Raw genomic sequence first — 110,581 nt, 5'->3', positions numbered from 1 at the left:
CCGATCTCGGTGGAACCGTTTTGGCCGAGCGACGCCTCGCGCAGGAAGTCGCCGATGGCCCCGAGGTGGTGCTCGGCAGGGTGGTGGCTGCAGGGCGGGAGCTCCTCACCGAGGCAGACCGCAACCTTGAAGACCTTGCCGGAATCGGCATCGGGCTGCCCGGACCGGTGGAACACGACAGCGGCAGGCCGATCAAACCACCGATCATGCCCGGCTGGGACGGCTTCGACGTGGTCCGGTACATGCAGCGCTCGCTGCCGGTCCCGGTCCTCGTGGACAACGACGTCAACATCATGGCCCTGGGCGAGCGCACGGCGTACTGGCCGGACCACGACAATTTGCTCTTCATCAAGATCGCCACGGGCATCGGCGCAGGCATCATCAGCAGCGGCGAGCTGCAGCGCGGCGCCAACGGCACGGCCGGGGACCTCGGCCACGTCCGGGTTCCCCGCGGCGACGACGTCCTCTGCCGTTGCGGGAACTACGGCTGCCTTGAAGCGCTCGCCTCGGGACCCGCCGTCGCCCGCCAGCTCCACGCCCAAGGACTCGCGGCCAGCAACGGCGGCGATGTGCTGCATCTCGTGGCCGACGGAAACCTCCAGGCGATCCAGGCACTCCGGCAGGCCGGACGCGACGTCGGCGATGTCCTGGCCACAGTGGTAAATCTGCTCAACCCCTCCATGATCGTCATAGGCGGCAGCGTGGGGGAGGCCGGCGAGCACCTCGTTGCCGGCATCCGCGAAGTTGTCTACCGGCGCTCCCTTCCCTTGGCTACTTCGCATCTGCGCATCGGCATCTCGATGGCGGGCGACCAGGCCGCGATCCTCGGTGCGAGCCAAATGGTCACCCAGCACGTCTTGTCTCCGGCCGTGATTGAAGCCACGCTCCAAGCAACGGGCTGAGGAGCTTATTCTCCCGCGCGAACTGGCAGCAAATGACCCCAAAATTCGCGGGAAGGGTCATCTGCTGCCAGTTCGCGCGGAGAGCCGTGATAGCAATGAAGGTGATGCCTACTTCCCCCGCTTTGCAGTGCGCCCCATGACCGGCCAATTCCTCGCCAAGGTCCCTCGAGGCTGGCTGATCCTTGCCTGCATCGGCCTCATCGCCCTCAACATGCGAGGACCGTTCGTCGCGGTGGCGCCGGTGGTGGATTCCCTGAAACGGGATCTTGGATTCTCGCCAGTGGAACTCGGGCTGCTGACGGGCATTCCCGTGCTCTGCTTCTCGCTCGCAGCGCCCCTGGCCTCAATGGCCGGACGCAGGCTCGGCGCCGAATTCGCCGTGATGCTGACGCTCGTGGGCGTGCTGGCCGGCGTCGTGATCCGCTCCAGCGGCGGCGGCGTTCCGATCATGGTGGGTACCGTCCTTATCGGCCTCGCCATCACCATCGGCAACATCGCCGTGCCACTCATCATCCGCCGGGACTTCGCGCCGCGGCGCCAGGCAACAGCGATGGGTGTCTACACGGCGGCCCTCAACATCGGGTCCTTCCTGACCTCGGTGGCCACCGCACCGCTCGCGGAACTTGTGGGTTGGCGGCTTGCCCTCGCGGCGAGTGCCCTCCTGGCCCTGGTGGCCATCGTGTTTTGGATCCCCACGGTGGGTGCCCGCCGCGCGTTCGTTCCGGCTGCGGTGCCGGCCGCCTCGGGCTCACGAGCCGAAAGGGCCTCCGGCGTTGGCTGGCTGACCGTTGGCCTGACGCTCGGCTTCGCCGGCCAGGCATTCTCGTACTACGGCGTGACCGCGTGGCTTCCGAGCTTCCTAGCCGACGAGCTGGGCATGGGCACCGCCCAAGCCGGCGCGGGATCGTCGCTCTTCCAGATTTTCGCGATCGTCGGTGGCCTCGGCGTGCCTCTGCTCGCCCGTTTCACCAGTACGACGGCGGTGGCGGCCACCTTGGGTGCCTTGTGGCTCACGGTCCCCCTTGGCTTGTTGCTGGCCCCGGCCTGGTGGTGGCTGTGGTCCTCGCTCGGGGGAGTCGCCCAGGGTGGCGGCATCACGGTGATCTTCATCGCCATCATCAGGTTCGCCCGCGACCAAGCCTCGGCAGGCAAGATGTCCGCCGTCGTGCAGGGGGTCGGTTACTGCTTCGCGGCCCTGGCTCCCACCATCATCGGCTACGTCCACGGCATCTCCGGCAGCTGGACCGTTCCGCTCCTGGTAATCCTCGGCTCGGTCGCCGCGTTCTGCGTCTGCACCACCCTCTCGGTGCGCTGGGTGGCCCGGCAGCGTTAGGTGCGCTTTGTGCGCTAGGCGAGTCCCGCCGTCGTACACCCAACTAGCTCGCAGTTGTTGTCGTTTTGGAGCCTCATAACGACAACAACTGCGAGTCAGTTGGGTGGCGAGGGGGTCCGTCGCTGGGCTGCCTCCCCGACCATCGGGGTCACTTGTTGCGAAGAGTGCAGGCAGCCCAGCGGACGGGGGCTCTATCTTTGGGCTCAGGCCGCTACGAGTTCTTCCTTGGTGGCTTCCTCGCGGGCTTCAGTGAGGTAGCGGGCGTAGGCCGGGATTGTCAGGAAGGTGGGGAACTCCTCGGCGAGGGTGACTTCCTCGAAGATGCTGCGGGCATCGTTGAAGCGGTCGTCGTCGAAGCGTTCCAGGCGCGCGAACTCTTCGTCGAGGAGGTCGTTGATCCACTCGCGGGTGATAACTTCACCGGTGTCGGTGATCGCGTGGGAGTAGATCCACTGCCACAGCTGCGAACGCGAGATCTCCGCCGTCGCCGCGTCTTCCATGAGGTTGTGGATGGCCACGGCGCCGTTGCCGCGCAGCCAGGACTCGATGTAGCGGATGCCCACTTCGATGTTGTTCCGGATGCCGGTTTCGCTGATGGTGCCCTCGGTGGAGGCGACGTCGATCAGGGCGCGGTCGTCGGGGGTGACGTCCTCGCGTGAGCGGTCCAGTTGGTTCGGACGGTCCCCGAGTACGCCGTCGAACACTTCGCGGCAGACCGGAACCAGGTCCGGGTGGGCTACCCAGGAGCCGTCGAAGCCGTCGCCGGCTTCGCGGGTCTTGTCCGCGCGGACCTTCTCGAACGCTGCCGTGTTGGCGGCCTCGTCCTTGCGGTTGGGAACGGCTGCGGCCATGCCGCCGATCGCCATGGCGCCGCGGCGGTGGCAGGCCCGGACCAGCTGCTCGGTGTAGGAGCGCATGAACGGCTGGGTCATCGACACCTGGGCGCGGTCCGGCAACACGAAGCGCGGGCCCCGGGTGCGGAAGTTCTTGATGACGGAGAAGATGTAGTCCCAGCGGCCGGCGTTCAGGCCCGAGGCGTGATCGCGCAGTTCGTACAGGATCTCCTCCATTTCGAAGGCCGCGGTGATGGTCTCGATCAGGACGGTGGCGCGGATGGTGCCCTGCGGGATGCCGAGCAGGTCCTGGGCCAGGATGAAGATGTCGTTCCAGAGCCGGGCCTCGAGGTGGTTCTCGATCTTGGGCAGGTAGAAGTACGGGCCCTTGCCCTGGGCGAGCAGGCGGCGGGCGTTGTGGAAGAAGAACAGGCCGAAGTCGACCACGCCGCCGGCAACGGGCTTCCCGTCGATGAGCATGTGCTTCTCCGGCAGGTGCCAGCCGCGCGGCCGGACCACGATGGTGGGCAGTTCCTCGGCGGCACGGAGCTTGTACTCTTTGCCCTCCGGTGAGGTGAAGTCGATGCGGCGTTCCAGGGCGTCGGTGAGGTTCAGCTGGCCCTGGATGACGTTCCGCCAGGTGGGGGTGGAGGAGTCTTCCATGTCTGCCAGCCACACCTTGGCGCCGGAGTTCAGCGCGTTGATGGTCATTTTCCGGTCAACGGGTCCGGTGATTTCCACGCGACGGTCCTCCAGGCCCGGAGCAGGGGGAGCGACGCGCCAGTTCGGATCGTTGCGGATCTCGGCCGTCTCCGGGAGGAACCGCGGATCTTGTCCGCTCGCGATCTGGCCGCGGCGGGCGTGCCGGGCCTGCATCAGCTCCTGGCGGCGCTCCGCCGTCGCGCGGTGCAGGGCTGCCACGAACGCGAGGGCATCCGGAGTAAGAACCTCGTTCTGCCGATGAATGGGCTGGGCGGTCAGCGTGATGCCGTTGATCGTGTAGTTGTCGGTGAAGCTGTTCATGGGAATTCTCCTCTTGAGGATCCCAACTGACTCGCAGTAGGTGTCGTTTTGGGGGCTCAAAACGACACCTACTGCTACCTAGTTGGGGAAGTTGTGGCTAGTGGAACTGGCCTTCTTCGGTGGATCCCACCAGGGCCAGGGTGGATGCGTTCGGGTTGAGCGCGGTTGCGATGTCGTCGAAGTAGCCGGTGCCGACTTCGCGCTGGTGCTTGGTTGCGGTGTAGCCGCGGGACTCGGAGGCGAATTCCTTTTCCTGGAGTTCGACGTAGGCGCTCATGCCTTCGCGGGCGTAGCCGTGGGCGAGGTCGAACATCGAGTAGTTCAGGGCGTGGAAGCCGGCAAGGGTAATGAACTGGAAGGTGAAGCCCATGGCGCCGAGCTCGCGCTGGAACTTGGCGATCGTGGCGTCGTCCAAGTGCTTGCGCCAGTTGAACGACGGCGAGCAGTTGTAGGAGAGCATCTGGTCCGGGAACTCGGCTTTGACGGACTCTGCGAACTTGCGGGCGAGTTCGAGGTCCGGGGTGCCCGTTTCCATCCAGATGAGGTCGGAGTACGGGGCGTAGGCCTTGGCGCGGGCGATGCAGGGTTCGATGCCGTTGCGGACCTTGTAGAAGCCCTCCGCGGTACGAACCGGCTGTCCCCCTTCGCGGAGGATGAATTCCTGGTCCCGCTCGTCGACGTCGGAGGTGATCAGGGTGGCTGCCTCGGCGTCAGTGCGGGCGATGATCACCGAAGGGGTGCCCGCGACGTCGGCCGCGAGGCGGGCGGCGTTCAGGGTCCGGACGTGCTGCTGGGTGGGGATGAGCACCTTGCCGCCGAGGTGGCCACACTTCTTCTCGGACGCGAGTTGGTCTTCCCAGTGCACGCCCGCGGCGCCGGCCTGGATCATGGATTTCATGAGTTCGTAGGCGTTCAGCGGGCCGCCGAAACCGGCTTCTGCGTCGGCGACGATCGGGACCAGCCAGTCCTCGACCGTCTGGATGCCCTCGGAGAATTCGATCTGGTCGGCACGGAGCAAGGCGTTGTTGATGCGCCGGACCACCGTGGGGACCGAGTTGGCCGGATACAGCGACTGGTCCGGGTAGGTGTGGCCGGAGTTGTTGGCGTCGGCGGCGACCTGCCAGCCGGAAAGGTAGATGGCACGCAGCCCGGCCTTGACCTGCTGCACGGCCTGGTTGCCGGTCAGCGCACCGAGGGCGTTGGTGTAACCACCGGTCGTGGCCTCTTCCGTGAGTTGCTTCCACAGCTTCTCGGAGCCGCGCCTGGCCAGGGTGTGTTCCTCGGAGACACGGCCGCGGAGGCGGACGACGTCGGTGGCCGAGTAATCGCGGGTGACGCCTTCCCAACGCGGGTCGGCAGCCCATTCGAGCTCCAGTGCTGCGGCCTGCTCGGTTGCGGAGGTGGGCTGCCCTGGTTCAAATGCTGCTGTCATTGTTCTGTCTCCTTTGACGCTGTTTTGGCGTGTTGCTGAGTTTGCCGCCCCGGCCGGTCTTGGCTGCGCCATTGCAGTTCATTCCGACCGGGACTTCGTAGTTATTACTTTTCAGCACTTCCACGAGGCTTTCTAGATAGAAACCATGGAAAGAAACGCACTTCTTCGCGTATCCTCAAAAAATGTCACCTGTGAGCTGGAACCGCGAAGTACCGTCGCCGTCGTCGTCCGCTTCCACCGCGGAACTGGACGTCATCAGCCTGGGCCGCCGCGTGCGGTATCTGCGCAAGCAGGCCGGACTGACCCTCGACGACGTGAGCGCCGCCGTCGGGACCGCCCCGAGCCAGCTGAGCCTCATCGAGAACGGCAAGCGCGAGCCCAAACTGGGCCTGCTGACGCAGCTCGCGGCGGCACTGAATGTCGGCATCGAACAGCTCCTCGGGGCGGAACCGCCCAGCCGCCGAGCCGCCCTGGAAATCGAGCTCGAACGGTACCAGCGCGGGCCCCTGTACGAGTCGCTGAACCTGCCGAAAATCCGCGTCAGCTCGCGGCTACCGCTCGATGTTCTCGAGTCGCAAGTGGGCCTCCTGCAGGAGCTTGAACGCAAGCTCAACGAGCAGGTCGCGACGCCGGAAGAGGCCCGCCGCGCGAACGGCGAACTGCGTGCCATGATGCGGGAGCGCGGCAACTACTTTCCGGAGTACGAGGCCGAAGCGCAAAAGGTCCTCAAAGGCGTTGGCTACACGACTGGTCCCTTGAGCCAGCACATCATCGCGGACATCGCGGACCACCTCGGATTCACGCTGCACCACGTGGGCGACCTGCCTCATTCCACCCGTTCGGTGACCGATCTAAAGAATCACCGAATTTATCTCACGCAAAGCCAACGGCAGGACCACGATCCCCGCTCGGTCCTCCTGCAGGCCCTGGGGCACTACGTCCTGGGCCACGAGACCCCCAAGAACTACGGCGACTTCCTGGCGCAGCGCGTCGCGACCAACTATTTTGCTGCGGCGCTCCTCCTGCCCGAGAACGCCACCCTGGAGTTCCTGCAGAAGGCGAAAGCCGCCAAGGAGATCGCGGTCGAGGATATCCGCGACGCCTTCGCCGTCTCCTATGAAACTGCGGCTCACCGCTTCACCAACCTCGCGACGAAGCACTTGGGCATCACCACGCATTTCCAGAAGACCCACCAGAGCGGCATCATCTACAAGGCCTACGAGAACGACGGCGTGGCCTTCCCGCAGGACCACACCGGCGCCATCGAGGGCCAGCCCGCGTGCAAAGCGTGGACTTCGCGGGCCGTGTTCGACGTCCCGGACAAGTTCAGCGCCTACAGCCAATACACCGACACCGTCTCCGGCACCTATTGGTGCACGGCGCGCACCGAGCGCTCGGCGGCCGGGGAGTTCTCGCTCAGCATCGGCGTGCCGTACCAGCACGTGAAGTGGTTCCGCGGGAGGGAGACGACGGCGCGGGCTACCTCGACGTGTCCGGACCCGAACTGCTGCAAGCGCCCGCCGGCGTCGTTGGCTTCTTCCTGGGCAGGCAACGCCTGGCCGTCCGCCCGCGCCCACTCGCACCTGCTGGCCGCCATGCCGCCTGGGGCGTTCCCCGGCGTCGACGAGACCGAGGTGTACGCGTTCCTGGAGGCGCACTCGGGGTAGTTTTTGTGCGGGGCGTTTGGGGCAGGCTTGTCACGCTACGCAACTTTTTGGATTCCTTTGGATTGAACAACCCTGGAATTGCGCGGCTCGTGCTCAGCTGGGGATCCAAAAACCTGCCTGGCGTGACGCCTACTTGAGGACCGGGTAGCGCAAGTGCGTGACGCCGACGCCCTCGACGACGGTCGGGTCGCCCAAAGTGAACGGCGCGTTCTCGACGCGATCGAACAGCCGGATACCGGACCCGAGTAGCAGGGGAACCAAGTCGACGCGGATTTCGTCGAGCAGTCCGGCGTCGAGGCACTGCCGAATGGTGTCCGGCCCGTGCATGCCGACGATCTTGTCGCCAGCCGCGGCCTTTGCCTGGGCGACGGCGCTTTCCAGTCCGTCGGTGACGAAATGCACTGCGGAGTCGGGACGGGGCCAACCCTCGGGCATCTGATGCGTCACGACGTACGCGGGCACGCCGAACGGGTGTTGGCCGCCCCAGGCGTCGGCGCGGTCGGAGGTGCGCCGCCCGGTGAGCATCGCGCCGACCTCGCCCATCAAGGTCCGGAGGTGTTGGGCACTCGCTTCGGAGACATGGAACGTGAAGCCGGGGTTGAAGGTGGGGACGTCGACGTCGCCGGCGAAGTACCAGTCGAAGACTTCGTCGACGCCGTCCTCGAGATCCGCTACGTAGCCGTCGAGGGACATCGACATGAACGCCACTACCTTGGTCATTGGCTTGCTCCTTCGGGTTCGGACAGATTTGGGCCGGCCGGCGTTGGCCGCGTCAGACGGACATGGCCCAGGACAATGCCGCATCGCGGCGAGGCTCGGACGGGTCTATTAGCCTGATTCTGTCCACGAGACGGACGCGGTCGATGAGGGATGACTCAATGAGTGCCAGCACGAACGCATGGTCCTTGGGCCGCGCGGCAATGAGCTTCGCTGCGCAGAGATCGTAGGGATCCAGGCAAAGCCCGGTGCTGTTCCGGGTCCGGTCATTGCGCACACCGACAAGGCGGTACTCCCAGTCCGCCGGGAGCACGGCGGTCTCCCTCTCGGCCGCCTGGACGTAGAACCCGAACTCCTTGTGGAAGGGCGACCACTCACCAAGCGCCGAGTCGATGCTGTCCGCAAGCGAGCCGGCGTCGTCGTCGGAAAAGGGGGCGATATCGACCGCGTCCGACATGGTGATCGACGCCGGCAATTGGTCCTCCGTGAACGATCCCAGAACTGACTGGCTGCCGATCACGATCACGCGGTCGCCGTGGATGACATCCGTAGCGGCCCGGATGGCGTGTTCAAGCTCATCGCGGCGCATGGCTGTACCGTACCCCCGCCCTGCCTGATTGTCAGTAGCCGTTCCGTTGCCGCTCGCGCTCAGCTAGAAGGGTCGCCACTTTTTCGATGAGCTCGTATGGAATCGGCTTCCCCAAGGGGAATTTCAAGGTGCCTTTCGCCGCCCGGAAAGGAGCGATTTCGCGCTCGAAGTCCTCGCCGCCGTCGGGCACGGGATAGACGGAAATATGGTGCTTCCACGCCGCGAAGTACACGACGTAGTGGCCGTCGAGCGTGATGGTGGGGATACCGTAACTGATCCTGTCCGCGGCTCCGGGCACCACTGCCAGGGCCCGGCGTCGGATCTCCTGAAGGATGGTTTGCACCTCGTCAGGGCGCGACGCGATGTAGTCGTCCACCGAGTCAAAGTGTTCCACCATGTGCTTCCCCTGTTCCGTTTCGGGTCCCGCCGGTTCTGGACCAAGCTTGCCCTACCCCGGGCCGCCCTGCCAGAGGGCATCGACGCGTGGCCCTCCGACGCTCGCTCACGTATGTCGGGTTTCGGCGGGACGCTCGCTCACTTATGACGGGTTTTGGCGGGACAATTCCCGATTCCTCGATGCGAGAATAGGGGAGGCTCCGCGGTTTGTCGGCGGGTCCACCACCAGTGCTAATACAGCGGGGCGCCGTGCTAACTCCGGCCGCCTGCGCAAACCACTATGAACGGACAAGCGATGACGTCAGCACCAGAATCCCAGACCCTGAGTAAACCCGCGCCGCGCTTCGCGTCGATAGGCTCCCCCTACTTTGGCATCATGCTCGCCTGCATGGCCGTCGTGCTGATCCTGTCCAACATTGGTGCGGCCAAAGGCGTGGCATTTGGCCCGATCCTCACTGATGGCGGGTTCTTCCTCTTCCCGCTTGCCTACATTCTCGGCGACGTGATGAGCGAGATCTATGGATTCAAGGTTGCCCGCAAAGCAATCATCACCTCGTTCGCACTGTCAGCATTCGCATCGCTCTGCTACTGGATCATCATCGCGCTGCCTGGCTTCAGTGACGATTACGGTATCGCCAAGCAGGCAGCGATCGAAGGCGCACTGGGGCCGGTTCCGCTGATCGTCTTGGGGTCGTTGCTGGCGTTTTTCGCCGGCCAGACCATCAACTCCTGGATCCTGGTCAAGATGAAAGCCCGTTCGGGTGAGCGGACCCTCTGGGCCCGGCTCATGGGGTCATCCGGATTGGGCGAATTCGTGGACACGCTCATCTTTTGCAGCATCGCTTCCTCGGTCATCGGGATCACGGACTTTGGAAGCTTCCTCAACTATTTGCTGACCGGCTTCCTGTACAAGACTGGTGTCCAGTACGTCCTTGTACCCTTGACGTCTTTGGTCATTGGCTGGATCAAGAAGCGCGAGCCTAGTTACTGGGCCTGAGCGGGCGTTGCGCCGGGACGCGGTATATGTGAGCGGGCGTTGCGCCGGGACGCGGTATATCTGAGCGGGCGTTGCGCCGGGAAGCGGTATCTGTGAGCGGGCGTTGCGCCTGGACGCGGTATATGTGAGCGGGCGTCGGGTTGGCTCAGGGGAACCGCAGGGAAATCCGGTAGTTTCAGAGGATGAAGCTGGGAAAAGCCGTGCTGACGGCCGAGAAACTTGTTGCAGGCTATGGCGAGCATGCAGTGTGCGGGCCGCTCGACGTCGAGGTTTTCCCCGGGCAGGTGCTTGGGATGGTGGGCGAAAACGGTGCCGGCAAGTCCACACTGCTCCGCACGATGATTGGCGCACAGGCCGCCATTGAGGGCGAGGCGCACGTGCTTGGCTTGATGCCGGACGACCGTTCCGCCCTTTTTCGCAGCAAGGTCTCGGTGCTGCTGGACGAGGATGCCTACTTCGATTCGCTCACGGTCCGCGAGCACCTTTCCTTGGTGGCCCGGGGGCATGGACTCGCCAACCCGGATGCTGCTGTGGAGGAAGAGATCGGCTTCTTCGAGCTTCAAACCGTGGCGGATGCCTTTCCCGATCAGCTTTCCTCGGGACAGCGCCGCAAGCTCCTTTTGGCCTCGGCGTTCATCCGGCCCTTCGAACTGCTGGTCCTGGACGAACCGGAGCAGCGGCTCGATACCCGCATGCGCGGCCTGCTTGCGCAGCGGATCGCCAAGACTGCCAAGAAGAGTGCCGCCGTCGTCATGGTCACGCACGATGCGGACGTCGCCCAAGCGGCGTGTACCCGCGCGGTAATAGTCGACGACGGCGGTGCGCGCTTGGTGAGTACCGACGACGCCGTGGCGAGGATTCGCCGGTGAGCATGTCCAGTGCTGCCGTAGAGCAGCCGCAGTTCGTCGCCTTCGACCCCGAGAGGGCTACCCGCAAGGTCATTCGTCCGCGTGGCCAGTCCTTGCTTTCCAGGCTCAACGAGCTGTACATCCAATTCCTGACGTTCGGCGTCGGCTTGATCTACGCCGTCGGCCTCCTCAACGGGCTCACTGCCGCAGCGGAGCATGGGTTCGGCGGCCACCTGATTTCGACCAGCTACGGCGTGGTTCCTGTCGAATACGGCCTGGTGGCTGGGTTTGGGCTCTTGGGCCTCGCGGCCTATTGGGTGGCGGGCAGGCTCGGGCCACTGGCCATCACGGCGAATCAGCGGCACTGGTGGTACTCGCTGGCCATCAACCGCGAACCCCTCCTGGCCCGGTCCTTGCGCCGGGCAGTCGGGGCTGCCGCCGTCGTTGGGGCCCTGGCCACCATTCCTGTCGCGGTCATCAGCGGCTCGGATGCGGTGGTGTTTGTGGGGCGCGTCCTGGCAGGGGCACTCACCGGCGCGGCTATTCTCGCGCTGGCTGCGTTCGCCCAGACCCGTTCGCGGGCGGCGGCTGGGCAAGGTAGAGCGATGAGCGGGCTGTTGGCGGCGGCTTCGGCGGCACTCGGCGCGATGCTGTTCGGGACGCTTCAAGGCAGCTGGATCTTTGCTGTCGCCCCTGCTGTGGCCCTGGTTGCCGCGGCGCTCGGCATGCGGAACAAGCTCTCCAGCGTCCGCACGACCTCGCTGCTCAAGGCCGGGTCCGCGAGGGGACATGTCCAGGCTGCGCTGACGCTTATGGACACTGGGGAACTCAGTGCCTCGCTTTCCAGCGGCGGCAAGCGAAGCCGGGTCAAGCTCCCGGGCACGCCCAGCACCGCAGCGGGAGCGCTCTTCCACGCCGAGGCAACCGTGCTCGCCCGCCAGCCCGGCCGGCTGTGGCGCTGGGGCCTGGGTCTCGCCGTCGTTCCCTTGACCGGGCTGGTCCGGACGTTCGACTCGCCCATCATCCTGCTTCCCGTGCTGCTCGCCGCCGCGATCTTCTCGTCCACAGCGGCGGCCGGGCCCCTTTGGCAGTTGCGCATGGCTCCCAGCCTCGACGCCCTCCTGCCGATTTCCAGGACAGCCTCGCGCTGGGTCCACGTCGCGCTGCCGGTCATGCTGATGGGTTTGTGGACGACGGCGGCTGCCGGATTCTTCGTGCTTGCGGGCGGATTCCGGGTGGAGCTCCTCGTCCTGGGCGCGGCGGCAGGCGGCGGTTTGGGCGCGGGGATGCTGCGACGAGCCTTCCGCCAGCAGGAGGACCTCACCAAGCTGGTGTACCTGATGCAGCTTGGACGGAGCGGACCCGCCATGCTGGGAACCAGGATCCGGGGTTACGTGCTGTGCCTCTTCGCCCTGGCGCCCTTGGCCTTGGGCATGCTCTTCAACGCCCCGGAACTGCTGGTGACGCCCGCCGTCGTGCTCAACGTGGTGCTCCTGGTGATCGGCGTGACGACGGCCGACCGCCCCTGAGTCGCCCCTTGGCGCGAAGTCGCCGGAACGGTGCCGGGTCGCCTGAACCTTCCGGCGACCCGGGCGCTTTCCGGCGATCTCGACGACGACGGCGGGCGGCTAACGACGGAGGGCGTTCAGGATCCGGGTCTTGAACTCCTGCTCGCGAAAGAGGTGCTTCCATTCCACGCGGACGAAGCGCCAGCCGTCCTCGCTCAGGGCTTTCTCCCGGCGTCGCTCCTCGAAAATGACCTCGGCTGTTGGCTTGAAATCGAAGTATTTGACCTCGCCATCGAATTCCAACGCGACCTTGGCCTCCCGCCAGGCAAAGTCGAGCCGATGCCGGCCAGCCCGGCTGTGCACCTCCACCTGCGGCTCAGGCATCGGCAGCTTCAGCCGCGAGATGAGTTCGCGGCACAAGGTCTCGCCGGCCGACTCCGATCGTGGATCAGCGTCGACCAGGGCCTTTCGTAGGTTCCTGATGCCGCGCCGGCCATCCAATGCGTCGGCCATGTCCTGCAAGAGCGCACGATCAGCGCCGAGCCTGAGTGCATGGTCCATGATCACCAGTGACTGCTTGTAGCTGAGCAGCATGGCGCAATCCACCACCGTCCGCTCCAAGGACGTGACCCTCAAGTTCCCGATTGTCACAACGTCCATCTCACTGAACGGCCTGGTGTGCCCGCGCACGTCCTTGCCGAGCCGGTCGCTGGAAGGCCTGACCTGCAGCAGGATGTGGATCAGGTCGTCGACATTCCAGAGGAAGAGGCGGTGCAGCCGCGCCGCCGACGTGTGGCTATACACGAAGTCTCCCGCCGACGTCGTGAGCGTCCCGTGCGCATGCGCGTAGATCAGTTGTGTGCTTCGAAGCCAGGTGGACTGCTTCTCCCAGAGCGTGGCCCGGATGTAGCAGCCGTAACGTAGCCGGACAAGCTTGCCGCGACGCACCAAGAGCTGGATCGCACGGGAATTAAGCCCCCGTGCGTGGAGTTGATCGGTTCGCCAGAGATTCCCCTTTTCCGGGAGCGAAGGTGGATGGGAAGGCGTCATTGATCCAGCCTTGCGGGCTGTCTGGGCGCACGGAAGCCGCCTGCTCGCCTATGTGGAAAACATGGGGTCGCCGGAACGGTGCCGGATCGCCCGAACGTTCCGGCGAACCCGCACGGTTCCGGCGAACTCGACGGCGGCGGCGAGAAGCGAGAGCCTACGAGTAGTACTGCCCCAAGGTCTCGGCCTTGAACTCGAAGAAGTCCCCGGATTCGATGGCGAGGCGGGCGTCGTCCACCATCTTCACCACGAAGCGCTCGTTGTGAATGGAGATGAGCGTGGCCGAGACCATCTCATGGGCCTTGTACAAGTGGTGGATGTATGCGCGCGAATAGTTGACACAGGTGTAGCAATCGCAACCATCCTGCAAGGGGCCGAAATCCGATTTGTAGCGTGCCCCGGACAGGTTGTACCGGCCGGTCGGAGTGTAAAAGGCCGAGTTGCGGGCCACCCGGGTGGGGGAGACGCAATCGAAGGTGTCGGCGCCGTTTTCGATGGCCGTGAAGATGTCGTCCGGCTCGGAGATCCCCAAGAGGTGGCGGGGCTTGTTCTCGGGAAGTTCTTCGTTGCACCAGCGCACGATCGTCCCGAGGTTCTCCTTCTCCAAGGCGCCGCCGATGCCGAAACCATCAAACGGCATACCGCCAAGGTCCCGGCAGGCTTTGCGGCGAAGGTCTTCGTACTGTGCCCCCTGGATGACGCCGAACAGGGCCTGGTACGGCTTGCCCACACGGGAAGCCGTCAGGCGCTCATGCTCCACCACGCAGCGCTCGGCCCAGCGACGCGTCCGCTCCAGGGATTCCTCCTGGTAGCCACGCGAGTTCTGCAGGGTGGTCAGCTCGTCGAAGGCGAACATGATGTCGGCGCCGATCTGGTGCTGCACCCGCATGGAGATTTCCGGCGAGAAACGGTGCCGGTCCCCGTTCAAGTGCGACTTGAACCAGACGCCGTCCTCGTCCACGTGCGCCAGCCGCTCCTTGCCCGGAGCCACGGCGTCGTCAGGACCGGACGCGTCCACGGAGGTCATGTCGATGACCTTCTTGAACCCCGAACCAAGGCTCATCACCTGGAATCCGCCCGAGTCCGTGAAGGTGGGCCCGTCCCAGTTCATGAACGCACCGAGCCCTCCGGCCGCGTCCAGGATCTCCGGCCCCGGCTGCAGGTACAGGTGGTAGGCGTTGGCGAGCAAAGCCTGCGCGCCGAGCTCCTTCATGGACTCGGGCAGCACTGCTTTGACCGTGGCTTTGGTCCCGACGGCGATGAACGCCGGCGTCTGGATCTGGCCGTGCGGTGTGGTGATGGTGCCGGTTCTGCCCAGGAACTCTCCGCGCTTGCCGCCGTCGTAACGGCTGCCGCCGTCGTTACGGCTGCCGCCGCCGGCGTTCACAAGGCCCGACGACGGCGGGCGCGTTTCGCTGAGCCGCGCACCCACCTCGAAGGAAAACGCGGACTGCTGGGCAGCCCTGAGCACGGAAGGATCGGACTCGGAGCTGGACCCGGAATGACGCATGGAAGAATCGGCTGGCACCGTTACAGTCTGCCAGCCTTGGAGTGCGAATCGTCAGTGCGAGTGCACCTCGGTGGGGTAGTTCTCAGCCTTCCAGCCGTCCCAGCGGGAACGGATCGACTCCAAGCTGGCGGCACCCAGATCGTAGGTCGAAGCGATAACGACTGTCCCGCCGTCGGGCCTCTTCTCCGGAATCACCGGCTGGTCAGCCACAATCAGCAGCCCGTCCCCGTGTTCCGCGTAACTGTGCACTGTGAGGCCTACCTGGTGGTTGCTCCGGAACCAGACCCTGCCGGTGAGGGACTCGCCCGTGGGAAGAGTGAGCGAGTATTCCTCCCCAGGAGCCGGGACGTCGGCCAGGCCGAGTTTCTGGATGCCGGATCCACTGCCGCCCGGCAGGGAAACGAAATGCGTACGCCGGTGCCCGTGCGGATGGCGTTCCAAGGCAAATCGGAGCTGGTGGAGGAACGTCAACCAACCTTGGGTGATGTCCTCGTCCCACGCGGCCCATTCGGAATCGTGGTCCAGGGCGGCCCGAGTCACGCGGACCTCGGTGCCGCCGCTGACCGGGGTGAGTTCGAAGACGTCCCCGCCGTTCACGGTGAGGCTCGTGTGTTCGGGCCCCTCGACCACGTTGGCGGTGAAGTAGATCTGGTTGATTTCGTCGCCAAGCTCGTCGGCCTCCCAGCCGTGCCATTGAGCCACGAGCGACGGTTCGCGCAGCGAAGTCCAAACTTGCTGCGCGTCGGCATTAACAACAACGCTCAGATTGTTCGTCATGGCCCGAATCTACCGCCGTTGGAGCGAACGCGACAGGTCTTGCGGAATCCTCCGATAGCGCCTAAGCCCGCACGGCCTCGAGCTCATTCGCGATCCGGTGATCGAGTTCGCCGACGCCGATCGTGTTCGAACCGCCGTGCGAGCGGAGGAACAGCAGGGTTTCGAGCCGGAGCAACCGCCATTCACGCTCGGCATCGCGGTTCCCGTTGTCGATGGAGCGGAAGATTTCCTTGTCGTACAGGTTCGGTTCGTTGAGCGCGCGCTGCCGGACTTTGGCGGCGATCCGGGCCTTGAACGGGTCGGTTTCCACGGTGTCCGGTGCTTGCAGGAGCTGATCGTAGACTTCCCCGCGTTCGGTCTGGCCGAGCTCGCGGCAGATGAAGCTGGAAAGCGAGAGGGAACGTTCAACCGACATCCAGCGATCGCGGTTTCCGTCGTACGGGAGCACGTTGAGAATATCGGCCACGGCGAGGGCATGGTCCGGATCCCGCAGTTCGATGAAGAGATCGTGGGCCAGGTCGCTCAGGTCGCGCAAGCAGCTTCCCGACTTTGTATTGATGCCCTTCACGAGGCGCTCGCTCAACACCGCGACGCCGTTCCTGCCAGGGTGCGTTTCGGCAGCGGCGGCCACGACGTCCTCGGGCGAGCCAGTCGGTTTGGGGATCAGTGCGAGCTGCGCTGGATCCGGCCCTGCCGGTCGGCTGACAGTCGGTGACAGTGCGGGCAAAGGCGGCACGACGACGGCGGGAACGGCTTCCTCGGGTGAGTCACCGCCGTCGGAGGTAAGGGCGTCGGGCGCGTCACTGGGCGCGTCACTGGGGGCCTGAGCTTCCTCCGCCAGCGTGTCGGCGTCGTCCGGGATGACGATCGCTTCTCCCACCGCCACGCTGGACCCGATCGCGATCCGTACGTTCCCGCCGTCGAGCGTTGTCACCAAGATGAGCGCAGGCACGCCAAAATCGTCGAGTTCGATCTCGATGTGCGTGATTTGCTCCGCGGGACCATCCCCGGGGAGGAACAGGTGGTCCCCGACTTGCAGGGCCCCAGCCTGCTTTTCACGGTACTGCTGGTCGGCCGGGCTGTGAGTCATCGGAAGTCCTTTGGTTCTCTTGGGGTCCGCCCAACAGTCTATAAAACCCCGCCGAGCAAATCGGGGAGGTGGCTATTGCCCGCCGCTGCTGTCCGCGGCGCTGCTACTGTCCGACGCCGGCGAAAGCCAGGGCCTGGCGCACCAGATTGCCGCGGCCGCCACTGAATTCCTGCTGCACGTCGTCGCTCAGGATCTCCTGCGGAGTCATCCAAGTCAGCTCGAGGGCGTCCTGGCGCGGTTCGCACTCGCCCGTGACGGGGATGACGTAGACGAGCGACACGGCGTGTTGGCGGTCGTCCGTGAAGCCGGTCTGCGACGGCGCCGGGAAGTATTCGGCCACCGTGAACGGCACCGGACTGACAGGCAATTGCGGAAAGGCCAGCGGGCCCAAGTCCTTTTCCATGTGCCGCAACAGCGCGGCACGGATGGTTTCGCGGTACAGGACGCGGCCGGACACGAACGAACGGACCATGGCGCCGTCCGCGTCGCCCTGCAGCAGGGTACCTACCTCGTTGACGAATCCGAGCGGATCCAGACGCACGGGAACCGCCTCCACGTAAACCATGGGGAGGCGGCCGCGGGCTTCGAAGAGGTCTTCATCGGAAAGCCAGCCGGAGTACGGGTCAGGGGTACGAACACTCATGGTTAAGTTCTACCCCATCCCATGCCGTTCCATGCCGCACGAATCAGACAGCAGGGATTGCGTCGGGCCAAAGTCCGGCACGCTCGCTCACGTATGTCGTCCTTTTGGCGGACGCCCGCTCACGTATGTCGGGCCATCGGGCGACCGTCGCTCAGATGATCTGAGCGGGCGTTCGGGGAATGGCCCGTATTGGTGAGCTGGCGTTGGGTTAGGGGGCCTGGGCGACGGTGATGCTTTGGCCGCGCGGGGCCTGGACCGTGAGGATCGAACCGGCCCGGGCGGCGGCGAGCCCAGCGGCGGCGAGCCCAGCGGCGGCGAGCCGGGCCTCAAGGGCGGCGAGGTCGCCGTCGTACTCGAAAGCGAGGCCTCCCGCGGCTGTCTCCGAAGACTCCCGGACCAACAGGATGCCGCCGTTCTTCGTGCTGAAATCCACGACGTCCGGAGACGCCCGCCGCGGCCGCGCGCCGATGTTGCCCAACTCCTGCGCGGCCCCCGACACATCGGGCGTAAGCCAGGTCCCGACGACGGCGAGTCCCGGGTCCGCGTCCGGGCTCGTCGTGCGGTTGCTCGCCTTGTCGGCAAGGAACGTGAAGCCGTCCTTGGCGGTGACGCGGACGGCCTGGCCGTGGTCGGCATCGATCAGTTCGGCGCGGGTTCCGTCGGCCACGGTGCGTCGGGCAAACTCGGCCAGGTCCCCGACCTCGACGCCGAACACCGTAGTGCCGTCGTCGGCCGAGTCTGCGGAGGTACTGTGCAAGGCCACGCGGCCCGAGCCGGCGTCGAACTCCACCCAGTCGCCGTGGTCCCCGACGCACACGAGGCCGAGCGCCGCAAGGAGCTTCGTCCAGCCGGCGACGTCGGACGTGAACTGGATGGGTCGGACACGCAGCATGGATCCTCCGGCAGGTGAGTGGGCTTTCGCCACAGCCTAGCTGGCACCAGAATGGGGCCATGGCTGTTGAACTCGAAGAACTGCTCGTCAAAGATGCTGCCGAGTGGCGGTCCTGGCTCGAAAAGAACGGCGGCGATAGCCCGGGCGTCTGGCTCGTGCTGCACAAGAAGGGCGGCAACGTGACGGAACTGGACTATGCCGCTGCCTTGGATGAGGCCCTTTGTTTCGGTTGGATCGACGGCCAAGGCAGAAGACGCGACGACGAAAGCGTCTTCCAGCGCATGACCCGCCGCGGGCCCAAAAGCCCCTGGTCCAAACGGAACGTGGGCCACATCGCCCGCCTCGAAGCCGAGGGCAAGATGACCCCGGCCGGTTGGGCCGCCGTCGACGGCGCCAAGGCGGACGGGCGTTGGGAAGCTGCCTACGTCGGCCAGGCGGAGGCGGAAGTCCCCGAGGATCTAGCGGCCGCGATCGCCGCCGTTCCCGAAGCCCAGGCGATGTTCGATGTGCTGACGGCGGTCAACCGCTTTGCCCTGATCTACCGCACCAACTCGGTGAAGAGGGCGGAAACGCGGGCCAGGAAGATCGCCGGCTTTGTCGAGATGTTGGCCAGGCAGGAGACGCCGTATCCGCAGAAGAAAAAGCCCGCGGTGGCAGAGTAAGACCTACTCACGGTTCTCCCGGGACAGGGCAACGATCCAGCCCGGAGTGTCCTCCCCGAGCCGCTGGTCGAGGGTGACCCTCGCCTTGGCAGCGGCGATCTGCACCTTGCGGTCCTCGGCGTCTACCGCGGCGGGACGCTGCGAGGGGACGACGGCGCGGGTTTCGGATGCCGTGGCGGCTGCCAGGAGTGCGTCCTCGGTGCCGACTTTGAGGAGCGCGAGTTCCTCCCGCGACGCGAGTTCGCTGTGGCCCAGAATCTCGATGGCCTTCTGCCCCATTTCGGCCTCGGAGCGGCTGCGCGACAGGGCCGCGTCGAGAGCCCATTGAGCGCGGCGCCACCATTCGGACCGGTTGTCCGCCCGGGCCTTCTGCCGGAGGGACAGGAGGCCGACGATCGCGGCAACGATCGCCGCGACAAGGACGGCGAGCGGGCTGAGCGCGCCAAGGATTTGCCACCATTCCGACGGCGCACCGACCACGGTGACAGGTATCGGGCTCGGGATCGGGTTCACAGCTCCAGACTAGGCCCCGGCACTGACAATTATTGGACGCGCGCGGCGGCTTCCAGCACCATCCACGCCTGGAGCTGGGTGGAGAGTTCGACGGCGGTGCCCGGCGCGTACGTCTCGGCCGCCGGGCGCTGTGGTTCCGTCGAGAAGACGAGCCAGCCGTCGTCGTCCGTTCCGGAATTCCGCTTGGCAGCGTCGGTGCGCACCGTCCGCCCCGCCCACAGAGCCTCCGCGGTATCGAGCACGAGCTGCCTGGCGGTGGCCCGTGTCACGAGGGGCAACCGTGCGTCGGAGGCGGCTAGCGCAAGGTATCGGACGAGGATCCCGGTGAAGAGCCCGCCGTCGCCGGTGCCCTCGCCGCGAAGAACGAGCCTCCCCGGGCCGGCGGGTCCGGAAACGGTCAGATGCTCGGCCACCGAGCCCACCAAGGCGGCCGCGCGTGCCAGGTTCGCGTCTCCACCCAGTTCCAACAAGGCGCCGAGCACCGGACCCTGGTTGTAGGTGTAGACCTCTTCAGCGAGGACGAGCTTGCCTTCCTTGAGCCAGGCGCCGTCGAGGTATAGGCCGCGCGTGGGTTCGAAGAGGGTGGCGTCGAGCCAGTCCAGGAGCCCTTGGGCCCGTCCTGGATGACCGGTCCGGGCGAAGTGCAAGGCCACCGGCGCCGTGGCCGGGGCGTTCTTGAAATCGCGCTTGGTGCTCCAGAAAGTGCCGCCGCCCATGTCGTCTGTGGAGGCCGATTCGAATTGCGGAGAGAGGCTCTTCTGCAGGCGGGCATTGCGTCGTTGGCCAGGCTTCTGCGCCCGCGCGGCCAAGGCGTCCAGGCGCAGGGCGGCGAGGGCCAGCCAGGCCATGTCGTCGTAGTAGCTGTTGACGTAGCGCAGGAGGTTGCGCAGCCGGATGGTGGTGACCACGCGTGAAGCCAGCTCGCCGGCGCTCGGGCGATTACCGCCGTCGAACCTTGATCCCGAGCCCAGTTCGCGGAACCCTGCGTCCACGAGGCAATCGACGTAGTGTGCCTGCCACCAGTAGTGCCACGGCTGAAACGGAGAATGGCTGGACGGCCGGATCGGCGCCGCGAGGTGGGTTCCGGGAACGAAGAGGAGGCGCCGCCCGAAATGCCGGGTCACCGAGCGTGCGGCGTGATCGGCTCGCGCGGCCCAATCCGGTGTTCCGGGGGTGCCCTGCGGGGTGTCGGGGGCGGACATGGTGCCAGCCTAACGCCGTGCGCTTGGCCGCAAGCCCCTCCCCAGTGCACAATCAAAGTGATTCAGTTAACATTCATTAACGGATTTTGGTTCTGCATCGAGGAGGATGAATGGACATCAAGGGCGCAGTTGCGTTGATAACCGGCGGGGCTTCGGGTTTGGGGGCCGCAACCGCAAAGCGATTGCTCGACGCCGGAGCGTCGGTGGTGCTGCTTGACCTCCATTCGTCTCCCGGCGAGTCCCTCGCTGCCGAACTCAATGCCTCGGGAGCCGACGGCAGGGCCGTGTTCGTCCCCGCCGACGTCACCAACGAAGAGCAAGTGCAGGCCGCCGTCGACGCCGCCGTCGCGCTCGGTCCGCTCCGGATCCTGGTCAACTGTGCTGGCGTGGCAACACCCGGCAAGGTTCTCGGCAAGGACGGTGTGCTGCCGCTGGAGAACTTCAACAGGGTCATCCAGATCAACCTCGTGGGCACCTTCAACGTGATCCGCCTGGCCGCCGCCGCAATGTCCCAAAACGAAGCTGCGTCCACCGAACTCGGCGGCGAGGAACGCGGCGTCATCATCAACACGGCCTCGGTGGCGGCTTTCGACGGGCAGATCGGGCAGCCTGCGTATGCCGCGTCCAAGGGAGCCGTGGCGGCGATGACGCTGCCGCTGGCCCGTGAATTTGCGCGCTCGCTGGTGCGTGTCGTGGCCATTGCTCCGGGCATCTTCGAAACCCCCATGCTGGCCGGCCTGCCCCAGGACGCACAGCTCTCCCTGGGCCAGCAGGTACCGCACCCCGCCCGGCTTGGCCGTCCCGCCGAGTATGCCAACCTCGTGGCGCACATCGTGGAAAACGCCATGCTCAACGGCGAAACCATCCGCCTCGACGGCGCTATCCGGATGGAACCGAAGTGAGCCAGGCGCACAAGCTGGCGGCCGCCGTCGAGCACCCGGCCGGTTCCAAAGGTTCTGTGCCCGACCTGCCCGGGGCGGATTTTTTCGATTTCGAATCGCTCCTCAGCGTGCAGGAACAGCGCAAGCTCAATGAGCTCCGGGAATTCCTGGCCACGGAAATCGCGCCCTATGCCAAGGATTGGTGGGACAAGGCCGAGTTCCCTGCGCACATCCTGCCCAAGCTCGCGGCCCTTCGCCTGAGCACGCCCACGCACCGCGGCTACAGCAACCTGTTCGCAGGGCTCGTGATCGCGGAAATGACCCGCGTGGACACCTCCATTGCCACGTTCTTCATGGTCCACCATGACCTCTTCATCGAGGCGCTCTACGAGTTTGGCTCCAAGGACCAGCAGGACCGCTACCTTGACGACGCCTCAAACCTCCGGACCACCGGAGCCTTTGCGCTCACGGAACCGGACCACGGATCCGATGTGGCCGGCGGCCTGCAGACGGTGGCCCGCCGGGTCGCCGGGGGAGCCGACGACGGCGGCGACTACTGGGTGCTGAACGGCGCCAAACGCTGGATCGGCAACGGGACGTTCTGCGACCACATGCTGGTCTGGGCCCGGGACGAAGCCGACGGTGCCATTCGCGGATTCATCGTGGACGGCACGCTGCCCGGGGTGACCCGCACCAAGATCGAGAACAAGATCGCCCTGCGCACCGTGCAAAACGCTGACATTGTCCTCAAAGACGTCCGGGTTGCCGAGGCGGACCGTTTTTCCGGAATCAACAGCTTCACCGACACCAACCACCTGCTGCGCGGATCACGGCTCATGGTGGCCTGGCAGGCCGTGGGGCAGCAGCTGGCGGCGTTCGACGTCGCCCGCAAGTACGCGCTTGAACGCCAGCAGTTCGGGCGGCCGCTCGCGAAGTTCCAGCTCATCCAGCAGCAATTGGTGGACATGCTCGGAAATGCCGTGGCCAGCATGGGCATGATGGTGCGGATCGCGCAGCTGCAGGAGGACATCTACATGGACAGCAAGGGAGTGCGGCACGGCGGAGCCCAGATGGCTCAGGTGGCCCTGGCCAAGGCCTACTGCAGCGCCCGGATGCGCGAAACCGTCGCGATGGGCCGGTCCATCCTCGGCGGCAACGGCATCGTGACCGATTACCGGATGGCAAAGATCTTTGCCGATGCCGAGGCGATCTACACCTACGAAGGATCGTTCGAGATCAACTCGCTCATCGTGGGCCGGGCCGTGACGGGTGTTTCCGCGATCGTTTGAGGGCTTTTGACGGCATCGGGTTGAGGTGGCCGCCGTTCCGGGGCTTGTTTCCCGGACCGGAGCTTGAAGCGCGGTGATGGGAAACAAGCCACGGTTTGAGCCCCGGGACGCGGGGCTGCTGACGTCGGTGTCTTTTAACGGCTTTGGTTTGCTGCGTTTCGGCGACTGCGCTTAGACGATCCGGCCGGCCGGCAGTTTCTCCCCGGCCTCGACCGCTATGTCGATCGAGTTTCCCGCCACGGGCATGGGGCACGTGCCATACGGCGTGAAGGCGCTGGGGTAGTTGATGGCGCGATTGAAGTCGAGCATCACGGAACCGTTGGGTCGGGGCCTCGAGACGGCCAGTTTGCGCCATTCGTCCGTGGTGTTGCCGTTCGTTTCGTCGTGGAAAGTGACGGTGAGGGCTCCGAGCTTCTCGGCCTCGGCGTACAGGCGGATCTCGTGGGGAAGGCCAGGCGCCCGGAAAACCACATCGCCTACCGATCGATGCACCCCGTCCACCAAAGGGTTGGCTGTTCCGATGGGCACGTCCACCGGTTCGGGGTAGGCCTCGAAACGGCCTTCGAGCACCCAGTCCGGGTTGTATTCAAAGGTGGGAACGGCGTCGAACTCCGTCAGTACGGGCGAGGAGTCGTCCCTGGTCCGGATGGCGTACTTGTCCGCGCGCATCGCCAGTTCCACCACTACTTCCGTGCCGTCCGCGCCGCCGAACTGCACCCACATGAGCGATTCCTCGTCCTGGAGGGTGGCCGAAATCGTGCCGTCCACAGGAGCTCCCGTCTCCACGAGCGTGAGTCCGTCCGCCGCGCTCGCGGTGAGTGTCGCCGTCGTGCCGTCCGTTGACCAAAGCCCCGGGGCGAGTTCGACGGCGGCGGGTGCGGATTCGAGCCACTGGAAGGAGGTGAGCGTGAGCCAGCCGTGCTCCGCTGCGAGGGCGGCGTTGCGGCCGGTGCGAAAACGCTGCCAGCGTTCGAGCAGGGCGTTGCTTGCGGGGGCTGTTGCGCTCATGGTTCCTCCAGCGGCTTGGGCGGTGTTCGTTGGCTTAACCATGCACCCGTCGCCGCCATTCCCGGAACTCAACTAGCTAGCAGTAGATGTCGTTTTGGGGCCTGAGAACGACACCTACTGCGAGTCAGTTGGGCCGGCGCGGGCGGCCCGGGCGGACGCCGCGACAACATTTGAGACGGATTGCCACCCGTCGAAGGGCTGCGGGTAGGATTCCTTTGGAAATATCAGTAATCCGGCTCACAGTATCCAGCGCAGTGTACGGGCCACACCCAACGCCAGAAGGTATTTTTCATGGTTGACACTGCACATCTCAGCACCGACCTTGCCGCGGAACTGCGGGCCGATGTCCGCCGCGTCTCCACGCTTCTCGGAGAGTCGCTGGTCCGCCAGCATGGCCCCGAGCTGCTTCAGCTCGTGGAGCAGGTGCGCCTGCTGACCAAGGAGTCCAAGGAGGCCGCCCGGGGCGGCGCTGACGCTACCGGTCCGTGGAGCGCGCACGACGTCGTCGCCCAGGTCCGGGAGTTACTCGCCTCATTGCCGCTTGAGGAAGCCACCGAGCTGGTCCGCGCCTTCGCGTTCTATTTCCACCTCGCCAACGCCGCCGAGCAAGTGCACCGCGTCCGCGGTCTGCGCACCCGTCAGGAAAAAGACGGCTGGTTGGCCAAAGCCGTGGCCGAGATCGCCGACGAGGCCGGAACCAAAGCCCTGCAGGACGTCGTCAACGAGCTGGACGTTCGTCCCATTTTCACCGCGCACCCCACCGAAGCCTCTCGCCGTTCGGTGTTGGACAAGATCCGCAAGCTCTCGGACGTCCTGGCGGAATCCACCCTTGAGGGCACGGCCGCCCGTCGCCGGCAGGACCGCCAGCTCGCCGAGATCATCGACCAGATGTGGCAGACCGACGAACTCCGCCAGGTCCGCCCCACTCCCGTGGACGAGGCCCGCAATGCCATTTACTACCTGAGCAGCATCCTGACTGACGCGATGCCGGAGATGCTCACGGATCTTTCCGAACTGCTGGGCGAACACGGCGTCGAGCTGCCCGCGCATAACGCTCCCATCCGCTTCGGTTCCTGGATCGGCGGAGACCGCGACGGCAACCCGAACGTCACCGCCTCCGTCACGCGCGAGATCCTGCAGCTGCAGAACCAGCACGCCGTGCGGATCAGCATCTCGATGATCGACGAACTGATCTCCATCCTCTCCAACTCCACCGCCTTGGTGGACGCGGAAGAGGACCTCCTGGACTCGATCGCCGTCGACCTCAAGAACCTGCCCGGCCTGGACAAGCGCATCCTGGAGCTGAACGCGCAGGAGCCCTACCGCCTCAAACTGACCTGCATCAAGGCCAAGCTCATCAACACTGGCCGCCGCGTGTCCGCATCCAGCCACCACGAACCCGGCCGCGACTACGCCTCCACCTCCGAGCTGCTGGCTGAATTGGAACTGCTGGAAGCCTCGCTGCGCAAGCACTCGGCCGTTCTCGTGGCCGACGGCGCGCTGGCCCGCGTCCGCCGCGCGATCGCTTCCTTCGGGCTGCACTTGGCGACCCTCGACATCCGTGAACATGCCGATTACCACCACGACGCCGTCGGGCAGTTGGTGGACCGGATCGGCGTCGGGACCCCCTATGGCGAGTTGAGCCGCGTCGAACGCTTCGAGCGGCTGAGCGCGGAGCTGGCTTCGCGCCGCCCGCTGTCCGGCCACCCCATCAAGCTCGACGGCGACGGCGACCGCACCTACGACGTCTTCCGCAGCATCCGCCACGCCCTCCAGACATACGGGCCCGACGTCGTCGAAACCTACATCATCTCGATGACGCGCGGCGCGGACGACGTCCTGGCCGCCGCTGTGCTGGCCCGGGAAGCCGGACTGATCGACCTGTTCGGCGCGGCTCCGTATGCAAAGATCGGATTCGCTCCGCTCCTGGAGACCGTCGAAGAGCTGCGTGCCTCGGCCGAAATCGCGGACCTGCTGCTCTCCGATCCGTCCTATCGTGAGCTGGTACGGCTGCGTGGCGATGTCCAGGAGATCATGCTCGGCTACTCGGACTCCAACAAGGAATCCGGCGTCATGACCAGCCAATGGGAGATCCACAAGACCCAGCGCAAGCTGCGCGACGTCGCCGCCAAGCACGGCGTCAACGTCCGTCTGTTCCACGGCCGCGGCGGTTCCGTTGGCCGTGGCGGCGGGCCCACCTACGACGCCATCATGGCCCAGCCGAACGGCGTGCTCGAAGGTGCCATCAAGTTCACCGAGCAGGGCGAAGTCATCTCGGACAAGTACTCCCTGCCGGAGCTTGCCCGCGAGAACCTGGAGCTCTCACTGGCCGCGGTGATGCAGGGTTCCGCGCTGCACCGCGACCCGCGAACCTCCGACGACGAGCGCGAACGCTACGGCCAGGTCATGGAGATCATTTCCGACGCCGCGTTCGCCCAGTACCGCTCGCTGATCGACGATCCGGACCTGCCCGCGTACTTCCTTGCCTCGACGCCGGTGGAGCAGCTCGGATCGTTGAATATCGGCTCGCGTCCCTCCAAACGGCCTGATTCCGGTGCCGGATTGGGCGGTCTGCGGGCCATTCCGTGGGTCTTCGGTTGGACGCAGTCCCGGCAGATCGTTCCGGGTTGGTTCGGCGTGGGCTCGGGGTTGAAGGCAGCCCGTGAGGCAGGAAACACTGCCGAGTTGGCCGAGATGATGAAGCGATGGCACTTCTTCCAATCCGTGATTTCCAACGTGGAGATGACCCTGGCAAAAACGGACATGGACATCGCCGGGCACTACGTGTCTTCGCTGGTTCCGGAAGAGCTGCACCACCTGTTCAAGGCCATCCGCACTGAGTACGATCTCACGGTTGCCGAGGTGGAACTCCTGAGCGGTGAAACCGAGCTCCTGGAGGCCCAGCCGACGCTCAAGCGTTCCCTCGAAATCCGCGATCAATACCTCGACCCCATCAGTTACCTGCAGGTGGAGTTGTTGCGCCGCGTCCGTGAGGCCTCCATTTCCGGCGCCGAGATCGACGAACGCCTCCAGCGGGCCATGCTGATCACCGTCAACGGCGTGGCGGCCGGCCTCCGCAACACGGGATAGCGCTCCCTTCCCCCTCCGACGCGCGCTCACATATATGGGTCTTTTGGCGCACGCCCGCTCACATCATGTGAGCGGGCGTCGGGCCAGGAGGGCTTGTTTGTGAGCGGGCGTTTCCGATTTTGGCCCGATAGGTGAGCGGGCGTTGGGGGTGCCAGACCCCCGCTCACCTATGTGCGTGTTTTCCGGATCGCGCGCTCACTTCCGGGCCGTAATCCACCACGATCGTCATGCGGGGCACGCCGTCGTCGGAATAGGACAGGGTACTGACGGGAACGCCATAGAGGCGCGAGAGTTCGACGTCGGTCAGCAACTCGGCGGCGCGGCCAGCGCGCGCGCCGGTGCGGCCCAAGAGGACCACCTGACTGGCAAGGTGCATCGCATGGTCCGGATGATGGGTGCTCAGGAGCAACGCCATGCCATCGGCCATGAGTTCGCGCAGCAGCGTCAGGACCCGCACCTGATTCTTCAGGTCGAGTCCTGTGACCGGCTCGTCGAGCACCAGAAGGGGTGAGCCCGCAGCGATGGCCCGGGCGATCAGGACCAGCTGCTGCTCGCCGCCGCTCAAAGTGGGGAAGAGCCGGTCTTGCAGCTCGGCGGCGCCCACCCGTTCCATTGCGTCCAGGGCTGCGGCGCGATCGGTATGGCCCGGCGTGCGGAAGACGCCAACATGCCGCGCCCGCCCCATCAGCACCATGTCGAGGGCGCGGTAGGCGAAGGCGCTGCCATGTGCCTGGGGCACGAACCCCGCGCTCTGCTCGCGGAGAACCACACCTTCCACGGGCGACAGCAGCCCGGCAGCGCACCGGACCAAGGTGGTCTTGCCGCTTCCGTTCGGCCCCAACACGGCGGTCGCCGTGCCCGGGGACACCGCGAAGCTCACGTCCCGAAAGACCCAGTGCCGCGGGTTGTAGCCAAAGCCCACACGCTCCAGCTCAAGCACTTTCCCAGATCCTGTCCCGGTTGCGGCGAAGGAGCACGAAGAACACGGGTGCGCCGATCAGCGCGGTGAGAACCCCCAGCGGTATTTCGCCGGCGGTCGCCGTGCGGGCCACGGTGTCCACCAGGACGACATAGGCGGCGCCGAGCAGGAAGGATACGGGAAGGAGCACCCGGTGGTCTGGCCCAACCCACATGCGGGCAAGGTGCGGAATCACAAGCCCCACCCAGCTCACCGCGCCGCTGACGGCGACGGCTCCGGCCACGATCAGGGCCACCGCAAGCAGCACCACCCAACGCAGGGGACGCGGCCGCACGCCCAAGGCCGCGGCGTCGTCGTCGCCCAAAGACAGCACATTGATCCGCCAGCGCAAGGCGAGGAGTACGACGGCGCCACCCAGGATGGGGATCACGGCCACCAACACTTTGGTGTAGGTAGCCGTGGCTACGCTGCCGAGCAGCCAGAAAACGATGGCGGGCAGCGTGGTGTTGGGATCGGCCACATATGTCACCAAGGCGACGAGGGCCGAGAAAAACGATCCTGTGACCACACCACCAAGCACAACCATCAGCATGGGCGTGCCCCCGCGGCCAGAGGTGATCAGGAACAACGTTGCGAGGGCGATCAGGCCGAACGCAAAGGACCCGGTGACCAGGAGCGCGGACTCCAGGCCCAGGAGCAAGGCGAGCGCCCCTCCGAACGAGGCTCCGGCCGAGACTCCGATGATTTCCGGGCTGACCAGAGGGTTGCGGAAAACGGCCTGCAGGGCTGCGCCGCCGAGCGCCAGTCCGCCGCCCACCAGTGCGGCGAGCAGGATCCGGGGCATCCGGACAAGCAACACGACGTTCTGCTCCGTGCCGTTCGCATCGTTGGGGAACGGGGCCAGCCGCGAGGCCAGGATCTCGACGACGTGACCCAGCGGTACGCTGTAGCGGCCCACGGCGAGCGCGACCAGCGCTGCCGCGACGAGGAACAGGGCGGCCAGGCCGACGGGCACGACGACGGCGGATTCGCGCCGCTTGTCGCGAGGTCCAGGCCTGGTCCGTTCACGCGCGAGGGGTGTACGACGGCGCTCGCGGCCCGGGCCGCCGCGGTTCGGGCCGCGTTGCTTGGGGTGGTGACGCAGGCGGGGAGGGCTGGATTCATCAAGCATTGAATTGCTGGTAGTTGGCGGAGGCGCTGTTGTTGGAAGTCCAGAGGATTTTGTTCAGTTCGTCCGCCGTGGGCTCGTGGTTGTACAGGAAGCGGAAGTAGTCGCTGACCTTGCTTCGGAGCGGAGACTTGTCCTGGGGGAAGGCAATGTCGGCGAGCCAATGCCACATCAGCGGCGATTCCTGGCCGGGGGGATCCCAGCGATACCCGCCGAGAGGCACTTTGTAGACCCGGCGGGAACGCACGGCGGAAACGTTCCCCCATACGGGGTCTGAATAGATGTCTTGAGGCATCGCATTGTCGAAATTGCCGAGCAGAATGACTTCAGGATCCCACTTGAGCACCTGTTCCACGTCCAGGCCGATCATCCCGGAGCCCGGCAGCGGGTCCTTTCCCGTGGCAGGGTTGGTGGCCCCGACCAGCTTGATGTAGAAGTCGTTGTAGCTGTTGGCGCCGGCAACTTTGAGGCCGCCCGTGAACCTGTTGAAGTACAGGACGCTGGGGCCCTTGCCGGTCCGTGCTGCCGCTTGGGACGTGATGGCGGCCAGTTCCTCGTCGCTCCGGGCCTTGATCTGGACGGCACGCTCGGGTTTCCCCAACATGGCGGCGAATATCGTGATCCAGGCATCGACGTCCTGCTGGGTGCCCGTATTCTTCAGGCCAATGACGGTGAGCCCGGCTTTCTCGAGCGGTTCGACGAGTTGCGCATCCGACCACTGGATGACGACATCGGGATTGAGGGCGCGGACGCTTTCCACATTCGGCGTGAAATCCTGCGCGGCGATGTCGTGCGGGATGTCGAGGGCGTGCGGAAACATGGTGCCCATGACGCCGTCGCGCATGGCCACCCACGAAACGTTGTGCATCGCGGCCAAGTGATCCGAGCTTTGGTCGACGGCGACAAGGAGCGACGCCGCCGGCATCGGGATGGTGACCACCCGCGTCACGGGACGGGCAAAGGTCGCTGTCTTGCCGCGCTGGTCCGTCACGCTGATACTCGCAGTGGAAGGCGCGGCGGTACCTGACGGTGGTGCGGAAACGGACGACGGCGACGCGGAGCCGGCTGGGCTGCTGCATCCGGCGAGGAACGCGGCGGAGCCGCCAGCCATGAGGAGCTGGAGGGCTGTGCGGCGGTCTAGCTCGGAGGTTCCCATGGTCTGACCCCTCAGTGCGTCGGTCTTCACAGCATCCGCTCGTAGGGTTTGGGTGTCAACGATTTTGGGGCTGCGAAGGACCGCGAATCCCTTGTTCCGGGTGTGCCCCGGTGCTACTTTCAAGAGACCCTTGTAGAAGGTGGCCACGCGATGATCGTCGATGGTGCGCAGTTGTTCGTCCGCTACGCTTATCCGCCGAATGCCCGGGGCAGTTGCGGGCCCCCGGACAGCGATGCGCTGCTCCACTACGGCCAATCAGGAGTCACCGATCAAGGACTGCGGCAACTCGCCAAGGGCTTCGCGGGGGCTTGGCCGTACCTTGAACTCATTGCAGGTTCCACCGGGATAGCCGATCCGCTCGATGCCCGGGTGGTGGAGGCCTATTGGGTGGGCAACAGCCTGTTGGATTCCGTCGGCATCAAGAACATCGGGAACTCCATGGAAGACCGCTTCCGGGCCCGAACCGGCTTGCAGTTCCCGCACTTGGTCGAAGGCGTCCTGGCAGGCGGAGTACCGCACCACAGCTTCCATGTCTTCGAGATCTATCCCTGGCTGGGACTGCTCCGTGACGAGCGGCGCTACGCAACCGCTTTGAACGTGCTCGACCGGTGCCGTATCCGCTGGGGCGAGGTCCTGGCCATCACAGGCGACGAGGCCGTGGTCAGTTCGAGGCCGCTCGTGTGGGACGGTGTGGCGCTGGGCGTGGGTGAACCCGTGGTGGAAACGGCCAAGTTCGCCGTCAATGGAACCGGGTTCATCGCCGGGCTGAGCGTTGGCGACACCGTCTCGCTGCACTGGGACTGGGTGTGCGACCGGCTGACTCCGCACCAGCTCCAGCAGTTAAAGCACTTCACGGCCCGCCATCTCACGATCGCCAACACCGGCGTTGAACATCGCGGCGCCGCGATCGCGCTCGAACACTAGATGCAGAACTTAACGGGACCTGACGCTGCCGCAAACAATCAAAGCTGGCAGTCAAGAGCCAGGGTCGCGGCAGGCGTGATGATCATCGGGATCGCCGTGGCGTCGCTGATGTGGCTGGTGGTTGGACCAGTCGTCGACCCCCTGATGCGATTCTTAGTAGCCGTCGCCCACGTGTTTCTCGGGTCAACCGGGGTAGTCATCCTGATCGGTCGGAGCAGGCGGGATCGTCTGGTGTTGACGCGCCGTCGATGGAAATACGCTTTCTCCGCTGCCATAGGCGGAATGGGGCTGGTGTTCCTGATTCTGAGCATCGCCAACCCGCAGCGGAGTCCGACTCCCACCCTTTACAGCATGTTCCTTGGCATGGGATTGTCCCAACTATTCGAGCCCGCGTCCGCGGCGAATGTCAGCCCCGCTTCACTGAGCGAACATGATGCAAAAGCCTGGAAACGGATCGGGGTGTCCCTCTTAGTCGCGGGTATCCTCATTGTCGGCGGAGGTGCGGCACTCTCAGCGATCACCGGAGTTATGGATTGGTCGGCCGCCCTTATTCCCGTCGGAGTCATGGTCCTGGCCTTCTCGGCCATCGTGTGGGCGCTCCTGAGGGCCCGAACAGGTCAATCGAGATAAAGGCCGTGAACACCGCCACCTTCTTCAGAACTGGAGCATCCTAAGGCTGAAACGGCTCCCGTGGCTGGCCCATCAACTCCAGGCCACCAAAGGCTCGTTCCGCGCCCGCGGCATCCACGCGCTCCAGGGCGAAACCCATGTGGATAAGGACCCAGGTACCGGGTTCCAGCGGGCCTTCGTCCAGGAGCCCGATGTTGATCTTCCGCTGCACGCCAGCCACATCCACCAGCGCGAGTTGGTTGCCGTAGCCCTCAAGAAGCTCGATGACCTGGCCGGGTATTCCAAGACACATGGTGGGTTCTCCCTTACGCCGTGACGGATGGATGGATGGGCGCGTGGCGGGCGAGGACGGAAACGACGGCGGCAACGGCCTCTGGCACGGCCGCAGACACTGGTTCCGACAATCCGATTCCCTCGCTCACATCCGCCGGCACGCAGCCGACGAGGTAGGTGGTGGGCAATTCGCCGCCGAGCGTGCGAAGCCGGCCCAGCACGGCTGCGGGGTTCATGCCGTGCGGGTCCAATGCCGCGCGGCCGTCCAGATCCTCCGGGCGGATTCTCATCACGCGGATGCTTCCCGCCGCGGAATCCGGCTGCTCCCCGTCTTCCAAAGACGACGCAGCAGAAGACGGCACGGCGTCCACCAGGACCAGGACGTCCACATCGTCGAGCAAGTCGTAGGCCAAGTGCATCCCGCGAATGCCGTAGTCCACCACGCGTACATCGGACGTCAACAGCTTGGACTCGGACGCCAGCCGCCGTGCCACCTCGGGGCCGAACCCGTCGTCGCGCAGGAAAATATTGCCCACGCCCGCCACCAGGACCCGGGCTGCCGCCTGCGGCGCAGACGCTTCAGCAGGCAGCGGATTCACATCCGGCGCACCTTCATGTAGCGCTGGATGTCCGGGATCGAACGAAGTCCCACATAGACGGCGCCAAGACCCACAGCGGCCAGCAGCCAGACGGTGGCCATTCCAATAACCCTCATCACGGGCCTTCCTTTCCCTCCTGTGTTTCGGGATGGCTGCCGGGCGGCAGCGGTCCAAGTGTTTCAAGCGGCTCCAACGGTTCAAGCTCATCGGGCGCATAGTAGAAGGACCTGCCGTAGCCTTCGTGGAGATCCGCGGCGGGATCCTGCTCAAGCACCAAACCCACATGGGTGCTGCCGTCGACGTCGAAATGCACGCTCGTGACCCTGCCGGTTTGGCCGGCGAAGAACAGGTCCTGCGCATCCGCCCGCCTCCGCGGGTTGACCCGCACCCGGCTGCCGCGCGCCACCGGAACCCCGTTGATCACGACGGCGTCCGCTTCCGGCTGGACTCTTGCCTCCGCCTCGGGCTCCCACCAGGGCAGGTCGTCGGCGGCACCGGAGCTTCCCGGAGTCTTGGCCTCCGGCCAATCGAAGAGCGGTTCTCCAAACGACGGCCCGTCGAGCAGCGGCTCCGCGAGCGCCGGTTCGGCCAGGGAATGGGGATTGCGCAGGATTCCGTGGAGTTGCTGCAGTTCTTCGGGGGACATGGCCTCGCATCGGTCGATGATCGCCGCCGCGCGCGGGTCCGTGGCCCGGGCCTCGGCCTTTTCTTCCTCCGTGAGCGTCAACACCCGAAGCGTCAGGATTTCGTCGATCTCAGTGGAGTCGTACAAGGCGACTGAACTTTCGGGGGCCACCGCCGGATGGTCGTAAAGAATAATCGGCGAGACAAGCAGTACGTCGCGTTGCCCCTCCGGACCCGCAAGCACGGGCCAGCAACGGTGTTGGGCGCAAGATTGCGCAGCGTGGAGTGCCTCGTCCGGGGGTTCGAGCAGCGAAACGAAATCGGCATCGTGTGCGCTCAAGAGCAGGTGCGTTCCTATGAACGAGACGGCGATGGCGTCCTGCTTCCCGATCGGCTCTGGCAGCGCACTCGCTGTGTTCATCGCTGTCACCCGCAAACGCACCAGTCCATTCCCGACGTCGGTGGCCTCCAGCCGCACTTCCCCGTGGAGCGCACGACGGCGGCGCACCAGGCGGCCTGCGAGCGGCGCCGCGTCCGGATCGACGCTGACAGCGCCCAAACCGGAAGCGTTCAAGCCTTCGACGTCGGTGCCGCCCGCGATCTCGACGGGCAGAACCAAGGGCTCTTCCATCAGCTCGGCCACGGAAAACGGCCCGAATGCGACTTCCTGCTCAATCGCTTCGTCCCAGCTCAGCCAACGCTTGGCCCCGATGGTGAGCTCGTCCACGGGACGGAACCCTCCGCCGTCGTCCGCTTTTTCCGTTGTGCGGGTCTGGAGCTGCAGGAAGCGGAGGTGGACCTCCACTGCGGCCAGCGGGCCCGGGCTGAGGAGGCAGTCGGCGAACATGTCCGCTTCTTCGCCCGTCCCTGCCAAGGCGGCGCCCGGCGGCCCGAGGATGCCGAACTGCCAGCGCGATTGGTTCTTCTGCGAGGACGCGCGGTACGGGTACAGCAAGTAGCCCTCGTAGAGGACGGCGTCGGCGACGGCGCGTGCAAGGCTCAGGCTCATATTCATGGCAGGGGTTCTCCCGCCACCGCGGCGTTGCCGGAAAGCAATGCCTCCACTGTCGCGTCCCAGGAGGTCAAGCCCCGTGCGGATTTGTACTGCGACAGGGCCGCCAGCACGTCACGGTCCAGGCGGATCCACCCTGTGTTGGGGAAATACAAGTCCATCAACTGACGCCACGCGGCGACCGGCAGACGGTAGGACGCCTCCAGGTCCCAGGGCACTTGTTCCACGCCGAATCCCGTGATGCCCTTCGTGAACACGGTGCCGGAGAACAGGAACTCGAGCGGGATCTCGCCGTCGCGCAGGGCGTGGAGGTACTTCGAGGCGGCCACGTCGAAGTCAAAGGTGCACGGGAGGGCGAGGTCGACGTCGGCGGCACCGGTGAATCCCTGCACCATGGTGCTGCACTGCAGCCACAGGAATGACTTCAGCGTGGTGGGCCACCGGCCGCGCTCGCCGAACATGTCGAGCAGGCCAGGTTCCTCCTCCGGCGCGTAGCCGCGGCGCTGGGGGAGGATGCGTACCTGGCAGCGGAGCGCGATGGCATGCACCTCGGCGCCCGTGGATTCAGTCACCCGCAGCCGGGCCGTCAATTGCGGTGCGGCGGCGTAGGGCTCGGGCTGGAGGTCCAGCACGGTGAAGGCGAGGTCCGTCATTGCGGGCCTCCCGGCACGGACATGCGGTTGCCGTCGCGGCCCCGGTTGCCTTCACGGAGAGGTTTGCTTCGCGAGCTGACCCGCTCGAAGAAGCCGGCGAGTTGTTCGCGGGCCTCCTGTCCGCCGTCGAACCCCCGCCAGACGCGCCGCAGGTGCCCGACCAGTTCGTAGCACGCGTCCACGGGGACCAGATGGCAGTCTGCCAGCGGACGTTCGGTGCCGGGGCCCCGGATCAGGAGCGCTTCGGTGTCCGGAGCCGCCGCGGAAAGCGCGGGATTGCGGGCCAGCACCGCGTCCCAGGCATCGAGGGGAAGCTCGGATTCCGTCGCGCCCGCGGGCCCTGGGTAGAAGGCGACCGTCCTGTCGAGCTTGGAGCTCCGGAAAAAGAACGCCAACCCTACGGGAATCTCCAGCTCATCCCATTGACCCGGACCCAATTCGAAGTCGGGGAAGGAGAGGTACCTGTCCGGGACGGAACGGTAGCGCAAGTGCGCCGTGCTGTCGGTGAAGAGGAGATAACAAGGCCGGCAGGTGCACATCATGGCATGGCTCTCGATGTCCACCACATGCTGATGCTCGTCCGGGATGGGTTCCCCGCACATTTCGCAGCGCTCGCCGACGACAGGCGCAGGCCGCACCGAAGCGATCTTCCGCAGCAAGGCAACCGGCAATCCGCTCGCACTCGTTCCGGCCATGTCAGCCTCCGTGCCCGGAGGTCGCCGGGACGGCCACTGACATCACGCCGTCGCGGACCAACAGCGGCAGGGGATCCAGGTGCAGGGACTTGTCTTCAAGGCAGGCGCCCGCGCGACGCACGTCGTAGTGGCCTCGGCAGGTGGGACAGCGCAGCAGGCCCCCGCCGGTGGGTGCCGCGAGCGCGCGCTGGAGGGCCGCGCCTTTCATGGGGCCCATGCACCGTGGGCAATAGTCCCGGTAGGCGTACACATCCTGGCCGGTCCGGCAGGCCAGCACCGCGTAATCGCGCACCAGGAAGCCGGCAACCTCGCCGGGCTCCAGGCCCGCGATTTCGGGCACGGGCTCCCACGAGCCGGAAAGCTCGTGTTGGGCACCGTGCCCGACGGCGGCGGGCCCGTGATCGGCGACCCGCACCAACAGTGCCTCCACGGGGATGAGCGCCGGAGTGGCGGCGTGCTTTTCCTCCTCGACCACTTCGATCGAGGTCACTTCGGGGGCCGCGGTTTCGATCGCCTCCTCGACGGCGTACTTGAGCGTGACCGACGACGACGGGCAGCCCTGGCAGGTGCCGAGCAGCTTCAGCCGCACCACGCCGTCGGGGTTGATGTCCAACAACTCCACGTCGCCGCCATGCGAACCGAGGTACGGGCGGACGCTGTCGAGCGCCGCGGCCACCCGTTGTTCCAGGTTCTGCGGGTGCAGCCCGTGGATGATCAGGAGCCCGGCGACGAGTTCGTCCGCGGCCAACGCGCCGAGAGTGTCGCCGTCGAGCTTTCCCTGCTCATCGAGGATTTCCAGGATCCGCTCGAGTCCGGCGCCGTAGAGGTCAGTCAGCTCCCGCACGAGGTCCTCGGCGCGTCCGCGGGCAACAGCTCCGCCGGCGCCGAGGCCGTCGAGGAGGGTGCTGATTCTGTCGCCCGCCTGCTGCGCCCGGTCCCCGCCGTGCATGGCGTGCTTACTCTCCAGTCAGGGTCTGGGTGGGGGAGTGCAGCATGTCCAAGGTCTGGCCGTTGCCCAAATACATGTGGACGCCGCACGGAAGGCACGGATCGAAGCTGCGGACCGTGCGCATGATGTCGATGCCTTTGAAATGCTCCCGGTCGTTCTCCTCGAAGATCGGTTGTCCTTGGACAGCGTCCTCGTACGGGCCGGCGGTTCCGGAGGAGTCCGTGGGGCTGGCGTTCCAGGGAGTCGGAGGATAAGGGTGGTAGTTGGCGATCTTGCCGTCCCGGATCACCATGTGGTGGGACAGGACACCCCGCACTGCCTCGGTGAAGCCGCAACTGATGGCTTCCTCCGGGACCGTGAAGGTTTCCCAGGTCTTGGTCCGGCCTGCGCGGATCTCTTCCAGGGCCTTCTCCGCGAAGTGCAGGGCGGCCGCAGCGGCATAAGCCTGGAAATACGTGCGGGCACGGTTGCGCTCGATGGTGTTGCTCCACTGCGGGATGTTCCACTCGAAGGACACAGGGCCCTTCAGCGCGGTCTTCGGCAAGTTGATTTGCACGCTCTTTCCGGTGGATTTGATGTAGCCGATATCAACCAGCCCGGCCAGCGCTGTTGCCCAGAGGCGGGCCAGCGGTCCGCCGCCGGTGTCGAGCGCCAGGTTGTCCTGGCCGTCAAACCACCGCGGAGACATGACCCAGCTGTACTTCTCGGCGAGATCGCGCTTTTGCGGCCTCGGGTTGGTGTGCTGGTTCCACGGGTGACGGCGGTCCACCGGATTGCCGAGGGGATCGTGCGTCACGAACATCTCCTGGTCTTCCCAGTCCTCGTAATACGAGGAGCCAAGCATGATCCGGATGCCCAGGTTGATGCGCACCAGGTCAGTGGTGACCAGTTTCCCGTCCACAACGACGCCGGGGGTGACGAACATCTTCCGGCCCCACTGCGTCATGTCCTTGTACTCGAAGTTGCAGTAGTCCGGATCCTGCAGGGAACCCCAACAGCCGAGGAGGGTACGGCGCAGGCCTACTTGTTCGTAGCCGGGGAGCGCTTCGTAGAAGAAATCGAACAGGTCGTCATGCATGGGGACGACCTTCTTCATGAACTCGACGTAGCGCATGAGTCGGGTGATGTAGTCCGTCATCAGCTGGATCGTGGCGACCGTTCCCACGCCGCCCGGGTAGAGCGTCGAGGGGTGGACGTGGCGGCCCTCCATGAGGCAGAACATCTCGCGCGTGGCCCGGCTGACCTGGAGTGCTTCGCGGTAGAACTCGCCGGTGAACGGGTTCAGGGAGCGCATGATGTCCGCGATGGTGCGGTAGCCGTGTTCGGCTTCGTGCGGTGCGCGGGTGTTCTCGGCCTTGGCCAGGACCCCGGGGTTGGTTTCGGACACCATCTTTTCGCAGTAGTCCACACCGACGAGGTTTTCCTGGAAGATGTTGTGGTCGAACATGTACTCGGCGGCTTCGCCGAGGTTCACGATCCACTCGCCCAGGTTCGGGGGCTTCACTCCGTAGGCCATGTTTTGTGCGTAACAGGAGCAGGTGGCGTGGTTGTCGCCGCAGATCCCGCAGATGCGGCTCGTGATGAAGTGGGCGTCCCGCGGGTCCTTGCCCTTCATGAAGATGGAGTAGCCACGGAAGATCGAGGAGGTGCTCTTGCATTCCACCACCTGGTTGTTCGCGAAATCGATCTTGGTGTAGATGCCGAGGCTGCCGACGATCCTGGTAATCGGGTCCCAGTTCATCTCCACGAGGTTGTTGTTGCCCGTTTCGCTCCCGGAATTCATGGGAATAGTGGAGGTCATTGTGCTTCGCCTGTCTGGAAGAGGGGGGGTTACCAAGTGCGCTTCGCGCCAGTGAGGAGCTCGCGTCCGGGCCGGCGCCACTTCGGCTCCTGGTCCAGGGTGTGCGTGGTGATGTGCCGAAGAGCCCGGATGGCGGATCCGTACGGCTTGATGGAGGTGGTGGAGAGCTTGCCGCCGGGAGGCTCGTCCATGAACGGCATGAACTTGTCCGGGAAGCCCGGCATGGTGCAGCCGATGCAGATGCCGCCGACGTTCGGGCAACCGCCGATTCCGTTCATCCAGCCGCGCTTGGGCACGTTGCACTTGACCACGGGACCCCAGCATCCCAGCTTGACGATGCATTTGGGGGAGCCGTATTCGGTGGCGAAGTCGCCTTGTTCGTAGTAGCCGGCCCGGTCGCAGCCTTCGTGGACTGTCTTGCCAAACAGCCAGGTGGGCCGCAGCGCGTCATCCAACGGAATCATCGGAGCCTGTCCCGTGGCCTGGTACAGCAAGTAGGTCATGGTTTCGGAGAGGTTATCCGGCTGGATGGGGCAGCCCGGGACGCAAACGATCGGGATCCCGGCCTTGGACTTCCAGTTGTAACCCAGGTAGTCAGGGACTCCCATGGCGCCTGTCGGGTTTCCCGCCATGGCATGGATGCCGCCGTACGTTGCGCATGTTCCTGCCGCGATGATCGCGGTGGCTTTCGGGGCGAGGCGGTCCAACCACTCGCTCGTCGTAATCGGCTGGCCGGTATTCACGTCGTTTCCGAACCCGCACCAGTAGCCGCCGTCGTCGTGCAGTTTTTCGTTGGGGATGGATCCCTCGACCACCAGGACAAACGGTTCCAGTTCGCCGCGGTCGGCCTTCCGGAACCATTCCAGGAAATCGTCGGCTCCCTCCTGGGGGCCACATTCGAAGTCGATCAGGGGCCAATGCATCGCGATGCGGGGCAGGCCGGGCAGCGCGCCGAGCGCGATCTCCTCGACGCTGGGTTGGGTGGCCGCCGTCAAGGCGACCGAATCGCCGTCGCAACTGAGTCCGGCGTTGATCCACAGCACGTGGATGAGGGTTTCTTCGGCCTTGAGGGAAGTTTCGGTAGGCATCGTTGCCTCTTTCAGCGGCCCGAATCGGGCTCAATGTGCGTCTGATAGAGATTCAGTCAAGGATTCTGACCGGGATGTGGAGCCGTCTAGCCAGTCATACCAAGCGGCGAGGCCGTCACCGGTGGTGGCGGAGAGGACCAGGAAATCAGCGTGCGGGTTGATCTGCCGGATCTGCCGCAGGCAATCGTCGACGTCGAAATCAACATAGGGGAGCAGGTCCGATTTGTTGACGATCACCAGATCAGCTGCCATGAACATGTGCGGGTATTTCCGGGGTTTATCATCACCTTCCGTCACTGAAATGACCACGACCTTGGCGGTTTCGCCGAGGTCAAAGAGCGCGGGGCATACCAAGTTGCCGACGTTCTCCACGAAAACCGTCGAGCCAGGCTGCGGATCCAGGGCGTCGAGGCCGCGCTGGAGCATGTCGGCGTCGAGATGGCAGCCTGCTCCAGTGTTGATCTGGATGACCGGGCGGCCGACGGCCCGGATCCGGTCCGCGTCCAGCGACGTTTCCTGGTCCCCTTCGATGACGCCGGCCTGCAGTTGCGTGCCGAGGTCCGTGAGCGTCCGGACCAAGAGGGTGGTTTTGCCCGCGCCCGGGGAACTCATCACGTTCAACGCCCGGATTCCGCGGCCCGCCATCCAGCCACGGTTCCTCGCCGCGAGCAGGTCGTTCTTGGCCAGCAGGTTTTGCTCGAGGGTGATGGTTACCGGCTCGTGGGTATGGGGGTGATCGTGGTCGTGCGGGTGCTCGTGGTCATGCGGGTGCTGGTGCTCCACGATGGGTTGAGTTCCGTCAAGGGTGGAGACCCTGGTGTTCGTCTCGTCGCCGCATCCGCATGTTGTACACATTCCTCAAGCCACCTCCACGGACATCACCATGAGTTCGCGGCCGCTGAGGACTTCGACGTCGGCGCTTCCGCATGGACAGAGCAGGATCAGGTCCTCTAGTTCAAATTCGGTGCCACAGCTCCTGCATCGAGCCAGGCCCCGTGGTTCATCGATCATCAGTTGGGCTCCGGCGAGGGAGGTGCCGGCGGAAACGATGTCGAAGCAAAAACGCACGGCATCCGGCAGCACACCGGAGAGCGGTCCAATTCTAAGATTCACGCCGGTGACCGTCCGTTCTCCGGTACGTTCCAGAACGGCATCAACAAGGCTCTGCGTGATTGAGAGTTCGTGCATGCTGGCACTCCTTGTTGCCAAGATAGGCTTGCTCCGGACAAAGCGCAACCACCCAACTTGACTCCGGCGTATACTTCCGCTAAATAGGCAGGCCATTCAATCGCTCTGCATCGCATGTGGGACCCGAGGCTCGAACCATGAAGCACACGGTGGCTACGCGACCAGCCGGAATGAGCGGCTTCCGCGGCGGCCTCACCCGACCGGAGCGGGTGTCGATCGGTGGCATGACGGTGTTTATCGCGTTCCTCCATGCCGCGGGTTGGGGCACACTCGTGGCTGTGACGGCGAGAGTCAACGGTGCTCCCGCAGGAGCTTTCGGCGTTGGCCTCGGACTGGCCGCGTACACCCTCGGCCTGCGGCACGCCTTCGACGCGGACCACATTGCCGCGATCGACAACATCACCCGGAAACTCTGCAACGACGGCCGCCGGCGGATGTCAGTGGGATTCTGGTTTTCCCTGGGGCACTCCAGCATTGTCTTCGGCATGTGTGCCTTGCTCGCCGCCGGCATCCGGACCCTTGCGGACAACACGAGCACCGCCGGCACGGAACTTCACTCATTCTTCGGGCTGTTCGGCACGACGGTCTCCGGGTTGTTCCTCTATGTCATCGGCATTGTGAATCTCGGAGTGCTCCTGGGCATCGTCAAGACTGTGCGACGCATGCGCCAAGGTGAGTACACCGCCGTCGAACTGGATGAGGCGCTCTCAGGCAACATCGGACTTTTGAACAGGCTGTACCGCCGGGTCACGCGCCTGATCAGCCGGCCGTGGCAGGTCTACGGCGTGGGATTGCTGTTCGGCCTGGGATTCGACACCGCCACGGAAGTAAGCCTGCTGATCCTTGCGGGCGGCGCGGCGGCTTCCACCCTTCCCTGGTACGCGATCCTGACCTTGCCGGTGTTGTTTGCCGCTGGAATGAGCTTGCTCGACTCCGTCGACGGCGTCTTCATGAATTTCGCCTATGGGTGGGCGTTGTCCCGGCCTGCTCGACGGGCCTATTACAACATCGTGATCACGGGTTTGTCGGTCGCCGTGGCGCTGGGCATCGGTTCCGTCGAGCTGTTTTCGATCCTTGTCCAGAGGACCGGGATCAGTACCGGCCCGCTCGCCGCGATCGGCAGGCTGGACCTCAACGCCGTCGGATACCTGATCGTGGGTCTGTTCATCGTGGCGTGGATTCTCGCGTTGGGCATCTGGAAGTGGGCTCACATTGAAGAGCGTTGGTCCCCAAAGCCCCATAGGTGAGCGAGCGTTTCCGACTTTTGCCCGATATGTGAGCCGGCGTTGGTCCCCTCCGACGCCCGCTCACCTATATGGGTCTTTCCTCCGACGCTCGCTCACCTATATGGGTGTTTCCTTCGACGCTCGCTCACCTATATGGGTCTTTCGGGAAACCCTCGCTCACAGCGAGCGTTTAGGGTTGAGGGATGCCGTCGTTCCAGACCAAGTTGAAGATCACCGGGCTCAAGCCGGGCAATCCGCCGGAGTCGGTCATGGCCGCTGCGCTCGAGGCCTTGGAAACCCGGCACCACGTGGAATCCAAGCAGCTGGACATTGTTGGCGGGGTCGCCCAGATCAGCCTCCGCTTCCTGGTGGAGCCGCGGGACTACTCGGGTGAGAACAGCGAGGCCCGCGCTTCGGCAGCCATGATGCGCGACGCCGTCGAGCGCGTGGCACTCACAGGGAACCTTTACGTGCTGCGCCGCCAGCGGGGGAAATGGTCGCCGGTTTGAGCCCGACGGCGGGACGCGCCTAAAGGTGCGGCGGCTCGCCCGGCTCGTCCACTGGCGAGCGGTCGCCCCGGCGACGGGTGACGAGCACGCCAACCACGATGCCGATCAGCAGCCCCACGCCGACGCCGATCAGTGAGCTCGCCCAGAAGGGAAGCTTCGTCGTCGAACCGGCGAAATAGCCCAGTCCTATCTGCCACGCGGCCCACAACAGCCCGCCCAAGCCGGCGCAAAGGCTGAACCCGCGCGAGGAAACGTCGGCAATTCCCGCAGCCGCCGACGCCGCAAGCCGGCCTCCCAAAATGAACCGGCCGCCGATAATCCCGCCATACGTGGAGGAACGGCCGGCCTTGGCGATGGCCTGATGTATGCCGCGGTGGACTTTGCGGCCCCAAGGCCAGCGGTCCAGGACATGTCCCAGACGGCGCTTGAACAGCTGGAAGACGAGGATGTCGCCCAGCCAGGACGCGCCGGCGGCCAACAAACCCAAGAGCCACGGGTTGACACGGCCCTCCGCGGCCAGAGCCCCGCCGGTGATCACCAGCATCCCGGACGGTATGGGCGGCAAGATCGCGTTGCCCACCACCATGGGGATGATCCAGACATAGATCGCTGCTCCCCAGCCTTCAGCGGTCGTGATGTCCATGGCCACAAATTACCCCACTTTGGTGCGGCCGCCCGAGTGCCGTGCGAGACTTGCGCCATGCGGCTCGAAATCCTGCAAGGTGACATCACCAAGCGCGACGTCGACGCGATCGTCAACGCCGCCAACTCGTCTTTGATGGGCGGAGGCGGAGTGGACGGCGCCATCCATCGCGCGGCTGGCCGACAACTCCTGGCAGCGTGCATGGACGTGCGAGAGCGGTATCCGCACGGACTGCCAGTGGGCCAGGCCGTGGCCACCCCCGGGTTCAAATTGCCCGCACGGTGGGTGATCCACACTGTTGGCCCCAACCGGCACGCGGGCCAGAACGATCCGGAGGCGCTGGCGTCGTGTTTCCGTGAAAGCCTGAAAGTGGCAGTGTCCCTTGGGGCCAGTTCCGTTGCGTTTCCCGCAATCAGCGCGGGTGTTTACGGCTGGGACGCGCGGGAAGTCGCCGTTGTAGCGTTCGACGCCGTCAGCCGGTTCGATGCCGAAAGCTCCAGCGGGCTGGAACTCGTCGAATTTGTGCTGTTCAGCGCAGAGACGACGGAGGTGTTCCGGAGCGTGTTCGAGGCTTCGGGAGGGTGAATGCGCTTTCGCGGGTGGCGTCAGGCGGGCTGCGCCTCAAGCACGGACTTCAGCTGCGCGAGCTGGCCGACTTCCGACTCCATGGTCTTGGTGATCATCGACCCCATGAGCCTCATGAAGCCCTTGGGCTGGAGGTCCAAGGCAAAGCGTACGGTCGTGCCGCCGTCGTTCTCGTTCAGGGTGAAGGAACCCGTTGGGTGGGCGGGGCCGGCAATGACCTGGAAATCGAGTCGCCTGCCCGGCTGGGCTGCGATGATCTCGTAGTCGCCGGCGATCGTGCGGCCACCGGGTCCTGCCATCGTCTGGGAGTAGACGGCACCCTGGTTTCCGGCTTCTCCGCTTGCGAGGGTCACAGTCTTGACGGCCGGACGCCACAGCTTGTTGTTCAGCCCGTCTGCCAGGAAGGCGTAGACATCGTCTGCGGGGCGGTTGATCGAGACTTCGTTTTCAGCGTGGGCCATGTGGTTCCTATTCGCGAGACCGAACACCGCCCGCGGTCGTCGGGCCGGCAAACCCGAGCATATACGCCCGGTCCGGTCGGCATCGGTGAACGCGCCATTGTTTTGCGGCCGCGGGTTGGCGGGACGCTCGCTCAGGTATGTGGGTGTTTGGCCGGACGCTCGCTCAGGTATGTGGGTGTTTGGCCGCACGCTCGCTCAGGTATGTGGGTGTTTGGCCGCACGCTCGCTCAGGTATGTGGGTGTTTGGGCGGACGCTCGCTCACGTATGACCGCAAGGTGGACATGTTCCTCAGCTTGGGTGAGCGAGCGTCCAGGGAAAGGGCGCCATACGTGAGCGAGGGTTTGGGGGAAGGGCGTTATAGGTGAGCGAGCGTTCTAGAAAAAGCCCGCATAGGTGAGCGGGCGTCAGGCGGGGTGGGCTTCGCTCAACTCGAGACGGCTCCGGTATTCCACGGCCTGCTTGCTGATGGGGTCAACGAAGCGGATGCCGCGGGCGAGCAACTGCAAGGGCTTTGAGTAGTCGTCCGGGGCCTTGTCGAGGAGCTCGGGGTAGAACGCGTCGTTCACGATCCCGAGCCCGAGCGAAGCCATGTGCACTCGAAGCTGGTGGGTCTTGCCGGTGTGGGGTTCAAGGCGGTACAGCGCCCGGCGAGCGGTGCCGCCGCCGTGAGCGCCGCCGTCGAACGTTCTCAGCAGCTCAATGCGGGTTTCCGCGTTGGGTTCGCCGTCGATCACTTCGGCGAGGAGATAGCTGCGGGATTTCGTCATGCGGTTGCGCACGACGGCGGGGAACCCGACGGCGGGAAAGCCTGCGGCGGGTGCCGCGGCCGAGACGCACTCGTACTCCTTTTGCACCTGCCGTTTTTCGAAGAGCACCTGGTACCTGCCGCGAGTTTCCGGGTTGGTGGAGAGCAGCAACACTCCTGCAGTCATGCGGTCGAGTCGGTGCATCGGGATCAAGTCCGGCAGGTCCAGCTGGTTCCGGAGCCGGACGAGCGCGGATTCCTGGATGTAGGTCCCGCCCGGGGTGGTGGGCAGGAAGTGCGGCTTGTCGACGACCAGGAGATGCTCGTCCTGGTGCAGGATGCTGATCTCCACCGGCATCCGGGTCTCCGGCGGGAGGGTGCGGTAGTACCAAATGAAGGTGTGCTCTTCGAGGGGAGTGCGGCGGTCAAGAGGCGCGCCGCCCTCGCCGACGATTTCACCGGCGTCGAACCTGTCCTCGATGCCCTGGGGGTCGATATGGCCCCAGCGGTGCATCATGTAGTCCATTGCGGTGTCCCACGGCCCCTCGTCCGGGAGGCGCAGGCGGGTGGCATTGACGCCGTCGCGCACTGGAAGGGGGGATTGCATCACCGGTCTATTCTACCGGGGCCGCCACAAGGCCCGCCGTGCCCGGCGCCCCGGCGCCCGCAGTGCGGCGCCCCGGCGCTCGCAGCCCGGCGCGCCGCCCCACCTAATACGTCGCGCCGCCTGGCAAGATGACGGGTTTGATGGGCTGCTGGTTGAAGTTGAAGTCGTTCACCAAGTTCCCGAGCTGGGGGCTGTTCTCCCGGACGTCGGGCCGCGGATCGGGACGTCCGTCGGTGGCCGGGTCGAGGCGTTGGCCATGAAGGAAGTCGTCCTCGATGAACTTGGCGTATGCGTCGTGGCTGAGGACTTGGTGGTCGATGTTGCCCTGTTTGGCGTAAGGGCTGATGACGATTCCCGGGACCCGGAGGCCGTAGCCGTTTTGGTCCACGGTGGGCGGGGTGACGTGGTCGTAAAAACCGCCCCAGTCATCCCACGAGAGGAAAATGGCGGTGCTGTTCCAGTCCGGGCCCGACATGACGGCATTGATCAGGCCTGTGACGTAGGCCTGACCGGTGCTGATCAGCGCCGGCGGGTGTTCGCTGACGGCTCCGGTGGGGTCGATCCAGCTCACAGCAGGCAATGTGCCTTTTTTGGCGGCGGTGTAGAAGTTGCTGAGGGACTGGATGTTGCCGAGCTGGCCGTCCTGCTTCACGGTGTCGAAGTAGGGTAGCGGATTCCAGATGCCCGGTGTCTTCGCGTTCTGGGCCACGGGAGCGCAGGTCATGGCCGCGTCGTCTTCGCAGTCCGGCTCGGTGCCGTTGAAGACGTAGTAGGCCCAGGGCACGTTCTGTTTGTGCAGCAGATAGGTCAGGTCCGTCCAGGCGTAGTCAGGTGGAGCAAGGAGCTTGGCGGCGGCCAGGAGCTTTTGCTTGAGCGCGTCGGGGAGGGTTGCTTTGTCGATCGCGGCCTGGCAACTCGTATAGGAGTCCGAGCCGGCGCAGTTTTGCGTGATGAGGGTGTGCAGTTGGGCGGCAATGTCCGGAGTGATCCCCGCCGCGGCGAGCGCGTCCTTGCAGGCCTTGTTCTGCAGGCCGGCCCGGCATTTGCCGATGATGGTGGACTGGATCGTGGAGGTGAAGTCCGGCGGGCTGCCTGGATTCTGGAGGGCGTTCACGCAGGATTGCGGGTCGCCCGCACGGCTGCATTTGGCCGACCATTCCGAGACCATGTACAGGTGCTCGGGCAGGCTCCAGGAAGCGTTGGGTTCGAACATGTGGTCCTGCAACGTGAAGTCTTTGGCGTACGCCCAGTAGTTGGGCAGGTCACGGTCGTCGTGATAGCCCATCACATCGCTTTGATTGCCGCCCGCGCAGGCCGGAGCATTCGGGGCGCAGTTGGTCGAGGCCTTCTCAGCCTGGGCGATGAAGCCGTCCATCTTCCCGCCGTCGATGTCCGCCGTGGCGTTGTTCTGGCTGTGCGGGCCTCCGGAGTTCCGGTCGGAGGGGTCGTAGTACGGTTTCACGCACGTGCCGTGGGCTGGATCCGGGACGCACATCGCGGGGGATCCGTTCTGCATCGGAATCCCGTCCGCTCCGGGGAACGTGCCGAAATAGCTGTCGAACGAGCGGTTCTCCTGCATGATGACGATGACATGTTGGATCTTCGAGATCCCGGTATCCGCCGAGGCGCCTGCTCCAGTACCGCCTGCTCCGACACCGGCCCCGCCGGCCCCTGCCGAGGCGCCGGCTGCAGCGGGTGTGCGGACCGCCACCCACGATGCGGACCAGAATGCGCCGAAAAAGACGGCGGCGCCCACAATCGCGATGACCCCGACGATGGACAAGGCAGCGAGGCCCGGACGCCGTGAGGCCCAGGCCCGGATCCGCCGCCTGCGACGCCTGAGTGGCCGGTCGGCTCCGGACTCAGCGGGCGGACTATTGAACCTCATCTTGCACCTCACGAACGGTGATACCCGCAGGGTACTCCTTCGCTGACTGCAGCGGTACAGGCTCGCATGGCCCCCTATGACCGAGTCGTGCATTTCTCCGACGAGAAAAAAGTTCTTGACAACAAAAGTTGTCGGTTGGCAGAATGGAAGCATGTTGGACATCGAAGTGATCGAGGATCCCGCCGCGGCGGAAGCGTCGCTGGACCCGATCCGCACCCGCATCCTGCAGGAGCTGGCCGAGCCCGGTTCCGCCACGCAACTGGCGGTCAAGGTGGGCCTGCCCCGGCAGAAAGTCAACTACCACCTCAAGGCCCTCGAGCGGCATGGGCTCGTCGAACTTGTGGAGGAACGGAAGAAGGGCAACGTCACCGAACGCGTTTTGCGCGCGACGGCGGCGTCGTACCTGATCTCGCCGGTGGCACTTGCATCCGTGGCGCCGGATCCCCGACGCTTCTCGGACCGCTTTTCCGCCTTCTGGCTCCTGGCCCTCGCGGCCCGGACCGTCCAGGAGATGGGCAAGCTGATTGCAGGCGCGGCAGCGGCCAAGAAGAAGCTTGCGAGCTTCGCCATCGACGGCGAAATCACCTTCCGCTCGGCGTCGGACCGCGCTGCTTTCGCCGAGGAGCTCGGCGTGGCGGTGACCCGGCTCGTGGATAAATACCACGACGGCGGTGCTTCCGCAGCGGCGAGCGGCGCACGCAAGCACCGGCTCGTCGTCGTACTTCATCCCGCACTCAAGACAAATACGCAGCACTCTCCAGAAAAGGAACAGGACAATGACTGACAACCGTGAATTCGAAATCGTGGCCGACACCGAACTGCCCGGCACTCCTGAACGGGTCTGGCAGGCTGTCGCCCAGGACACCGCGGCCTGGATGTTTCCCACCGACCAGTGGCCGGCCGTGAAAACCGTCGACGAGTACCCCAGCCACCTCGTGACCCGGATGGACGGGCCGGACGGCTGGTTCAACCAGCTGGAGCACGTCCTCGAACCGCTCGACGGCGGCCGGGCCAAGCTGCACTATGTCCACAGTGGCATCTTCGCGGACAACTGGGAGGGGCAGTACGACGGCGCCAGCAAGCACACCGAGTTCTACCTGCACACCCTGGGCCAGTACCTTCAGTACTTTGACGGGAAGCCCGTGGTCTTCACGGACATCCAGGGCCCGGCGGTCTCGCAGACCCCCGACGGTTTCGTGCAGCTGAAGAAGGCACTCGGCGTGGACGGTGTCGCGCAGGGTTCCATCGTTGAGGTGGACGTCGACGGCGTGGGACGGCTGAGCGGAGAGCTCGACTTCTCCAACCAGCACTTCCTCGGCCTCCGGACGGCAGACACGCTTTACCGCTTCTTCGGCCGCAACTCCTTCGGAGCGCCCGTAGGCATGACGGTCCATGATTTCAGCGGCAGCGGCGATCCCGAACTGACCGCCAAAGCCTGGGGCGGGTTCCTGGAGAAGGTGTACGCCTAGAACTGCGACGCGCAAAACGCTGGCCGACGCGCAAATGGTCTGACGACTCCGGGATTCCGGTGTCGTCAGACCATCTGCGCGTCGCGTAGTAAATCGGGCGTCATTGCCAGCCGCGGGCCACGGCATCCAGCGCCGCGTCGTAGATCGCTTCCCAGTCGGTTCCGGGCTCGTCCATGTTCGCCAGTTCCAGGCTCACCAGTCCGTGGACCTGTCCCCAGATGGACATGGCGATCGTGGTGGCCTCGGCATCTCGAACGGTTCCCGCATTCTGCGCGGCGGCCACCGCCTGCAGCAGGGGAAGCATCGCTTCCGAGGCGACTGCCGGCGTCGGACTGCAGTCAACATAGCCGGCAAGGGTGCCGCCAAACATGAGCCGATACAAAGCCGGGTGTTCCAGCGCCCAGGAGCGGTAGGCGAGGCCCAAGCTTCGGAGCCCGCCGCTTTCGGCGAGCCGCTGGGAGTCTCCGAACGAGCGGAATCCGTCGTCGACGGCGGCCGTCAGCAACTGTGCCTTGCCGCCGAAAAGCGAGTAGATCGCCGTCGTTGAGGTCTGGGCTGCCGCGGCAACGTCCCGGAGCGTGACTCGCACCGGGCCATCCCGATCCACGAGTTCGGCGGTTACCTGAAGGAGCCGCTGTTGGACGAGCTGGTCATGAACGATGGGTCTTGCCATGCCACCAAGTGTTTCATAACATTGTTTCGTAACGACGTTATGAAACTCGACAAGCGGAACTTGAGCTACCGTTCCCAGACCGAAGGATTCACATGGCACAGGAAATCTTCCCGGGACGCTTCACAGCTGATACCGGGCGCGAGTCGGTGACCGTATTCCTTATCGGAATGCGGGCCAACCGTTGGTGGAAGATCGGCAAAGTGGCGCGCGTGGCATCGGCAATGCCCACCATGCTCCGCCATCTCGCAGCGCACCCGGAGTCCGGAATGCTCGGTTGCGAACAGTGGCTCGGGCGCACCACTATGCTGCTCAGCTATTGGGAGAGCCCCGAGCACCTCAGGCGCTTCGCCGCGGACAGGGACTCGCCGCACTTGGCGCCGTGGCGAAGCTTCATGAAGGAAGTCTCGGGAAGCGGCGACATTGGCGTGTGGCACGAAACCTACCAGGTGCCGGCGTCGGGAATCGAGGTGGTCTACAACGGCATGCCGCAGTTCGGCCTGGCCAAAGCCACTTCGCATGTCCCGGTCGGTCCGGGCAGCAACACCGCCAAGCAGCGCATGGGCTCCGGGCAGCCCAACTAGCTCGCAGTTGTTGTCGTTATGAGGCGTCAAAACGACAACAAATGCGAGCTAGTTGGGGGAGTCGCGGGATTTAGGCGACCGCTGCGGGTTCCTTGGGTGCTTTCAGGGTGGTCCGGAGCTGCGGCGACGCGTCGATCCGGGCTTGGGCATCGCGCAGTGCAAGCACGGCCGTCTCGAGCTGGGCCGGCGCCAGCGTGTACGGGACGCGCATGTAGTGCTCGAAAGCCCCTCCGACGCCGAAGCGCGGTCCGGCCGCCAGCCGCACGCCGAAGTCCGGGGCGACGACCGTGAGTGCGGTACTCGACGGCGTGGGCAGTCTGCACCACGCTGTCAGCCCGCCGCGTGGACGTTCCACGTGCCAATCGGGCAGGTGCTCGGCCAGCAGCCCAAGGAGCGCTTCCCGGTTCCGCCGCAGCTCCGCAAGCCGGGCGTCCAGCGGTTCGGCGAAGGCCCTGAGTAACCGGGCCGCAGCCAACTGCTCGACGACGGGTCCGCCCAGATCCATCGTGGTCCGGGTCTGCACGAAGCGGCTGATCAAGTCCTCATCAGCGCGGATCCACCCGGTCCGGAGCCCGGCCCAATGCGATTTGCTGAGCGAACCGATGGTCACCACGGCGGGACTGAATGCCGAGAGCGGGGAGGTGCTAACGGCGTCGAGGTTTAGCTCCCGCAACGTCTCGTCCACCACAAGGACGGTGCCGGTCCCCGCCGCCTCACGCACCAGGCGGCGCCGCTGAAGGTTGGACATGATCCGCCCCGTCGGGTTGTGGAAGTCCGGCACGAGGTAGGCCATGGCCGGGCGTTGGTGGCGCATTGCCGCCACCATGCCGTCGATATCCCAGCCGCCCGAGGTCGGCTCGACGCGGCCGCCCGACGCCGGCTCCGCAGCAGGCGGCATGGGTACCGGTACCGTGCGGGAGCCCGAAGCGCGGATCGCGTCGAGCGCGTTGGGGTAGCTGGGATGCTCCACGAGGACCTTCTGCTGCCGCCCGGCGAGGGTTCTCAAGATGATGTTCAGCGCGTGCTGGGCTCCCGAAGTCACCAGTATCTGTGCGGCCGTCGTGGGGATGCCGGCTGCCGTGTAGCGGTCGGCGATGGCCTCCCGGAGCGGCGGGAGCCCGACCGCGTCATAGCCAAAACCGGGCAACAGTGCCGGGAGGTCGATCAATGCGTCGGCGAATGCCCGGTGCACCACCTCGCCGGTGGCCGGCAGCGAAGCGTAGGCGAGGTCGAGAATCCCCTCCGGAACGGCCAGCCCCGGTCCACTGACCGGAATCGTCCGGTGCGGAATGCCCGTCCGGCCCCGGCTGCCCTGGCCGCCACGAAGGAATCCTTGCTCGCGCAGGCTGGCGTAGGCGGCGGTGACTGTGGTCCGGCTGACGCCCAGGGTGTCGGCAAGCGCCCGCTCGCTGGGCAGCGCGACATCGAGCGGGATGCGCCCGTCCATCACCAAAAGGCGTACGACGTCGGCAAGCTCGCGATAGGCGGGAGCGGCGCCGGTGTTCCACGCCCCGAGGAGACGCAGCATGGCTGTGGGGTTCAGGGATCCGGGCATAAGACCAGTATTGCAAACTGGCTATGGAAAGCAATGCCAGTTTTCGGGAGCATGGTTCCATGATGACCCGCAGAATCACCCAGCTCCTGATCGGCCTCGCGATGTACGGGATCTCCCTGGCCATGTTCATCCGGGCCGGCCTTGGCCTGGATCCCTGGGATGTGTTCCACCAGGGTGTCGCGGGGAAGATCGGGTGGAGCATCGGCACCGTCGTGGTGGTTGTCAGCTTCCTTGTGTTGCTGCTCTGGATACCGCTGCGGCAGATGCCCGGCTTCGGAACCCTCGCCAACGCCGTGCTGGTGGGCGTGTTCGCGGACATCGGACTGGCCCTGATCCCCACGTTCTCGCACCTGGGCGGCCAGATCGCCATGCTCGCCGGCGCCGTGGTCCTCAACGGGATCGCCTCCGCTTGCTACATAGGCGCACGCCTTGGCCCGGGTGCCCGCGACGGACTCATGACAGGACTTGCCCGCCGCACCGGATGGTCGGTGCGCTTGTCCCGGACCCTGATCGAGGTTGTTGTGCTCGGCGTGGGTTGGCTGCTGGGTGGATCCGTCGGCGTCGGAACCGTCGTGTACGCCGTGGCCATCGGGCCGCTGGTGCAGTGGTTGTTGCCCCTGTTCACGGTTCCAGTGAAGGCTCCCGTGGCTGTTCCTGAAGCAGTGCCGGCCGCTCCGTGACACGCATTCTTCCTGGCGACTCGCGGAATTCCTGACGCCCCCGGAACTCCGGGGGCGTCAGGAATTTTCCGCATCGCCAGGCAATCCAGCGTCAGCCGGACGAGGCCGGCTGGCACTCCGGGCAGAAGTAGATGGTCCGGTCTTCCATTCCCGACGCCGGTCCCAGCACCCCGCGGCGAATGGGCGTACGGCAACGAAGGCACGGTTGGTGCTCGCGGCCGTACACCCAATAGCCGGAGCGGGGAGTCCCCCGGACCCCAGGGAAGGCGGTGCCACGCGTAATCCTTCGGCCCGATCCCAAGTTGGCTTCGAGCAGGACCTTGGCTTCCCCGAGCATCCCCGCGAGGTTCGGTACGGCCGATACCGGCGCGGCCGGATGTACCCCGGCCAGGAAACACGTTTCGCAACGGTAGATATTGCCGATACCGGCGAGGTTCCGCTGGTCCAACAGTGCGACGCCGATCGGTGCTTCCGGCGCGGCCCGGAGCCGTCGAACAGCCTCTGCGGCGTCCCAGTCCGGCCCGAGCAGGTCCGGGCCCAGGTGCCCCACCGCGCGGGACTCGTCCGGGGTCGGGATCACTTCCAGGACTCCCAAGGAGAAGCCGACGACGTCGGCCGTCGCCGTGCGGAGGACGCACCTGGCGGTGTGGCCGGGTTTCCTCCAACGGCCGCCGGGGGCATAGACCTGCCAGCTTCCCTCCATTTTCAAGTGCGAATGGATGGTCAGGGCGCGGCGAGGTGGTCCGGCCCCGGCCGAACCGGCCGCGTCCGGAGAAGCCGCGGAACCTGCCGTGTCCGACGAAGCCGCCGGCTCCAGCAATCGCATGAGTAGGTGCTTGCCTCGTGGCACCACCTCGCACACTGTCCATCCGGCCAGGTTCAGTGTGGCAAACCGGGGCACCCGGAAGTCTGAGGAGACGAGTGTCTGCCCAGCGAGGGCCTTGTGCAGCTCTGCGGCAGCCCGCCAGACTGAGTCGCCTTCAGGCACGGAACCCCATCTCAGGCACGGAACCCCATCTCAGGCACGGATCCTCAATCCCTTCGGCGTGGAGTACGCCCCGGCAGCCGCAAGGGCAGACGCCACGGGGGTGTCCAAGAGGTCATGGCCGTTGACTTTCTCCATGATCAGTTTGTCCACGGCTCCCCGGCGCACCACTCCTACGAGCGCGGCAGCGGCAGCCGCCAGGACGGCGTCGTCTTGGCTGAAAGTGAGCAGGGTCTTCCCGCCGCGCTCGACGTACAAAACCAAGGCGCCGTCGACCATCACCACCAGGGCACCTGCTTTCCGCCCCGGACGGTGACCCGAGCCGGCGTCGACGGCCAACGCGGGCCAGGGGAGAGCTGCGCCGTAGGGGTTGGCGGGATCCGTGGAGGCAAGGGCCAAAGCGACAGGTTCGGCCTTGGCGAGTTGGGTATCTTCCGTAAAGGAACGCAAGCGATCCACCGTCGCCGGGACGGCAAACTGGGCTGCGCCGAGGTGCTCGATGAAGTAGCCGCGGCGGCACCGCCCGGCTTCTTCGAGGCGCGCGAGGACCTTGTACATGAGCCCGAATCCGCCCACGATGTTCTCCACCATGACGGAGCCGCGCGTCACTATGCCGTACCTGTCGAGGAGGAGTTCGGCGGTGCCGCGCGCGTGGATGGTGGGGTCGAGCTCAGGCGCCGGCAAAGCCGACCAGCGGCCAACGGCGAGCGGAGGAGTGGGAGCCGTTCCGGAGATCGAGCCGTAGCGTCCGCCCGTGAGCCCGGGCGACCCCATCAAGCCAGTGCCGTGCGAGCGGCCGAGCCTGCTCATCCGCAGCGATCTGGCACGCGGCGGCCGGGCGGGCTGCTTGTGCGCCGTGCGGCCTCCCGCGATCATCGCGCGGACGGGGGCAAAGGTGTCGCCCGTGATGCGGCCGGCCCAGACGAGATCCCACAGGGCAGCGACCACGGCGTCGTCGCTGAGGACCGCATCCATGCCTCCGGCAACTTCGGTGAGTTGCCGGAAGAAATAGGCGCCGCCACCGCTTTGCAGGTATTCCAGAAGGCGGAGCTGGGCATCGCCTGGCTCGAAATCAGGGTCCGGGTTGAGCGTCAGTTCCGCGGCTTCGGCCACGTGGAGGCTGATCCAGCCATCGTTCCCGGGCAACGATCCGGCCCCGGACCACAAGACCTCGCCTGCGGCCATGAGCTCGTCCAACATGGCCGGCTGGTAGCCGGAGATCCGGCTTGCCAGCACCAACGGTTCCCAGGCCGACGCCGGAACGGGCACGCCGGAGAGCTGATCGATGGCCGTCATGATGCCGTCGAGCCCGCGCAGTGCGGAGGCGCCCCTGCCTCCTGAAGAACCAGGGCGGCCAGAAGGTGCGGACACGTTTTGCCAGGCGGGCAGGAACCGGCCGTACGCAGCAGGGTCCACCGGTTCCACTTCGGCCCGCAACGCCGCCAGCGAACGACGCCGGAGCTTGCGAAGGACTTCGGCATCGCACCACTCGCTACCAAATGGGACTCCGCTGAGCGGAATGGCCGGGAGTTCCGGCGCCTCAAACAGCTCCGCCCCCTCATCCGGAACCGTGTCCGGCGCGCTCGGGTGCGGACGGAACTCGCCTTCCACCACACGGCCGTCGGCCGCCAAGCGTTTCAGTGCGGTGCTCACGACGGCGACACCCAGTCCCAGCCTCGCGGCGGCTTCCTCGGCCGTGAACGGTCCGTGGGTTCGTGCGTAACGGGAGACCAGATCCCCGAGCGGATCGTGGACGGGTTCGATGAACGCCAAAGGCACACCCATGGGCAGCGGAACCCCGATGGCGTCCCGGAGCCGGGCCGCGTCCTCGATGGCGGCGAATCGTTCGACGCCGCCGAGCGTCACCAAGAGGGCGCGGTTGGCCTTGCGTAGTGCCGCCAGATGCAACGCAGCCAGCTCCGTTCCGGCGGCCGATTTCAGCGCATCCGGTTCCGGGGAGGACTCCGCTCCTTCGGGTTGCAAACGGGCGGCCACTTCTTCGACGCTCAAGGGGCCGAGCAGTCGCAGCAAGTCCGCCACGCCTTCCATGCCCCGGACTTGCCGATCCGGTGCCAGCCGTTGGAGTTCGAGTTCGGTGGCCTCGATGACCTTGGCATCCAGGAGCTCGCGCAGTTCCACCCTGCCCAGGAGCTCGTTCAAGAGGGTGGAGTCGAGCGCCAAAGCGGCGGCCCTGCGCTCGGCGAGCGGTGAATCGCCCTCGTACAGGTACTGGGCCACGTAGCCAAAGAGCAGCGACTTGGCGAAGGGTGAGGGCTGCTGCGTGGTGGTCTGTACCAAGCGCAGTTCCCGGCGCTCGATCGAAGCGGCAATGTCTTTCAGCGCGGGGAGGTCGTAGACGTCCTGCAAGCATTCGCGCACGGTTTCGAGCACGATGGGGAAGGACGGATATTTCTTGGCGACATCCAGCAATTGCGCGGAGCGTTGCCGCTGCTGCCAAAGCGGTTGCCTTTTCGCCGGGTTCTGCCGAGGCAACAACAGCGCACGCGCGGCGCACTCGCGGAAGCGGGAGGCGAACAACGCACTGCCGCCAACCTCCGCCGTCACGATCTGCTCAAGCTCGTCCGGGTCAAAGAGGAACAGCTCCGCTCCAGGAGGTTCGTCCTCCATCATCGGCACCCGGAGCACGATGCCGTCGTCGGCGGCCATGGCGGAACCGTCCAGCCCGTAGCGCTGCTGGAGCCGCTGCCCGACGGCGAGTGCCCACGGTGCGTGGACCGGCATGCCGAAGGGGCTGTGCAGCACCACGCGCCAGTCGCCGAGTTCGTCATGGAACCGTTCCACCACGAGCGTCCGGTCATTGGGGACGACCTCCGTGGCCTGCTTCTGTTCGCCCAGATACTGGAGCAGGTTGCCGGCGGCGAAGTCGTCCAGTCCGCTGGCCTTGCAGCGTTCCAGCGCTGGACCTTGATCCGATGCGGAGAGCTCACGCACGAATGCTCCGAGCGCGCGGCCGAGATCCACCGGCCGGCCCAAGGAATCGCCCTTCCAGAAGGGGAGTTTTCCGGGCTGGCCGAAGGCGGGGGAGACAAGGACACGATCGTGCGTGATGTCCTCGATTTTCCAGCTGGTGGCACCCAGCGCAAAGATGTCTCCGACGCGTGATTCGTAGACCATTTCCTCGTCGAGCTCACCGACGCGTCGGCCGCCTTTGGCAGCGCGCGACGCCGGACTCGGCTCCTGCGCGGACGCCGCACCGTGCCGGCCGGAGCCGGACTCGGACGCCGAACGGGACCCAGACCCTTCGCTTTCCGTGCCGATGATGTACACGCCGAAGAGCCCGCGGTCCGGGATGGTGCCGCCCGAGGTCACCGCAAGGCGCTGCGCTCCGGGGCGGCCCTCGATGGTGCCGGCGTTCCGGTCCCAGATGATGCGCGGCCGGAGCTCGGCGAATTCGTCCGAGGGATACCGTCCGGCGAGGAGGTCCAAGGTGGCTTCGAAGGCGGAGCGGGGCAGGGTGGCGAACGGAGCGGAGCGGCGCACGGTGGCGAACCATTCTTCAACGTCGATGCTTCCCAGCGCGGTGGCTGCGACCGTTTGTTGGGCCAGGATGTCCAAGGGGTTGGCGGGAACATGGAGGCGTTCGATCTTCCCGCCCAGCATGCGCTCCACGGTGATGGCGGTGTGGACGAGGTCTGCCCGGTGCTTGGGGAAGAGCACCCCTTCGGAAATTTCGCCTACTTGGTGGCCCGCGCGGCCAACCCTTTGCAGTCCGCTGGCCACGGATGGCGGCGATTCGACCTGGACCACCAGATCTACCGCTCCCATGTCGATACCCAGTTCGAGGGATGACGTCGCGACAACACACCGAAGCCGGCCCGACTTGAGGTCGTCCTCGATGAGTGCACGCTGGTCCTTGGACACAGAACCGTGGTGCGCGCGGGCCAGAACCGGGTCGGCGCCGCTGGTACTTCCGGCCTGGGCCATCATGTGTGCGGGTGTCGCCGTCGAGGCCGGCAGCCCCGAGGAGGGCCCCGCGTCCAGCACCGAATCCGCCGGGGCAGCAAACACATCCACCGCCGTGAGTTGGCGTTCTGCGTAGATCTCGTTCAGCCGGGCCGTGAGCCGTTCCGCGAGGCGCCGGGAGTTGGCAAACACAATGGTGGACTGCTTCGACAGCACAAGGTCAACGATCTTCTCCTCAACATGCGGCCAAATGGAGGCTTGAGGTTGCAGTCCGGAGGCCGGTCCGGAATCGAAAGCGCCTGCAGCTCCCGCCAGGTCGGACATGTCCTCCACAGGGACGCTGACGCTGAGGTTCCAGTTCTTGTGCGACGGCGGTGCGACGATTTCCACGGGTGCCGAGCCTGCGAGGAACTGTGCGACGAGCTCGCGCGGCTCCACGGTGGCCGAGAGGCCGATCCGTTGGGCGGGTTTCGGCAGCAGAGCATCAAGCCGTTCCAATGACACCGCGAGGTGTGCGCCGCGCTTGGTGCCTGCAACGGCGTGGACCTCGTCGACGATCACGGTGTCCACTTCGCTGAGCGTCTCCCGGGCTTTGGACGTCAGCATCAGGAACAAGGACTCGGGCGTGGTGATGAGGATGTCCGGCGGGTGGCTGAGGAGCGCGCGGCGGTCCGCCGTCGTCGTATCTCCGGAACGGACGCCGACGCTCACCAGAGGGGCCGGCAGTCCGAGCCGTTTGGCGGTTTGCGTGATGCCGATCAGCGGCGAGCGGAGGTTACGTTCGACGTCGACGCCGAGTGCCTTGAGGGGTGAGATGTAGAGGACGCGGGTCTTGCGCTTGGGGGCTTTGGCGCGGGCACGGCCGCTTGCCTCCGCAAGCCCAGGGAGGGCATCTTCCGAAGCGGCCGGGGACACCGACAGGAGCCGGTCCAGCGCCCACAGGAATGCCGCGAGCGTCTTGCCGGAACCCGTGGGAGCGACCACCAAAGCGTGCGATCCCGAAGAAATGGCCTTCCATGCACCGTCCTGGGCAGGGGTGGGCGCGGAGAAAGCACCGAGGAACCACTCGCGCGTGGCACGGCTGAAGCGGTCCATGGCCGTATCGCCAGAACCGCCCGGTAGCTCCTGCTCCTGCATTCCTCCATCATGCCTCACGGCACTGACACAACAAGGAACAGCGCAAGAAGAGGAGCAGCGCTACCCGCCTATCCCGCCTATCCGGCCTGGAACGCCTGGACGCTCAAGAGGTTGATGTTGGTGTTGCTGCAGGCCGTGCGCTGCTGCGGGATGAACAGCGAAGCGGTGTCCTCGGGCGGGTAGACCCGGAAGCCCGCGGCAGGGGCCTGGGTGCACTCGGGGTAGTTGCCCGCCTGGGTGTAGCGGAGCTGGGCGAAACCGGCCTTCCCCGGAGCGAGGAGCACTTGTGTCACAGGTTGGGAGTCGTCGCGCGCGGCAGCAGCGCCGATCGGATCGCCCGTGGCTCCGGACGTGAGTGAGACACCCGGGAAACCATTCAGGACGCAGGGTTCCGTACCCGAGTTGGTCAGGATGAGTTTCATGTAGACGCTGCCTGCCGCTCCGCCTCCGGTGGCGTCGACAGAAGCCGTCAGCGAGCCCGCTTTGCAGAGTGCGACGCCGGATGCCGTCGTCGTCCCGGAGTTCGATGGCGAGGCGCTGCCGCTGGAGCTCGGAGTACTTGAGGCCGAGCCCGAGGTTGACGTCGAGGCGGAAGCCGTGTCGCTCGGCGTGGCTGAGCCCGAGGGCTGGGCTTGGCTCAAGGAACAGCTGGAGAGCAGGAATACCGAGGCTGCTGCCATCGTGAGCAGGAGACCGTTCTTGACTCGCATATTCGTCATGCGCACAGCATTTCGTCGTCATTTGCCGGAGTCAACTGCGGCGCGGCAGCGGCGCCGGATTGGCGTCCGGATCGTAATGTTCCGGACGCCCACCCAGCGGACTCGTTACTTGGACACTGAAGCCTTGGCGGAACGGCTGCGGAAGAAGGCCGCGCCACCCAGCCCCAGCCCTGCCACGCCGGCGATCAGGCCGGCCCAGCTGCGCGCCTGTGAGCCGTCGTCGGTCACGGACGCAGCCTGCTCTGTGGAGATCGACGCAGCCATGTGGCCATCGCCAGCGGCGGCATCCGCGGCTGTGACGGCCACTGACGGCGCCGGAGCCTTGAGCGAGTGCGGGTCCTGGCCGTCCTTCGGGATTTCAGCCCAGTTTGTCTGCCCCTGCTCGCAGTTCTGGAGCGTGGGGAAGTAGAGCGTCTTACCGGCCGCGTCGGGCAGCTTCACGGACAGCACCAAGGCGTCGCGCAAGTGCGGGTCCAGCGGAACCTTGGCCGTGTAGACGATCTGGCTGGTGCGCTTGGTGATTGATGTGCCGTCGGCCAGCTTCTTGGGCGCAGGCAGCGTCTGCGTCACTTTCTCGACCGTCCAGTTGGGGTTCACGGTGGGCGTGGCGTCCGTCAGTTCCTCGGGCAGGTTGATGGTCAGCTTGGTGGTGCCCGAAGTGTCGCAGCCATGCGGGACACCGAAGGTCAACAGGGCGTACCAGTTGGCCGTGGTTTTGTCTGGCGTGACGGAGACGTGCGCAGAGGCGCCTGCGAGCCCGGCCATCATCAGCGCGGCGGTCCCGCCGGCGGTGGCGGTGGCGGTGAGGGCGCGGCGGAGTGAGGACTTGTTCATGGTTGTTGCCTTTCAACGGGCGCGCGAAAGCGCGCCAAAGTACGGGGATGTGCCCGTCACCAGTTGAAGGCGGCGCCGGGCGGAGTCAGGAGGGTACGACGACGGCGGGCGGGCCGCGTCTGCTGTCTTGCCTGAGGTTCCGCCACGGTCGGGGGATGAACACGGCCGGTGCGCTGAACGCAACAGATGCGCTGCCGGCGTCGGGCCTGAAGACCAGGCGGATGAGCCGCAGGAGGGGACGGAGCCAGGCCTCGAGCTGCCACAGCGCCTGCTCCCCCTTGGCCAGCAGCAAGGCCGAAGCGGCTGTCGCGAGGGCGTGCCCGGTCAGCATCAACCAGCTGAGGGGAGTGTCGGCCTCGTGAAAATGTACTGTTTCAGCTCCCAGCGGCGGCGAAACGTGCTCGGCTGCGAGGTGGTGTGCCGGTGATCCCGGAGCCGGGCCCATGAGCGGACCGAATGCCATGAAGGCTTCGTGCAGGACCAGCTGGCCGGCTCCCAAAAGGGCGGCAATGACCGGGAAGCCGAGCTTGAACCGGGTAGCAAGGGTGGTGACGAGCCCGGTCAATGCGAGGACGGCCAGCAGCACCGGCGCAACGGGAAGCGCGCCGCCGGAGAGGACGTGGGCCCCTGCTGCGAGGGCAACAATGGCCACCGCCAGAGCGGTCGAACGCATGGCGTGGAAGGGTGTCCGGGCACGCGATGAGCGCACGGGTTCCTCCCTCGGTAGCGTTCCAGCGGGTGATGGACCGTCCAGTTCCGGCTGGTCAACCCCGACATTCTATCGGTGGTTCGTGGCCGGGCTGCCGTCGGATGGGTCGTGTGACGGGGTTGCATGCCGCGGGTTCGGGGATCAGGCGGTCACCGCGGGACCGCCTTCGGAGGGCTTGCCTGCCGGGCCTTTGCCGGCGTGGCCCTTGTCTGCCGGCCCACCGCTCGCTGGCCCTTCGCCTGCCGATCCTGGTGCGGCCTGCGAGAAGCTGCGTGCCGCGCGCGAGCCCGCGATGGTGCTTGCCCCGATGCTGATGAGGGCACCAAGGATCATCGCCGCGGCTTCTCCTGGTTCCAGCAAGTGCAATTGGGAGCCGATGGTGGCGGCGGCAACCGGCACTCCCAATTGGGACGAGGCCAGTACTGCGAGCGGCAGGGGCTGGCCGAGGGCCCGGATGCTTCCGTGGACCAGCAGCGTTCCAAAGCCAAGGCAGATCCCGAGGAGGATCATTCTCGGGCTGCCTGCGAGGGTCCTCAGGTCGAGCGATGCACCCAGCCAGACGAAGAAGACCGGCCCCAGGAAACCGTCGCTCACGGCGAAGAGCTGGTGCGCCAGGCGACGGGGTTCGCCCACCGCGGAGACCACCAGGCCGAAGGAGAACCCGGCCAGCATGATGGAGACGTGTCCGAGGACCGCAAGCCCTGAAAGCGCGAAGAGCAACGCTAGTTGGATCCGCAGTTCCAGGGCGAACTTCCGGTCTTCGGAGATGTCATGCAACCGTCCGCGGTTGCCGCTGTTCTCCAGCCAGCGAAGTACGAAGAACAAAACCAACGCGCAAGCCGCGACGACGGCTGCCCCCACCGCTGCCCGGCCAGCGTTAGGCGGGTCGACGGCTAACGGAAGCGCCACAATGCAGGCGATGTCAGCGATCGCCACTTGCGCCGTCGTCGTCAGGACCTTCGGCCCTGTCAGCCGAAGCGAGTCGACGATCGGCAAGACCAGTGCCGCCGAGGAGGAAGCGAGCAGCACGATGTAGAGGGGAGCATGTCCGGTCCCGAAGGCGAAAGCGATGACGATCCCGACGACGGCGGCCAGCACCGCGGCGACGCCCGCGCGCAGGGCGCCGCTACCCAGGGCGGGGCGGATGGCTTTGTCCCGAACGGGGACGTGCGTCCCGGCGACGAACATGATGAGGGCGAATCCGACGTCGGCCACGAACGTGAAGGTGGGATTCGAGGAATCAACCAGTCCCAGGCCTGTGCGTCCGATGACGATGCCCGCCAGCAACTGTCCCAGGACAACGGGAAGGTGCCATTTCCGGGGCAGCGCGAGCAACGGCCCGAGGAGCGCGACCGTGGCGATCAGCGAAAGCTGAAAGAACGACACACGTTCCTCCTTCTACCGGCGTTGCGGTTGGTTAGCGGGGGTTACCGGGGCGCATCAGCCAGTTTGAGCGGAATGTCGGTGTTTTCGTTCGTGTAGTAGCTCGCGCACACCCGATGGTAGCCATCGGCCACCTGCGCGGGAATGCCCCGGGCCAGGTCGCCTTTGACCATGAGGATCGGCGAGAGCTTCTTGCCTTCCTTGATCTTCTTCAGGTCCGAGGCCACATGGGCGTTGTCCTCGGGCAACAGCGCTAGCCGCGCGGCCCGGAGAATGTCCTTGGCCTTGCGGTGCTGGATGGTCGCGTCCTTGAGCGCCGCGACGATGGTGGCAACGACGTCGTCGGATTCCAATAGGGACAAATAGTCGGCCGCGCTCGGATAGTCCTGGTCCTCGGGCTGCGCCAACCAGCGGACTTCGTCTTTGTTGTCATCAGGCATGCGTTGTACTCCTTGGCCAACGGTAACGGCTTGCAAACGTAGGCGGCGCGGGGCGGGGGACCTTGGAGAGGTCCGTGCCGGGACGTCGTCGTCGTAATTCAAGGGCGAGACTCTCCTGGCCGCGGGCCATCGCCCAATGGTGATTCGCGGCAAAAGCGGGCTTGAGCAGCCAGCTTAGCCGTCGGAGCAGCGGTTTCGAAGTACTGACCCGCCAGTCGTAGCTGACCACCGTTTCCGGGCCGTCCTGTTCGAAAGTCCAGCGCCCGGTGCCACGCAGGTCGCCGTTCGCCGCGATCGCGAAACCGCGCTCCGTGATGGGTTCGGTGACCGTGAACCTCCAGCGCAGCGTGTAGGGCAGCCAACCCTTGGAGTGGAGGGAGAAGGCCTTGCCTGTACCGTCCGCATTTCCCGGATCGAGCGGAACAACCCTCAGGTACACCGAGGGCCACCAGCGGGGCAGCGTTCCGGCGTCGCCCAAGATATCCATGACCTCACGCGGGGTCCCCGCGACGCGCCAGACGGTGCGGAATTCGTAGTCGGCGGTGTTCTTGGAAGTGGCGCCCATTTGCCCGGCCCGTTTACTCCCGGACCGTTACGGTCAGCCGTTGGATGTCGTTGTTTCCCATGCCTTGGTAGTTCCACTCCGGGGTCTCGGGCTGGGTCTGCCCGATGGAATCCGTGGCACGGCACGCCAACTCGTGGGAACCGGGCGTTGCGATCCAGGTGAACGTCCATCCGCGCCACGCATGCCGGCCCGCCGGAGCGTGAAGTTGGGCCTGCTCCCAGACCCCGTCCACGCAGACTTCGACGCTGTCCACGGTTCCCTGCCCGGACCAGGCCCGGCCGCTCAACAGCACCGGTCCTGCGTCGAGCGTGCGCTGCCTCGTGAGGAAATCGGGAATTCCAGGGGGAACCATCAGGGAGCGGACTTTGATCCGCTGGACGGGTTCGCCCGGATCGTCTGCGTCCTGGGTGTAGCGGTAGGAGTCAAGCTGTTGGTAGCCGTCGAAACTGTGGTCGATTGCCTCGATGGATTGCAGCCATTTGACGCTCGTCATCCCGTACCAACCCGGAACCAGCAAACGGACAGGGTAGCCATGCTGCGGCGGCAGGGCTTGGCCGTTGACCTCGTAGGCGAGCAGGACGTCGTCGGACATCGCTTCCGCGAGAGTCAGGCTGCGCGCGTACTGATGCTCCTTACCGCCCTGGATCCCGCGGTCCGCGCCCGTGAAGACGAGCTCGACGGCGTCCGGTGAGACGCCGGCGTCGAGCAGCAACGGAGCGAGCGGGGTGCCGGTCCATTCTGCGGTGCCCACACCACCCTGGTCCCATGGCTGGCTCACAGGCCGCGGTTCCAGCCGCGAGCGGCCGTTGCCGGCGCACTCCATCGTGACGGCCTGGGTGCGGCGCTCGCGGTGCTGGAGGTCAGAGAGGGTGTATTCGTGCGGATGGTCCACGAGCCCGCCGATATTCAGCCGCCACGAGACGGGATCGATCCGGGGGACGTCGAAATGGACCAGGAGATAGTGCATGCCCAGCGGGGTGACGGGCCATCGGAGCATTTCCAACGGCATGGCGTGGTTGCGCGAAGCAAGTTGCAGTTCTTCGCGGGTGATGGGACCGGTTGTTGGAGAGGCCGGTGCGGTTGGTTCTGTCGGAGCAGCGGGGGCAGTGGGGGCCGGGGTGGCAACAGCGGCGCCTTCCGCTGTGCGGCGGGTGTTGACGCTCATGCTCCCAGTATGGCCGTCAGCCGCGGTGGTGTCACTGGGATTTGGTGTGGGCAACGGGGTCGCGTCTCGCGGCGCTCCGGCGACGGGGCGGGGGGCCGCGGGGCGCTCCGACGTCGGGGGGCGTTCGGTCCGCGTCGCGCTCCGGCGACGGGGCGTTCGGTCCGCGTCCGACGTCGGGCCGTTGGGAAAGTATTCTTGGTCTTTGGCGCTTGCGCTCCTGGACAGAGACAGATGGAAGAAGGAGAGCCTCCGTGAAGATCCGAGCCCCACGACTCGACGTGAGTGGCGTTCTCCTTGTTTGGGCCCTGATATTCGGGCTTTGGCAACCTTTTATTTGGTGGCGGGGGATTGTGGCTGCCGTATGTTTGATCGTTGCGCTGTGGGGCTTTGTTGCCTGGTACCGGCGTCGTTCTGCGCGGGGGCGATAGGGAATTCGAACGGCTAGGACTGCGCCTCTGCTGGACAAAGCGGACGACCCCGTGCTTTCCGGACCGCACGAAACAAAGTCTTGCGGACCGTTAATACTCAGTTGATTGAGCCGTATTGGGCCATCGATCAGGTCGTCAGACTGCAGCAGGAGAAGCACGGCTGGGGGAGCGGTAATTAATCGTCCATTCTCCGATTCGCGTGCGGATTTCCCCGAGATTAAGGGCCTTTCGCCGCGCAACATCCAGTGCATACAACATTTGCGGGCGCGTGGCAGGAAGCCAATTACGCAACAGCTTGTTGCGCAATTGCAGTGTGGCCATGTCACCGTCCCTTTGGATAGGTTGCGCACGGGAAGATCGTGTTTCCTATGCTGCGGCGGCCGTCCAGCATCGGTGGTCGAGAAATGTCCTGTTGAACATGATCTTGAACCGGACCTTTGAACGGACAGGCGCGGCGCCGTCCAATTTTGCGCAACAGATCGCGAAAGATCCGTACAACTTCGAACTCCTGAGCTTGTCCGGCGAAGTCGCTGAACGGGAACTGGAAATGGACTTGATCAACCGGATCACGAAACCCTGCGGGAACTTGGACCTGGGTTTGCATTCGTTGGCCGGCAGGTCCATTTCGATGTCGACGGCGACGACTACTACGTTGACATCCTGTTCTTCCACATGGATCAAAACAGATTTAGCTGCACTAGTGGCCGGTCTGTTGGGCGTCGGGAACTGGCCTAGGCCGCATAAGGACGGTGCCGATAGTCGCCGGTCAACTTCGGACCCGCTCGGAGGCGTTCGCTGATTTGCGCCGCTTGTCTCTGTTTCCCTCTGATGTGTCGCCGTGATTCCTCCAAGGCGGCAACTTCACCCAGCCGGGTCTTCTGTTTAGCCCTCAGCGAGGCGCGTGAGCGCGTTCTGGTTTGAGTGGAGAAGCGTTTGCGGTGAAGGAACTGGATTGCCGTGGTGCTGGTTGCGGGCGTGGTGAGAAATTGGCAGGCTTGAGGAATGCGACCGCTTTCTGATACTGAGCGCAAGGTGATCAGTCGCCTTTTACAAATGGACTTCCAGGGCGCAACTCAACTCCGCTCTCAGGTCGAACACATTGTGGGTACCGAGCGGAACTGCACATGCGGATGCCCGTCAATCACTCCAATCATTGATCGGGCATTGGCTGAGCCCGCTGTGGTGGAGTCAACCTTCCTGCCAGTTAGGCTTCAGGAGATCGATCGCAATGACGGAGTGCCGCGCGAGGTCATTGCATTTACAGACGCCGACGGCTTCCTTGCGAATCTCGAATGCGTCTACTTCGATGACGCTATCAACGAATGGCCGGATGTTGATCAAAGTGTTGTGTTTCTTGCGGACTCGCAGCGGAGCGCAATTGCCATCTCCCTGCCCAACGGGGCAGTCATTCACCCGTTAGCCAAGGGAGATACGTGGCGGCACACGACCTTCGGGGACCTGTCGCTCATCGCTGAAACCGTGAGCGGCTATCGCGAAGAATACGATTTCGAGGGACGGCGCCTAGGGCGCTCACTCGGCAGCTGACTCTTCCGCCGAAAACCGATCGTTGAGGGCGATTAGAGCGGCACCTGCACCACCCTAGAGCGGTTGACCCGTTACGTGGTCATCGAACTTAAGACCGGCAAATTCCAGCCAGAGTTTGCCGGAGAGCTCAACGACCGGAGTGTCAGGTACACCCTTGGCCGTTCAACGTCGCCCATGGCCGTGGCAGCCTACACCTACGACAAGCTGCCCACCGCCGAGCAACAGTTCCTTCCCGACGAGAGCCACCTCGTGGCCGCGCTTGATTGGACTGAACCCAAAGCAGTCCAATCGGACTCCGATTAGCCTGCGCATACGGCGAGGCGCTTGCAGTTCGATATTAGGCTTTCCCCATGATGTCGCCGTTCTACCAAGAAGCGTTGGCCTGGGGTGCGGCTTGGTTGAAGGGGAAGGTCTTTAATGGGTTCTGTACACACCAATATGCGCATACTCAAACCCTCGAGGAAAAGACCGCTGCCGGGTGATGTTTTTGTGCTGCAGATGCCTGACGATAAGTATTCCTTCGGCCGGGTGGTCAGTACTTCGGCAATGGTCGGGGGCCGGAATCCGTCACAGCTGATTTACGTCTTCAAGATCCGGTCCGCTTCGAAGGATCTTCCCGAGCGTTCGGAACTAAGGAGCGACCGCTTGTTGGTCCCTCCGATGATGACCAATCTCTTGCCGTGGTCGCGAGGTTACCTGGAAACGATCGCGCACCTGCCTTTTGAATCCGGTGACATCCTTCCCCAGCATTGCTTCTACGACTCTTTCTTCCGCAAGTACTTCGACGAACTGGGAAACGACCTTCCATGCCCCGCGGAACCCGTGGGGGAATTAGGCCTCCAGAGTTTCAGAACCATCGATGACGCCGTCAGTATGGAGCTGGGGATTCCGATTGTCCCCGAGGACTGAAGGAAACAACGCATTCGAGAAGTTGACGGTACTCCGTGTCGTCGCCGGTGGTGGGGCCGGCGGATTGTCGTCCTATGGGATTTGTTGGTTGGTACCCGCGTCGTCGCTGCGCCGAGTCACACCCAACCCCATAGCCCAGTGGTAGTTTGCGGTTATGGCAAATGCCCTCGTGTGGTTCTCGCAGTCCGGTGTGGTGCAAGGATTGATTCTCGGTGCCGTGCTTGCCTTCTTGACGGCGATCCTCGTGATGAATGCCGTGGGCCGGGCCGTCACAACGACTGTCAACGGGTGGAGTGCTATCCGCAAGTGCGGCCAGCCTGGCAACGGAGTCCTCGTTCGGGCCGCTTGCGCCAAGGCCTTGCCCGTCGTCAACGTGTTTGAAGAGGCCGCGTATTGGACCGCCACTGTGGATGGCTCAGGGCAAACGCTGAGCGGCGGGAATGGATATGTCCTGCATTTTCCTCCTGGGAAACTTCCGCCGCATGATGCCTTCTGGTCGCTCACTCCGACCGATACTGTCGGGTACATGGTGGAAAATCCCGCTAATCGCTACAGCGTTGGCGACCGTTCCGCTCTGGCACAGAATGCCGACGGTTCGGTCGATATTTATCTCCAGCGTCAGGCTCCGAGCGGCCACGAGCAGAACTGGCTGCCCATTCCGCCGGGGAACTTCAAGCTGATGTTCCGCGTGTATCTGCCGGGCGCGGCAATTCTCGACGGCACGTACCAATTGCCGCGCATTGTCAGGGCGCAGTGAGATGAACCGACTCATCCTGAAGTACGGTCGGCCCCTTACCGCGGTCATACTGGCCATCTTCGCCTGGGTCATCTACCGGCGGATAGCCAACGGGGACGGAATCGTTCCCCTCGTCATTGTGGCGGTCATCGTATGGGGGCTCGGCGCGCCGGCTTTCATCTACCTCTGGCCGCGACTCACAGTCAACGGGTACAAGAGGGCGATACTCAAGCACGGATTCGGGGAGGGCCCGATCCCCGTCAACACGCTGTACGCCGTGCCCGGCACCTCGTCCCCGTCGACGGCGACGTCGCGCGGGAGCCTTATGGCAACCGGGGCCGACGACTTGCTCTACATCGGCGGCTGGCTCGACTTGAGCAAAGGGCCGCAAATCCTGCACGTACCGGACATGTCCGGCCGTTACTTCAGCGTGCAGTTCACCGACCCCTCGAAAAGCACCAATTTTGCCTACGTCGGCAAACGCACCACGGGAACCAACGCCGGAGACTACGTCCTCAGCGGGCCCGGCTGGAAGGGAACCGTACCGAATGGGATGACGCAGATTTCCTCGCCATCCCATTCCGCGCTCGTCATTGGCCGAGTGTTCGTCGAAAGCGACAGCGATCTTCCCACCGCTTACGCGCTCGCGAAGCAAATCCAGCTCGCGCCGCTAAAGCAATAACGTGATCAGCACAGAAGTACGACGGCGGACGGCTCGCCGCCGCTGGCTGGCCGACCGGCCCTTCCAGGACATAAGAGGAGATCAGAATGTCTGCAACACTCAAGCTGACGCACAAGGCCATCGGGGTGGAAGTCCGGCGCGGCACGTACGAGGCCATAGTCGACGGGAAACCTGCCGGGACTGTCGAAATGAACAAGACAATCGACATCACGGTGGAGCCCGGACATCACACCCTGCAAGTCCGAAATGGCCGAAATTCGAGCAGGATCAAGACTTTCGACGTCGCCGAGGACGAAATCGCCAGATTCCGGTGCAGCGGAAAGAGCCCCCTGCCGATCTTTCTCTTGTCCTTCGCGGTTCCCAGCCTGGCGCTCACGCTCAAACGAGAGTAGCCGCACTCAGACGATCCCGTGTGATGGTTATCGGCGGAAGGTGACGTGGATGATGCCGCTTTCAGCGGTCTCTGACGTGACGGTGTAATCGCTTTCCAGCCCCCGGAGATCGTCCCAGAGCCGTATTCCGCTACCGAGCAGGATCGGTGTGATCGCGACGTGCAGCCGATCGACAAGTCCGGCACTGAGGTAATCGCGCACAACGGTAGGGCCACCTCCGATACGCACATCCTTTTCGCCAGCTGCACTGAGCGCTCGATCAAGCACTTCTTCGGGGCTGGTGTTGACGAAGTGGAAGGTCGTACCGCCGGCCATCGTGATGTCAGGGCGGGGCGTGTGAGTGAGGACGAACACCGGGACGCGGAAGGGCGGCTCGTCGCCCCACCAGCCCTTCCACTCGGGGTCGTCGGGGAAGTTATGGAACCCGAACATGCCGGCACCCATAATCTCAGCACCGACCCCCTCGAAGTAGGCCGCGGCGTATTTGTCGTCGACGCCGGACGTTCCTTCTCCACTCGTGTCATGCAAGACCCGCTCACGGAATGTACGCGTGGACGTATATGCGTCAACGAGCCGGGCCCAGTCCGAACCGAATGGATTCTCCGGAGTTGCGTCGGTGGTCGTGGCGAAACCATCCAGCGAGATATTCAGGTCAACTCGAACAGCCATGGTGAAGGTCCCTTCAGATCAGTGGTTGCGTTATGCACCCACCATACTGGTGGTGAGATCATCCTTACGGAAGAATTCATGGACGAATTCGTCATTCCTGGGAGTACAGAACAGCCACCCTACGCGTGACGGATTCCGGAGCAATTCTGGATCTGAGGGACTTTACGACCGAAAACAGCAAAGACCTCCAGGTGGTCCTCAGTCCCGGGACGCTGAGTCCCTGCGCGAATGGCGAACTCGGGCTCACGTCGACCGCTATGTATGAGCTGGGTGCGCTAAAAAGTAGCCAAGGAGACCAGCAGTATCAAATAGGCAGCCAAGAGTGGGCCAAGATGCCCGCTTTCGGCAGCGTTGTCATCTACGACTACCGGGCCCGGTTAGCCTACGGAGCAGCCAACCTCAAGTGAAGCCTTCGAGACCCGCGGTACCCAGCAGCGCACGGTATCGCGGTATTGCCGAAGCCGCCCGAACAAGGCTTTCGCGCACTCCGGGGTGCACGTCAATCAGCTGTCTGCCTGTCAGGAGGCTTTGGCAAGGTATTGGGCCAGTGCTTCCCTGAGGATTTCGCTCGGCTTGCGGTGCTCGATTTCGGACCGGGCAACCAATTGTGCGTCCATGTCCTTCGGGAGGCGGATGGTCCGGGACGGGGATGTTCCGCTGCTGCTCAGGGAGGGTTTGCCGACGGCTCTCTTTACTGCCTCGGGGGAGCCCAGGGCTGCTTCCAGCAGGGCGCGTCCGGCACCTTGCCCGGACGCCTTGGTGATGCGGGCCTCAGGGCCTATGTCGGCGGTCTCCGCCCATTCGCCCAGGGCACGGAAGTGGGCCTGTTCCTCCGGGCTCAGGTCCTGGCCGCCCTTGGCTTTCTTCTCATTCATTCCGTTGTTCCTCTCTCGGCAATGTCGAGTATCTTCCGCCTTGCCTCCATCACGTGGAAGACCAGGATGTCGTTAGGCGGTGTAATGACTGCCATGACTTCGAGAATCGTCCGGCGGTCCCGAGAAGGGCCGATAAACAGATCCGGACGTGCGCCCGATTCCACACGCGGCTCATCGAACTCTTCAACGTGGTAGATCTGGTTCAAGATTGCATGCAACGCATCCCCGCGGGCAATTCCATGTTTGTTTGCGCTGTCCGCCCACCTGATCCCCATTTTAATATTGTCTCACAATAATAAGGTTATTGCGAGACAATATTGGGGCGGTGGCTCTCGGTCCGAGCGAGCGAGACTGAGGAACGACAACCTTCGAAGAGACTTATGTGTGCACTCATCGTTCCTGAGATGAAGCCCTCGATATCCGAGGTACCCAGCAGCGCACGGCATCGCGGTATTGACGGAATTCTTCACCGAACCGTTCCTCCAGGTCAGCTTCCTCAAGCGGCCTCACAACGTAATTCCACACCAGGGAGCCCGCGACGGCGTAAGCCACCACCAGCCATGATTGCAGGATGACACCGACAGCGGCGCCCTGGAGAATGCCCGCTGCCGCCATTGGATTACGTATCCAGCGATACGGACCTGCGATCACCAATTGGTTGGGCATTGCCGACGGCAGCGGCGTGCCATCTCCGAGCGTCGACATCCCTACGGCCGACGAGATGCCAAGGGCGCTGGCGAGCACCAGAACCGCGACACCCACAGGAGCGGCAAACGAAGGAAACGGGAGCACCACCGCCCAGCGCTGTTCGAGAAACGCGACGGTAAACGGAATCACCGCCAGGAAGAAGCCCCAGAAGAGGACGATTTGCCCAAAGGTTGAAACCACATGGGTGACGGCGGTCGATCGGGGGATTGCGGGACGGAATGCGAACGGACCGCGGATGATCCACCCGGTTGGTACACGCCCTAGCAAGACGAGGCAGAGCGCGATCAACGAACCTGCGGTGGCGGCACCCATGCTTAGGACGCCCCAGCCTGCTTCGGCTGTGATCGTGGCGTATACCGCCAATCCGACGGCGACAACACCCGTCCAGCCGGCACTCACCAGCGCGGCAGCCTCTACGCTAAAAGCCGCCACGGCCGAAGCCACGACGAACAAAGGAATGTCGAAGACAGCAACCGCAACCGGGTCGAGGTTACCGAGGGTCGCCTCGCGAACGACCGGCGACAGGAAAACCGCGGCCCACCACAAGAAACCTGCAATCGCCTTCATGCCGAAATATGCCCTGCCCCACCCAACAGCTCCGCCTCGCCGAATCAAGGGCGACACCCGCTCAGCCCAAACATCCGTAGCCCCAATCGCAGACAATTTTGGCCTCAGCCTACCGAATTCGAACGCTTCGTCTGCCTACGGGTTGGAGGGCAACTAGGCCCGGGTACCCCTCCAACCCTCACAACATCCCCTCGCGGCTACAATGAGTCGTATGCCGGACATTGAGCGTTGGCCGACCGGACGGTTGCTGTCTACAGCGGCCCGGCTGGTGGAACACGCTTGGGACGAGAATCTCAGGGAGATCGGCCTCACCCACGCCGGTGTCATCGCCCTCGAGGTTCTTGCAGTCACGGGCCCCATCACTCAGACCGCGCTCGCGCAGATCGTCCGCGTGCAGGCCCAGACCATGGGGCAGACCCTCAGCAGGCTCGAAACCCACGGCCACATCAGCCGCCGTCGAAGTTCCGAGGACCGCAGGGTGCACGTCGTTTCGTTGACCGACGTCGGCAAAGAAGCGCTTGAGCGGGCGGTCGAGTCGGAGCAACAGGTCCTCGCCCAGGTGTCCATCGATACGTCGATGTTCAGGCAGGAATTGAAGGTACTCGTGCGCGAGCTGGCGGGGCGGCAAGCACCTGGGGGAGACACCGCGGGCGCCCCTCTTGCCGCCGCAGCACGGGAAGATTAGTCCGAGGAAACGTCGACGGCGGACCGCTCGACGGCGGATCGCACACCGCGCGCAGCCAGCTCATCCAGGACCGCGTCGTACCATGACTTGACCCCGAACTCGGGCTTCCCGACGTCGAGCAACCTGAAGAGCGCGTCAGCCAAGAAATTGAGCTCCGCGACGGACAACTTCGCAAGCCCTTCGACTGGGTCCAGCTCGCCTTCCAAGCACGAGGTGAGCAGCGCGTTCACAGCGCGGTTCCAAGCTCGGGAGCAGCTACGCGAGAAGAATTGACAGAGGGGGGAGTCGGGCGGGTCATGGGTCACTCCATGGAAGAATTCCGAGGGCCAGCTGCATAACCCACCTTGATGATATCGACGCCGTGAGGCGTGCGGCAAGAGCGCCGCGCCGCCCGAAACCACCATCCACACGGCTTAGATGGCGCGTTCAATCCTTCCCGCATCGTCGGACAAGCCAGACCACCAGAGCGAGGACAGCGGCGGCGCAAAGTACAGGGCTGAAACGGCGCACCAGTACTGGCCAGACGGCCGAGCCCAGGTCCAATTCCGCCGTCGGCGCGTACTGTGCGGGCAGAGGGGTGGGTGCAGTTGCGGCCGCCGAAACAGGCGCCGCCGGACGCCCGGCCGCCGGTGTTGTCGGAACCCCGGCAGAGGGCTCGCCCACCGGCGCAGCGGGCCCAACCGCAGCGGGCCCAACCGCAGCCGGCCCGGCGTCGGGCCCAGCGACCTCACCCCCGTCCGCCCCGGACCCTGCCGACGCAGCCGCGCTTCCGGCGTCGGGCCCGGTATCGCCAGGAGCCCCGCCGCGCGCCTTCCCGATCACGCACTGGACAAACTGCTCCAGCAACTTGTCCGAGATGTCCTGGATGACGCCGCGGCCGAATTGTGCCGGTTTTCCGGTGACGTTCATATCGGTGGTTACGTCCACGGAGGTGCCGTCGCCGTCGGGCGTCAGCACTGCCGTTACCGTGGCGCCCGCTGTGCCGTTGCCGCGTTTGTCCTTGCCCGTCGCCGAAATGACAACGGTGTGCGTCTCCTGGTTGCGCTCGAGGAATTCACCGGTGCCGGTGTAGATCATGGCGATCGGCCCGAGCTTGACCTTGACCGTTCCGGTGAACTGCTCGCCGCTCACGGACGTGAGGGTCGCACCCGGGAAACAGGGCGCGATATCTTCCAGCTGGTTGAAGGAATGCCAGGTGTCCTCCAGCGAACTGGGAACCACGAAGTGATGTTTGAGTTCCACGTCGCCTCCCGTCCGTGTTCCGCTAGAGCCCGGCGGCCGCGATGACGGCCCGTTTGGTGAGGACCCCGGCCAGGTGGCGGCGGTAGGCCGCGTCCCCGTTGAGGTCGCTGGCGGGGTCGGTCCCCTCGGCGGCATGCGCGCTCGCGGCGGCGATCGCTTCCCGAGTCGCTGGGCCGCCCACTAGTGCCTGTTCGACGGCGGTCGCCCGCAATGGCGTGCTGGCCATGTTGGTCAGGCCGATCTTGGCCTCGGCGATGGTGCCGCCTTCTACCCGGACCATCGCAGCCACCGCCACAATGGACCATTGCTGGGCCACCCTGGTGAACTTCTCATAGTGCGAACCCCAACCGGTGTACTTCGGCACCCGGATATGGGTGAGGATCTCGCCGTCGTCGACGGCGGTGGTGAAGTACCCCTGGAAGAAGTCCGCCGCTGCCACCCGGCGTTCCCCGTTGGGACCGGCCAGGATGAACGTCGCGTCGGCGGCCAGCACCGGCGCGGGCATGTCGCCCGCCGGGTCGGCGTGAACCAGGGCGCCGCCGAACGTGCCGCGGTGGCGGACCTGCGGATCCGCGACCGTCGCCGCGGCCTTGGCCAGCAACGGCACGTGCTCGGCAATCAGCGGGTCAGTGGCTATCTGGTGGTGCGTGGTCATGGCTCCGATCAGCAGTGCATCGCCGTCGTCGCGCACCCCGGACAACTCTCCGATCCGGCCCAAGTCGACCACCATAGCCGGGTCGGCCAGGCGCAGTTTCATCACGGGGATCAGGCTTTGACCCCCGGCCAGCACCTTCACGTCGTCGCCCGCGTCGGCCAACACGCCCAAGGCCTCCGCCACCGTGGCCGGAGCGGCGTAATCGAATGCGCTCGGAATCATTGCACACCTCCGGTGGTCTTGGCTTCTTCGAGGGCGGCCCACACGCGCGCCGGTGTACAGGGCATCTTGATGTCCTTCACGCCAAGGTGCCGCACCGCGTCCAGCACCCCGTTGACAATGGCGGGCGTCGAGGCGATGGTTCCCGCTTCGCCGACTCCCTTGGCACCCAACTGGTTGGTCGTCGACGGCGTCTCGGTGCGCGCCGTCGTGAAGTGCGGCAGATCCGGTGCGCTGGGCACCAGGTAGTCTACGAACGAGCCCGTGACCAGGGTCCCGGCGTCGTCGTGCACGGCCTCCTCATAGAGGGCCTGCGCGATTCCCTGCGCCAGGCCGCCATGGACCTGGCCCTCCACGATCAGCGGATTGACCACCACCCCGACGTCGTCCACGCAAACGTACTTGCGGATGCTGACCTGCCCGGTCTCGGTGTCCACTTCCATGGCGGCCAGATGGGTGCCGTGCGGGAAGGAGAAGCTCTGCGGGTCGAAAGTGGCATCCGAATCCAGATTGGGCTCAAACCCTTCTGGCAGGTTGTGCGCGGAGAAGGCGGCGAACGCGACTTCTCCGAACGCCGTGGACTGGTCGGTGCCCTTGACACTGAACTTGCCGTCCGTGAACTCGATGTCCTCTTCGCTGGCCTCCATCATGTGCGCTGCCAGGACCTTGGCCTTTTCGATCACTTTGTCCGCTGCGGCCAGCACCGCCATGCCGCCGACGGTCAACGAGCGGGAGCCGTAGGTGTCCAGGCCCCGCTGGGAGACCTGGGTATCGCCATGCAACACCTCGACGTTCTCGAACGGCACGCCGAGCCTGTCAGCCACAAGCTGGCTCCACGCGGTTTCGTGGCCCTGGCCGTGCGGGGAAGTTCCCGTGACCACCTCGACGTTGCCTGTGGGGAGCACCCGCACCTGGGCGTGCTCCCAGCCGCCTGCGGCGTAACTGAGCGCGCCAAGCACCCGGGACGGAGCCAGGCCGCACATTTCGGTGAACGTGGAGATGCCGATGCCGAGTTGGACGGGATCGTTGGCTTCGCGGCGCCTGGCCTGCTCTGCCCGGAGCTCGTCGTAGCCAAAGAGTTCCAGGGCCTTCGCCGTGGCCGCCTCGTAGTTGCCACTGTCGTATTCGAGACCGGTAACCGTGGTGAAGGGGAATTCTTCGTGGTTGATCCAGTTCTTCTTCCGCACTTCCAAGGGATCCATGCCCAGTTCGACGGCGAGTTCATCCATCAAGCGCTCGATCGCAAAAGTGGCTTCCGGACGGCCTGCGCCGCGGTAAGCGCCCGTCCACGCCTTGTTGGTGAAGAGGTTGTTGCATTCGAGACGGTAGGCCGGGAACTTGTAGATGGCGTTGTACATGAAGGCGCCCAGGATCGGGACTCCCGAGCCGATAATGCCCAGGTAGGCGCCCATATCCGCCAGCAACTGGATGTCCAGCCCGGTGACAATCCCGTCCTTCGTGGCCGCGAGCTTCACCTTCTGCACTTGGGCCCGGCCGTGATGACCGGACTGCAGGGACTCGCTTCGGGTTTCGGTGTATTTGCACGGCTTGCCGACCCGCCGGGCTGCCATGAGGGTGATGAACTCTTCCGGGATCACCGTCAGCTTTCCGCCAAAACCGCCGCCCACGTCGGGGGCAATCACACGGATCTTGCTTTCCGGGAGGCCGAGCGTCAGTGCCAGAATCAGCCGCAGGATATGCGGTATCTGCGTGGACGACCACATGGTGATTTGCTCACTCGTCGGGTCAACCACGATCGAGCGCGGTTCCATGAAGGCCGGGATGAGGCGCTGCTGATAGAAGGTGCGTTCGATGAGGACTTCGGCGTTCGCCAACGCCTCGGCGATCGGCTTGCCGGTGCCGGCTTCGCCCGAGTCAAACACCCACGTCGCCGAGAGATTGGAGTCCAAGGTGGAGTGGGCCAGCACCTTGTCGGTGAATGCCTCTTCCAGATCCAGGACTACCGGAAGTTCGTCATAGCTGACGTCCACGAGTTCGACGGCGTCTCGCGCCGCGGCGGCGCTGCGGGCAACGATGCAGGCCACTATCTCGCCGGCGAAGGCCACCTCGTCGACGGCGATCGATGGGAAGCCAGGCGCTTTCTGCTCGGCGGTGACGGGCCAGACGTTGGGCAGGCTGCCCTGTTCAGCGGCCACATCGGCTCCGGTAAGCACGGTGACGACGCCGGGTGAGGACTTCGCGGCGGAGGTGTCGATCGAGCTGATCTTCGCGTGGGCGAAAGGACTGCGGACCATGGCCAGATGGAGCATGCCGGGCAACGTCATGTTGTCGGTGTACCTGGAGCGTCCAGTGATGAGGTGGGCGTCTTCTTTGCGGAGGCGGGGCCTGCCGACTTCGGCGATGGTCATGCCACACCTGCCGTTTCTGTCGCGTCGCTGTCGGAAGAAACCGTTCCGTCAGCGGCGGCCTGCACCGCAGCAACAATGTTCTGGTATCCGGTGCACCGGCAGAGGTTCCCCTCGAGGCCGTCCCGGATTTCCTGCTCGGTGGGGTGCGGGTTTTCGGCGAGGAGGGACGCCGACTGCATGATCATGCCTGGCGTGCAGAAGCCGCATTGCAGCGCATGGCATTGGTGGAAGGCTTGCTGGAGAGGGGCGAGTTTGCCGTCCCGGGCCAGGCCTTCGATGGTGGTGACGCTGTGGCCGTCTGCCTGAACCGCGAACATGGTGCAGGATTTGACGCTGACTCCGTCCAGATGGACGGTGCAGGCGCCGCAGTTGGTAGTGTCGCAGCCGATCAATGTGCCGGTCTTGCCAAGCCGTTCGCGCAGGTACTGGACCAGCAGCAATCGTGGCTCGACTTCGTCTGTGTAGCTCACATCATCGACTTCGACGGTGATCGTCTTGGAACTCGCCATGGGGATCTCCTGTCGCGTTGGACGACGGGCACGACTGCCCTGCATCCAGTCCTGATGTGACACAGGTTACTCCTCGGAAGGGGCGAGCGCCCTAGCCTGGCTTGAGTTCGTACCCCGCATCCTCGTGGTCCGCTTCAACCGTGGGTTCGTGGTGGATCCGGGCCTCCATGGTGCTCAATCTTCCTCCGCCGCCACCCCAGTGCAGGGCAATGATTTCGGCGGCGATGGAGACGGCCGTTTCCTCCGGGGTGCGGGATCCCAGGTCCAGTCCGATCGGGCTGGAGAGCCTGGCCAATTCGGCCTCGCCCAGGCCGGCTTCGCGCAGCCGTTCCAGCCGGTCGTGATGCGTGCGACGGGATCCCATCGCGCCCACGTAGGCCACGTTGTGGCGCAGTGCCAACTCCAGGAGCGGAACGTCGAATTTTGGATCATGGGTCAGCACGCAGATCACGGTGCGTTCATCCACTTGGCCGGCGCTGATCTGCGCCTGCAGGTAGCGGTGCGGCCATTCCACCACTACCTCGTCCGCCTGCGGGAACCGGGCAGCCGTTGCGAAAACCGCGCGGGCGTCGCAGACCGTGACCCGGTAGCCCAGGAAGGTGCCTTGTTTCGCGACGGCGGCGGCGAAGTCGATCGCGCCGAACACCAGCATGCGCGGCTGCGGGGCGAAGCTGAGGGCGAACACTCGCATGCCTTCCCCGCGGCGCTGCCCGTCCGGTCCGTACATGAGTGTGGCGTTGCGGCCTGCGGCCAGCAGGCCCTGGACATCGTCGGATACCGCATGGTCGGCTCGCTCGCTGCCGAGGGAGCTGACGAAGCCATCAGGGCGGACCACCAAATGGCGGCCCAGCCACGCCGGATCGGGATGTTCGATGACGGTGACGATGGCAACCGGGCGGCCTGCACCGACGTCGTCCGCTACGTGCGGCAGTTCCGGGAAGTTCTCAGTGGAGACCGGCTCCACAAAAATGTCCAGGATGCCGCCGCAGGTGAGGCCGACCTCGAACGCGGCGTCGTCACTGATCCCGTACCGCTGGAGCACTGGCTCGCCGGACTCGACCACCTTCGTGGCGAGTTCGTAGAGCGCTCCTTCGACGCACCCGCCGGACACCGAGCCCACCGCACTGCCGTCGGCGTCGACCATCATGGCGGCTCCGGCCGGCCGCGGCGCGGAGCGGAAGGTGCGCACCACCGTTCCGAGTCCTACTGTGTGGCCGGCCGCCATGGCGGCGACCAGATCGTCCAAGACTTCACGCATTGGCAACCACGTCCAACAACTCCTCGAAACTCTGCATTGAGTGCCCCCCTATAAAGAAGTCAACGTGCGGCAGCACCGCCCTGATTCCCCGCTGCAGGGGCTCGTACCCCGCTTTGCCGCGGTGCGGATTGGACCAAATGATCCGCCGCGCCAGATGGTGCAGCCGTTCGGCCTGGCGGCCCAGCAGTGCAGGGTCGCCCCGCTCCCAGCCGTCGCTGGCAATCACGACGACGGCGCCGCGCACCATGTTGCGCTGTCCCCAGCGGTCGTTGAACGCCCGCAACACTTCGCCCAGCCGGGTTCCACCGGACCAGTCCGGGACGGTGCGGCCAGCGAGCGCCAAGGCATTGTCCGGGTCGGGAACCCGCAGTGCGCCCGTCACGCGGGTCAGCCGGGTGCCGAGCGTGAACACCTCCACTTGGCGCGGGGCGGCTTCCACGACCCGGTGTGCCAAACGCAACAGGCTGTCCGCGTATGGTGCCATCGAACCCGAGACGTCGATCAACCAGACCATCCGGCGGGGTTTGCGCGGAGCCCGGGCGCGGCGCAGCGGTCCGGGTTCCCCGCCGCGGCGCAGTTGGTCGCGCAGGGTCCGCACGCGGTCCACGTCGCCGTGCCGGTCGAGGTGCTTGCGCCTGGTCTGGCGGGTGGGCAGGCGTACCGGTAGTTCCTCGAACATCCTGCGCAGCATGGCCCGTTCCTCGTCGTCCAATACGGCCACATCGCGGTGCCGCAGCAGCTCGCGGCGGCTGGCGAGCGCCCGCAACTGTTCGCGCCGACCTTCCGGTCCGCCGTCGTCGTTGTCCAAAGACGCGGCGCTGACGGACGTCGCGGAGTTTTCCACGAGTTCGGCGGCGGAATGTTCCACGGCGAACCAAGCCTCAAACGTCCGCTGGTAGGCGGGCAGATCCTCCGGCGAGGCGCAAAGCGTGGCGCGGCCGGCCCAGAAGACGTCCGAACGGCGGTCCAGGGCGAGCCTGCCGACGGCGTCGACGAAGCTGAGCGAGCGGTCTGCGGTCACTTTCACGCCGGCCGCACGCACGGCGGCAGCAAAGGCCAACAGGATCTCTTCGGCGCTGTGGCCTGTGCTCGGGCCTGGGGGTCCGCTCTGGCTTGTCGGGACGGCCTGTCCTGCCGGTGGCATGGGCTCAGCCGAGCATCCGGGCCAGGGCCGCCGAGACCCGCTCGGTGTCCTCGCGGTACTTGCACAGCGCGCCGATGCTGGCCGCGGCCGATGCCAGGTCCAACTCGGCCCGGCCGAGCTGGTGCAGGGCGCGCGCCCAGTCCAGGGTCTCGGCAACCCCGGGAGGCTTCAGTACGTCGTCGGTGACCCGGATCTGTTGGACCGCGCGAACCACCTGCTCGGCCAGGAGCGCGGGCACCTGGGGGAGCCGGGTGCGCACAATCTCCACTTCGCGGGCCAGCCCCGGGTGGTCGATCCAGTGGTAGAGGCAGCGGCGTTTGAGGGCATCGTGCAGGTCGCGGGTCCGGTTGGAGGTGAGCACCACGATCGGCGGAGTGTCGGCCTTGACGGTGCCGAACTCGGGAATGGAGACCTGATATGTGGAGAGCACCTCCAGCAGGAACGCCTCGAACTCGTCGTCGGCCCGGTCGATTTCGTCGATCAGCAGCACGGCCGGGCTTTGCTGCAGCGCCTTGAGAATGGGGCGGGCCAGCAGGAACCGTTTGTCGTACAGCGAACTTTCCAGTTCCGCTACGCTCAGCCGCGTGCCCATTCCCGAGCCGCCGCTGGCCTCCACACTGCGCAGATGCAGGATCTGGGCGGTGAAGTCCCAGTCATACAAGGCCTGCGAGGCGTCGATTCCTTCATAGCACTGCAAGCGGATCAGCGGCAGGCCGAACCCTTCCGCCAGCGCCTCGGCGAGGGAGGTTTTGCCGGTGCCCGGTTCGCCCTCCAGAAGCAGCGGCCGTTCCATGCTCAGGGCGAGGTAGCCGACAGTGGCCAGGCCGTCGTCGGCGAGGTAGCCGGTGGCTGCCAGCAATTCGGCCAACGCTGTCGCGGAGCTGATCGACGTCTGCGTCATGGCACCAGCATAGGGTCACCGGCCGGGCTGCGGTCCGCTGGGTTACCCGCCGATGTACGACATCTCGATCTTGTGTGCGGCTGCGGGGTCTTTAGGCGTGTGCGAACTGCGCAGTTCCGAGTAGCGGTCCGCGCGGCCGCCCCACAGAGCGGACAACGCCGTCGAAAGCTCGACGTCGGACGCGCCGCCTCTCAGGAGTGCCCTCAGGTCCGTCCCGGCTGTGGCGAAGAGGCACGTGAACAGCTTCCCGTCGGCCGAGAGCCGGGCCCGCGTGCAGCCGCGGCAAAAGGCTTGGGTCACGCTGGAAATGACGCCGATTTCGCCGCTGCCGTCCGCGTAGTGCCAGCGATCCGAGGTTTCGCCGGGGTAGTTCGGCGCCACGGGCTCCAGCGGGAACTCCGCGCCGATTCGGGCCAGGATCTCGGCAGAGGGGACCACTTCATCCATTTTCCAGCCATTGGACGCACCCACGTCCATGTACTCGATGAACCGCAGGATGAACCCGGAACCTTTGAAGTGGCGAGCCATGGGAAGAATGTCCTGGTCGTTCGTCCCGCGCTTGACCACCATGTTGATCTTCACCGGCCCGAGTCCCGCGGCCTGGGCAACGTCCGCGGCGTGCAGGACCTTCGCCACGGGATAGCCGACGTCGTTCATGGCCTGGAAGGTCTCCTCCCGGAGGGAGTCCAGCGAGACCGTCACCCGGTTCAGCCCGGCATCCTTGAGGGCTTGCGCCTTCTGCGCCAGGACCGAGCCGTTGGTGGTCATGGCCAGGTCCGGTGCCAGCCCGTCGGGAGTGCGCAACCGGGCCAGCATCCGGACCAGTTCCTCGATGTCCTTCCGCAGCAGGGGTTCCCCGCCGGTCAGCCGGATCTTCCGTACACCGTGTCCCACCGCGATCGACGCCAGCCTGGTGATTTCCTCAAACGTCAGCAGCTGGTCCCGGGGCATGAAAACGAAGTCCCGCCCGAAGATCTCCTTGGGCATGCAGTAGACGCACCGGAAATTGCATCGGTCCGTGACGGAAATCCGCAGGTCCCGCAGGGGCCGGTGGAAGGTGTCCGTGATGGAATTGGCGTCCATGCAGCGCCCTCTCAACGCGGTAGTAGTGCCAACCGCTTGTGCCACTCCCAGCGTAAGCCCGGCCCCCGGCCCCCACAATGGAGGCGGGTGAACGACGGCGGAGCCGGACTTAGCCGATAGGCTCCGCCATCTTCTCGACAACGTACTGGGCGTCCACCGAGGTGCCGTTCACCGGATCCGTCATTTCCACCTTCCAGCTGCGGGCAAACTGGTCGACCCCCTGTTTCATCGCCACCGTGCCTGAAATGAGGACGGTGCCCGGCTGGTTCAGGCCGCGCTCCGCCAGGACCTCCAGCCAGTAGTCCGGGCTGAGGAGCGCCTCGAGCGAGCTGTCCTGGATCAGCGTGTCCGGAGTTTCGCCGTGGCCCACCCAGCCCTTGAGCGTGATGTTGTCCAAATGGTCGCGGACATCGTCCAGGCGCCAGGCTTTGCGACCCAGGACGTCCGGGCTGGCGTTCTTGCTCCAAGCCACCCCATGGACCTCGAGTTCGCGGTCCGTGTGATCGCACGCCACCGTCAGGAGCACGTCCTCCTCAGTGATCACCAGCGCCCATTCCGCTTCGCCCGAGGTCCTGCCGTGCTGGACGCGGACTTCCGATACCTGCTGTGCCAAGTACGGCGACACCGGGTACAAGGCAGGCGTAGTTGCGGGACCGGGAACGCCGAGTTCGGCCAGTTCGGCGATGTGGGCTTGCACTTCTTCCTGTTCGCGCCCTGCGTAGCCGGCGTTCAGGAGGTGCTTGACCTGGACATTCCGCGTGGTGCCATCGGGAAGTTCAAAGCTCAGAGTCGTCATTTTCTGTCCATCCTTTGCGTGTCCTGCTGGAGAAATTTTTCAAACCGGAAACCGGAAACAGTCGCCAATGTACATCCAGTATGCGTAATGTATACATTTAACGCCAGTGTGGCAGGCGTCACCGTAAACTTCTCGTGGAGGAAACCATGGCCAACGTTCCAGTTCCGGCTTCCGGCGCAGCGCCGCGTCCGGGAAAGCCGATGCATCCGAAGGGCCTGTACAAGGCCTTTGCCGCAAGCCTCACCGGCACCGCGCTCGAGTGGTACGACTTTGCCGTCTACTCTGCCGCAGCCGCCGTCGTGTTCCCCATTGTCTTTTTCCCGTCGTCGGACCCCTTGACCGGGACCATCCTGGCGTTCTCCACCTACGCGGTGGGCTATGTCTCCCGCCCTGTGGGCGGCATCATTTTCGGCCGACTCGGTGACCGCATCGGCCGTAAGAAGGTCCTGGTGGCGACGCTGATGATCATCGGCGTCGCCACGGTGCTGATCGGGGCGCTACCGGGCTATGGCAGCATCGGGATTTCGGCCCCGATCATCCTGGTGTTGCTGCGCTTCGCCCAGGGCGTGGGCGTCGGCGGCGAATGGGGCGGCGCGGTGCTGCTCTCCAGCGAATACGGCGATCCCCAGCGGCGCGGCTTCTGGGCATCGGCGGCCCAAGTCGGGCCGCCGGCCGGCAACCTCCTGGCCAACGGCATCTTGGCCATCCTGACCGTTACCCTCAGCGAAGCGCAGTTCATCAGCTTCGGCTGGCGCATCGCCTTCCTTGTTTCGGCCGTGCTGGTGGGCTTCGGTCTCTGGATTCGGCTGAAGCTTGAAGATACCCCGATTTTCAAGGCCATCGAGGCTCACGGTGAGCAGTCCAACGCTCCGGTCCGCGAAGTCTTCAGCAAGGAACTCCGGCCGCTCGTCGCCGCTACCCTGTGCCGGGTGGGTCCGGACGTGCTGTACGCCTTGTTCACAGTCTTCACCCTGAGCTACGGAATCCAGACGCTTGGCTATGACCGCAGCCAGGTCCTCACCGCCGTGTTGATCGGCTCCGCATTCCAGTTGTTCATGATCCCGCTGGCCGGTGCAGTCTCCGACCGCTTCAATCGGCGCCTCGTCTACGGGATCGCGGCAGTGATCGGAGCCGTGTGGACTTTCGTTTTCTTCGGCATCCTGGGCGGGCACAGCGAGCCGCTGCTGATCGTGGGAATCGTCCTCGGCCTCATGGCGCACTCCTTCATGTACGGACCGCAGGCTGCCTTCATCGTGGAGCAGTTCTCCCCGAGGCTTCGGTCCACGGGAAGTTCGCTGGCCTACACCTTCGCCGGTGTGATCGGGGGCGCCATCGCACCCTTGATGTTCACGCTGCTGCTGTCCCAGTTCGGCACCTGGGTTCCGGTTGCCATCTATGTGGCCGTGGCCGCCGTCGTCACCGTCGTGGGATTGGCGCTCGGCCGGGACTCCAACACCGTGGAGGACGAGGACTACCGCCTGCTGCTCGAAGGATCGGCGGCGGCAAGCCAGCAGTCCGCCGTCGCGGAAACGCGCTGACCCTCGGGTGGCGTCGTGAGGAATTCGGCGAGGTGCGTGGGGTGGTCAGAGACTCCCTCAAGTCCGGAGCAGGATGTCCCGGGTCACCGCAAGGTGATGGTCAATGGCTTTCTGGGCCTTCGCCGCGTCGCCGGACATCAGGGCGTCGAGAATGTCCTGGTGTTCGGCGCACACCTGCTCGCGCCGGCCTCCGGTACGGAACAGGGCGGAGACGCCCACCAGGATCTGCCGGACGTGGAGCTTGCTGTACGTCCGGGAGATCAGCTCGTTGCCCGCCGCGTCGATGAGTTGCTGGTGGAACAGCGTGTCCAGGCGGATAAACTCACGGGCCGCTTCCGGGCTCAGTTCCTCGGGAAGCTTTGCCTGCTGGTCAAGGGTTTCCTGCATGGTCCCGGCGGGGATCCGGCCTTGCTCGATGACCAGCCGGGCAGCGTGGCTTTCGAGGATCCCGCGCAGTTCCATCAATTCGGACATTTCCCTGCCGGTCACCGGGGGAACGTAAGCCCCGCGCTGGGGAATCAGTTCCACCAAGCCGTCGGAGACGAGCAACAAGAGCGCCTCACGCACCGGCGTACGCGAGACGCCGATTTCCGCGGCAAGTTCCTGCTCGTTCAGGAACTTCCCCTGGACTTCGGGGTCGATCAGGATATTTTCACGCAGGTACGCGTACGCCTTCTCGCGGCCGGACGCCGCAGTCCCCGAACTTTTTCGCATACATCATGTATACAACAATCTGGAGTAAATTCATGCGTTTAGCCGTGGCACAAATCATCACCGGAGCCGATGTGGCCGCCAACCTGGAACTGATCCGAGAATACGCCACCCGTGCCAAAGCCGCCGGAGCCGAACTCGTGGTCTTTCCGGAAGCGGCGATGCGCACCTTCGGCAACAGCCTGGCGGACATCGCCGAACCGTTGGACGGACCGTGGGCCACAGCGGTCCGAGGCCTTGCGCGGGAGCTGGACATCGCCGTCGTGGTGGGAATGTTCACTCCGGGCGAGGGCGGCCGGGTTCGGAACACCCTACTGGTCACCGGCCCCGGAGTGGACACGTCCTACGACAAGATCCACCTCTTCGATGCCTTCGGTTTCGCGGAATCCGACTCGGTCGACGCCGGCACGTCACCCGTAACCTTCGAACTCAACGGCACCGTATTTGGCCTTGCCACGTGTTACGACGTGCGCTTCCCCGCCCTCTTCACTGCCAACGCACGGGCAGGCGCACAGATCAACATCGTCTGCGCCTCATGGGGCGCCGGCGAAGGCAAGGCCGAGCAGTGGGAGCTGCTGGTGCGGGCCCGCGCAGTGGACAGCACCGCCTTCGTGGTGGCGTGCGGCCAAGGCAATCCCGCCAGTGTCGGATTGCCTTCCACCATTACGGCGCCCACCGGCATTGGGCACAGTGCTGTGATCTCGCCACTGGGTGCCGTGATGGTGGCCCTCGGGGAAATGCCGGAACTCGCCGTCGTGGACATCGATCCGTCTGTTGTCAGTCAGGTCCGGGGCAAGCTTCCCGTTCTGGCGAATGCCCGGGAACTTTAGGGGCGCGGAGACGGCCGGCCGCCGTCGTCGTCGTCCTTGAGGGCCAGCCAGTAGGCCGAGCCGTCGGGCGTGCGGCTCACGATGCTGGCGTCCACGAGATATCGCCGGAGCATTGGGACGTCTCCAGTGAACCGGGCGAGGCGTTCGTTGAGCTCCCGTTCCTCCACCCGCGCGCCGCTGTCCAGGATGCGCGCAGCGATCCAGGCGAGGAGCTTGAGCCGGTCCGCCTCCCGCGCGGGATAGCGATCGATGCGGCCGTCCGCAGTCAAGAAGCGCTCGACGCCGGACGGGCTGGGTGCCGACGAGAGGCTCGCCAGGGCGTCCCGGAAGGCATGCTCACGTATTCGGTAGCGGACATAGCCTTCGGTCTCGACCGTCTCGACCAGCCCCGCTTTGTTTAGGAGCGCGAGTGCCCGTTCGAGTTTTGCCGGCGAGAGCGAGCTGCCCGGGGTTCCGCCAATGCTGATCTCAGCGAAAACCCGCCGGGCTTGGGCGTTTGCCAGCGCCGCGAGGAGGCGCCGCGCATCCGGCGTCGTCAATGAGTCGCTCCCCATGGGCCCAGCATAGGCACAAATGGGCGCCGGGCGGATACGGCGGGCGGCTACCCTGAATGACAGCCAGGGCGATGTCCTGCGGAAGTCTTCTCGGCCGATCTATGGAGCTCTCTAACTTGGACCTTACTTTGACGCTATTTGTGCCAGTGATCTTTATGGCAATATTCCTCTATTGCCTATATGGAGTTATCTACCGCGCGGTAAAGAATGCCATGAAAGATGCCTGGCGCGACCTGGACAAAGAAGCGGTGTCCGGCGTCGTAGCCCTCCCACAGTTCCCACGGGAGGGCGGCGCGCCGTCCTGACCTTCTTTCGTTTCGGAAAGCGCTTACGACACGGCGAGTCGTGTCATTTCAGGGCTTCCGCGCGGCAAAGAAGGTCAGGACGGACAGGCCGAACTCGTCTGTGAAGGAGTCTTCGAGTCAGGTGCTGGCGTGTCCTCTAAAGCGATCATTGGCGGCGGGCCGTGAGGCGGCCTATGAGGGCACGCCGGATCCGCTGGGTTGGCTGTTCAACCGCCACGCAACTGAGGAAACCAAGGGGCCAGGCCGCCACTAGAGAGAGCGCAGCGAACGCGAGCACGGGAACATGTGATGGCGTGTGGGTGGCTGCGAGGAGCTGCTGGATGGGCCACCCGTAGATGTAGATCCCGTAGGAGATGTCGTAGCGGGACCCGATGGCGGATGCGCTGCCCATTGAGCCGATAGACAGGACAAGGTAGGCGAACGGCAGTGGGGCGAGGGCTGTACCGTAACCCGTGGCGAGGGCGCCCCAGACGGCCAGTGCGGCGAGAAGGCTTGGCGCCGCACCGACGCGGACCCTGTGCCTCTGGGTGGCAAGGAGGGATCCTGCCATGAAGATTGCGAGCAGCGGGAGGACGAACTCGGTGCGGTTCGGCCCGAAGCCGCCGGCGAGGAGCTTACCGAAGACCGCGCCCGTGGATGCAGCAAAGAGCAGGAGTATTGCTGTGGCGGTGCCTCGTCTGCTCTCCGGAATCCTGCGGAGCAGGAACACAATCCCGGCGATGATGGCGTAGCAGAGCCCCTCCCAGGTGAGGGTCCATAGGGGGCCGTTCCAATCAAAGCGGTCGTTGTTGCCCCAGAGGGATGTCCCGATGGTGGGCGTGTCCATAACGCCGATGCTGAGTGCCAGGGCCGCGCCGAGGAAGGCCAAGGCTCCGCGCGGGTTGTAGGTTCCGTGTGTCAGGAGGGCGCCAAGCGGTGCGGCCACGAAGGCAACAGCAAGTGCGGCGACCACGAGGGCCGGGTAGATGCGGGTGAGTCGGCCTGCGGCGTACTCCAACAGCGTGTTCGAGCGTTCGGCGCTGACGGTGATGAGGTAGCCGGAGATGGCGAAGAAGCCCATGACGCCTGCGGTGCCGAGCTTGATCCCGTAAAGCGAGGGTTCCGGGCCGTAGCCGCCCAGCCACCAGGAGTGCGAGACGATCACGGCTGCGGCGAAGACCAGGCGCAGGGCGTTGAGCGAGTTTCGTCCGGAGCCCAGGGCATTACCCAGGGTGCGGGGGCCGAGTATGGCCAGGCCCGGACGGTTCACGGCTGTCGTTGGGGTCTTCATGGGCTGGTCATTTCTATTTCATGCCCAGGACTGTTCGGGTGATCTTCTTGAGTGTGACCTGGCTAACAATCTTGATTGAATCTACACGAGTAGATCTCGGGAGGTCAAGCTACTTCACCTTCGTCCCGGTTCTCCCGCGAAACAATGAGTAAATGGGGGAACTATCAAGGCTTTCGCTTGAGGGTCCTCAGCCCCGACGTTTGGCCTGGGCTTGGTTTGTGCAGTCCTGTCATCGAGCGAGGTGGTGTGATTTCCGAGCGCTGGCAGCCGAACGAGACGAAGTAGACCGAACCAGACTCGTTTCAGCCGAAGCTCACCTGCGACGGACAGCCGCCCTCAATCAGCCCCGTCGATAGTGCAAGGCGACCGCGCCGTTGCTGAGCGGCTGCGCCGAGATCAGATCGAGGCGTCGGGTGCAAGGCAATCCGCCCCGGTACAGGGTGGGACCGTGGCCGGCAATCCTGGGATGGACAAGGAACTTGTACTCGTCGATCAGATCCAGTTGGTCCAGCGCTGTGGCAAGTTTGCCGCTGCCGACGAGCACCCCGCCGGGAGTCGCATCCTTGAGATCCTGCACCGCCGTGCGCAGGTCGCCTACGACGTGGTGGCTGTTGGTCCACGGGAAGTCGCTTCGCGTCGACGACACAACGTACTTCGGCTTGGCCTCCAGCTTGAGCGCCCACTCGCGCATCGCAGGCGGCGCGTCCTCCTCGCCGCGGGCGACCGCCGGCCAGTAGCTCTCCATCATCTCGTAGGTGGTGCGGCCCCAGAGCATTGCGCCGCCGTCGTCCATGAGGCGGGTGAAGTAGGCGTGCGTCTCGTCGTCGGCGATGCCTTCCCGGTGGTCGACGCAACCATCCAGGGTGACGTTGATGCTGAAGGTAAGGAGACCCATGCGACGATTCTAGGCCGCCCACTTGCCGATGTCTCAACAATCACTGCTTTGCCACAGAGGCTATTCCGCCGGAATCGCTAGGGTTCGCTCGGGTAGTCATCGTCTTCCTGGCGCCGTGGGATTCACGAAGGCGATCAGCTCCCTGCTCGACGAGTTGCGGCGGCTCAGTCGGCGAAATCTGGACCACCACGCCCCGTGAAAAAAGAAAACCCCTGGCTGACCAGCGGTTTTCTTTGGCGGCCCTTGTGACGCTAGGTTGGAATTATGAACTATGGACACGAATCGCGAAGTTAGTAGATAGCAGCACTCAGCCCTGAACCAAACCTGGTCCATTAGTGGGTCCTATCTGAATGGTTTATCTTGATGCGTTGGGCGGTCCATCAGATGCGTCAGGCCATCTCGACGTTTTAGAGTGATACAAATTCGTCTTCGAGCGCAGCAGGTTCCCACGACTCGCAAATAAACTGTTGCCGTCCGTGGAGTTCCATGCCTCTAAGGACGACGAAAGAGATCCCATTCAACTTAGCGAGTCCGATCATGACCTTAGGGTGGGTTGCTCCAAGCCTCGGACGCAGGAAGCTTCACCGTCCTTGAAGCAGAGAGCCTGGTATCGCTCGGCCTCCGCTCTTGGCTTCCATGACCGTCCGGAACGGCTGACCAGGCGCAGATTCGTCCGGGAGCATCGGCGCGAGGAATCGGTTGGCGACGGCCTGGCCAAAATGGGGGAGTTCGTCAAGCGTCATATGTTGAACTCCGTGGTCGTCAAGGTACTTGATAGCGCCAGACTGGAAACCGCTTGCAGAGATGAAAAGCCGTTTCCGGGTGGCCTGCCCCGTCGGTCGGCTCAGCTAAGGCCGCGACGGCCGGCACGTTCGGCGAATGCGTCCAAGGCTGCCAGCAGTTCAGGCGCCCGCCAGAACCGGCCTTTCTTGTATTTGTCGACGCCGACGACTATCCCGGCTTCCTCCAGAGCGTCCAGGGCGCGCTTCTGGCGCATGTAGTCGAGGCCGAGCTTGGACTCCAGAACCGCTGCGTTGACGACTGGCTGGCTGGCCAGAAGATCCAGGACCGGCCATACGGCTGAGTCGCGGCGTGCTGTGATCCTGTCGGCCCAGCCCTGGGTGATGGCGACGACGTCGTTGGCGAGCGTCGTGCCGTTCTCGATGGCCCGGAACGCCGCTTCGGAGGTCACGGTGATGATGAGCTCCGGGTCTCCGGCCCGGAAAGCTGTGAGGGCAGCGTGATAGGCGCCGACGTTGGCGAGCAGCCCGGCGGAGACGGGGACAGTGACATGCGAGGCCACACCCCGGTGCTTGAGCATGGCGTGCAGCAAGGCTCTTCCGGTACGTCCGTTGCCGTCGGTGAACGGGTGGATGGTCTCGAACTGTGCGTGCGCGATGGCGGCCTGGATGATCGCCGGGATGTCCTGGCGCCGGGCGTAGTCCATGACGTCGGTCATCAGCGCCGGGACACGGCTGTGGTGCGGCGGGACGAATTCCGCGCCGATCGGACTGTACTGGCTGGTGCCGATCCAAACCTGTTGGTCGCGCCAGTGTCCGGCGACGTCGGCGTCGCGGGTGCCGTCCATCAGGGCTCTGTGCATGTCCAGGATGCTCTCGGGCGTCAGGTGGTCGGCGGCGGCCAGCGCCGTCTCCATTGCCCAGACATTGCGGACGACCAAGGTGGCGTTGGCCTTGTCTTCTACGCCGAGCTCGGCCTCACCCAGGCTGCGGGCGCTGGCGGTCAGGTTCTCGATCTGCGAGGAGGCGACTGACTCACCGCGCAGCATCAGGGACACGAACGGGCGCAGGTGCTTGCCGTAGCGTTCGTCGAACCGGCTGATCTCCTGGGCGGCTTCCTCGGCCAGCGCCGCGACCCTTGGAGAGGGGAGGTAGGTCGATTTTGCGATAGTCGAAGGTATGAACGCCTCATAGGGCTGCCCGGCCATCCCGGACAGATAGTTGCTGGTGCGGAAGGCGTCCTGGGTTCCGGTCCACTCGTAGCTTTCATACTCGGCCGCCGGCCAACCAGATGTACCGTCCGCTTGCCCAGGCTGCTCCATGATTGCCTAACTGTAAGAATATTCCGTGGATTCTTACAGTTATACTCCTAAACGTAAGAACCCGTCATGGATTCTCTCATTTAGCCAGTGAGGGCCAGCCACCATCTCAGCCTCTGTCCACCTCGATATGCGGAAGCCATTGTTCCGTGAGCTCCCCGTCTGTGGTACTGGGAGAGAGATTGAACGTTGGGACCCACGTCCTGGCGAGTTCATCGGTTAGCGCCGACGGGAGCGCTTTCCTGGGGCCGGGGCCGACGCCCTGGCTTCCTTGGAACCGAGCTGGTAAAAGATCTGCCTCGGCAGCGACGCAAACATTCCTAACACGGACAGGTGAGTTGTGCTCGTCAAATGGCGCGGTTGGCCATCTTGTGTATCCACTCGGGGACTCTGCACGTTGCGTCCATCATCTTCAAGGTGTCCAAAACAGCCAAGGGCTTCGCGTGGCCGAGGTGGGAGGTGACTCTTCCTCGAAACATGCACCAAAAATGCACCACGAAGGTCTCGAGAAAGCAGAAAACCCCCGGAATTCCGGGGGTTTTCTTTGGCGGTGACGGTGGGATTTGAAACCTTTTCAGCCCCAATGAGGGCATGAAAAACCCCTAGAATTCAAGGATTTTGGTTACCTCAAATCACCCGTTTTTACATCGGATGTGCCCAAAATGTGCCCAAAAAGTGCCCACGGCTGAGGGCGCTTGACTCGAGGTCCCGGCAGCCCGAAACGCCCTGCCTCGAAGGCGACGGACCAACATTGGAATGCGATGGTCTTCGCCCCGATATCTCGTGTGTGCCGTCCATGTGGGCTTTGTAAGAGGCATCAAATGGGATGCGACTGATGGGGCTCCAAAGCATCGACTCTGAGCATGGTCATTTCCGCGGATGTGAGATTCCTTCGCTTTCTCGTTATTGAAGGGATTCCACTTCTGAGCGGTCGGCATGTTCGGCCAGCGATGGGAAATACGACGTGACCGACATCTAGATGCCCAGTCCTATGTCCCGTGTCGAAGGGGAGGGCTGGTAGGGGTCCACTGTTGCCGTGGCGGGGCTGGTGCGGGTCTCGGTATCAGGGGAGAGCTTGGTCTGGAGCCGTCGGCGCTGGTTATGCAGCTCGGGTTCCTCCCAGCGCACAGGGGTGCCGAGCGGGTTGGTGTCGTCGGTGATGGCCCAGCGGTCCCGGTAGATGAGGATTTCCTGGAGCGTTCGCCGTCGCCGGGCCGGGTCCGGGATGTTCCGGAGTTGTGAGGCCAGGTCCTGCGCCCATGGTTCCTGGCTTGCAGGGGCGCGTGTGGCAACGAGTTTGGCGCGGTTGCGGATGCGCTGTTCGATCTGGGTAATGAGGTTGCTCAGGTCGGGGCGGTTGCCGGGGCACCGGATGAGCCCTTCGGGTGCTCCCTCTCGGTTGGCGGCCGTGTGCAGCTGGTTGTGGATGATGGCCGTCAGGTCGCGGACTTCGCCGCGGGGCGTCATTGCGTTGAGCACTTCGTGCTCTGCCAGGTTCCGGTCATGTGCTGCCAGCCGCTTCCAGGCGGCGACGGCGGGCCCCCATGCCGGGGAGCGCTGCAGATCCCAGGCCGAGTCGGGGGAGTTGGTGGTGAGGAAATCGGTGAAGTCATCGTCGGCGGCGAGTTGGGTGAGGTAGTCGTGCTCGGCGGCGAGCTGGTGGAGGGTATCGGTGCTGTCCTGGAGTTCCTGCCGGGTTTCGTGTGCGGTGTGTTCGGCGCCTTCGGCGGCGAGGACCTGCCCGAGGATCTCCGGCCAGCCAGGCAGACCTGTCGGATCAATCCGTTCGTCCGCGTCGGTGTCCGGTTCGATGATGTAGGCGGTGTTCGTGATCCGGCCCCGGGTCATGCCGACGTAGAACAGTTCGCGGGTGAGCCTGCCTTCGGTGACGACGATGTGCCCGGTGTCGACGGTGATTCCCTGCGAGCGGTGCGCTGTGGTCGCGTACCCCAATTCGGTAAACCCGGACAGGTAGTTCCGGTCAAGGGTGATGGTGGCGCCGGTGTCTTTTCTGACGCAGGTCACGGTGCCGGCCTTGGTGGGGTGTGCGGTGATGGTCAGGAGGGTGCCGTTGCGGATGAACCCGCCCTGGCTGTCCCTGATCCGTCGGTCGTTGCGGCGGGCCAGGATCACATCCCCGCGACCGGCTGTGAGGCCGTCGGCCAGGGGCACGGTGTGCCGGGTGTCAACGGCTCCGGCGGCGGCCCGGTCTTCCTGGGCGCGCCGGTTGAGGACGGTCACGGTGTCATTGTCCGGGGCGATGAGGATGGAGGCCTGTCCTGTTTTCTCGTCGGCGGCCCACCCCTTGTAGGCGGCCTCGATCATCCGGTGCTCGTTGCCGGCCAGGATCCGGCCGTGTCGCTGGTACTGAAGGATCGCGTCCCGGTTCCCTGCCCGCAGCTGGAGCGAGGCAGCGTTTTCCCAGGCGTGGGTGAAGCGGTGCAGGGAGGTCAGCCGTGCTGCCCGGCCGGTGCGGTCGAGCCAGCCGAGCATCCCGCCGGCGTCGATGGAGTCCAGCTGGGCAGGGTCACCGACCAGCACGAGTTTCGCCCCGGCCGCGCCCGCCATTCCGGTGAGGGCGGCGAGCTGGTAGGTGGGGACCATGGACGCTTCGTCGATGATGACGAGCTGGCCGGGGTGGAGGTGCCAGCGGGACTGTTCGGCGGTAACGGTGGCAAGGACCTGTGCCGCCTGCCGCCGCCATCTCTGTGTCGGGCCGGTACCCAGAGATTTGTCTAGGGCGTGTGCGGCGAGGAGGTAGCGTCGGGCGCGGTTGGCTGCTCCGGGGCCGTTGGATTCGTAGAGCCATTTCGTCACGTTCTCCGCTCCGAGTCCCAACGCGTCGCCGAGGACGTCGGCGGACACGGCGGCCGGGGCGAGGGCGACCACGCTGCCGGGGCCGTGGACCTGTTGCCAGCCATCGCTCACGGCCTTCATGGTGGCGGTCTTCCCTGCCCCGGCCGGGCCGGTGAGCGCATCCAGACGGCGCCGGCTGCTCAGGACCTGAATGGCGGCGTCCTGCTGGTCCGCGAACAGGGCAGGCCGCCCACTGCCGGGCGTGACGGCGTCGACGGCGTCCCAGGGCTCCAGCCCGGGCGCGTCGGTGGCGTGGCTGGCGGACATGATGGCTTCCTCGTCGGCAAGGATCCGGGCGTTGGTGAACACCTGGTCGGTGAGCGGGTCGAAAACCGTGCGCCCGTCGGTGGCGAGGTCAGCCCGGGCGTTGTCAGGGGCGATGTACCGGTAGTCGTTGAGCGGGACTGAGAACGTCTGGGCGCTGTCGGCGAGGGCTTCGATCATCGCGGTGCGTTCGGCGGGGCTGGCCATCCGGATGCCGGCGCAAACGCGTTCGGCCTCGGCGAGCAGATTCCACCGGTTCCAGGTGGCGCGTTTTTGCGCGACCAGGTCCATCACCATCTGCCCGGTGACCTCCCGCCATTCCTGGGACAGGTCCGCGCCGGTGAGGGGCCGGGTGCGGGACCGCTCGACAGTCGCAGTCACCAAGTGTTCCGGCGTGCAGCCAAGGCCCTCGGCCCGGCGACGCCAGAACACAAGCCGCTCGGCCAGGGGAACGGGTTGAGCATCCTTGGCCGCCCGAGTCGACAGAGTGGCCTGCTGCCGCAGCTTCAGGACACTGGCGTCGGAAGGGCTGGTCCCGTGTTCGAGATTCCAGAGCCGGACCAGCCGGTCCTTCTCCAGTTCGATGATCCGTGCCCGGGCGGAGAACTCCGTGATCAGCCCGGCATCGACCCCGGACAGCTCGCGGCTGGGATTGCGTTCGACCGAGGCCGGTGCCCGCAGCTCGGTCTCGGTTCCCAGGCTGCGCCGCAGCTCGTCGAAGAGCAGGCCGTTGTAATGCTCGCTGGCCGCGACCACCGCCTTGTACAGGGTCCGGGAATCGAGAGTGGTCCACGCCCCGTCGCTGGTCCGTTGGACGCGGTTGGCGATGACCAGGTGGGTGTGCAGTTGCGGATCACCGGCCCGGGATTCCCAATGATCAAACGCGGCGGCGATGGCTCCGCGGACCGGGATGTGGGCCACGCCGTTGCGGCCCGTCCGGGTGCCGATGGCCCGGCACTCGAGCCAGGCCAGGGTGTCCTGCACGGCACGGTGATGCGCCGCGAACACCCGGTCCCGGACGTCCTTTGGGCTGAGCGCCCACAGGACCGAGACCGACTTCGGAACGCTGAATGTCAAGTCGAACCCGGCGACGGGGTAACGCGTTGATGTTCCGGGCCCGCCGGGCCCTGCCGGGGCGGTGGCCGGCTGCCCGTGTCGGCGGCCCAGCGGCTCACCGGTGATCGGATGCAGTGCTCCCTTCGAAGACTGCCTTCGCGGAACCATCTGTCAGGACGGTGCCGGGGGCCAGCCCGATGCCGTCGATACCGCTGCCCAGCCAGGTCCCCGGCGGGTTACCGGATTTCGTGTAGTAGTCCGTCAGATTGCGCACGGGCACATCACCATGGGCCGTGGTCTTCAGCAGGTACTTCACCCCGGCATCCGCAGACAGCCGGGCAATGGACATCGTCACCGCAATCCCCCGGGAACACCCGCGGAAACCGGACAGGAACCGCACTCTGCGCATGGGGTGGTGATGCTGTTTCGCCGTTGCTTCACGCCCCTTCATCGTCTGCAACGGGTTCAGGGACATGACTACCGGCGCCAACCGGCGGCCTGTCACCTTTCCGTCGATAGGCGTGAGTCCCCGCTTGGATGCCAGACGTGTAAACAAATGCGGAAGTTCCTTCCGCTTACAGATGGATGAGAATTGTGGTGCCGCTTGGCGACGTCGACGCACACTGGTGCGGGGTGAGCCCGCAGAGGTGTATGGCGCGGGGTCCGAGCGCGACGGCCTGGAGAGCTGGATGCTCGCCGCGCCAGATGCACGGCCCCTTTCGCAGGCAGCCCTGCGGGACGTTGTGTCCGACGACCTCGCCAGTCACGCTCCTTTCCCGGACAGCGTGAGTTTTGAGGTCGTGCGCCGGGACGGCTCTGCCTGGGAGACGGCCGTCATCATCGAGCGACCGGGCACGGATGAATGGACCGTCGAGTACGAGGACGGCACCCAGGCCTAGCGGATCACAGCGAGCTGCGTCCACGCCGCTAACGGTCGATATTCAGAGAAGGAGTAGGCAATGTGTGATCCGAGCTTGTGGGTATGCGACCCTAGTCGGAGGCTGGCGCTGTCAGAGGACCGTCTTACTGGGTGTGTCCCTATTGCCGTGGCGACGCGGGTCGTAACCGTGCGGGGTATGTCGTACCCAAGTGACCTGACCGAGCAGTGGGAGCTACTGGAGCCGGTATTCAACGCGCCGGGGAAGCGTGGGCGCAAGCACGCCGATGACCTGCGCGGCGTGGTGGACGCGATGCTCGACATCGCACAGACCGGGTGGGTTCACCTTCCACGACCGCGGCGGCCCCTACGGCCGCACTAAGGGCGCCGAGCGCGTCGTGGCGGTCGATTTGACCGGACTCCCGCTGGGGGCATTGGTCGTACCTGCCTCCACCCGCGAGAACCGGGCCAGCGAGCTGATGCTGGACCACCTGTCGGGCCAAGGTGTCACCGGGCGGCTGGAGCTGGTCCTGGTGGACCGCGGGGTCACTGCAGCCGCTGCCCGTGCCTTGGGCCGGGACCACGGGCTCGAGGTGCGCCGCGTCGGGTGGGACGACAAGCAGCCGGTGTTCTGTCCCATCCGGCACGCCTGGCGCGTCGAGGTCGCGCACGGTCGCCTCGGCCGGTCCCGACGGCTGGCGAAGTCGTTTGAGAACACCACGACCTCAGCTACCGGCTGGCTCCAGGTCGCGTGCATAGCGGCCACCCTCCGCCACCTGTCCCGGGTGCGCACCCGACGTGGACTTGCTGCCGCAGCGTGAGCGCCGCCGGCGCGGCGCCGCGCGGAATGCTGCATGAGCGGACACGCCTACGGCTGGTCCACCGAGAGGATCGTTGAACCGAGCAAGGGCTTGGGCTCGCCGTTCTCGGCTGTCTGGACGCCGATCAGACCGGTGCAGCGGCCGCGGACTAGGTACGGGTGTGGACTCAGGCGACAGGACACGTCGCGCGGTAGTTCTTCGTCCTCAAGTTGGAGCAGAGCGCCGTTGGTGGTCTACCACGCGGAACCCGGTAGCGCGTTGGCTGATGCTCACCCGAAGCGCGCCCTGCTGCGGCTCATCCGGAGGGCTCGAGCGCGCCGTTCCGCCGGTCCTTGCTGGACCCGGCTTGGTGGCCGCGTCCTTGCTCCCACACGGAGGTCAGTGCCCGCAGGGGATCGACCAAGCCCTCGATGGCCCAAGCCGGGGCTTCGGCGAGTAGGGCATCTTCGAGGGCGAGCTGGGCGGGAATCACCTCGTCCACGAGCGCGGCGCCAGTGTCGGTGAGGACGAGCAGGGACGAGCGGCCGTCGGCCGGGTTGGCCGTCCGGCTCAGCAGTCCCCGAGTCTGGAGGGCGTTCAGCCGCATGGTGATCGCGGAGCGCGGGGCTAGCAGCGTCTGGGCCAGCGTCGTTGGGCTCAGAGGTTCGCCCGTACGGCGCAGCGCGGAAAGCACGTCCAGCTCGCCGCGGGTGAGCCCGTAGTCGGCGAGGAAGGCGTCGCTGGCTTCGAGGATGAGGCGGGAAGCGCGCAGCACTCGGTGGATCACCCCGAGGCTGGTGAAGCTCAGGTCCGGGCGCAGCCGGGCCCACTCACGCTGCATCCGGTCCACGTAGTCGCCATGAGCGGGCAGGCCGTCTGTGTCCTGATCCATCCGGCTCCTCCGCGCCCCCGTGGCCGTCGCCTCGGTCAACCACCATAGTAGTTCATAGGTGTAGTAACCTTGAGGTACTTCATTCCTGTACCATCTCGGAAGGTTAACATGACGCAGGCCACCCACGCGCGGTCCTGGTGGGCGGCAGTCTTCGACCTCGGCCCGCATGCCGGCGCCCATTGGACCGCCCTGCGCGCAAGCCTGGCGATCTTCGTGCCGCTGGTGGCTTGCTTGGCGTCCGGTCGCGGCGACCTGCTGCTGTATGCGGCGATCGGCGCCTTCACCGCCCTGTACGGCCGACACGAGCCGGCTCGGGTACGCCTAGCCATGCAGGCGCAGGCGGGCGTGGTGCTGGTAGTCGGCGTCGTCGTCGGCGCTCTAGTGGCGACCGTCCCGTTCCGGCTCTGGCTGCTCGTCCCGGCCGCGGCCGCCTGGGCCGGCGTCGCGGTGGTGCTAGCCGAGCTGGGCCGATGGCATCCGGCCGGAGCTCTCAACCCGGTCTTCGCCCTCACAGCCTCGGCCACGGTCCCGATCGCGTTGAGCACGGTGCCCGCAGCCGCCCTCGCTGCGGCTGGCGCGGCCGTCTTCGCGCTGCTGCTCGCCCTCCCGGGTCGCACCGCCCGCGACGGCGGCGACCCGGTGCGGTATCGGTTGTCGTGGCACGGCCTACGTCCGTCCGACCCGGTGGGCCGCCACGCCGCCCGCTACCTGCTCGGTATCGCCGCCGCCGGCCTCGCCGTCGCGACCAGCGGCATCGGCCACCCCTACTGGACCTTCGTCACGGCATCCGTCCCCATGTCGGCACCCGACCTGCACGCCCGCCTCACGCGCGCCGCCCAGCGGGTGATCGGCACCGCCGCCGGCCTCGGCGTCGCAGCCCTCGTCCTGGCCGCCCGCCCCAGCAGCTATGCCGCGATCATCGTGATCGCCGTGCTCCAGGCATGCACCGAACTGACGACCGGGCGCAACTACAGCCTCGGCCTTGTCTTCTTCACCCCGATGGCCCTTCTGCTCGGCGATCTCATGCTGCCAGCCTCGATCGGCACCCTCCTGACTCAGCGCGCCCTCGAGACCGTCATTGGCCTCACCATCGCCCTAGCCGCCACTGTCATCACCCACGAAAGGCGCACTCCTACGAGCCGGACCCCACCGCGCGATCATCTGCTCGACCACGTGTAAAGGCGGCCACGTGGAGGCGAACCTGCCCTCAGCCGCGGGCTCCTTGTCGCGTGGCGAGTTCAGTAGAGGCTCGATCATCGGCAGATGAGTGCATTCACAATCCGAATAGGGACACACCCAGTTAGCCAACCTTCAAGGGGCAGACATCAGGCGGCTCCGTCGATATTGAGGCTGCATGGAGATAGCGCCGCGATACCAATCACCGCGATGGTGGCCTTGGGCAGTCGCGATCCTGCTCGTGATCATCGTGAACGTCCCGTCTTTCGGGTACCAACGAGGCGAGTGTATCGACTACACGATCGAGTCTGGCGCCGTGAGCACCTGAAGTAGTGGCCCAGCGCTCGGCATGGCCGGCACTTGGCTCCCGGCGGTAGTGAGCGTCGCGCCGTGACGTGTGGGTCACGGTGGAGGAAGAAGCTGCACTTGTCGCCAGGGCTGAGCGGGAGAAGGTGACGGTCCCGAACCTGCTGATTTCCTCGGCACTGTCGGAGCATTCTGATTCGCCTACGGAACGCCGGGCCATCGCTGCGGAGCTGATGTCCCTGCACAATCTGCTGGCCCGTTCCTCGAACAACATCAACCAGCTCGCACGGCAGGCAAACGCCACGAGCGAGTTCCCCGCCGAAGCCCGGGAAGCACTGAAGCACATCCGGTCCGTAGCCATGCGCATCGACCGCACGATTGAGGGGCTGATGTAGCCGATGATCCCGAACATCACCCGCGGTTCGCGCATGGGCGGGCTCATGGTTTACCTGGCATCGACCGATGCCAACAAAACCAAGAACGCCCACTAGGATCCGCACCTGGTAGCCGGGGACGCGGCCATCATGGCGTGGTACGACGACGGCGTGCTGGACCGCGACGACGCCCTGGCCATTGCCCGGCATTTGGACCAGCCGCGCAAGATGTTCGGCGTCTCTGTCCAGATCAAAGACCTGCAGTGGGACGCCGCGAAGAAGGAGCGCGTGCACGTCGGCTACAAGGACGCCAGCGTGTGGCACTGCTCGCTGAACCTGCGCGCCGAAGAGGGCGCACTGACGGACCAGCAGTGGGGCGATATCGCCAACCACTTCGTGGACTCCATGGGCTTCACCGAGGCCAGCGGCAAGGCACGGTGCCGGTGGGCCGCGGTGAACCACGGAACATCCGAGAACGGCAACCACCATATCCACCTGGCCGTCTCCCTTGTCCGCGAAGACGGCACCAAAGCATCCACCCACGGTGACTACAAGCGTGCACAGCAGACCTGCCGCGAGCTGGAGGGCAAGTACGGCCTGGAACAGCTCTCCACGGTGCACGCCACGCGTGGATACGACCGGGCCGAGAAAGCCACCGCCGTCAGGGACGACCGGGAAATGCACCGGGCGTCCCTTGCACGGAAAGTGCGGGCCAGCGCCGGCGCCTCCGCGACCGAAGCGGAGTTTGTTCGCCGGGCCCGCGACACCGGCCTGCTGGTGCGGCCGCGTTACGCGAAGAACACCACCGACGTCATTGTTGGGTACTCCGTCGCCGAACGCCCCACTCAGGGCGCACGTCCTATTTGGTTCGGCGGCGGGACCCTCGCCTCTGACCTGAAACTCGGTGCTCTCCGTGAAGAATGGCTGGACGCACCACACCTTGCAACGGAATCCGCGGCGGAATGGAACGCGGCGGCGCGGAACAAGCGCACGGTCTCCAGGACAGGCCGCGAGCACGCCACGCCGCCGGCGGAAATGTGGGTGGAATACACTCGCAACGCGGCCGCCCTGGCGGACCAGCTGCGAACCATTCCACGGGATGACCACGCGACCTGGGCGAAGGCCGCCCGGGAAGTCTCGGGAGCGTTCGCGGCATGGTCGTACCGGCTTGAACCGGCCCCCGGGCCGTTGGCGGCCACCGCTGCCGAACTGTCCCGCACCGCCCAGCTGCGGGCACCACGGCAGCACGGTAAACCGGTCGCCCTGCCGTCGATCGCAGGAACGGCCATGTTGTTCATGGCCGCGTCGAGCAAGAACAAGACGGCCGCGCAAACAGCGCTGATGGTGCAGCTGATCAACACGGCCTTTGCCGTGTATGAAATGCACGCCCAGTCCGGGCGGACCCGTGAGGCTCAGCGCATCCGGTCCGTGGTCGAGGAGCGGCTGGCCCCGTTCACCGCGACCATGCCCAAGGCGGTTTTGGTCGGTGCCGGGCAGCGGTCGGCACCTGAGGCTGGCGTGGTGCCCAGGGCGATCGATATCGCCCGCCGCGGCATGGTCCCGATCCGTCCGGGATCAGCAGTACCCACGACGCCGACGCCGGCAAAGACCTCCCAGCCTGTCCGGCGCGACTCCGGGCCGGGCCTCGACCGATAACCACCACTAACACCAACTGCAAGGGGAACAGCATGAGTGAATCAGATGGAATGGATGACGTCCTGGACGGCGGTCTGCGGCAGTCGCTGATGATCGCATCACGCATTGCCGAGACACTGGCCCGCCGACGCCAGGAGAGCCAGCGACAACAGGAACACCAGGACACCCGGACAGCACACGAAGCCCAGACACGCCTCGCCGCCGAACGCAGCACCGCGCACGCGGCCCTCGCACCCGTGGAGAAGGACCAATGGTGGGACCAGGCACAGCCAGCCGACATCGCCACCGCCCACGCCGTCGCGGAAGGCTGGAAACACCACGACCCGGCCGCGCTGGCAGGCTCGGAGACGATCCGCCGGGAAGTCCTCGCCCGCTACGGCATCGACACCCGCGACGTCGGCGCGGACGCCGCCTACCTGGAATCAGGGATCCAGAGCATCACCGCCGAGCGGGCCCGGCAGAACAAGCTGGCCCCCAGCCAGGAAGAGACCCGCAAGGCAGCAGCCGGTCACGAGAAAGCCATGGGCCTGCTCGCAGCGGCCCGCGCCGAAGAACTCCGCGCCCAGGCCGCGAAACTGGCCCCGGAAATGGAACGCCACCAGGTGCCCGCAGAGTACCTGGCCAACCCCGAGCTGGCCCAGGCACTGCAGACCGCCCACCACGCGAGGACCCCCAAAAGCCGTTGCAGTTGCCGACGCAGACATCAAGGAACGTCTGTTCCTGATCGGCAAGGACGGCATCAACGGTCCCGACCTTGACCAGCTGCGGAAGGAAACCACCGCGAACGTCAACGGTGCCGACGACTCGCACTTCAAGGATCCCGCGTTCGTGAAAGCCGCCAAGGACATGCACGAAACCAGACTCCTGGCCGAAGGCGGATTCCAAGGCTCCCCATGGATGACCATGGAACAGCGGTACGAACGAGCCGAAAAGGCCGCGAGATCGAGAACCGCGTCACCGGCAACGACAGCAGCCGTCTCAAGGACCAGGGCCTGAAAGCGGAGAGGACGTCAGCCGCAGGATACGGCTCGGCCGAACACCACGAGAAATTCGCTGAGTCGCTGGCAAACACCGGCGCGAATGAAACCCAGATCCGCGGACGCCTCGCAGCAGCCTGCAGCGAAGGCACCCACCCGAGAGCAGCCGTCACCATGGGCAAGGGAGCCGCCAAGGCCGGCAAGTCCCGGCCGGGGGCATCAGTGGGATCCGAGAGGGGCAAGAACGGCCTCAGCCGCTAGACCATTCCGTGGGTACTGCGCTTAGGTGTTGTAAGTGACAGGGAAGGAGAGGGACTTGCGGGCGCCAGGTCCGAGCCTGTGCTGCTCAAGGGGTTGACAAAGTTCTTTGGTTTTTCGCGTCACGATCCGTGCCCGGGCCACACTGTATCCGTTAGGAGCCCCTTTAGCCCGACGGTCGGCGATGGCCGGGCGGTCAGAGTCCTAAGGCTGTGATGCCCAACCGCACCGGGGAAACGCGGTCGTTCTTCCCCATTCCCAGGGCACGCCGCGGGATCCAGCACAATTGGCCAAAGCACTCTGGACAGTTGGCTTTTGACCGGTCAACAATCCGGAGAGCTGCGCAACGTCAGGGACCTTGGAAGCCCGTGGCTACCTTGAGCGACAATGCAATTACATCGTCAGCCTGGGAAGGCTGGTGGTGGCACCAGTTTCCACCCGAAGAGTTACCCTTGGTGTGACCCAGACCGCAGTGAAGTCCGTCGTTGGTGCGGTTAACGGGCTACGTGGTCATCGAACTCAAGACCGGCAAATTCCTGCCGGAAAGTTCAACTTCTATGTCGCCCTCGTCGATGACGTGCTGCGCCGCGAACACCACAACGAAACCGTCGGGATCCTCATCTGCGGCACCAAGAACGACCGCAGCGTCCGCTACAGCCTCGGCCGCCCGCGACAATCTGACACGTCAGGCAGCCCTGCCGGAACCCCGCCCTCCGCCAGGGCAATTCGACCGCTCGATTTCATGCAACGAAATCTACCTGTTGCTCCATAGGGGACCTCTAAACATGGAACCCGAAGATAGTACAATTCGTTGCGTTGCCATGTCGTTGTTATCACGGTGACTTGTCTTCGATGTTCCACGGAAATGAGGAGTCAACGTGTCCCGGCCAGCACCTAAAATCCTTCGCGGCGTTCGAGTTCCCTATTACGAGCAGCTCAAGGTCCTCCTCTTGAAGGAAATTAAATCTGAGGGAATGAAGCCGGGGGACATGCTGCCCTCGGAAAGCGAAATGTGCGAACGCTACGAGGTCTCGCGCACTGTTGTCCGGCAGGCGATCGGCGAGCTCGTCAACGAAGGGGTCCTGCTCCGCCAGCATGGGAAGGGAACATTTATTGCCCACACCAAGGTGCGAGAGCAGTTCATGCAAAGCACCGTGGGCTTCTTTGAAGATCTCTCGCTCCGGGGCCACTCGGTGAAGAGTAAAGTGATCAGCTGTCAGCTGGTCGAGGCCGGCAACTCCGTGGCCCAGGCGCTCGAAATTGAGCCCGGCTCTACATGCACCGAGGTCACCCGGCTGCGCTATGTCAACAAGGAATTAGTCGTCTTCACCAAGTCCTACATAAACAGCGGCGACCATAACTTGGTCGCCGATCTCCTTGACTCTGACCTCTCCGTCAATTCTCTCTACCGAACTCTTGAGGACCATTGGGGACTTCGGATCGAATCAGGTCGGAGATCTTTGGAGGTCGTGAGCGCTAGCGGAATGCTTCCGGGAATACTTGAAATCAAATCTGATTCCCCCGTTCTTTACATCGAATCGGTCGGGCGTGATGCTAGTGGCCGTCCGATCGAGTTTTTCCAGGCATGGCACCGGATCGACCGGACACGCCTGGAGATGGATGTGGTCCGCCGTAAATAAGAAGCGGGACGGGGTCCGCTGCTGAAAGGCCATAGGTACTCGGAAAGCAGCAGTATTGGTGTTGGCCTGATCGCGCACTCGGCTTTTCACGAAGGCCCCGACCTCGTCCTCGCCATGACCCGTCGAGTGGAGCCTCGACCCCAGCGGATGAAAGACATGAGGGCGGGCCGGAGCCTCGGCAGAAAATGTGGGGCTGCTGACCCCAGATGCCTTAGCGGAGCGCCACTCCGCCATATTCCCTCGTGCCAACCTAAACCAGAACAACACCCCGGGCACGGTTAACCGGCCAAGCTCCTCCTGTGTCATTTCGTCATCGGACTCCGTTCTCCGGCGTCTTCAGACGGTGGAAAGTGCCATTGACACGACCAACTCAGCATGTCATCATCATGTGATGACAACCACATCGCCAGTCCAGGTTGTCTAAAAAGTCAACCGGCCATTGCGTGCCGGCCCGCCCGATTCAATCTCGTCCCGCACAACCGGAGAGGTCTAGAGCGCCATGGTGAAGAAGCAAGCAGAAATAGTTCGAGGATTCGAGCTTGATTGGCTCGCGTGTGAACAGGGTCCCGAGGAAGTGATGCGGTCGAACAGCGATTTCATGGTCATCACTGCCAAGGGAGACCTTGAGCAGCTCAACAAATGGGTGCCCGCACCCTTGGAGGCAACAGGGGACGTGATCATCGACCTCGTCTACCTCAATGAGACAGTCCAAGACGGCGTTAAAACGTGGGAGTACCCCTTCTACGATTTCAACATCGGGATCGTGGCGAAGCTCACGGAGCCGCCGTACACCGAAGGCGTGTTCCTCGTCCAGAGTTACGTCGACGATGATTTCTCTCTGGTCTTCGGCCGGGAAGTATGGGGCTACCCGAAGAAGATGGGTGACTTCGAAGTGTCTCCGCATCCGAACGAGGAATCGAGCCGATACGAGTACTCGGTGTCTCGTCGGGGCACAGAGCTGGTTTCCGTCACGCTCGACGGCCTTGAGACCATCCCCGCCGAGGAGTTCCCCGGACACGGGGTCGGGTACACGATCTGCTTTCGACAAGTGCCGTCCCCAGATGCAGTCGCGATTGAGAAGCAGCAGCTCGTCTTCGTCAAGGTGGAGACGGACGCAACCGAGGCCAAGAAGGGCATTGGCACTGTCACGATCAAGGATGGTCCCTTCGACCAACTTGGCATCGGTCCGCTGACTGATGTAACCGCCTACTTCGCGAGGGGCGCCGTGAGGCATCACGGAATCAACAATCTCGTCGTTGAGGCCAGGGAACTCGCCCGGCCGCTCGACGTGTCGCGCGCTGGAGTCCCCGCGTAACCTCGGAAGCCGCTGTAGCCACATTTCGAGCAGCTCGCTTCCTGGTAAGACCGCCGGGAGCTAGCTGCGCTTCGCATTCTTGCTATGGATCATTCGACACGTAGACCCCGCAGAAAGGACGTCTGACGCGATGTCTAAAAATTTGTTGCAGCAGGATCCGCCCCTCGACAATCGGTCAGGGGGTAATTACCTGCCAAGAAGGCTCCTGCTGAAGCGGGGTGGACAACTTCTGGGCGTAGCGACGGCTCTCGGACTTGCCGAAACCCTTTCGGGTTGCGGCAGCAACGCCAGCGCCGACGCCGCAGCAGCGCCCGACGCAGGTATCACCCTGGACCAAGTCACCAACGCGCGTGGGACTGCAAAAATAATTGGCTGGCAATTTTATCATGCACCGGAGCTCGATACTGCCAACGTAAAAAGCCAGTGGGGTTACATCGGAGGTAATGAAGACACCATTACAAAGACGGCGCAGCCGGGCGCAATCGACCTCGTCACTATGACGAATGGATACGACGACCAGCTAGTGGCCGCCAAACGAGTCATTCCAACGAACCCGGCGTTGTTGTCCAACTGGGCAAATATCAACCCAACGTTCCGGAACTGGCCCGAGATAAGCCGGAATGGTTCGGTACTCAGTATCCCGCTGCAATGGAGCTACGGTTATATGCAGTGGGACGCCCGATTCACGACCGAACCAAAGAGCCTGGATGACCTATTCTCCCCGAAGCTTGCGAGAAAAGTGGGACTCCCGGATGACCCATACGCCGTAATCACCACGTTTGCACGCCTCCTCGGATACGCGGACCCGCAGAAGCTTAAGCCGAACGAATTCCAAAAGGTCGTCGACACCCTCAATCGTTTCAAGTCGCAGCTCCTCACCTTGCATCAGTATGGCGAGGAGCCGGCGCTTCTAGCCCGTGGCGACATTTGGGTTGATTTGCCGTGTTACGCGTCTTCGTTCCTGGATGCACGTAAAGCAGGCGCAAAAATGGAAACGAGCCTTCTTGGATCGTGGTCTTACCTCGATTGCTGCACCGTGGTGCGGGGGGCGGATATACCGGTGGCCCTGTCCTTCATCAATAACACGCTGGAGACGGGTGCGCAGGCGGCCTTAGCGAGCAAGGCGTGGTCGTTCCCAGTTGTCGACAGCGCACTGTACGGCGTACCAAAGGAGCTTCAGTTCTCCAGCCTGGACGCGATTCTCAGCAAGGCACCGCTCCAGCCCGGCGTGCCGTTTGACAACAACAACGGCTTTGTTTCATTCCCGGAATGGATCAAGGCCTGGGAAAGGTTCAAGGCTCTATGAACCTGACCGCTGACGTCCCTCGGCAAACAGCAGACCGCAAGGAAAAGCTAGCGTTACTCGCGTTACCGTTTTGGGTATACGTCCTGGGTGTCCTTGTCCTTCCACTGGCGATCTTGGCGCTCTACAGCTTCTGGGAGGCGGGGTTCTTCACGGTAACCAGAAACATCACCGCGGCGAACTACGCCGAGGTCTTGGGTTCGCCGCTATATCTGACATTGATCGCAAAAAGCCTTGCAGTTGGCGCCATTGCGGCTGCTTGTATGACTGTCCTGGCGTTCATCCTCGCATACGCTATTACCTTCAGACTGGGCAGGTTTGGAAAGCCGGTATTGTTCGCTATCGCACTGTCGTTGCTGGCGTCATACATCGTTCGGGTGTACGCGTGGGGTACGATCCTCGGCACCAACGGAATCGTAAACAGCACGCTGATGTCCCTGCACATCGTAGATAAGCCGATTGGATTCTTGTTCTATGGCTATTTCGCGATTGTCGTGACGCTGGTGTACGTGTACTTGCCAATCGCAACATTGGTCATTTACGGTGGCCTGCAAGATATCGATCCCCGCATCGTGGAAGCCGCCCAGGATTTGGGAGCGGGACGCGTTCGGCGCCTGTTGCAGATCACGGTCCCATTGGCGATGCCTGCAATGAAGGCAGCTTTCGCCCTCACCTTTGTATTAGCGACGACTGACTACATCACTCCGCAGCTTGTCGGAGGTATCTCCGGCCAGATGGTGGGATCGGTCATCAAGGACCAATTCGGCGGTGCGGCGAACCTGCCTTTGGGTGCTGCGTTGGCATTCGTAGCCGTCGTGTCCGTCTTTGTTGCCCTCGGCTGCTTCGGGCTCCTGCAGAAAGGCGTAGCGGCCATGATCCCCGCTACAGCCTCTCGTTTCCGGCATCTTATGGCTGGTGCCCGGGGAATTCCGAATGGTAAGAATCTTCGGACAGGTTCTCGGACCTCGCTTTTCCGTCGATTCCCGATAGTGCAGATAGCATCCGTACTTATTCTGATATTCCTTGCTGCACCCCTACTGGTCCTCATCGCGTTCTCCTTCAATAGTTCGCCAGTTCCGAGTCTTCCGTTCACGGGCTTCACGGGCCACTGGTACGCGTCCATTATTCAGACGACGGGATTCGATGCGGCTTTGGGAAACAGCGTGATTCTCATGGGCGCGTCGGTGGTTGGTGGTCTAGCTCTTGGGGTACCCACGGCATTCGTACTGGTCCGGAGTCGTCGGCGCCGTCTGACCTCGGCCGCACTGACGCCGGCGGTCTACGCTCCGGTAGCAGTGCCGGGTGTGATGATTGGAATAGCACTTCTTACAGCGGCCGCCTTCCTGAATCTGGAAGTCGGCCTGGCAGCCAGTGCCCTCGCACACATTCTTATAGCTACGCCTTACATTGTTCTGGTACTGCGATCGCGGCTGCTCTCTATGGATATACGAATCGAAGAGGCCGCCAGGGACCTCGGAGCGAGCCAGCTCAAGGTCTTCTTTGACATGACCCTCACGCTGCTCAAACCATCGCTGATCGCCGCGGCTTTGTTGGCCGCTGCGGTGTCTCTTGACGAGCTGTTAGTCACCAACTTCACCATAGGTACGGGGACCACATTGCCCGTATGGGTATTAGGCCAGATCCGGAGAGGACTGACGCCAGGCATCAATGCGCTGGCTGTAATGCTCTTAGTCGCATCATTGTTGATCATCGGCGGCGTCGCGGTTTTGCTCCGCGGCAGCCTTGTAAATGCATTAAGGGGCAGTAAACGATGAGCTTGGTTTCGTTGCAGGGCGTCGGAAAGGACTTCGGCGGTACGACGGCGTTGGGGCCGATTGATCTAGAGATCGAGGAAGGGGAGTTCCTGACGTTGCTCGGACCTTCAGGGTGTGGAAAATCCACGTTGCTGCGTATCTTGGGTGGTCTCGAACAGCCGTCCCGGGGTCAAGTCATGTACGGCGGCCAAGACCTGGTTCGTGTTCCCCCAGACAAGCGGCCATTCAACCTTGTATTCCAGAATTATGCCTTGTTTCCTCACATGACTGTGTTCGACAACGTCGCCTACGGGTTGCGGGTCTCCAAGACCCCGGAAAGCGAAGTCCGACGCCGTGTCAGCGCGATGCTCGAAATGGTTGATCTCACGCCACTCGGCGGCCGACACCCACGACTTCTATCCGGGGGCCAGCAGCAGCGGGTCGCCTTGGCTCGGGCACTCGTGAATGAGCCGCGGCTCCTCCTCCTGGACGAGCCGCTAGGCGCATTGGATCTGCAGCTCCGTAAGCGGATGCAGGAAGAGTTACGGAGCATTCAGGCACGACTGGGAACTACGTTTGTCTACGTGACCCACGCGCAGGATGAAGCGATGAGCTTGAGCCACCGAGTCGCGTTGATGCTTCACGGGGAAATAAAACAAATAGGAACCCCGTTCGAGATTTACCGCCACCCACAGTCTCAATATGTCGCAGAGTTTGTTGGTGATACGAGTCTTGTCCCCTGTCGAGTGGTTCACAGTGGTGACGAGAACGCGGAAATCGAGTGGGCCTCGGGTTCGCGCGAGTTCTTCCCGCATTACTTGAGTTCGCCGTTCACGGTCGGAGAACAAGCATTCGTTTCGCTGCGTCCTGAATCGATCACCATCGCCCCAGGGCAGGAGGGGATGTTGGGTGGGAAAGTAGCCGGCGTCATGTTTCGCGGCGCAGGTTTCCGATATGCAATCCAGTTGGCAGATGGAACAGATATCTGGGTAGATTCACCTAGCGCGGTGTCTGGCATCGCCGTTGGTGACACCGTCGGGGTGTCTGCTTTGCCAGGGGCGGGTGTCCTCGTTCGCGCGGATGAAAGCGCAAGTGCGATTGTTGACTCGCCTGCCATCAAGCAGCCAGCCTGACACCCTATCGGCTGGCGCATCCCCTTGAGGTTCCTGCTCTCCAGGAAATTTGGTAGCGGTATCAGCTGTTGGGTGTTGCGGCGCTAGAGCGTACGCAACGCCCAACAGCTCGGTTAATTCAGTGCACGTGTGGGTCAGCGAAAGTGACTGTCGGCCAGATATGCCATTCTCAGTGCTATTTGGGAGCCGTCCCAGGCTATGACGGACTGCGGCGCTCATAGCCTGGGACGACGTCCGTTCGAGTTTCTTGGCCCCGCGTCTGCTGGCGTTCGCGTGCATTGAGGTAACGGAGCGGCAGGTGACAGGTGCGTTTAGCCTCACCTGCGTTCGGGTGCCGGCCCGCGTCCTGACCGATTCCGAGCACCGAGGTCAGGACCTCATGAAGGGGGTGGGCCTCCACGAGGGCTTCGACCCTAGTCCCAATCTCGTTGCGCTGGCGGTCGGGAGAGCGGCATCTCCGCCACTTTTGGCAATAGCGTCCCGGTCGCGCTGGCGCCGGGGATCGCGACGATCTGTTCCTCTAGTGCGTCCAGGGGGCGCACTAGACGCTCCGCAGCGCCGGAGCTTGTTTCTTCATCCACGCCTTGACCTAGGTTGGTTGTCCGCCGGGGTGAGGGGTGCCCACCTCTTCATCCCAACTCCTATATGAGCGAATTAGGGCGTACGGTTACCAGCCGCGCTCTGCGAGGCGGTGGGGTTCGGGGATTTCCTCGACGTTGATGCCCACCATGGCTTCGCCCAGGCCGCGGGAGACCTTGGCGATGACGTCGGGGTCGTCGAAGAACGTGGTGGCCTTCACGACGGCAGCGGCACGCTGGGCCGGGTTGCCGGACTTGAAGATGCCCGAACCGACGAACACGCCGTCCGCTCCGAGCTGCATCATCATGGCAGCGTCGGCCGGGGTGGCGATGCCGCCGGCGGTGAAGAGCACGACGGGGAGCTTGCCGGTGGCGGCGATTTCCTTGACGAGTTCGTACGGGGCCTGCAGTTCCTTGGCCGCGACGTAGAGTTCGTCCTCGGGCAGGGTGGAGAGGCGGAGGATCTCGGCGCGGATCTGGCGCATGTGGGTGGTGGCGTTGGAGACGTCGCCGGTGCCGGCCTCGCCCTTGGAGCGGATCATGGCCGCGCCCTCGTTGATGCGGCGCAGCGCCTCGCCGAGGTTGGTGGCACCGCAGACGAAGGGAACCGTGAAGTTCCACTTGTCGATGTGGTGGGTGTAGTCGGCCGGGGTCAGGACCTCGGACTCGTCGATGTAGTCAACGCCGAGGGACTGCAGGACCTGGGCTTCGACGAAGTGGCCGATGCGGGCCTTGGCCATGACGGGGATGGACACGGCGGCGATGATCTGGTCGATCATGTCCGGGTCCGACATGCGGGACACGCCGCCTTGGGCGCGGA

General features: G+C 64.7%; 108 protein-coding genes and 2 pseudogenes (2 of these 110 running past the window's edge). 43 read left to right on the top strand and 67 right to left on the bottom strand.

Annotated elements, in window-relative coordinates; genetic code table 11:
* On the top strand, positions 1–902 hold the 3' portion of the coding sequence (locus tag ACSBOX_RS19420) for an ROK family transcriptional regulator (protein WP_442543933.1). It extends 319 nt beyond the left edge of the window; 902 of the gene's 1,221 nt are visible here — the last part of the coding sequence; its start codon lies beyond the left edge, outside the window; it ends in the stop codon at positions 900–902.
* A 136-nt stretch (positions 903–1,038) separates the two neighbouring features.
* Entirely contained in the window at positions 1,039–2,235 is a 1,197-nt protein-coding gene (locus ACSBOX_RS19415; RefSeq protein WP_442543932.1) for an MFS transporter, read from the top strand.
* Between the two features lie 203 nt (positions 2,236–2,438).
* Here ACSBOX_RS19415 and aceB read toward each other — a convergent pair whose 3' ends face one another.
* Entirely contained in the window at positions 2,439–4,091 is a 1,653-nt protein-coding gene (aceB, locus tag ACSBOX_RS19410) for a malate synthase A (protein WP_442543931.1), read from the bottom strand.
* Between the two features lie 97 nt (positions 4,092–4,188).
* Complete coding sequence (gene aceA / locus ACSBOX_RS19405; protein WP_442543930.1) at positions 4,189–5,523, bottom strand: isocitrate lyase; 1,335 nt, start codon at positions 5,521–5,523, stop codon at positions 4,189–4,191.
* Between the two features lie 182 nt (positions 5,524–5,705).
* Here aceA and ACSBOX_RS19400 point away from each other — a divergent pair, with 182 nt between their 5' ends.
* Positions 5,706–7,190 (top strand): helix-turn-helix domain-containing protein, encoded by a 1,485-nt coding sequence (locus ACSBOX_RS19400; RefSeq protein ID WP_442543929.1) that lies wholly within the window; start codon positions 5,706–5,708, stop codon positions 7,188–7,190.
* Positions 7,191–7,319: 129 nt separating this feature from the next.
* Here the strand turns inward: ACSBOX_RS19400 and ACSBOX_RS19395 are convergent, their stop codons facing one another.
* The 3 genes from ACSBOX_RS19395 to ACSBOX_RS19385 are packed head-to-tail and all read right to left on the bottom strand — an operon-like array spanning position 7,320 to position 8,893.
* Entirely contained in the window at positions 7,320–7,910 is a 591-nt protein-coding gene (locus ACSBOX_RS19395) for a dihydrofolate reductase family protein (protein ID WP_442543928.1), read from the bottom strand.
* A gap of 52 nt (positions 7,911–7,962) precedes the next feature.
* Positions 7,963–8,496, bottom strand: coding sequence for a DUF6036 family nucleotidyltransferase (locus ACSBOX_RS19390; RefSeq protein WP_442543927.1), 534 nt, complete (start codon positions 8,494–8,496; stop codon positions 7,963–7,965).
* 31 nt (positions 8,497–8,527) lie between these two features.
* Complete coding sequence (locus ACSBOX_RS19385; protein ID WP_442543926.1) at positions 8,528–8,893, bottom strand: iron chaperone; 366 nt, start codon at positions 8,891–8,893, stop codon at positions 8,528–8,530.
* Between the two features lie 294 nt (positions 8,894–9,187).
* Here ACSBOX_RS19385 and ACSBOX_RS19380 point away from each other — a divergent pair, with 294 nt between their 5' ends.
* The 3 genes from ACSBOX_RS19380 (at position 9,188) to ACSBOX_RS19370 (ending at position 12,266) form a co-directional block, all read left to right on the top strand.
* The gene (locus tag ACSBOX_RS19380) at positions 9,188–9,889 is read left to right on the top strand and encodes a queuosine precursor transporter (RefSeq protein WP_442543925.1); all 702 of its coding nucleotides are present in this window, start codon (positions 9,188–9,190) and stop codon (positions 9,887–9,889) included.
* Between the two features lie 182 nt (positions 9,890–10,071).
* Entirely contained in the window at positions 10,072–10,758 is a 687-nt protein-coding gene (locus tag ACSBOX_RS19375) for an ABC transporter ATP-binding protein (protein ID WP_442543924.1), read from the top strand.
* A gap of 2 nt (positions 10,759–10,760) precedes the next feature.
* A complete protein-coding gene (locus ACSBOX_RS19370) occupies positions 10,761–12,266 on the top strand; it encodes a DUF6297 family protein (protein WP_442546071.1) in 1,506 nt (501 codons plus the stop codon).
* A gap of 99 nt (positions 12,267–12,365) precedes the next feature.
* On the opposite strand, the gene ACSBOX_RS19365 is transcribed toward ACSBOX_RS19370, so the two are convergent.
* From ACSBOX_RS19365 to ACSBOX_RS19340, 6 genes are all read right to left on the bottom strand, one after another.
* Positions 12,366–13,295: a type IV toxin-antitoxin system AbiEi family antitoxin domain-containing protein gene (locus ACSBOX_RS19365; protein ID WP_442543923.1), complete on the bottom strand. Its 930-nt coding sequence runs from the start codon at positions 13,293–13,295 to the stop codon at positions 12,366–12,368.
* Positions 13,296–13,449: 154 nt separating this feature from the next.
* Positions 13,450–14,802 carry a tRNA guanosine(34) transglycosylase Tgt gene (gene tgt, locus ACSBOX_RS19360; RefSeq protein ID WP_442546070.1) on the bottom strand — a complete coding sequence of 451 codons (1,353 nt, stop codon included), beginning with the start codon at positions 14,800–14,802 and terminating at the stop codon, positions 13,450–13,452.
* Positions 14,803–14,853: 51 nt separating this feature from the next.
* Positions 14,854–15,579 carry an SRPBCC family protein gene (locus tag ACSBOX_RS19355; protein ID WP_442543922.1) on the bottom strand — a complete coding sequence of 242 codons (726 nt, stop codon included), beginning with the start codon at positions 15,577–15,579 and terminating at the stop codon, positions 14,854–14,856.
* A gap of 61 nt (positions 15,580–15,640) precedes the next feature.
* Complete coding sequence (locus ACSBOX_RS19350) at positions 15,641–16,669, bottom strand: DUF6707 family protein (protein ID WP_442543921.1); 1,029 nt, start codon at positions 16,667–16,669, stop codon at positions 15,641–15,643.
* A gap of 103 nt (positions 16,670–16,772) precedes the next feature.
* The gene (locus ACSBOX_RS19345; RefSeq protein ID WP_234754938.1) at positions 16,773–17,312 is read right to left on the bottom strand and encodes an NUDIX hydrolase family protein; all 540 of its coding nucleotides are present in this window, start codon (positions 17,310–17,312) and stop codon (positions 16,773–16,775) included.
* A 208-nt stretch (positions 17,313–17,520) separates the two neighbouring features.
* Complete coding sequence (locus ACSBOX_RS19340; RefSeq protein WP_442543920.1) at positions 17,521–18,204, bottom strand: VOC family protein; 684 nt, start codon at positions 18,202–18,204, stop codon at positions 17,521–17,523.
* A 59-nt stretch (positions 18,205–18,263) separates the two neighbouring features.
* Here ACSBOX_RS19340 and ACSBOX_RS19335 point away from each other — a divergent pair, with 59 nt between their 5' ends.
* Positions 18,264–18,866: a YdeI/OmpD-associated family protein gene (locus ACSBOX_RS19335; RefSeq protein WP_442543919.1), complete on the top strand. Its 603-nt coding sequence runs from the start codon at positions 18,264–18,266 to the stop codon at positions 18,864–18,866.
* Between the two features lie 3 nt (positions 18,867–18,869).
* Here the strand turns inward: ACSBOX_RS19335 and ACSBOX_RS19330 are convergent, their stop codons facing one another.
* Complete coding sequence (locus tag ACSBOX_RS19330; protein WP_442543918.1) at positions 18,870–19,379, bottom strand: hypothetical protein; 510 nt, start codon at positions 19,377–19,379, stop codon at positions 18,870–18,872.
* Positions 19,380–19,408: 29 nt separating this feature from the next.
* A complete protein-coding gene (locus tag ACSBOX_RS19325; RefSeq protein WP_442543917.1) occupies positions 19,409–20,581 on the bottom strand; it encodes a glycoside hydrolase family 76 protein in 1,173 nt (390 codons plus the stop codon).
* 110 nt (positions 20,582–20,691) lie between these two features.
* Between ACSBOX_RS19325 and ACSBOX_RS19320 the strand changes: the two genes are divergently transcribed.
* Both ACSBOX_RS19320 and ACSBOX_RS19315 read left to right on the top strand, forming a co-directional pair.
* The gene (locus tag ACSBOX_RS19320) at positions 20,692–21,483 is read left to right on the top strand and encodes an SDR family NAD(P)-dependent oxidoreductase (RefSeq protein ID WP_442543916.1); all 792 of its coding nucleotides are present in this window, start codon (positions 20,692–20,694) and stop codon (positions 21,481–21,483) included.
* The gene (locus ACSBOX_RS19315) at positions 21,480–22,751 is read left to right on the top strand and encodes an acyl-CoA dehydrogenase family protein (protein WP_442543915.1); all 1,272 of its coding nucleotides are present in this window, start codon (positions 21,480–21,482) and stop codon (positions 22,749–22,751) included. Before ACSBOX_RS19320 ends, ACSBOX_RS19315 begins: the two co-directional genes overlap by 4 nt.
* 171 nt (positions 22,752–22,922) lie before the next feature.
* On the opposite strand, the gene ACSBOX_RS19310 is transcribed toward ACSBOX_RS19315, so the two are convergent.
* A complete protein-coding gene (locus tag ACSBOX_RS19310; RefSeq protein ID WP_442543914.1) occupies positions 22,923–23,759 on the bottom strand; it encodes a DUF1684 domain-containing protein in 837 nt (278 codons plus the stop codon).
* 291 nt (positions 23,760–24,050) lie between these two features.
* Here ACSBOX_RS19310 and ppc point away from each other — a divergent pair, with 291 nt between their 5' ends.
* On the top strand, positions 24,051–26,849 hold the full coding sequence (gene ppc / locus ACSBOX_RS19305) for a phosphoenolpyruvate carboxylase (protein WP_442543913.1): 2,799 nt from the start codon (positions 24,051–24,053) through the stop codon (positions 26,847–26,849).
* Between the two features lie 163 nt (positions 26,850–27,012).
* Here ppc and ACSBOX_RS19300 read toward each other — a convergent pair whose 3' ends face one another.
* From ACSBOX_RS19300 to ACSBOX_RS19290, 3 genes are read right to left on the bottom strand one after another with little or no spacing between them, the layout of a single operon-like run.
* Positions 27,013–27,789 carry an ABC transporter ATP-binding protein gene (locus ACSBOX_RS19300; RefSeq protein WP_442543912.1) on the bottom strand — a complete coding sequence of 259 codons (777 nt, stop codon included), beginning with the start codon at positions 27,787–27,789 and terminating at the stop codon, positions 27,013–27,015.
* Complete coding sequence (locus ACSBOX_RS19295; protein WP_442543911.1) at positions 27,782–28,939, bottom strand: FecCD family ABC transporter permease; 1,158 nt, start codon at positions 28,937–28,939, stop codon at positions 27,782–27,784. Before ACSBOX_RS19295 ends, ACSBOX_RS19300 begins: the two co-directional genes overlap by 8 nt.
* The gene (locus ACSBOX_RS19290) at positions 28,932–30,239 is read right to left on the bottom strand and encodes an ABC transporter substrate-binding protein (protein WP_442543910.1); all 1,308 of its coding nucleotides are present in this window, start codon (positions 30,237–30,239) and stop codon (positions 28,932–28,934) included. Before ACSBOX_RS19290 ends, ACSBOX_RS19295 begins: the two co-directional genes overlap by 8 nt.
* Before the next feature lie 3 nt (positions 30,240–30,242).
* Between ACSBOX_RS19290 and ACSBOX_RS19285 the strand changes: the two genes are divergently transcribed.
* Positions 30,243–31,016: a DUF6390 family protein gene (locus ACSBOX_RS19285; protein ID WP_442543909.1), complete on the top strand. Its 774-nt coding sequence runs from the start codon at positions 30,243–30,245 to the stop codon at positions 31,014–31,016.
* Positions 31,017–31,091: 75 nt separating this feature from the next.
* Positions 31,092–31,646, top strand: coding sequence for a hypothetical protein (locus ACSBOX_RS19280; protein ID WP_442543908.1), 555 nt, complete (start codon positions 31,092–31,094; stop codon positions 31,644–31,646).
* A gap of 40 nt (positions 31,647–31,686) precedes the next feature.
* On the opposite strand, the gene ACSBOX_RS19275 is transcribed toward ACSBOX_RS19280, so the two are convergent.
* Genes ACSBOX_RS19275 through ACSBOX_RS19225 form a run of 11 tightly spaced genes read right to left on the bottom strand, consistent with a single transcriptional unit; the run spans position 31,687 to position 40,528 of the window.
* Positions 31,687–31,938 (bottom strand): HypC/HybG/HupF family hydrogenase formation chaperone, encoded by a 252-nt coding sequence (locus ACSBOX_RS19275; RefSeq protein ID WP_442543907.1) that lies wholly within the window; start codon positions 31,936–31,938, stop codon positions 31,687–31,689.
* A 13-nt stretch (positions 31,939–31,951) separates the two neighbouring features.
* Positions 31,952–32,518, bottom strand: a complete 567-nt coding sequence (locus tag ACSBOX_RS19270) for a hydrogenase maturation protease (RefSeq protein ID WP_442543906.1) — start codon at positions 32,516–32,518, stop codon at positions 31,952–31,954.
* Positions 32,515–32,634, bottom strand: a complete 120-nt coding sequence (locus ACSBOX_RS19265) for a DUF6893 family small protein (protein WP_028265800.1) — start codon at positions 32,632–32,634, stop codon at positions 32,515–32,517. The genes ACSBOX_RS19270 and ACSBOX_RS19265 overlap by 4 nt, the downstream gene beginning before the upstream one ends.
* On the bottom strand, positions 32,634–34,157 hold the full coding sequence (locus ACSBOX_RS19260) for a hypothetical protein (protein ID WP_442543905.1): 1,524 nt from the start codon (positions 34,155–34,157) through the stop codon (positions 32,634–32,636). Before ACSBOX_RS19260 ends, ACSBOX_RS19265 begins: the two co-directional genes overlap by 1 nt.
* On the bottom strand, positions 34,154–34,807 hold the full coding sequence (locus tag ACSBOX_RS19255; protein ID WP_442543904.1) for a DUF6084 family protein: 654 nt from the start codon (positions 34,805–34,807) through the stop codon (positions 34,154–34,156). The genes ACSBOX_RS19260 and ACSBOX_RS19255 overlap by 4 nt, the downstream gene beginning before the upstream one ends.
* Positions 34,804–35,502, bottom strand: a complete 699-nt coding sequence (locus ACSBOX_RS19250) for a DUF5947 family protein (RefSeq protein ID WP_442543903.1) — start codon at positions 35,500–35,502, stop codon at positions 34,804–34,806. Before ACSBOX_RS19250 ends, ACSBOX_RS19255 begins: the two co-directional genes overlap by 4 nt.
* Before the next feature lies 1 nt (position 35,503).
* On the bottom strand, positions 35,504–36,451 hold the full coding sequence (locus tag ACSBOX_RS19245; protein WP_442543902.1) for a NifU family protein: 948 nt from the start codon (positions 36,449–36,451) through the stop codon (positions 35,504–35,506).
* 7 nt (positions 36,452–36,458) lie between these two features.
* Positions 36,459–38,252: a nickel-dependent hydrogenase large subunit gene (locus ACSBOX_RS19240; RefSeq protein WP_442543901.1), complete on the bottom strand. Its 1,794-nt coding sequence runs from the start codon at positions 38,250–38,252 to the stop codon at positions 36,459–36,461.
* 29 nt (positions 38,253–38,281) lie between these two features.
* Positions 38,282–39,340: a hydrogenase expression protein HypE gene (locus ACSBOX_RS19235; RefSeq protein WP_442543900.1), complete on the bottom strand. Its 1,059-nt coding sequence runs from the start codon at positions 39,338–39,340 to the stop codon at positions 38,282–38,284.
* Between the two features lie 30 nt (positions 39,341–39,370).
* Positions 39,371–40,195 carry a hydrogenase nickel incorporation protein HypB gene (gene hypB / locus ACSBOX_RS19230; protein WP_442543899.1) on the bottom strand — a complete coding sequence of 275 codons (825 nt, stop codon included), beginning with the start codon at positions 40,193–40,195 and terminating at the stop codon, positions 39,371–39,373.
* Between the two features lie 3 nt (positions 40,196–40,198).
* Complete coding sequence (locus ACSBOX_RS19225; RefSeq protein ID WP_442543898.1) at positions 40,199–40,528, bottom strand: hydrogenase maturation nickel metallochaperone HypA/HybF; 330 nt, start codon at positions 40,526–40,528, stop codon at positions 40,199–40,201.
* A 149-nt stretch (positions 40,529–40,677) separates the two neighbouring features.
* On the opposite strand from ACSBOX_RS19225, the gene ACSBOX_RS19220 reads away from it, so the two are divergent.
* The gene (locus ACSBOX_RS19220; protein WP_442543897.1) at positions 40,678–41,775 is read left to right on the top strand and encodes a HoxN/HupN/NixA family nickel/cobalt transporter; all 1,098 of its coding nucleotides are present in this window, start codon (positions 40,678–40,680) and stop codon (positions 41,773–41,775) included.
* Between the two features lie 182 nt (positions 41,776–41,957).
* Positions 41,958–42,263 (top strand): hypothetical protein, encoded by a 306-nt coding sequence (locus ACSBOX_RS19215; RefSeq protein WP_078106684.1) that lies wholly within the window; start codon positions 41,958–41,960, stop codon positions 42,261–42,263.
* Between the two features lie 19 nt (positions 42,264–42,282).
* Here ACSBOX_RS19215 and ACSBOX_RS19210 read toward each other — a convergent pair whose 3' ends face one another.
* On the bottom strand, positions 42,283–42,906 hold the full coding sequence (locus tag ACSBOX_RS19210; protein ID WP_442543896.1) for a DedA family protein: 624 nt from the start codon (positions 42,904–42,906) through the stop codon (positions 42,283–42,285).
* Between the two features lie 57 nt (positions 42,907–42,963).
* On the opposite strand from ACSBOX_RS19210, the gene ACSBOX_RS19205 reads away from it, so the two are divergent.
* Positions 42,964–43,491 (top strand): O-acetyl-ADP-ribose deacetylase, encoded by a 528-nt coding sequence (locus ACSBOX_RS19205; protein WP_442543895.1) that lies wholly within the window; start codon positions 42,964–42,966, stop codon positions 43,489–43,491.
* Between the two features lie 20 nt (positions 43,492–43,511).
* On the opposite strand, the gene ACSBOX_RS19200 is transcribed toward ACSBOX_RS19205, so the two are convergent.
* The 3 genes from ACSBOX_RS19200 to ACSBOX_RS19190 form a co-directional block, all read right to left on the bottom strand.
* Complete coding sequence (locus ACSBOX_RS19200) at positions 43,512–43,952, bottom strand: SRPBCC family protein (RefSeq protein ID WP_442543894.1); 441 nt, start codon at positions 43,950–43,952, stop codon at positions 43,512–43,514.
* Positions 43,953–44,357: 405 nt separating this feature from the next.
* Complete coding sequence (locus ACSBOX_RS19195) at positions 44,358–45,305, bottom strand: RluA family pseudouridine synthase (protein ID WP_442546069.1); 948 nt, start codon at positions 45,303–45,305, stop codon at positions 44,358–44,360.
* Positions 45,306–45,408: 103 nt separating this feature from the next.
* Positions 45,409–47,193, bottom strand: a complete 1,785-nt coding sequence (locus tag ACSBOX_RS19190; protein WP_442543893.1) for an alkaline phosphatase family protein — start codon at positions 47,191–47,193, stop codon at positions 45,409–45,411.
* Positions 47,194–47,344: 151 nt separating this feature from the next.
* On the opposite strand from ACSBOX_RS19190, the gene ACSBOX_RS19185 reads away from it, so the two are divergent.
* Together ACSBOX_RS19185 and ACSBOX_RS19180 are read left to right on the top strand one after the other, a co-directional pair.
* Complete coding sequence (locus ACSBOX_RS19185; protein WP_442543892.1) at positions 47,345–47,977, top strand: ArsR/SmtB family transcription factor; 633 nt, start codon at positions 47,345–47,347, stop codon at positions 47,975–47,977.
* Positions 47,970–48,662 (top strand): SRPBCC family protein, encoded by a 693-nt coding sequence (locus ACSBOX_RS19180; protein WP_442543891.1) that lies wholly within the window; start codon positions 47,970–47,972, stop codon positions 48,660–48,662. Before ACSBOX_RS19185 ends, ACSBOX_RS19180 begins: the two co-directional genes overlap by 8 nt.
* A gap of 100 nt (positions 48,663–48,762) precedes the next feature.
* Here ACSBOX_RS19180 and ACSBOX_RS19175 read toward each other — a convergent pair whose 3' ends face one another.
* Complete coding sequence (locus tag ACSBOX_RS19175; protein ID WP_442543890.1) at positions 48,763–49,335, bottom strand: TetR-like C-terminal domain-containing protein; 573 nt, start codon at positions 49,333–49,335, stop codon at positions 48,763–48,765.
* A gap of 92 nt (positions 49,336–49,427) precedes the next feature.
* Here ACSBOX_RS19175 and ACSBOX_RS19170 point away from each other — a divergent pair, with 92 nt between their 5' ends.
* Entirely contained in the window at positions 49,428–49,916 is a 489-nt protein-coding gene (locus tag ACSBOX_RS19170; RefSeq protein ID WP_442543889.1) for a DUF4188 domain-containing protein, read from the top strand.
* A gap of 70 nt (positions 49,917–49,986) precedes the next feature.
* Here the strand turns inward: ACSBOX_RS19170 and yczR are convergent, their stop codons facing one another.
* Positions 49,987–51,471 (bottom strand): MocR-like transcription factor YczR, encoded by a 1,485-nt coding sequence (gene yczR / locus ACSBOX_RS19165; RefSeq protein ID WP_442543888.1) that lies wholly within the window; start codon positions 51,469–51,471, stop codon positions 49,987–49,989.
* Between the two features lie 59 nt (positions 51,472–51,530).
* On the opposite strand from yczR, the gene yczE reads away from it, so the two are divergent.
* On the top strand, positions 51,531–52,151 hold the full coding sequence (yczE, locus tag ACSBOX_RS19160) for a membrane protein YczE (protein ID WP_442543887.1): 621 nt from the start codon (positions 51,531–51,533) through the stop codon (positions 52,149–52,151).
* A gap of 91 nt (positions 52,152–52,242) precedes the next feature.
* Here the strand turns inward: yczE and ACSBOX_RS19155 are convergent, their stop codons facing one another.
* From ACSBOX_RS19155 to ACSBOX_RS19110, 10 genes are all read right to left on the bottom strand, one after another.
* Positions 52,243–53,139 (bottom strand): Fpg/Nei family DNA glycosylase, encoded by an 897-nt coding sequence (locus ACSBOX_RS19155; RefSeq protein WP_442543886.1) that lies wholly within the window; start codon positions 53,137–53,139, stop codon positions 52,243–52,245.
* Between the two features lie 30 nt (positions 53,140–53,169).
* On the bottom strand, positions 53,170–58,197 hold the full coding sequence (locus ACSBOX_RS19150) for a DNA glycosylase AlkZ-like family protein (protein WP_442543885.1): 5,028 nt from the start codon (positions 58,195–58,197) through the stop codon (positions 53,170–53,172).
* 77 nt (positions 58,198–58,274) lie between these two features.
* Positions 58,275–58,916 (bottom strand): DUF4232 domain-containing protein, encoded by a 642-nt coding sequence (locus tag ACSBOX_RS19145; RefSeq protein WP_442543884.1) that lies wholly within the window; start codon positions 58,914–58,916, stop codon positions 58,275–58,277.
* Positions 58,917–59,021: 105 nt separating this feature from the next.
* On the bottom strand, positions 59,022–59,750 hold the full coding sequence (locus ACSBOX_RS19140; protein WP_442543883.1) for a YcnI family copper-binding membrane protein: 729 nt from the start codon (positions 59,748–59,750) through the stop codon (positions 59,022–59,024).
* An 85-nt stretch (positions 59,751–59,835) separates the two neighbouring features.
* Complete coding sequence (locus ACSBOX_RS19135) at positions 59,836–60,423, bottom strand: hypothetical protein (protein ID WP_442543882.1); 588 nt, start codon at positions 60,421–60,423, stop codon at positions 59,836–59,838.
* Between the two features lie 177 nt (positions 60,424–60,600).
* Positions 60,601–61,845, bottom strand: a complete 1,245-nt coding sequence (locus ACSBOX_RS19130; protein ID WP_442543881.1) for a cation:proton antiporter — start codon at positions 61,843–61,845, stop codon at positions 60,601–60,603.
* 41 nt (positions 61,846–61,886) lie between these two features.
* Entirely contained in the window at positions 61,887–62,282 is a 396-nt protein-coding gene (locus ACSBOX_RS19125) for a hypothetical protein (protein WP_442543880.1), read from the bottom strand.
* Positions 62,275–62,847 carry an SRPBCC family protein gene (locus ACSBOX_RS19120; protein ID WP_442543879.1) on the bottom strand — a complete coding sequence of 191 codons (573 nt, stop codon included), beginning with the start codon at positions 62,845–62,847 and terminating at the stop codon, positions 62,275–62,277. Before ACSBOX_RS19120 ends, ACSBOX_RS19125 begins: the two co-directional genes overlap by 8 nt.
* A gap of 13 nt (positions 62,848–62,860) precedes the next feature.
* A complete protein-coding gene (locus ACSBOX_RS19115; RefSeq protein ID WP_442543878.1) occupies positions 62,861–64,012 on the bottom strand; it encodes a sulfite oxidase in 1,152 nt (383 codons plus the stop codon).
* A gap of 750 nt (positions 64,013–64,762) precedes the next feature.
* Positions 64,763–65,044, bottom strand: coding sequence for a hypothetical protein (locus ACSBOX_RS19110; protein WP_442543877.1), 282 nt, complete (start codon positions 65,042–65,044; stop codon positions 64,763–64,765).
* On the opposite strand from ACSBOX_RS19110, the gene ACSBOX_RS19105 reads away from it, so the two are divergent.
* The 7 genes from ACSBOX_RS19105 (at position 65,017) to ACSBOX_RS19075 (ending at position 68,704) form a co-directional block, all read left to right on the top strand.
* Positions 65,017–65,175, top strand: coding sequence for a PDDEXK nuclease domain-containing protein (locus tag ACSBOX_RS19105; protein ID WP_442546068.1), 159 nt, complete (start codon positions 65,017–65,019; stop codon positions 65,173–65,175). The two genes, ACSBOX_RS19110 and ACSBOX_RS19105, sit on opposite strands and share 28 nt — an antisense overlap.
* 267 nt (positions 65,176–65,442) lie before the next feature.
* A complete protein-coding gene (locus tag ACSBOX_RS19100) occupies positions 65,443–65,985 on the top strand; it encodes a hypothetical protein (protein WP_442543876.1) in 543 nt (180 codons plus the stop codon).
* 75 nt (positions 65,986–66,060) lie between these two features.
* The gene (locus tag ACSBOX_RS19095) at positions 66,061–66,288 is read left to right on the top strand and encodes a hypothetical protein (RefSeq protein ID WP_442543875.1); all 228 of its coding nucleotides are present in this window, start codon (positions 66,061–66,063) and stop codon (positions 66,286–66,288) included.
* 195 nt (positions 66,289–66,483) lie between these two features.
* A complete protein-coding gene (locus tag ACSBOX_RS19090) occupies positions 66,484–66,894 on the top strand; it encodes an Imm26 family immunity protein (RefSeq protein ID WP_442543874.1) in 411 nt (136 codons plus the stop codon).
* A 154-nt stretch (positions 66,895–67,048) separates the two neighbouring features.
* The gene (locus ACSBOX_RS19085; RefSeq protein ID WP_442543873.1) at positions 67,049–67,651 is read left to right on the top strand and encodes a DUF1214 domain-containing protein; all 603 of its coding nucleotides are present in this window, start codon (positions 67,049–67,051) and stop codon (positions 67,649–67,651) included.
* 1 nt (position 67,652) lies between these two features.
* A complete protein-coding gene (locus ACSBOX_RS19080; protein WP_442543872.1) occupies positions 67,653–68,312 on the top strand; it encodes a DUF1254 domain-containing protein in 660 nt (219 codons plus the stop codon).
* Positions 68,313–68,398: 86 nt separating this feature from the next.
* Complete coding sequence (locus ACSBOX_RS19075; RefSeq protein WP_442543871.1) at positions 68,399–68,704, top strand: hypothetical protein; 306 nt, start codon at positions 68,399–68,401, stop codon at positions 68,702–68,704.
* Between the two features lie 27 nt (positions 68,705–68,731).
* On the opposite strand, the gene ACSBOX_RS19070 is transcribed toward ACSBOX_RS19075, so the two are convergent.
* On the bottom strand, positions 68,732–69,373 hold the full coding sequence (locus ACSBOX_RS19070) for a dihydrofolate reductase family protein (protein ID WP_442543870.1): 642 nt from the start codon (positions 69,371–69,373) through the stop codon (positions 68,732–68,734).
* Between the two features lie 125 nt (positions 69,374–69,498).
* Here ACSBOX_RS19070 and ACSBOX_RS19065 point away from each other — a divergent pair, with 125 nt between their 5' ends.
* Positions 69,499–69,780, top strand: a complete 282-nt coding sequence (locus ACSBOX_RS19065; RefSeq protein WP_442543869.1) for a DM13 domain-containing protein — start codon at positions 69,499–69,501, stop codon at positions 69,778–69,780.
* A gap of 111 nt (positions 69,781–69,891) precedes the next feature.
* Here the strand turns inward: ACSBOX_RS19065 and ACSBOX_RS19060 are convergent, their stop codons facing one another.
* The 3 genes from ACSBOX_RS19060 to ACSBOX_RS19050 all read right to left on the bottom strand — a co-directional run bounded on the left by ACSBOX_RS19060 (position 69,892) and on the right by ACSBOX_RS19050 (position 71,523).
* The gene (locus tag ACSBOX_RS19060; protein WP_442543868.1) at positions 69,892–70,248 is read right to left on the bottom strand and encodes a hypothetical protein; all 357 of its coding nucleotides are present in this window, start codon (positions 70,246–70,248) and stop codon (positions 69,892–69,894) included.
* Complete coding sequence (locus tag ACSBOX_RS19055) at positions 70,245–70,454, bottom strand: hypothetical protein (RefSeq protein WP_284988712.1); 210 nt, start codon at positions 70,452–70,454, stop codon at positions 70,245–70,247. Before ACSBOX_RS19055 ends, ACSBOX_RS19060 begins: the two co-directional genes overlap by 4 nt.
* Before the next feature lie 184 nt (positions 70,455–70,638).
* A complete protein-coding gene (locus tag ACSBOX_RS19050; RefSeq protein ID WP_442543867.1) occupies positions 70,639–71,523 on the bottom strand; it encodes a methyltransferase family protein in 885 nt (294 codons plus the stop codon).
* A gap of 211 nt (positions 71,524–71,734) precedes the next feature.
* Here ACSBOX_RS19050 and ACSBOX_RS19045 point away from each other — a divergent pair, with 211 nt between their 5' ends.
* Positions 71,735–72,208, top strand: a complete 474-nt coding sequence (locus ACSBOX_RS19045; RefSeq protein WP_442543866.1) for a MarR family winged helix-turn-helix transcriptional regulator — start codon at positions 71,735–71,737, stop codon at positions 72,206–72,208.
* On the opposite strand, the gene ACSBOX_RS19040 is transcribed toward ACSBOX_RS19045, so the two are convergent.
* The 10 genes from ACSBOX_RS19040 to ACSBOX_RS18995 all read right to left on the bottom strand — a co-directional run bounded on the left by ACSBOX_RS19040 (position 72,205) and on the right by ACSBOX_RS18995 (position 82,384).
* Positions 72,205–72,438: a hypothetical protein gene (locus tag ACSBOX_RS19040; protein ID WP_442543865.1), complete on the bottom strand. Its 234-nt coding sequence runs from the start codon at positions 72,436–72,438 to the stop codon at positions 72,205–72,207. The genes ACSBOX_RS19045 and ACSBOX_RS19040 overlap by 4 nt on opposite strands.
* A gap of 196 nt (positions 72,439–72,634) precedes the next feature.
* Positions 72,635–73,450 (bottom strand): SRPBCC family protein, encoded by an 816-nt coding sequence (locus ACSBOX_RS19035; RefSeq protein ID WP_442543864.1) that lies wholly within the window; start codon positions 73,448–73,450, stop codon positions 72,635–72,637.
* Between the two features lie 22 nt (positions 73,451–73,472).
* Positions 73,473–74,327: an FAD binding domain-containing protein gene (locus tag ACSBOX_RS19030; RefSeq protein ID WP_442543863.1), complete on the bottom strand. Its 855-nt coding sequence runs from the start codon at positions 74,325–74,327 to the stop codon at positions 73,473–73,475.
* Entirely contained in the window at positions 74,324–76,693 is a 2,370-nt protein-coding gene (locus tag ACSBOX_RS19025) for a xanthine dehydrogenase family protein molybdopterin-binding subunit (protein WP_442543862.1), read from the bottom strand. The genes ACSBOX_RS19030 and ACSBOX_RS19025 overlap by 4 nt, the downstream gene beginning before the upstream one ends.
* On the bottom strand, positions 76,690–77,202 hold the full coding sequence (locus tag ACSBOX_RS19020; RefSeq protein ID WP_442543861.1) for a (2Fe-2S)-binding protein: 513 nt from the start codon (positions 77,200–77,202) through the stop codon (positions 76,690–76,692). Before ACSBOX_RS19020 ends, ACSBOX_RS19025 begins: the two co-directional genes overlap by 4 nt.
* Before the next feature lie 91 nt (positions 77,203–77,293).
* Positions 77,294–78,460 carry an XdhC family protein gene (locus ACSBOX_RS19015; RefSeq protein ID WP_442543860.1) on the bottom strand — a complete coding sequence of 389 codons (1,167 nt, stop codon included), beginning with the start codon at positions 78,458–78,460 and terminating at the stop codon, positions 77,294–77,296.
* The gene (locus tag ACSBOX_RS19010; protein ID WP_442543859.1) at positions 78,453–79,604 is read right to left on the bottom strand and encodes a vWA domain-containing protein; all 1,152 of its coding nucleotides are present in this window, start codon (positions 79,602–79,604) and stop codon (positions 78,453–78,455) included. The genes ACSBOX_RS19015 and ACSBOX_RS19010 overlap by 8 nt, the downstream gene beginning before the upstream one ends.
* 4 nt (positions 79,605–79,608) lie before the next feature.
* Positions 79,609–80,505: an AAA family ATPase gene (locus ACSBOX_RS19005; RefSeq protein WP_442543858.1), complete on the bottom strand. Its 897-nt coding sequence runs from the start codon at positions 80,503–80,505 to the stop codon at positions 79,609–79,611.
* Positions 80,506–80,547: 42 nt separating this feature from the next.
* Positions 80,548–81,588 carry a GTP 3',8-cyclase MoaA gene (moaA, locus tag ACSBOX_RS19000; RefSeq protein ID WP_442543857.1) on the bottom strand — a complete coding sequence of 347 codons (1,041 nt, stop codon included), beginning with the start codon at positions 81,586–81,588 and terminating at the stop codon, positions 80,548–80,550.
* A 109-nt stretch (positions 81,589–81,697) separates the two neighbouring features.
* Positions 81,698–82,384: a DUF2848 domain-containing protein gene (locus ACSBOX_RS18995; RefSeq protein ID WP_442543856.1), complete on the bottom strand. Its 687-nt coding sequence runs from the start codon at positions 82,382–82,384 to the stop codon at positions 81,698–81,700.
* A 146-nt stretch (positions 82,385–82,530) separates the two neighbouring features.
* Between ACSBOX_RS18995 and ACSBOX_RS18990 the strand changes: the two genes are divergently transcribed.
* Positions 82,531–83,922 carry an MFS transporter gene (locus ACSBOX_RS18990; RefSeq protein ID WP_442543855.1) on the top strand — a complete coding sequence of 464 codons (1,392 nt, stop codon included), beginning with the start codon at positions 82,531–82,533 and terminating at the stop codon, positions 83,920–83,922.
* Between the two features lie 57 nt (positions 83,923–83,979).
* Here ACSBOX_RS18990 and ACSBOX_RS18985 read toward each other — a convergent pair whose 3' ends face one another.
* The gene (locus tag ACSBOX_RS18985; protein ID WP_078106642.1) at positions 83,980–84,636 is read right to left on the bottom strand and encodes a GntR family transcriptional regulator; all 657 of its coding nucleotides are present in this window, start codon (positions 84,634–84,636) and stop codon (positions 83,980–83,982) included.
* A gap of 32 nt (positions 84,637–84,668) precedes the next feature.
* Between ACSBOX_RS18985 and ACSBOX_RS18980 the strand changes: the two genes are divergently transcribed.
* A complete protein-coding gene (locus tag ACSBOX_RS18980; RefSeq protein WP_442543854.1) occupies positions 84,669–85,463 on the top strand; it encodes a carbon-nitrogen hydrolase family protein in 795 nt (264 codons plus the stop codon).
* Here ACSBOX_RS18980 and ACSBOX_RS18975 read toward each other — a convergent pair.
* The 6 genes from ACSBOX_RS18975 to ACSBOX_RS18950 all read right to left on the bottom strand — a co-directional run bounded on the left by ACSBOX_RS18975 (position 85,460) and on the right by ACSBOX_RS18950 (position 95,278).
* Positions 85,460–86,017, bottom strand: coding sequence for a DUF2087 domain-containing protein (locus ACSBOX_RS18975; protein ID WP_442543853.1), 558 nt, complete (start codon positions 86,015–86,017; stop codon positions 85,460–85,462). The two genes, ACSBOX_RS18980 and ACSBOX_RS18975, sit on opposite strands and share 4 nt — an antisense overlap.
* A 450-nt stretch (positions 86,018–86,467) precedes the next feature.
* Positions 86,468–87,592: an acyltransferase family protein gene (locus ACSBOX_RS18970; RefSeq protein ID WP_442543852.1), complete on the bottom strand. Its 1,125-nt coding sequence runs from the start codon at positions 87,590–87,592 to the stop codon at positions 86,468–86,470.
* A gap of 340 nt (positions 87,593–87,932) precedes the next feature.
* Positions 87,933–88,487, bottom strand: a complete 555-nt coding sequence (locus ACSBOX_RS18965; protein ID WP_442543851.1) for a dihydrofolate reductase family protein — start codon at positions 88,485–88,487, stop codon at positions 87,933–87,935.
* Positions 88,488–89,331: 844 nt separating this feature from the next.
* Positions 89,332–90,549 (bottom strand): Fic family protein, encoded by a 1,218-nt coding sequence (locus tag ACSBOX_RS18960; protein WP_442543850.1) that lies wholly within the window; start codon positions 90,547–90,549, stop codon positions 89,332–89,334.
* Between the two features lie 972 nt (positions 90,550–91,521).
* Entirely contained in the window at positions 91,522–94,890 is a 3,369-nt protein-coding gene (mobF, locus tag ACSBOX_RS18955) for a MobF family relaxase (protein ID WP_442543849.1), read from the bottom strand.
* Positions 94,838–95,278: a relaxase domain-containing protein gene (locus tag ACSBOX_RS18950; protein WP_442543848.1), complete on the bottom strand. Its 441-nt coding sequence runs from the start codon at positions 95,276–95,278 to the stop codon at positions 94,838–94,840. The genes mobF and ACSBOX_RS18950 overlap by 53 nt, the downstream gene beginning before the upstream one ends.
* A 25-nt stretch (positions 95,279–95,303) precedes the next feature.
* On the opposite strand from ACSBOX_RS18950, the gene ACSBOX_RS18945 reads away from it, so the two are divergent.
* Positions 95,304–95,621 (top strand): tudor domain-containing protein, encoded by a 318-nt coding sequence (locus tag ACSBOX_RS18945; RefSeq protein WP_442543847.1) that lies wholly within the window; start codon positions 95,304–95,306, stop codon positions 95,619–95,621.
* Positions 95,622–95,868: 247 nt separating this feature from the next.
* Positions 95,869–96,420 (top strand): hypothetical protein, encoded by a 552-nt coding sequence (locus tag ACSBOX_RS18940; RefSeq protein WP_442543846.1) that lies wholly within the window; start codon positions 95,869–95,871, stop codon positions 96,418–96,420.
* Positions 96,421–96,715: 295 nt separating this feature from the next.
* Here the strand turns inward: ACSBOX_RS18940 and ACSBOX_RS18935 are convergent, their stop codons facing one another.
* Complete coding sequence (locus ACSBOX_RS18935; protein WP_442543845.1) at positions 96,716–97,291, bottom strand: MarR family winged helix-turn-helix transcriptional regulator; 576 nt, start codon at positions 97,289–97,291, stop codon at positions 96,716–96,718.
* A gap of 345 nt (positions 97,292–97,636) precedes the next feature.
* Here ACSBOX_RS18935 and ACSBOX_RS18930 point away from each other — a divergent pair, with 345 nt between their 5' ends.
* From ACSBOX_RS18930 to ACSBOX_RS18880, 11 genes and pseudogenes are all read left to right on the top strand, one after another.
* A complete protein-coding gene (locus tag ACSBOX_RS18930; protein ID WP_442543844.1) occupies positions 97,637–98,470 on the top strand; it encodes an FUSC family protein in 834 nt (277 codons plus the stop codon).
* A gap of 404 nt (positions 98,471–98,874) precedes the next feature.
* Complete coding sequence (gene mobC, locus ACSBOX_RS18925; RefSeq protein WP_442543843.1) at positions 98,875–99,168, top strand: plasmid mobilization relaxosome protein MobC; 294 nt, start codon at positions 98,875–98,877, stop codon at positions 99,166–99,168.
* A 3-nt stretch (positions 99,169–99,171) separates the two neighbouring features.
* Positions 99,172–100,803: pseudogene (locus ACSBOX_RS18920) on the top strand (relaxase/mobilization nuclease domain-containing protein).
* A gap of 32 nt (positions 100,804–100,835) precedes the next feature.
* Positions 100,836–101,561, top strand: a complete 726-nt coding sequence (locus ACSBOX_RS18915; RefSeq protein ID WP_442543842.1) for a hypothetical protein — start codon at positions 100,836–100,838, stop codon at positions 101,559–101,561.
* 135 nt (positions 101,562–101,696) lie between these two features.
* Positions 101,697–102,041, top strand: a complete 345-nt coding sequence (locus ACSBOX_RS18910) for a hypothetical protein (protein WP_442543841.1) — start codon at positions 101,697–101,699, stop codon at positions 102,039–102,041.
* A gap of 500 nt (positions 102,042–102,541) precedes the next feature.
* Positions 102,542–102,705 (top strand): annotated as a pseudogene (locus ACSBOX_RS18905) (PDDEXK nuclease domain-containing protein); the annotation flags it as partial.
* A gap of 211 nt (positions 102,706–102,916) precedes the next feature.
* Positions 102,917–103,678, top strand: a complete 762-nt coding sequence (locus ACSBOX_RS18900; protein ID WP_442543840.1) for a GntR family transcriptional regulator — start codon at positions 102,917–102,919, stop codon at positions 103,676–103,678.
* 499 nt (positions 103,679–104,177) lie between these two features.
* The gene (locus tag ACSBOX_RS18895) at positions 104,178–104,993 is read left to right on the top strand and encodes an acetoacetate decarboxylase family protein (protein ID WP_442543839.1); all 816 of its coding nucleotides are present in this window, start codon (positions 104,178–104,180) and stop codon (positions 104,991–104,993) included.
* A 130-nt stretch (positions 104,994–105,123) separates the two neighbouring features.
* Positions 105,124–106,299, top strand: coding sequence for an ABC transporter substrate-binding protein (locus ACSBOX_RS18890; RefSeq protein WP_442543838.1), 1,176 nt, complete (start codon positions 105,124–105,126; stop codon positions 106,297–106,299).
* Entirely contained in the window at positions 106,296–108,071 is a 1,776-nt protein-coding gene (locus ACSBOX_RS18885) for an ABC transporter permease subunit (RefSeq protein WP_442543837.1), read from the top strand. The genes ACSBOX_RS18890 and ACSBOX_RS18885 overlap by 4 nt, the downstream gene beginning before the upstream one ends.
* Complete coding sequence (locus ACSBOX_RS18880) at positions 108,068–109,183, top strand: ABC transporter ATP-binding protein (protein ID WP_442543836.1); 1,116 nt, start codon at positions 108,068–108,070, stop codon at positions 109,181–109,183. Before ACSBOX_RS18885 ends, ACSBOX_RS18880 begins: the two co-directional genes overlap by 4 nt.
* 667 nt (positions 109,184–109,850) lie before the next feature.
* Here the strand turns inward: ACSBOX_RS18880 and pdxS are convergent.
* On the bottom strand, positions 109,851–110,581 hold the 3' portion of the coding sequence (gene pdxS, locus ACSBOX_RS18875; protein ID WP_241709994.1) for a pyridoxal 5'-phosphate synthase lyase subunit PdxS. Its footprint extends 118 nt past the window's final position; only the last 731 of its 849 coding nucleotides appear in the window; its start codon lies off the right edge, out of view; the stop codon is at positions 109,851–109,853.

It is taken from the genome of Arthrobacter sp. KN11-1C (assembly GCF_052180225.1).
GTDB lineage: Bacteria > Actinomycetota > Actinomycetes > Actinomycetales > Micrococcaceae > Arthrobacter.
The sequence above is the reverse complement of the archived record's forward strand: the minus strand, read 5'-3'. Positions and strand labels throughout refer to the sequence as shown.

What these genes read in the sequence shown, in the direction of transcription:
- ACSBOX_RS19415 (WP_442543932.1), top strand. Translation starts at nt 1,039, where the DNA reads ATGACCGGCCAATTCCTCGCCAAGGTCCCTCGAGGCTGGCTGATCCTT.
- aceB (WP_442543931.1), bottom strand. Translation starts at nt 4,091, where the DNA reads ATGAACAGCTTCACCGACAACTACACGATCAACGGCATCACGCTGACC.
- aceA (WP_442543930.1), bottom strand. Translation starts at nt 5,523, where the DNA reads ATGACAGCAGCATTTGAACCAGGGCAGCCCACCTCCGCAACCGAGCAG.
- ACSBOX_RS19400 (WP_442543929.1), top strand. Translation starts at nt 5,706, where the DNA reads ATGTCACCTGTGAGCTGGAACCGCGAAGTACCGTCGCCGTCGTCGTCC.
- ACSBOX_RS19395 (WP_442543928.1), bottom strand. Translation starts at nt 7,910, where the DNA reads ATGACCAAGGTAGTGGCGTTCATGTCGATGTCCCTCGACGGCTACGTA.
- ACSBOX_RS19390 (WP_442543927.1), bottom strand. Translation starts at nt 8,496, where the DNA reads ATGCGCCGCGATGAGCTTGAACACGCCATCCGGGCCGCTACGGATGTC.
- ACSBOX_RS19385 (WP_442543926.1), bottom strand. Translation starts at nt 8,893, where the DNA reads ATGGTGGAACACTTTGACTCGGTGGACGACTACATCGCGTCGCGCCCT.
- ACSBOX_RS19380 (WP_442543925.1), top strand. Translation starts at nt 9,188, where the DNA reads ATGACGTCAGCACCAGAATCCCAGACCCTGAGTAAACCCGCGCCGCGC.
- ACSBOX_RS19375 (WP_442543924.1), top strand. Translation starts at nt 10,072, where the DNA reads ATGAAGCTGGGAAAAGCCGTGCTGACGGCCGAGAAACTTGTTGCAGGC.
- ACSBOX_RS19370 (WP_442546071.1), top strand. Translation starts at nt 10,761, where the DNA reads ATGTCCAGTGCTGCCGTAGAGCAGCCGCAGTTCGTCGCCTTCGACCCC.
- ACSBOX_RS19365 (WP_442543923.1), bottom strand. Translation starts at nt 13,295, where the DNA reads ATGACGCCTTCCCATCCACCTTCGCTCCCGGAAAAGGGGAATCTCTGG.
- tgt (WP_442546070.1), bottom strand. Translation starts at nt 14,802, where the DNA reads ATGCGTCATTCCGGGTCCAGCTCCGAGTCCGATCCTTCCGTGCTCAGG.
- ACSBOX_RS19355 (WP_442543922.1), bottom strand. Translation starts at nt 15,579, where the DNA reads ATGACGAACAATCTGAGCGTTGTTGTTAATGCCGACGCGCAGCAAGTT.
- ACSBOX_RS19350 (WP_442543921.1), bottom strand. Translation starts at nt 16,669, where the DNA reads ATGACTCACAGCCCGGCCGACCAGCAGTACCGTGAAAAGCAGGCTGGG.
- ACSBOX_RS19345 (WP_234754938.1), bottom strand. Translation starts at nt 17,312, where the DNA reads ATGAGTGTTCGTACCCCTGACCCGTACTCCGGCTGGCTTTCCGATGAA.
- ACSBOX_RS19340 (WP_442543920.1), bottom strand. Translation starts at nt 18,204, where the DNA reads ATGCTGCGTGTCCGACCCATCCAGTTCACGTCCGACGTCGCCGGCTGG.
- ACSBOX_RS19335 (WP_442543919.1), top strand. Translation starts at nt 18,264, where the DNA reads ATGGCTGTTGAACTCGAAGAACTGCTCGTCAAAGATGCTGCCGAGTGG.
- ACSBOX_RS19325 (WP_442543917.1), bottom strand. Translation starts at nt 20,581, where the DNA reads ATGTCCGCCCCCGACACCCCGCAGGGCACCCCCGGAACACCGGATTGG.
- ACSBOX_RS19320 (WP_442543916.1), top strand. Translation starts at nt 20,692, where the DNA reads ATGGACATCAAGGGCGCAGTTGCGTTGATAACCGGCGGGGCTTCGGGT.
- ACSBOX_RS19310 (WP_442543914.1), bottom strand. Translation starts at nt 23,759, where the DNA reads ATGAGCGCAACAGCCCCCGCAAGCAACGCCCTGCTCGAACGCTGGCAG.
- ppc (WP_442543913.1), top strand. Translation starts at nt 24,051, where the DNA reads ATGGTTGACACTGCACATCTCAGCACCGACCTTGCCGCGGAACTGCGG.
- ACSBOX_RS19295 (WP_442543911.1), bottom strand. Translation starts at nt 28,939, where the DNA reads ATGCTTGATGAATCCAGCCCTCCCCGCCTGCGTCACCACCCCAAGCAA.
- ACSBOX_RS19285 (WP_442543909.1), top strand. Translation starts at nt 30,243, where the DNA reads ATGATCGTCGATGGTGCGCAGTTGTTCGTCCGCTACGCTTATCCGCCG.
- ACSBOX_RS19275 (WP_442543907.1), bottom strand. Translation starts at nt 31,938, where the DNA reads ATGTGTCTTGGAATACCCGGCCAGGTCATCGAGCTTCTTGAGGGCTAC.
- ACSBOX_RS19265 (WP_028265800.1), bottom strand. Translation starts at nt 32,634, where the DNA reads ATGAGGGTTATTGGAATGGCCACCGTCTGGCTGCTGGCCGCTGTGGGT.
- ACSBOX_RS19260 (WP_442543905.1), bottom strand. Translation starts at nt 34,157, where the DNA reads ATGAATATGAGCCTGAGCCTTGCACGCGCCGTCGCCGACGCCGTCCTC.
- ACSBOX_RS19255 (WP_442543904.1), bottom strand. Translation starts at nt 34,807, where the DNA reads ATGACGGACCTCGCCTTCACCGTGCTGGACCTCCAGCCCGAGCCCTAC.
- ACSBOX_RS19250 (WP_442543903.1), bottom strand. Translation starts at nt 35,502, where the DNA reads ATGGCCGGAACGAGTGCGAGCGGATTGCCGGTTGCCTTGCTGCGGAAG.
- ACSBOX_RS19245 (WP_442543902.1), bottom strand. Translation starts at nt 36,451, where the DNA reads ATGCACGGCGGGGACCGGGCGCAGCAGGCGGGCGACAGAATCAGCACC.
- ACSBOX_RS19240 (WP_442543901.1), bottom strand. Translation starts at nt 38,252, where the DNA reads ATGACCTCCACTATTCCCATGAATTCCGGGAGCGAAACGGGCAACAAC.
- ACSBOX_RS19235 (WP_442543900.1), bottom strand. Translation starts at nt 39,340, where the DNA reads ATGCCTACCGAAACTTCCCTCAAGGCCGAAGAAACCCTCATCCACGTG.
- hypB (WP_442543899.1), bottom strand. Translation starts at nt 40,195, where the DNA reads ATGTGTACAACATGCGGATGCGGCGACGAGACGAACACCAGGGTCTCC.
- ACSBOX_RS19225 (WP_442543898.1), bottom strand. Translation starts at nt 40,528, where the DNA reads ATGCACGAACTCTCAATCACGCAGAGCCTTGTTGATGCCGTTCTGGAA.
- ACSBOX_RS19215 (WP_078106684.1), top strand. Translation starts at nt 41,958, where the DNA reads ATGCCGTCGTTCCAGACCAAGTTGAAGATCACCGGGCTCAAGCCGGGC.
- ACSBOX_RS19210 (WP_442543896.1), bottom strand. Translation starts at nt 42,906, where the DNA reads ATGGACATCACGACCGCTGAAGGCTGGGGAGCAGCGATCTATGTCTGG.
- ACSBOX_RS19205 (WP_442543895.1), top strand. Translation starts at nt 42,964, where the DNA reads ATGCGGCTCGAAATCCTGCAAGGTGACATCACCAAGCGCGACGTCGAC.
- ACSBOX_RS19200 (WP_442543894.1), bottom strand. Translation starts at nt 43,952, where the DNA reads ATGGCCCACGCTGAAAACGAAGTCTCGATCAACCGCCCCGCAGACGAT.
- ACSBOX_RS19195 (WP_442546069.1), bottom strand. Translation starts at nt 45,305, where the DNA reads ATGCAATCCCCCCTTCCAGTGCGCGACGGCGTCAATGCCACCCGCCTG.
- ACSBOX_RS19190 (WP_442543893.1), bottom strand. Translation starts at nt 47,193, where the DNA reads ATGAGGTTCAATAGTCCGCCCGCTGAGTCCGGAGCCGACCGGCCACTC.
- ACSBOX_RS19185 (WP_442543892.1), top strand. Translation starts at nt 47,345, where the DNA reads ATGTTGGACATCGAAGTGATCGAGGATCCCGCCGCGGCGGAAGCGTCG.
- ACSBOX_RS19180 (WP_442543891.1), top strand. Translation starts at nt 47,970, where the DNA reads ATGACTGACAACCGTGAATTCGAAATCGTGGCCGACACCGAACTGCCC.
- ACSBOX_RS19175 (WP_442543890.1), bottom strand. Translation starts at nt 49,335, where the DNA reads ATGGCAAGACCCATCGTTCATGACCAGCTCGTCCAACAGCGGCTCCTT.
- ACSBOX_RS19170 (WP_442543889.1), top strand. Translation starts at nt 49,428, where the DNA reads ATGGCACAGGAAATCTTCCCGGGACGCTTCACAGCTGATACCGGGCGC.
- yczR (WP_442543888.1), bottom strand. Translation starts at nt 51,471, where the DNA reads ATGCCCGGATCCCTGAACCCCACAGCCATGCTGCGTCTCCTCGGGGCG.
- yczE (WP_442543887.1), top strand. Translation starts at nt 51,531, where the DNA reads ATGATGACCCGCAGAATCACCCAGCTCCTGATCGGCCTCGCGATGTAC.
- ACSBOX_RS19150 (WP_442543885.1), bottom strand. Translation starts at nt 58,197, where the DNA reads ATGCAGGAGCAGGAGCTACCGGGCGGTTCTGGCGATACGGCCATGGAC.
- ACSBOX_RS19145 (WP_442543884.1), bottom strand. Translation starts at nt 58,916, where the DNA reads ATGACGAATATGCGAGTCAAGAACGGTCTCCTGCTCACGATGGCAGCA.
- ACSBOX_RS19140 (WP_442543883.1), bottom strand. Translation starts at nt 59,750, where the DNA reads ATGAACAAGTCCTCACTCCGCCGCGCCCTCACCGCCACCGCCACCGCC.
- ACSBOX_RS19135 (WP_442543882.1), bottom strand. Translation starts at nt 60,423, where the DNA reads ATGCGTTCGACCGCTCTGGCGGTGGCCATTGTTGCCCTCGCAGCAGGG.
- ACSBOX_RS19125 (WP_442543880.1), bottom strand. Translation starts at nt 62,282, where the DNA reads ATGCCTGATGACAACAAAGACGAAGTCCGCTGGTTGGCGCAGCCCGAG.
- ACSBOX_RS19120 (WP_442543879.1), bottom strand. Translation starts at nt 62,847, where the DNA reads ATGGGCGCCACTTCCAAGAACACCGCCGACTACGAATTCCGCACCGTC.
- ACSBOX_RS19115 (WP_442543878.1), bottom strand. Translation starts at nt 64,012, where the DNA reads ATGAGCGTCAACACCCGCCGCACAGCGGAAGGCGCCGCTGTTGCCACC.
- ACSBOX_RS19110 (WP_442543877.1), bottom strand. Translation starts at nt 65,044, where the DNA reads ATGCAAACCCAGGTCCAAGTTCCCGCAGGGTTTCGTGATCCGGTTGAT.
- ACSBOX_RS19100 (WP_442543876.1), top strand. Translation starts at nt 65,443, where the DNA reads ATGCGACCGCTTTCTGATACTGAGCGCAAGGTGATCAGTCGCCTTTTA.
- ACSBOX_RS19090 (WP_442543874.1), top strand. Translation starts at nt 66,484, where the DNA reads ATGCCTGACGATAAGTATTCCTTCGGCCGGGTGGTCAGTACTTCGGCA.
- ACSBOX_RS19085 (WP_442543873.1), top strand. Translation starts at nt 67,049, where the DNA reads ATGGCAAATGCCCTCGTGTGGTTCTCGCAGTCCGGTGTGGTGCAAGGA.
- ACSBOX_RS19080 (WP_442543872.1), top strand. Translation starts at nt 67,653, where the DNA reads ATGAACCGACTCATCCTGAAGTACGGTCGGCCCCTTACCGCGGTCATA.
- ACSBOX_RS19075 (WP_442543871.1), top strand. Translation starts at nt 68,399, where the DNA reads ATGTCTGCAACACTCAAGCTGACGCACAAGGCCATCGGGGTGGAAGTC.
- ACSBOX_RS19070 (WP_442543870.1), bottom strand. Translation starts at nt 69,373, where the DNA reads ATGGCTGTTCGAGTTGACCTGAATATCTCGCTGGATGGTTTCGCCACG.
- ACSBOX_RS19060 (WP_442543868.1), bottom strand. Translation starts at nt 70,248, where the DNA reads ATGAATGAGAAGAAAGCCAAGGGCGGCCAGGACCTGAGCCCGGAGGAA.
- ACSBOX_RS19050 (WP_442543867.1), bottom strand. Translation starts at nt 71,523, where the DNA reads ATGAAGGCGATTGCAGGTTTCTTGTGGTGGGCCGCGGTTTTCCTGTCG.
- ACSBOX_RS19045 (WP_442543866.1), top strand. Translation starts at nt 71,735, where the DNA reads ATGCCGGACATTGAGCGTTGGCCGACCGGACGGTTGCTGTCTACAGCG.
- ACSBOX_RS19030 (WP_442543863.1), bottom strand. Translation starts at nt 74,327, where the DNA reads ATGATTCCGAGCGCATTCGATTACGCCGCTCCGGCCACGGTGGCGGAG.
- ACSBOX_RS19025 (WP_442543862.1), bottom strand. Translation starts at nt 76,693, where the DNA reads ATGACCATCGCCGAAGTCGGCAGGCCCCGCCTCCGCAAAGAAGACGCC.
- ACSBOX_RS19020 (WP_442543861.1), bottom strand. Translation starts at nt 77,202, where the DNA reads ATGGCGAGTTCCAAGACGATCACCGTCGAAGTCGATGATGTGAGCTAC.
- ACSBOX_RS19015 (WP_442543860.1), bottom strand. Translation starts at nt 78,460, where the DNA reads ATGCGTGAAGTCTTGGACGATCTGGTCGCCGCCATGGCGGCCGGCCAC.
- ACSBOX_RS19010 (WP_442543859.1), bottom strand. Translation starts at nt 79,604, where the DNA reads ATGCCACCGGCAGGACAGGCCGTCCCGACAAGCCAGAGCGGACCCCCA.
- ACSBOX_RS19005 (WP_442543858.1), bottom strand. Translation starts at nt 80,505, where the DNA reads ATGACGCAGACGTCGATCAGCTCCGCGACAGCGTTGGCCGAATTGCTG.
- moaA (WP_442543857.1), bottom strand. Translation starts at nt 81,588, where the DNA reads ATGGACGCCAATTCCATCACGGACACCTTCCACCGGCCCCTGCGGGAC.
- ACSBOX_RS18995 (WP_442543856.1), bottom strand. Translation starts at nt 82,384, where the DNA reads ATGACGACTCTGAGCTTTGAACTTCCCGATGGCACCACGCGGAATGTC.
- ACSBOX_RS18990 (WP_442543855.1), top strand. Translation starts at nt 82,531, where the DNA reads ATGGCCAACGTTCCAGTTCCGGCTTCCGGCGCAGCGCCGCGTCCGGGA.
- ACSBOX_RS18985 (WP_078106642.1), bottom strand. Translation starts at nt 84,636, where the DNA reads ATGCGAAAAAGTTCGGGGACTGCGGCGTCCGGCCGCGAGAAGGCGTAC.
- ACSBOX_RS18980 (WP_442543854.1), top strand. Translation starts at nt 84,669, where the DNA reads ATGCGTTTAGCCGTGGCACAAATCATCACCGGAGCCGATGTGGCCGCC.
- ACSBOX_RS18975 (WP_442543853.1), bottom strand. Translation starts at nt 86,017, where the DNA reads ATGGGGAGCGACTCATTGACGACGCCGGATGCGCGGCGCCTCCTCGCG.
- ACSBOX_RS18970 (WP_442543852.1), bottom strand. Translation starts at nt 87,592, where the DNA reads ATGAAGACCCCAACGACAGCCGTGAACCGTCCGGGCCTGGCCATACTC.
- ACSBOX_RS18965 (WP_442543851.1), bottom strand. Translation starts at nt 88,487, where the DNA reads ATGGGTCTCCTTACCTTCAGCATCAACGTCACCCTGGATGGTTGCGTC.
- ACSBOX_RS18960 (WP_442543850.1), bottom strand. Translation starts at nt 90,549, where the DNA reads ATGGAGCAGCCTGGGCAAGCGGACGGTACATCTGGTTGGCCGGCGGCC.
- mobF (WP_442543849.1), bottom strand. Translation starts at nt 94,890, where the DNA reads ATGGTTCCGCGAAGGCAGTCTTCGAAGGGAGCACTGCATCCGATCACC.
- ACSBOX_RS18945 (WP_442543847.1), top strand. Translation starts at nt 95,304, where the DNA reads ATGGATGAGAATTGTGGTGCCGCTTGGCGACGTCGACGCACACTGGTG.
- ACSBOX_RS18935 (WP_442543845.1), bottom strand. Translation starts at nt 97,291, where the DNA reads ATGGATCAGGACACAGACGGCCTGCCCGCTCATGGCGACTACGTGGAC.
- ACSBOX_RS18915 (WP_442543842.1), top strand. Translation starts at nt 100,836, where the DNA reads ATGAGTGAATCAGATGGAATGGATGACGTCCTGGACGGCGGTCTGCGG.
- ACSBOX_RS18910 (WP_442543841.1), top strand. Translation starts at nt 101,697, where the DNA reads ATGGATGACCATGGAACAGCGGTACGAACGAGCCGAAAAGGCCGCGAG.
- ACSBOX_RS18895 (WP_442543839.1), top strand. Translation starts at nt 104,178, where the DNA reads ATGGTGAAGAAGCAAGCAGAAATAGTTCGAGGATTCGAGCTTGATTGG.
- ACSBOX_RS18890 (WP_442543838.1), top strand. Translation starts at nt 105,124, where the DNA reads ATGTCTAAAAATTTGTTGCAGCAGGATCCGCCCCTCGACAATCGGTCA.
- ACSBOX_RS18885 (WP_442543837.1), top strand. Translation starts at nt 106,296, where the DNA reads ATGAACCTGACCGCTGACGTCCCTCGGCAAACAGCAGACCGCAAGGAA.
- ACSBOX_RS18880 (WP_442543836.1), top strand. Translation starts at nt 108,068, where the DNA reads ATGAGCTTGGTTTCGTTGCAGGGCGTCGGAAAGGACTTCGGCGGTACG.